Origin of the sequence: Rhizobium sp. Root1334, from assembly GCF_001426665.1 — a bacterium.
Taxonomy (GTDB): Bacteria; Pseudomonadota; Alphaproteobacteria; order Rhizobiales; family Rhizobiaceae; genus Pararhizobium.
Window position 1 is genome coordinate 341,403 of record NZ_LMEY01000029.1, and the last position, 115,343, is coordinate 456,745.

At 59.6% G+C, this 115,343-nt stretch carries 104 protein-coding genes, 1 tRNA gene and 1 pseudogene (2 of these 106 cut by a window edge); 55 read left to right on the forward strand and 51 right to left on the reverse strand.

The annotated features are described in order from the left end of the window. A protein-coding gene (locus tag ASD36_RS26470) for a flavin reductase family protein (RefSeq protein WP_244481947.1) crosses the window boundary here: on the reverse strand, positions 1-302 show its 5' portion. It extends 295 nt beyond the left edge of the window; only the first 302 of its 597 coding nucleotides appear in the window; the start codon lies at positions 300-302; its stop codon lies off the left edge, out of view. Between the two features lie 251 nt (positions 303-553). On the opposite strand from ASD36_RS26470, the gene ASD36_RS31075 reads away from it, so the two are divergent. Continuing rightward, the gene (locus ASD36_RS31075) at positions 554-730 is read left to right on the forward strand and encodes a hypothetical protein (RefSeq protein ID WP_164491976.1); all 177 of its coding nucleotides are present in this window, start codon (positions 554-556) and stop codon (positions 728-730) included. Positions 731-746: 16 nt separating this feature from the next. Here ASD36_RS31075 and ASD36_RS26475 read toward each other — a convergent pair whose 3' ends face one another. Next, complete coding sequence (locus ASD36_RS26475; protein WP_060502576.1) at positions 747-1,661, reverse strand: AraC family transcriptional regulator; 915 nt, start codon at positions 1,659-1,661, stop codon at positions 747-749. Positions 1,662-1,852: 191 nt separating this feature from the next. Between ASD36_RS26475 and ASD36_RS26480 the strand changes: the two genes are divergently transcribed. From ASD36_RS26480 to ASD36_RS26510, 7 genes are all read left to right on the forward strand, one after another. Next, complete coding sequence (locus ASD36_RS26480; RefSeq protein WP_060502575.1) at positions 1,853-3,325, forward strand: alpha-glucosidase/alpha-galactosidase; 1,473 nt, start codon at positions 1,853-1,855, stop codon at positions 3,323-3,325. Between the two features lie 173 nt (positions 3,326-3,498). After that, a complete protein-coding gene (locus ASD36_RS26485; RefSeq protein ID WP_060502574.1) occupies positions 3,499-5,586 on the forward strand; it encodes an ABC transporter substrate-binding protein in 2,088 nt (695 codons plus the stop codon). 79 nt (positions 5,587-5,665) lie between these two features. Further along, positions 5,666-6,679: an ABC transporter permease gene (locus ASD36_RS26490; protein ID WP_060502573.1), complete on the forward strand. Its 1,014-nt coding sequence runs from the start codon at positions 5,666-5,668 to the stop codon at positions 6,677-6,679. Beyond that, positions 6,676-7,797 (forward strand): ABC transporter permease, encoded by a 1,122-nt coding sequence (locus tag ASD36_RS26495; protein WP_060502572.1) that lies wholly within the window; start codon positions 6,676-6,678, stop codon positions 7,795-7,797. The genes ASD36_RS26490 and ASD36_RS26495 overlap by 4 nt, the downstream gene beginning before the upstream one ends. 10 nt (positions 7,798-7,807) lie before the next feature. After that, positions 7,808-9,478 carry an ABC transporter ATP-binding protein gene (locus ASD36_RS26500; protein ID WP_060502571.1) on the forward strand — a complete coding sequence of 557 codons (1,671 nt, stop codon included), beginning with the start codon at positions 7,808-7,810 and terminating at the stop codon, positions 9,476-9,478. A 17-nt stretch (positions 9,479-9,495) separates the two neighbouring features. Beyond that, the gene (locus ASD36_RS26505) at positions 9,496-10,866 is read left to right on the forward strand and encodes an alpha-glucosidase/alpha-galactosidase (RefSeq protein WP_060502570.1); all 1,371 of its coding nucleotides are present in this window, start codon (positions 9,496-9,498) and stop codon (positions 10,864-10,866) included. Positions 10,867-10,981: 115 nt separating this feature from the next. After that, on the forward strand, positions 10,982-11,728 hold the full coding sequence (locus ASD36_RS26510) for a hypothetical protein (RefSeq protein WP_060502569.1): 747 nt from the start codon (positions 10,982-10,984) through the stop codon (positions 11,726-11,728). Between the two features lie 93 nt (positions 11,729-11,821). Here the strand turns inward: ASD36_RS26510 and ASD36_RS26515 are convergent, their stop codons facing one another. From ASD36_RS26515 to ASD36_RS26530, 4 genes are all read right to left on the reverse strand, one after another. After that, complete coding sequence (locus ASD36_RS26515; protein ID WP_060512067.1) at positions 11,822-13,465, reverse strand: DUF1963 domain-containing protein; 1,644 nt, start codon at positions 13,463-13,465, stop codon at positions 11,822-11,824. 327 nt (positions 13,466-13,792) lie between these two features. Beyond that, the gene (locus ASD36_RS26520) at positions 13,793-14,479 is read right to left on the reverse strand and encodes a D-lyxose/D-mannose family sugar isomerase (RefSeq protein WP_060502846.1); all 687 of its coding nucleotides are present in this window, start codon (positions 14,477-14,479) and stop codon (positions 13,793-13,795) included. Between the two features lie 22 nt (positions 14,480-14,501). Then, positions 14,502-15,287 carry an SDR family oxidoreductase gene (locus tag ASD36_RS26525; RefSeq protein WP_060502567.1) on the reverse strand — a complete coding sequence of 262 codons (786 nt, stop codon included), beginning with the start codon at positions 15,285-15,287 and terminating at the stop codon, positions 14,502-14,504. After that, positions 15,280-16,017: an FCD domain-containing protein gene (locus tag ASD36_RS26530; protein ID WP_060512089.1), complete on the reverse strand. Its 738-nt coding sequence runs from the start codon at positions 16,015-16,017 to the stop codon at positions 15,280-15,282. The genes ASD36_RS26525 and ASD36_RS26530 overlap by 8 nt, the downstream gene beginning before the upstream one ends. A gap of 123 nt (positions 16,018-16,140) precedes the next feature. Here ASD36_RS26530 and uxuA point away from each other — a divergent pair, with 123 nt between their 5' ends. Next, positions 16,141-17,316: a mannonate dehydratase gene (gene uxuA / locus ASD36_RS26535; RefSeq protein WP_060512069.1), complete on the forward strand. Its 1,176-nt coding sequence runs from the start codon at positions 16,141-16,143 to the stop codon at positions 17,314-17,316. Between the two features lie 19 nt (positions 17,317-17,335). Here uxuA and ASD36_RS26540 read toward each other — a convergent pair whose 3' ends face one another. The 7 genes from ASD36_RS26540 to ASD36_RS26570 form a co-directional block, all read right to left on the reverse strand. Next, positions 17,336-18,088, reverse strand: a complete 753-nt coding sequence (locus ASD36_RS26540) for an ABC transporter permease (RefSeq protein ID WP_060512071.1) — start codon at positions 18,086-18,088, stop codon at positions 17,336-17,338. Next, positions 18,085-19,023, reverse strand: coding sequence for an ABC transporter ATP-binding protein (locus ASD36_RS26545; RefSeq protein ID WP_060512073.1), 939 nt, complete (start codon positions 19,021-19,023; stop codon positions 18,085-18,087). Before ASD36_RS26545 ends, ASD36_RS26540 begins: the two co-directional genes overlap by 4 nt. Then, a complete protein-coding gene (locus ASD36_RS26550) occupies positions 19,020-20,186 on the reverse strand; it encodes an ABC transporter permease (RefSeq protein WP_060512075.1) in 1,167 nt (388 codons plus the stop codon). Before ASD36_RS26550 ends, ASD36_RS26545 begins: the two co-directional genes overlap by 4 nt. A gap of 74 nt (positions 20,187-20,260) precedes the next feature. After that, a complete protein-coding gene (locus ASD36_RS26555) occupies positions 20,261-21,172 on the reverse strand; it encodes an ABC transporter substrate-binding protein (RefSeq protein WP_200954925.1) in 912 nt (303 codons plus the stop codon). 329 nt (positions 21,173-21,501) lie between these two features. Next, positions 21,502-22,815, reverse strand: a complete 1,314-nt coding sequence (locus tag ASD36_RS26560; protein WP_060512077.1) for a TRAP transporter large permease — start codon at positions 22,813-22,815, stop codon at positions 21,502-21,504. Next, positions 22,812-23,324 carry a TRAP transporter small permease gene (locus ASD36_RS26565; RefSeq protein ID WP_060502843.1) on the reverse strand — a complete coding sequence of 171 codons (513 nt, stop codon included), beginning with the start codon at positions 23,322-23,324 and terminating at the stop codon, positions 22,812-22,814. Before ASD36_RS26565 ends, ASD36_RS26560 begins: the two co-directional genes overlap by 4 nt. Positions 23,325-23,384: 60 nt before the next feature. Continuing rightward, the gene (locus ASD36_RS26570) at positions 23,385-24,359 is read right to left on the reverse strand and encodes a C4-dicarboxylate TRAP transporter substrate-binding protein (RefSeq protein WP_060502560.1); all 975 of its coding nucleotides are present in this window, start codon (positions 24,357-24,359) and stop codon (positions 23,385-23,387) included. 596 nt (positions 24,360-24,955) lie between these two features. Between ASD36_RS26570 and ASD36_RS26575 the strand changes: the two genes are divergently transcribed. Continuing rightward, the gene (locus ASD36_RS26575) at positions 24,956-26,470 is read left to right on the forward strand and encodes an acetyl-CoA hydrolase/transferase family protein (protein ID WP_060512079.1); all 1,515 of its coding nucleotides are present in this window, start codon (positions 24,956-24,958) and stop codon (positions 26,468-26,470) included. A 146-nt stretch (positions 26,471-26,616) separates the two neighbouring features. On the opposite strand, the gene ASD36_RS26580 is transcribed toward ASD36_RS26575, so the two are convergent. Next, positions 26,617-26,706 (reverse strand) — tRNA-Ser (locus ASD36_RS26580). Between the two features lie 289 nt (positions 26,707-26,995). On the opposite strand from ASD36_RS26580, the pseudogene rplU reads away from it, so the two are divergent. The 4 genes and pseudogenes from rplU to ASD36_RS26600 form a co-directional block, all read left to right on the forward strand. After that, positions 26,996-27,307: pseudogene (gene rplU, locus ASD36_RS26585) on the forward strand (50S ribosomal protein L21); the annotation flags it as partial. A gap of 99 nt (positions 27,308-27,406) precedes the next feature. Continuing rightward, on the forward strand, positions 27,407-27,676 hold the full coding sequence (gene rpmA / locus ASD36_RS26590; protein WP_037096930.1) for a 50S ribosomal protein L27: 270 nt from the start codon (positions 27,407-27,409) through the stop codon (positions 27,674-27,676). Positions 27,677-27,803: 127 nt separating this feature from the next. Beyond that, positions 27,804-28,460, forward strand: a complete 657-nt coding sequence (locus ASD36_RS26595) for a GNAT family protein (protein WP_060502558.1) — start codon at positions 27,804-27,806, stop codon at positions 28,458-28,460. Then, the gene (locus tag ASD36_RS26600) at positions 28,457-29,038 is read left to right on the forward strand and encodes a GNAT family N-acetyltransferase (RefSeq protein ID WP_060502557.1); all 582 of its coding nucleotides are present in this window, start codon (positions 28,457-28,459) and stop codon (positions 29,036-29,038) included. Before ASD36_RS26595 ends, ASD36_RS26600 begins: the two co-directional genes overlap by 4 nt. Positions 29,039-29,087: 49 nt before the next feature. Here ASD36_RS26600 and ASD36_RS26605 read toward each other — a convergent pair whose 3' ends face one another. Continuing rightward, on the reverse strand, positions 29,088-29,948 hold the full coding sequence (locus ASD36_RS26605; RefSeq protein ID WP_060512081.1) for an endonuclease/exonuclease/phosphatase family protein: 861 nt from the start codon (positions 29,946-29,948) through the stop codon (positions 29,088-29,090). Positions 29,949-30,030: 82 nt separating this feature from the next. On the opposite strand from ASD36_RS26605, the gene obgE reads away from it, so the two are divergent. From obgE to ASD36_RS26655, 10 genes are all read left to right on the forward strand, one after another. Then, positions 30,031-31,041, forward strand: coding sequence for a GTPase ObgE (gene obgE / locus ASD36_RS26610; protein WP_060502555.1), 1,011 nt, complete (start codon positions 30,031-30,033; stop codon positions 31,039-31,041). A 1-nt stretch (position 31,042) separates the two neighbouring features. Then, on the forward strand, positions 31,043-32,212 hold the full coding sequence (gene proB, locus ASD36_RS26615; protein WP_060502554.1) for a glutamate 5-kinase: 1,170 nt from the start codon (positions 31,043-31,045) through the stop codon (positions 32,210-32,212). Next, positions 32,205-33,485 carry a glutamate-5-semialdehyde dehydrogenase gene (locus ASD36_RS26620; RefSeq protein WP_060502842.1) on the forward strand — a complete coding sequence of 427 codons (1,281 nt, stop codon included), beginning with the start codon at positions 32,205-32,207 and terminating at the stop codon, positions 33,483-33,485. Before proB ends, ASD36_RS26620 begins: the two co-directional genes overlap by 8 nt. A gap of 37 nt (positions 33,486-33,522) precedes the next feature. Continuing rightward, positions 33,523-34,104, forward strand: a complete 582-nt coding sequence (locus ASD36_RS26625) for a nicotinate-nucleotide adenylyltransferase (protein WP_051980854.1) — start codon at positions 33,523-33,525, stop codon at positions 34,102-34,104. Positions 34,105-34,210: 106 nt separating this feature from the next. Beyond that, positions 34,211-34,657, forward strand: coding sequence for a ribosome silencing factor (rsfS, locus tag ASD36_RS26630; protein WP_060502841.1), 447 nt, complete (start codon positions 34,211-34,213; stop codon positions 34,655-34,657). Between the two features lie 203 nt (positions 34,658-34,860). Continuing rightward, positions 34,861-35,343, forward strand: coding sequence for a 23S rRNA (pseudouridine(1915)-N(3))-methyltransferase RlmH (gene rlmH / locus ASD36_RS26635; RefSeq protein WP_060502553.1), 483 nt, complete (start codon positions 34,861-34,863; stop codon positions 35,341-35,343). A gap of 116 nt (positions 35,344-35,459) precedes the next feature. Further along, entirely contained in the window at positions 35,460-36,899 is a 1,440-nt protein-coding gene (locus ASD36_RS26640; protein ID WP_060502552.1) for a murein hydrolase activator EnvC, read from the forward strand. Continuing rightward, a complete protein-coding gene (locus ASD36_RS26645; protein WP_060502551.1) occupies positions 36,889-38,211 on the forward strand; it encodes a S41 family peptidase in 1,323 nt (440 codons plus the stop codon). Before ASD36_RS26640 ends, ASD36_RS26645 begins: the two co-directional genes overlap by 11 nt. Positions 38,212-38,337: 126 nt before the next feature. Continuing rightward, complete coding sequence (locus ASD36_RS26650) at positions 38,338-39,537, forward strand: divergent polysaccharide deacetylase family protein (RefSeq protein WP_060502550.1); 1,200 nt, start codon at positions 38,338-38,340, stop codon at positions 39,535-39,537. Positions 39,538-39,607: 70 nt separating this feature from the next. After that, positions 39,608-40,144 (forward strand): RNA pyrophosphohydrolase, encoded by a 537-nt coding sequence (locus ASD36_RS26655; protein WP_060502549.1) that lies wholly within the window; start codon positions 39,608-39,610, stop codon positions 40,142-40,144. A gap of 330 nt (positions 40,145-40,474) precedes the next feature. Here ASD36_RS26655 and bfr read toward each other — a convergent pair whose 3' ends face one another. The 5 genes from bfr to ASD36_RS30840 all read right to left on the reverse strand — a co-directional run bounded on the left by bfr (position 40,475) and on the right by ASD36_RS30840 (position 47,408). After that, positions 40,475-40,960 (reverse strand): bacterioferritin, encoded by a 486-nt coding sequence (gene bfr / locus ASD36_RS26660; protein WP_060502840.1) that lies wholly within the window; start codon positions 40,958-40,960, stop codon positions 40,475-40,477. Continuing rightward, the gene (locus tag ASD36_RS30380) at positions 40,926-41,237 is read right to left on the reverse strand and encodes a (2Fe-2S)-binding protein (RefSeq protein ID WP_082511986.1); all 312 of its coding nucleotides are present in this window, start codon (positions 41,235-41,237) and stop codon (positions 40,926-40,928) included. The genes bfr and ASD36_RS30380 overlap by 35 nt, the downstream gene beginning before the upstream one ends. Before the next feature lie 324 nt (positions 41,238-41,561). After that, positions 41,562-45,023 (reverse strand): error-prone DNA polymerase, encoded by a 3,462-nt coding sequence (locus ASD36_RS26670; RefSeq protein WP_060512083.1) that lies wholly within the window; start codon positions 45,021-45,023, stop codon positions 41,562-41,564. Next, complete coding sequence (locus ASD36_RS26675) at positions 45,020-46,597, reverse strand: DNA polymerase Y family protein (protein WP_082511985.1); 1,578 nt, start codon at positions 46,595-46,597, stop codon at positions 45,020-45,022. Before ASD36_RS26675 ends, ASD36_RS26670 begins: the two co-directional genes overlap by 4 nt. Beyond that, positions 46,479-47,408, reverse strand: a complete 930-nt coding sequence (locus tag ASD36_RS30840; protein WP_060502545.1) for a hypothetical protein — start codon at positions 47,406-47,408, stop codon at positions 46,479-46,481. Before ASD36_RS30840 ends, ASD36_RS26675 begins: the two co-directional genes overlap by 119 nt. 170 nt (positions 47,409-47,578) lie before the next feature. On the opposite strand from ASD36_RS30840, the gene ASD36_RS26685 reads away from it, so the two are divergent. Beyond that, positions 47,579-48,013 carry a metallopeptidase family protein gene (locus tag ASD36_RS26685; protein ID WP_060502544.1) on the forward strand — a complete coding sequence of 145 codons (435 nt, stop codon included), beginning with the start codon at positions 47,579-47,581 and terminating at the stop codon, positions 48,011-48,013. Between the two features lie 34 nt (positions 48,014-48,047). On the opposite strand, the gene ASD36_RS26690 is transcribed toward ASD36_RS26685, so the two are convergent. Both ASD36_RS26690 and ASD36_RS26695 read right to left on the reverse strand, forming a co-directional pair. Next, complete coding sequence (locus ASD36_RS26690; protein WP_060502543.1) at positions 48,048-48,254, reverse strand: DUF1737 domain-containing protein; 207 nt, start codon at positions 48,252-48,254, stop codon at positions 48,048-48,050. Further along, entirely contained in the window at positions 48,251-49,159 is a 909-nt protein-coding gene (locus ASD36_RS26695; protein ID WP_060502542.1) for a CoA ester lyase, read from the reverse strand. The genes ASD36_RS26690 and ASD36_RS26695 overlap by 4 nt, the downstream gene beginning before the upstream one ends. Before the next feature lie 115 nt (positions 49,160-49,274). Between ASD36_RS26695 and ASD36_RS26700 the strand changes: the two genes are divergently transcribed. The 3 genes from ASD36_RS26700 to ASD36_RS26710 all read left to right on the forward strand — a co-directional run bounded on the left by ASD36_RS26700 (position 49,275) and on the right by ASD36_RS26710 (position 50,637). Next, the gene (locus tag ASD36_RS26700; protein WP_060502541.1) at positions 49,275-49,520 is read left to right on the forward strand and encodes a hypothetical protein; all 246 of its coding nucleotides are present in this window, start codon (positions 49,275-49,277) and stop codon (positions 49,518-49,520) included. A 118-nt stretch (positions 49,521-49,638) separates the two neighbouring features. Continuing rightward, entirely contained in the window at positions 49,639-50,244 is a 606-nt protein-coding gene (gene leuD / locus ASD36_RS26705) for a 3-isopropylmalate dehydratase small subunit (protein WP_060502540.1), read from the forward strand. Between the two features lie 6 nt (positions 50,245-50,250). Beyond that, the gene (locus tag ASD36_RS26710) at positions 50,251-50,637 is read left to right on the forward strand and encodes a RidA family protein (RefSeq protein ID WP_060502539.1); all 387 of its coding nucleotides are present in this window, start codon (positions 50,251-50,253) and stop codon (positions 50,635-50,637) included. 6 nt (positions 50,638-50,643) lie between these two features. On the opposite strand, the gene ASD36_RS26715 is transcribed toward ASD36_RS26710, so the two are convergent. Continuing rightward, positions 50,644-51,027: a hypothetical protein gene (locus ASD36_RS26715; RefSeq protein ID WP_060502538.1), complete on the reverse strand. Its 384-nt coding sequence runs from the start codon at positions 51,025-51,027 to the stop codon at positions 50,644-50,646. Between the two features lie 693 nt (positions 51,028-51,720). Here ASD36_RS26715 and ASD36_RS26720 point away from each other — a divergent pair. Together ASD36_RS26720 and ASD36_RS26725 are read left to right on the forward strand one after the other, a co-directional pair. Then, entirely contained in the window at positions 51,721-52,161 is a 441-nt protein-coding gene (locus ASD36_RS26720) for a DoxX family protein (protein WP_037096884.1), read from the forward strand. 109 nt (positions 52,162-52,270) lie between these two features. After that, positions 52,271-53,101: an alpha/beta hydrolase gene (locus ASD36_RS26725; protein WP_060502537.1), complete on the forward strand. Its 831-nt coding sequence runs from the start codon at positions 52,271-52,273 to the stop codon at positions 53,099-53,101. 143 nt (positions 53,102-53,244) lie between these two features. Here the strand turns inward: ASD36_RS26725 and ASD36_RS30845 are convergent, their stop codons facing one another. Both ASD36_RS30845 and ASD36_RS30850 read right to left on the reverse strand, forming a co-directional pair. Next, positions 53,245-53,421 (reverse strand): hypothetical protein, encoded by a 177-nt coding sequence (locus ASD36_RS30845; protein ID WP_156393924.1) that lies wholly within the window; start codon positions 53,419-53,421, stop codon positions 53,245-53,247. Between the two features lie 123 nt (positions 53,422-53,544). Continuing rightward, complete coding sequence (locus tag ASD36_RS30850) at positions 53,545-53,775, reverse strand: hypothetical protein (protein ID WP_156393925.1); 231 nt, start codon at positions 53,773-53,775, stop codon at positions 53,545-53,547. A gap of 28 nt (positions 53,776-53,803) precedes the next feature. Between ASD36_RS30850 and leuB the strand changes: the two genes are divergently transcribed. Together leuB and ASD36_RS26735 are read left to right on the forward strand one after the other, a co-directional pair. Then, on the forward strand, positions 53,804-54,916 hold the full coding sequence (gene leuB, locus ASD36_RS26730; RefSeq protein WP_060502536.1) for a 3-isopropylmalate dehydrogenase: 1,113 nt from the start codon (positions 53,804-53,806) through the stop codon (positions 54,914-54,916). 226 nt (positions 54,917-55,142) lie between these two features. Continuing rightward, positions 55,143-55,838 (forward strand): phosphatase PAP2 family protein, encoded by a 696-nt coding sequence (locus ASD36_RS26735; protein WP_060502535.1) that lies wholly within the window; start codon positions 55,143-55,145, stop codon positions 55,836-55,838. 72 nt (positions 55,839-55,910) lie between these two features. Here the strand turns inward: ASD36_RS26735 and ASD36_RS26740 are convergent, their stop codons facing one another. The 5 genes from ASD36_RS26740 to ASD36_RS26760 all read right to left on the reverse strand — a co-directional run bounded on the left by ASD36_RS26740 (position 55,911) and on the right by ASD36_RS26760 (position 62,250). Next, on the reverse strand, positions 55,911-57,797 hold the full coding sequence (locus ASD36_RS26740; protein WP_060502534.1) for an MFS transporter: 1,887 nt from the start codon (positions 57,795-57,797) through the stop codon (positions 55,911-55,913). Between the two features lie 160 nt (positions 57,798-57,957). Further along, positions 57,958-59,238, reverse strand: coding sequence for an ABC transporter permease (locus tag ASD36_RS26745; RefSeq protein WP_060502533.1), 1,281 nt, complete (start codon positions 59,236-59,238; stop codon positions 57,958-57,960). Then, positions 59,235-59,927: an ATP-binding cassette domain-containing protein gene (locus tag ASD36_RS26750; RefSeq protein ID WP_060502532.1), complete on the reverse strand. Its 693-nt coding sequence runs from the start codon at positions 59,925-59,927 to the stop codon at positions 59,235-59,237. Before ASD36_RS26750 ends, ASD36_RS26745 begins: the two co-directional genes overlap by 4 nt. 5 nt (positions 59,928-59,932) lie before the next feature. Beyond that, positions 59,933-60,355 (reverse strand): hypothetical protein, encoded by a 423-nt coding sequence (locus ASD36_RS26755; RefSeq protein ID WP_244481964.1) that lies wholly within the window; start codon positions 60,353-60,355, stop codon positions 59,933-59,935. 137 nt (positions 60,356-60,492) lie between these two features. Next, entirely contained in the window at positions 60,493-62,250 is a 1,758-nt protein-coding gene (locus tag ASD36_RS26760) for an alkaline phosphatase (RefSeq protein WP_060502530.1), read from the reverse strand. 418 nt (positions 62,251-62,668) lie between these two features. Here ASD36_RS26760 and ASD36_RS26765 point away from each other — a divergent pair, with 418 nt between their 5' ends. Together ASD36_RS26765 and ASD36_RS26770 are read left to right on the forward strand one after the other, a co-directional pair. After that, positions 62,669-63,703 carry an aspartate-semialdehyde dehydrogenase gene (locus ASD36_RS26765; RefSeq protein ID WP_060502529.1) on the forward strand — a complete coding sequence of 345 codons (1,035 nt, stop codon included), beginning with the start codon at positions 62,669-62,671 and terminating at the stop codon, positions 63,701-63,703. Positions 63,704-63,974: 271 nt separating this feature from the next. Further along, positions 63,975-64,796, forward strand: a complete 822-nt coding sequence (locus tag ASD36_RS26770; protein ID WP_060502528.1) for a lytic transglycosylase domain-containing protein — start codon at positions 63,975-63,977, stop codon at positions 64,794-64,796. Between the two features lie 150 nt (positions 64,797-64,946). On the opposite strand, the gene ASD36_RS26775 is transcribed toward ASD36_RS26770, so the two are convergent. Next, positions 64,947-65,588: a carbonic anhydrase gene (locus ASD36_RS26775; protein WP_060502527.1), complete on the reverse strand. Its 642-nt coding sequence runs from the start codon at positions 65,586-65,588 to the stop codon at positions 64,947-64,949. 214 nt (positions 65,589-65,802) lie between these two features. Next, the gene (pdxY, locus tag ASD36_RS26780) at positions 65,803-66,678 is read right to left on the reverse strand and encodes a pyridoxal kinase PdxY (protein ID WP_060502526.1); all 876 of its coding nucleotides are present in this window, start codon (positions 66,676-66,678) and stop codon (positions 65,803-65,805) included. 284 nt (positions 66,679-66,962) lie between these two features. Between pdxY and ASD36_RS26785 the strand changes: the two genes are divergently transcribed. Together ASD36_RS26785 and ASD36_RS26790 are read left to right on the forward strand one after the other, a co-directional pair. Next, a complete protein-coding gene (locus ASD36_RS26785) occupies positions 66,963-71,750 on the forward strand; it encodes an NAD-glutamate dehydrogenase (RefSeq protein ID WP_060502525.1) in 4,788 nt (1,595 codons plus the stop codon). 43 nt (positions 71,751-71,793) lie between these two features. Next, positions 71,794-73,185, forward strand: coding sequence for an MFS transporter (locus ASD36_RS26790; protein ID WP_244481945.1), 1,392 nt, complete (start codon positions 71,794-71,796; stop codon positions 73,183-73,185). A gap of 44 nt (positions 73,186-73,229) precedes the next feature. Here ASD36_RS26790 and purH read toward each other — a convergent pair whose 3' ends face one another. The 4 genes from purH to htpX all read right to left on the reverse strand — a co-directional run bounded on the left by purH (position 73,230) and on the right by htpX (position 79,242). Further along, positions 73,230-74,843: a bifunctional phosphoribosylaminoimidazolecarboxamide formyltransferase/IMP cyclohydrolase gene (purH, locus tag ASD36_RS26795; RefSeq protein ID WP_060502838.1), complete on the reverse strand. Its 1,614-nt coding sequence runs from the start codon at positions 74,841-74,843 to the stop codon at positions 73,230-73,232. A gap of 128 nt (positions 74,844-74,971) precedes the next feature. Next, entirely contained in the window at positions 74,972-76,657 is a 1,686-nt protein-coding gene (locus ASD36_RS26800; RefSeq protein WP_060502524.1) for a heparinase II/III family protein, read from the reverse strand. A 207-nt stretch (positions 76,658-76,864) separates the two neighbouring features. Next, positions 76,865-78,283 (reverse strand): RsmB/NOP family class I SAM-dependent RNA methyltransferase, encoded by a 1,419-nt coding sequence (locus ASD36_RS26805; protein ID WP_060512085.1) that lies wholly within the window; start codon positions 78,281-78,283, stop codon positions 76,865-76,867. Next, on the reverse strand, positions 78,280-79,242 hold the full coding sequence (htpX, locus tag ASD36_RS26810; protein WP_060502522.1) for a zinc metalloprotease HtpX: 963 nt from the start codon (positions 79,240-79,242) through the stop codon (positions 78,280-78,282). The genes ASD36_RS26805 and htpX overlap by 4 nt, the downstream gene beginning before the upstream one ends. A gap of 116 nt (positions 79,243-79,358) precedes the next feature. On the opposite strand from htpX, the gene ASD36_RS26815 reads away from it, so the two are divergent. After that, positions 79,359-79,559: a DUF1674 domain-containing protein gene (locus ASD36_RS26815; RefSeq protein ID WP_112834679.1), complete on the forward strand. Its 201-nt coding sequence runs from the start codon at positions 79,359-79,361 to the stop codon at positions 79,557-79,559. 14 nt (positions 79,560-79,573) lie between these two features. Next, positions 79,574-80,263 carry a thermonuclease family protein gene (locus ASD36_RS26820; RefSeq protein ID WP_244481943.1) on the forward strand — a complete coding sequence of 230 codons (690 nt, stop codon included), beginning with the start codon at positions 79,574-79,576 and terminating at the stop codon, positions 80,261-80,263. On the opposite strand, the gene acs is transcribed toward ASD36_RS26820, so the two are convergent. Then, positions 80,238-82,187 carry an acetate--CoA ligase gene (acs, locus tag ASD36_RS26825; protein ID WP_060502520.1) on the reverse strand — a complete coding sequence of 650 codons (1,950 nt, stop codon included), beginning with the start codon at positions 82,185-82,187 and terminating at the stop codon, positions 80,238-80,240. The two genes, ASD36_RS26820 and acs, sit on opposite strands and share 26 nt — an antisense overlap. Before the next feature lie 236 nt (positions 82,188-82,423). Between acs and ASD36_RS26830 the strand changes: the two genes are divergently transcribed. Both ASD36_RS26830 and ASD36_RS26835 read left to right on the forward strand, forming a co-directional pair. Next, positions 82,424-83,125 carry a DUF1013 domain-containing protein gene (locus ASD36_RS26830; RefSeq protein WP_060502519.1) on the forward strand — a complete coding sequence of 234 codons (702 nt, stop codon included), beginning with the start codon at positions 82,424-82,426 and terminating at the stop codon, positions 83,123-83,125. Positions 83,126-83,404: 279 nt separating this feature from the next. After that, positions 83,405-84,436, forward strand: a complete 1,032-nt coding sequence (locus ASD36_RS26835; protein ID WP_060502518.1) for a purine nucleoside permease — start codon at positions 83,405-83,407, stop codon at positions 84,434-84,436. Positions 84,437-84,593: 157 nt separating this feature from the next. Here the strand turns inward: ASD36_RS26835 and ASD36_RS26840 are convergent, their stop codons facing one another. Further along, on the reverse strand, positions 84,594-86,501 hold the full coding sequence (locus tag ASD36_RS26840; protein WP_060502517.1) for a propionyl-CoA synthetase: 1,908 nt from the start codon (positions 86,499-86,501) through the stop codon (positions 84,594-84,596). A 116-nt stretch (positions 86,502-86,617) separates the two neighbouring features. Beyond that, a complete protein-coding gene (locus ASD36_RS26845) occupies positions 86,618-87,277 on the reverse strand; it encodes a YggS family pyridoxal phosphate-dependent enzyme (protein ID WP_060502837.1) in 660 nt (219 codons plus the stop codon). A 211-nt stretch (positions 87,278-87,488) separates the two neighbouring features. On the opposite strand from ASD36_RS26845, the gene leuS reads away from it, so the two are divergent. Genes leuS through holA form a run of 3 tightly spaced genes read left to right on the forward strand, consistent with a single transcriptional unit; the run spans position 87,489 to position 91,699 of the window. Continuing rightward, positions 87,489-90,119, forward strand: a complete 2,631-nt coding sequence (gene leuS / locus ASD36_RS26850; protein WP_060502836.1) for a leucine--tRNA ligase — start codon at positions 87,489-87,491, stop codon at positions 90,117-90,119. Then, positions 90,106-90,639, forward strand: a complete 534-nt coding sequence (gene lptE / locus ASD36_RS26855) for an LPS assembly lipoprotein LptE (RefSeq protein ID WP_060502516.1) — start codon at positions 90,106-90,108, stop codon at positions 90,637-90,639. Before leuS ends, lptE begins: the two co-directional genes overlap by 14 nt. A gap of 25 nt (positions 90,640-90,664) precedes the next feature. After that, entirely contained in the window at positions 90,665-91,699 is a 1,035-nt protein-coding gene (gene holA, locus ASD36_RS26860; RefSeq protein WP_060502515.1) for a DNA polymerase III subunit delta, read from the forward strand. Between the two features lie 57 nt (positions 91,700-91,756). Here holA and ASD36_RS26865 read toward each other — a convergent pair whose 3' ends face one another. The 8 genes from ASD36_RS26865 to hemE form a co-directional block, all read right to left on the reverse strand. After that, complete coding sequence (locus ASD36_RS26865) at positions 91,757-92,644, reverse strand: ParB/RepB/Spo0J family partition protein (RefSeq protein WP_060502514.1); 888 nt, start codon at positions 92,642-92,644, stop codon at positions 91,757-91,759. Positions 92,645-92,689: 45 nt separating this feature from the next. After that, the gene (locus ASD36_RS26870; protein ID WP_060502513.1) at positions 92,690-93,484 is read right to left on the reverse strand and encodes a ParA family protein; all 795 of its coding nucleotides are present in this window, start codon (positions 93,482-93,484) and stop codon (positions 92,690-92,692) included. 14 nt (positions 93,485-93,498) lie between these two features. Next, entirely contained in the window at positions 93,499-94,137 is a 639-nt protein-coding gene (gene rsmG / locus ASD36_RS26875; RefSeq protein WP_060502512.1) for a 16S rRNA (guanine(527)-N(7))-methyltransferase RsmG, read from the reverse strand. Continuing rightward, positions 94,134-96,017 (reverse strand): tRNA uridine-5-carboxymethylaminomethyl(34) synthesis enzyme MnmG, encoded by a 1,884-nt coding sequence (gene mnmG / locus ASD36_RS26880; RefSeq protein ID WP_060502511.1) that lies wholly within the window; start codon positions 96,015-96,017, stop codon positions 94,134-94,136. Before mnmG ends, rsmG begins: the two co-directional genes overlap by 4 nt. 92 nt (positions 96,018-96,109) lie before the next feature. Then, positions 96,110-97,498 (reverse strand): tRNA uridine-5-carboxymethylaminomethyl(34) synthesis GTPase MnmE, encoded by a 1,389-nt coding sequence (gene mnmE / locus ASD36_RS26885; RefSeq protein ID WP_082562853.1) that lies wholly within the window; start codon positions 97,496-97,498, stop codon positions 96,110-96,112. A 99-nt stretch (positions 97,499-97,597) separates the two neighbouring features. After that, positions 97,598-98,863 carry a transcription termination factor Rho gene (gene rho, locus ASD36_RS26890; protein ID WP_099050890.1) on the reverse strand — a complete coding sequence of 422 codons (1,266 nt, stop codon included), beginning with the start codon at positions 98,861-98,863 and terminating at the stop codon, positions 97,598-97,600. Between the two features lie 194 nt (positions 98,864-99,057). Beyond that, entirely contained in the window at positions 99,058-99,597 is a 540-nt protein-coding gene (gene hemJ, locus ASD36_RS26895) for a protoporphyrinogen oxidase HemJ (RefSeq protein WP_112834680.1), read from the reverse strand. Further along, positions 99,594-100,628 carry a uroporphyrinogen decarboxylase gene (gene hemE, locus ASD36_RS26900; protein WP_060502509.1) on the reverse strand — a complete coding sequence of 345 codons (1,035 nt, stop codon included), beginning with the start codon at positions 100,626-100,628 and terminating at the stop codon, positions 99,594-99,596. Before hemE ends, hemJ begins: the two co-directional genes overlap by 4 nt. A gap of 405 nt (positions 100,629-101,033) precedes the next feature. Between hemE and ASD36_RS26905 the strand changes: the two genes are divergently transcribed. From ASD36_RS26905 to dnaQ, 5 genes are read left to right on the forward strand one after another with little or no spacing between them, the layout of a single operon-like run. After that, positions 101,034-101,858, forward strand: a complete 825-nt coding sequence (locus ASD36_RS26905; protein WP_060502508.1) for a pyruvate, water dikinase regulatory protein — start codon at positions 101,034-101,036, stop codon at positions 101,856-101,858. Positions 101,859-101,888: 30 nt separating this feature from the next. After that, a complete protein-coding gene (locus ASD36_RS26910; RefSeq protein ID WP_112834681.1) occupies positions 101,889-102,488 on the forward strand; it encodes a Maf-like protein in 600 nt (199 codons plus the stop codon). Further along, the gene (locus ASD36_RS26915) at positions 102,481-103,341 is read left to right on the forward strand and encodes a shikimate dehydrogenase (protein ID WP_060502506.1); all 861 of its coding nucleotides are present in this window, start codon (positions 102,481-102,483) and stop codon (positions 103,339-103,341) included. The genes ASD36_RS26910 and ASD36_RS26915 overlap by 8 nt, the downstream gene beginning before the upstream one ends. Next, a complete protein-coding gene (gene coaE, locus ASD36_RS26920) occupies positions 103,338-103,931 on the forward strand; it encodes a dephospho-CoA kinase (protein WP_060502505.1) in 594 nt (197 codons plus the stop codon). The genes ASD36_RS26915 and coaE overlap by 4 nt, the downstream gene beginning before the upstream one ends. Beyond that, positions 103,931-104,635, forward strand: coding sequence for a DNA polymerase III subunit epsilon (gene dnaQ / locus ASD36_RS26925; RefSeq protein WP_060502834.1), 705 nt, complete (start codon positions 103,931-103,933; stop codon positions 104,633-104,635). Before coaE ends, dnaQ begins: the two co-directional genes overlap by 1 nt. 54 nt (positions 104,636-104,689) lie before the next feature. Here dnaQ and secB read toward each other — a convergent pair whose 3' ends face one another. Next, on the reverse strand, positions 104,690-105,178 hold the full coding sequence (gene secB, locus ASD36_RS26930; RefSeq protein WP_162246337.1) for a protein-export chaperone SecB: 489 nt from the start codon (positions 105,176-105,178) through the stop codon (positions 104,690-104,692). Positions 105,179-105,256: 78 nt separating this feature from the next. Further along, positions 105,257-105,784, reverse strand: coding sequence for an FxsA family protein (locus ASD36_RS26935; RefSeq protein WP_060502503.1), 528 nt, complete (start codon positions 105,782-105,784; stop codon positions 105,257-105,259). Positions 105,785-105,922: 138 nt separating this feature from the next. Here ASD36_RS26935 and ASD36_RS26940 point away from each other — a divergent pair, with 138 nt between their 5' ends. The 5 genes from ASD36_RS26940 (at position 105,923) to gyrB (ending at position 111,272) form a co-directional block, all read left to right on the forward strand. Continuing rightward, positions 105,923-106,621: a Tim44/TimA family putative adaptor protein gene (locus ASD36_RS26940; protein WP_060502502.1), complete on the forward strand. Its 699-nt coding sequence runs from the start codon at positions 105,923-105,925 to the stop codon at positions 106,619-106,621. 23 nt (positions 106,622-106,644) lie between these two features. Then, positions 106,645-107,754, forward strand: a complete 1,110-nt coding sequence (locus ASD36_RS26945; RefSeq protein ID WP_060502501.1) for a murein transglycosylase A — start codon at positions 106,645-106,647, stop codon at positions 107,752-107,754. Next, complete coding sequence (locus ASD36_RS26950) at positions 107,747-108,316, forward strand: Smr/MutS family protein (RefSeq protein ID WP_060502500.1); 570 nt, start codon at positions 107,747-107,749, stop codon at positions 108,314-108,316. Before ASD36_RS26945 ends, ASD36_RS26950 begins: the two co-directional genes overlap by 8 nt. Continuing rightward, a complete protein-coding gene (locus ASD36_RS26955; RefSeq protein ID WP_060502499.1) occupies positions 108,313-108,687 on the forward strand; it encodes a helix-turn-helix transcriptional regulator in 375 nt (124 codons plus the stop codon). The genes ASD36_RS26950 and ASD36_RS26955 overlap by 4 nt, the downstream gene beginning before the upstream one ends. A gap of 149 nt (positions 108,688-108,836) precedes the next feature. Further along, on the forward strand, positions 108,837-111,272 hold the full coding sequence (gene gyrB / locus ASD36_RS26960; protein WP_060502498.1) for a DNA topoisomerase (ATP-hydrolyzing) subunit B: 2,436 nt from the start codon (positions 108,837-108,839) through the stop codon (positions 111,270-111,272). A 75-nt stretch (positions 111,273-111,347) separates the two neighbouring features. Here gyrB and ASD36_RS26965 read toward each other — a convergent pair whose 3' ends face one another. Further along, a complete protein-coding gene (locus ASD36_RS26965; protein WP_060502497.1) occupies positions 111,348-111,950 on the reverse strand; it encodes a nitroreductase family protein in 603 nt (200 codons plus the stop codon). A 262-nt stretch (positions 111,951-112,212) separates the two neighbouring features. On the opposite strand from ASD36_RS26965, the gene gabD reads away from it, so the two are divergent. Both gabD and ASD36_RS26975 read left to right on the forward strand, forming a co-directional pair. Continuing rightward, positions 112,213-113,667, forward strand: a complete 1,455-nt coding sequence (gene gabD, locus ASD36_RS26970; RefSeq protein WP_060502833.1) for an NADP-dependent succinate-semialdehyde dehydrogenase — start codon at positions 112,213-112,215, stop codon at positions 113,665-113,667. A gap of 113 nt (positions 113,668-113,780) precedes the next feature. Then, positions 113,781-114,584: an HpcH/HpaI aldolase/citrate lyase family protein gene (locus ASD36_RS26975; protein WP_060502496.1), complete on the forward strand. Its 804-nt coding sequence runs from the start codon at positions 113,781-113,783 to the stop codon at positions 114,582-114,584. On the opposite strand, the gene ASD36_RS26980 is transcribed toward ASD36_RS26975, so the two are convergent. Beyond that, a protein-coding gene (locus ASD36_RS26980; protein ID WP_244481941.1) for a mannitol dehydrogenase family protein crosses the window boundary here: on the reverse strand, positions 114,585-115,343 show its 3' portion. Its footprint extends 336 nt past the window's final position; the window shows 759 of its 1,095 coding nt (coding positions 337-1,095); its start codon lies off the right edge, out of view; the stop codon is at positions 114,585-114,587.

Below are 115,343 nucleotides of genomic sequence, written 5' to 3' on the forward strand. Positions count from 1 at the left end.
CGGCTGATGATGGGCCAGCTGGACGAGCTGCGATTGATGTTGACGATCATCGTTGGCGGATCGACGGACAGAGCAGTGGCTGACGTCACTGTCGCGCCGGTCCGTTCGTCACCAACGCCGGCGGTAATGACGGAGACACCACCCGGCATCCGCCGCATCGCCGATTTCAAGGCATCCTCATCCGCCACATGCGGAAAGGACTGCCCCTGTGGCGCGATGGTTCGGTCGAGCGAATTTCTCAAAGCGAGGTTCATGCGGGTCCACTCTTTTGCCGTCTCGTTCACGATGGCCGATTTACGCATGGAAAATGCCCTCGTCTCAAGCAAAGAACACCCGTGGCCGCCCGGGAAGCCGGATCGCTTTTTCAATCATCATAAAATTTATAGATTATATTATTTTCTAAAGGGAGACGAAATTTGCCAAGCTTGGATGCTCCCCGAATGCAGCTTCGCCAAATAGGATATCAAAAGTATAGACTATTGACAGTCGCATCAATTGTGTCAGGATTGTGTTAACGGCCGTTAACCGGTCCACGGAAACAGCGGAGAACGGAATGTTTTATCACGGTGGAATGACACTGGGTTACCTGACACCTCCGGTGAAAAAAGAAAAGGCCATCCGCGTGGAAATGCCCGTTCGCCAAAGCCGCGAAGAGCAGACCGAGTATGAACAGGAGCGCGATCAGGAACTGAGCCGCGCGTTTCTCACGCCCTGGCACCTCTTCTACTGATCCGTAGGCAGATAGACTATTGGGCCGCCACCGCGCCACGGCCATTGGCAGCGATAGAGGAATACATGCCCGTCGTGCGGAATTCCGTCGGGCTGGCGCCGAAATAACGGCGGAACACCTTGGCGAAATAATTCGGGTCTTCGAAGCCCGCCATGATCGCCACCTCCTTGACAGAGAGATGCGCCGCATTGGTCAGCAATTTCGTGGCGCGCCGCAACCGTTTACGCAGCACGAATTCGGCTGGTGGCATGCCCTCGCTGGCGGCAAAGACCCGAGAGAAATGCGCCCGGCTGAGACCCGAAACCTCAGCGAGGGTCTCGACCGGCAACGGGCGCTCAAGATTGGCCATGATGTGGTCGATGACATGCTGCATCGTCCGGTATTCCTGGCCGATAACAGGATGCGAGCCGAAAACATCGTCATACAACACCATCGCCGATTCATATGCGATGGCGGACGCATTGCCCGGGGCCTCGGCGCCACCGGAAATCAGCCGCAGACTGCAATCGGCAAGACGCTCGATCGTTTCCGGCTTGAGATTGAGGATCGGCCCGGTGGTCGCAAGAATCGCCTTATGGATGCGCAACGCTTCCTCACCGTTCATGGAAATCCAGAAAAACTCCCAGCGTCCGTTCCGCTCCAGCCAGTAGCGGTGATTGTGGGGCACCAGAACCAGCAGGGTCTCGCCCTCGCGCACCCGATAGGTGCGGTTTTCGTAGCGCAGGTTTCCCGCGCCGGCGATCGTGTGCTGAAGCACGGTGAACGGTGTCTGCCCGCGCTTGCGGCCATCCCAGTCATAGGTCTCGTCGGTGCGGATTTCATAGCCCGTGCTGGTCGGCATTGTGTGCAGGCTATGGCGTCCGCGCGGCAGGGAAACCGTCCGCATCACCGGTCCATTCTCGATCAGTCGTTTCAGCATAGAATTACCCATGAAAGCATAATACCTCTCTGGCGGCACCTTTCATTATACGCATAATGCCCCTCAACAAAGCAAGATGACCGGATTGGAACGGCATCGACGGGGAGAACCGGCACGCAGAGTGCGTTTGATCGCAATGTGTCCGGTGCATTGATTTTACCCTGTCCGTTCTTCCCGGCCAAACGACCAGCGACGAGGACAGCATGAGCAGCTTCAAGATAGCCATTATCGGCGCCGGCAGTGTCGGCTTCACCAAGAAACTCTTCACCGACATTCTCTGCGTGCCGGAGTTCCGCGATGTCGAGTTCGCGCTTACCGATTTGAGCGAGCACAATCTCGGCATGATCAAGTCGATCCTCGACAAGATCGTCGCCTCCAACAACTTGCCCGCCAAGGTCACCGCCTCGACCGACCGCCGCGAGGCAATATCGGGTGCGCGCTACATCATCAGCTGCGTCCGCGTCGGCGGTCTGGCAGCTTACGCCGACGATATCCGCATCCCCTTGAAATATGGCGTCGACCAGTGCGTCGGCGATACGATCTGCGCCGGTGGCATTCTCTACGGCCAGCGCAATATTCCGGTCATCCTCGACTTCTGCAAGGACATCCGCGAACTGGCCGAGCCGGGCGCGAAGTTCCTCAACTATGCAAACCCGATGGCGATGAACACCTGGGCTGCGATCGAATATGGCAAGGTCGATACGATCGGTCTTTGCCACGGTGTCCAGCACGGCGCCGAACAGATTGCCGAAATCCTCGGCGCCAAGGATGGCGAACTGGATTACATCTGCTCCGGCATCAACCACCAGACCTGGTTCACCGATGTCCGCGTCAAGGGCCGCAAGATCGGCAAGGATGAGCTGGTCGCCGCCTTTGAGGCACATCCGGTCTTTTCACAGCAGGAAAAGCTGCGTATCGATGTGTTGAAGCGTTTCGGCGTCTATTCCACCGAGAGCAACGGCCACCTGTCGGAGTACCTGCCTTGGTACCGCAAGCGGCCGGAGGAAATTACCCGCTGGATCGATATGTCCGACTGGATCCACGGTGAAACCGGCGGCTACCTGCGCCATTCGACCGAGACCCGCAACTGGTTCGAGACCGAATATCCGCAGTTCCTGGAAGACGCAGGTAAGCCGATCGATCCGGCCCGCCGTTCCAACGAACACGCCAGCCATATTCTGGAAGCACTGGAAACCGGGCGCGTCTATCGCGGCCATTTCAACGTCAAGAACAACGGCGTCATCACCAACCTACCGTCGGACGCGATCATTGAATCGCCCGGCTTCGTCGATCGCTTCGGCATCAACATGGTCGCCGGTATCACGCTGGCGGAAGCCTGCGCTGCCACCTGCATGTCCTCGATCAATGTCCAGCGCATGTCGGTTCACGCCGCCATCTCAGGCGACATCGACCTCCTGAAACTCGCGGTGCTGCACGATCCGCTGGTTGGCGCCATCTGCACACCGGAAGAGGTCTGGCAGATGGTCGATGAAATGGTCGTCGCCCAGGCCGAGTGGCTGCCGCAATATGCCCATGCAGTACCCGCAGCCAAGGAACGCCTAGCCAGGGGTACCGTGAAGACCCGTGACTGGAAGGGCGTTGCCCGCCGCGAAGTGCGCTCGATCGATGAACTGCGCGCCGAGAAGGAAGCAACGAAGCTGAAAGCCGCAAGCTGAGCTGCAGCAAGACGCGCAAGACCCGTTTGCTTGAGGAGGAAATCGGTCTGAGGGTGGGCAATCCGTTGCCCGCTCCATTCCGGCAGATGGCAGGATGCCGTCATGCCGGACGCTTTTAGGAGGAGAGCCGCCCATACCGGGCCGGTCTAAAGCATGAGGGAGAAACAACGACAATGAACAGCTTTCGCCATCTGAAAACGACCAGCGCGCTGCTTTTGGGCGTGTCGGCATTCGCCGTGTCGGCAATGGCTTCCGAGCCGACCGTGGTGCCCGAGCAGCCGGCCTTCCCGGCACAGGGCAAGATCACCTACGTGCCGCGCGATTCCATCCTCGAATACAAGGCCCTGCCGGAATATCACGAGCCCGACTGGGTCACCGAAAAATTCGTCAAGGCCGGCAAGCTACCGCCGGTTGCCGAGCGCCTGCCGAAGGAGCCGCTGGTCTTCAAGACCGGCAATATGCCGGATGGCGTTGGCGTTTATGGCGATACGATGCGCCACGTCATCGGCGGCCGGCCGGAAGGCTGGAACTATTCCGCCGGACAGACGCAAGGGTGGGGCGGCATTGATATCGAAATGTCTGAATGCCTGACCCGCACCGCGCCGCTTTATCAGGTCGAGGCGAAGGACGTCGAGCCGCTGCCGAACCTCGCAAAACGCTGGGAATGGTCGGAAGATGGCCACAAGCTCACCATGCACCTGATCGAAGGTGCCAAATGGTCGGATGGCGTTCCCTTTTCCTCCGAAGACGTGATGTTCTACTGGGACGACAATGTCGTTGACCCCAATGTCTCGCCGCTCAATGGCGCAACGCCGGAAACCTTCGGCGAAGGCACGACACTGAAAGCCATCGACGCCAACACCGTCGAATGGACTTTCAAGGAGGCTTTCCCGCGCCAGTATCTCTACTCCATGGCGTACGGCACGTTCTGCCCCGGTCCGGCCCACATTCTCAAGACCAAGCACCCGAAATACGCCAAGGACTTTACCTACGACCAGTACAAGAACGGCTTCCCGCCGGAATACATGAACATTCCGATCATGGGCGCCTGGGTTCCGGTCGAATACCGTCCCGACGATATTATCGTCATGCGCCGCAATCCCTACTATTGGAAGGTGGACGAAGCCGGCAACCAGCTGCCCTATCTCAACGAGCTGCACTACAAGCTCTCGACCTGGGCCGACCGCGACGTGCAGGCGATTGCCGGTTCCGGTGACCTCTCCAACCTCGAACAGCCCGAGAATTTCGTCGAAAGCCTGAAGCGCGCCGCCCAGGATACCGCACCGGCACGCCTCGCGTTCGGTGCCCGGCTGATCGGTTACAATCTCTATATGAACTTCTCCGGCAATGGCTGGGGCGAACCGGACGAACGCGGCCAGGCGGTGCGGGAGCTCAACCGCAATGAGGACTTCCGCAAGGCCATCACCATGGCGGTCGATCGCAAGAAGATCGGCGAATCGCTGGTCAAAGGCCCCTTCACCGCCATTTATCCAGGCGGCCTTTCTTCCGGAACAAGTTTCTACGACCGCCAGTCGACCGTCTATTATCCGTTCGACTTGGAAGGCGCCAAGGCCCTCCTCGAAAAGGCCGGCCTGAAGGACACCGACGGCAACGGCTTCGTCAACTATCCGGCCGACAAGCTTGGCGGCAAGGATGTCGAGGTCGTGTTGCTGGTCACATCCGACTACAGCACCGACAAAAACCTCGCTGAAGGCGTCGTCGGCCAGATGGAACAGCTGGGCATTCGGGTAGTGCTCAACGCGCTCGACGGCAAGCAGCGCGACGCGGCCAACTATGGCGGCCGCTGGGACTGGATGGTGCTGCGTAATGGTGCAGAACTGTCATCCGTGGTGCAAAACACCCCGCAGCTCGCCGCAACGGGTCCACGCACCAGCTGGAACCACCGCGTGCCGGAAGGTGGGCAGCTTGATCTGATGCCGTTCGAGCAGGAGCTTGTCGATATCGTCAACAAGTTCATTGCCTCGAGCGACAATGACGAACGCACGGAGTTGATGAAGCAGTACCAGAAGGTCGCCACTACCAACGTCAACTCAGTCGGCCTGACCGAATATCCAGGCGCGCTGATCGTCAACAAGCGCTTCTCGAACATTCCGGTCGGTGCGCCGATCTTCATGTTCAACTGGGCGGAAGACACGATCATCCGCGAACGGGTGTTCGTCGCCGCAGACAAGCAGGGTGATTACGAACTGTTCCCTGAGCAACTGCCCGGCAAGCCCGGCGAAAAAGGCCCGATGAACTGATCGATAGACTCCGCTTCCCAGGCCGCGCCATCAACCCGGCCTGGGAAAATCCCAAAACACACAAGAGAACCTAACAGCCATGTTCCGATTTCTGCTTGTGCGCATCGCGTCAGCCATACCCGTCCTTTTCGTGCTCAGCGTGGTCACCTTCGCGATCATCCAGGCACCGCCGGGCGACTATAGCGACTATATCCGGTCGCAGATGATCAACCAGGGCGGCGCATCCTTCGAGGAAGCCGACGCCCAGGCGCAGGCCTACAAGGTCGCTAACGGGCTGGATAAGCCGATGGTCGTCCAGTACGTCAACTGGATCACCGGTATCGTCACGCGCGGCGATTTCGGCCATAGCCTGTTCTACAACAAGCCCGTTTCCGAGGTCGTCGGCGAACGCCTGCCGCGCACGCTGGCTCTGGCGCTGGTCTGCCACATCCTCGCTTCCATTATCGGCATCACCTTCGGCATTCTTGCCGCCACCCGGCAATATACGTGGGTCGATACCCTGCTCTCCGGCATATCTTTTCTTGGCATGACGGTGCCGCGCTTCCTGATGGCACTGATCATCGTCTATATCCTGGTGTTCCACTTCAACGTCACCGAGATCAACAGCTTCCACTCCGCCAAATATGGCGGCGCGCCGTGGTCGTGGGACAAATTCGTCGATCTCCTGAAACACGTCTGGCCGGTCATCGCCATCGCCACGTTCGGCGGCCTCGCCTACAATATGCGCGTCATGCGCGGCAATCTGCTCGATACGCTGAACGCCCAATATGTCGAGACCGCGCGGGCCAAGGGCCTCTCCGAAAGCGCCGTCATCATGCGTCATGCGGTACCGAACGCGCTGCATCCGCTTGTCATGTATCAGGGCGTCGTGCTGCCCTATATGCTGACCGGCGAAATCGAAACCGCGATCATCTTCGCGTTGCCGACCGTCGGCCCGGCCATCGTCGGTTCGATGTGGGTCGGCGACGTCTATGTCACCGCAACCTTCATGCTGGTCCTCTCCGCCACGCTGATCGTCGGCAACATCATCGCCGACATGCTGCTGGCCCTACTCGATCCTCGTGTCCGTCTGGGTGGAGGAGCGCACGCATGAAAGCCGACGTTCAAAACACGCTCACTGTTCCGGTCCCCGCCGCACACCATCACAACGAAACCTATCTCGCGTTAGTCTGGCGCCGCCTGAAGCGCTCCTGGACGGGAATGGCCGGCCTCATCCTCGTCTGCCTGCTGATGCTGATGACGATCTTTGCCGAGTTCTTCTCTCCCGTAGACCCCAAGCTTACCGGCGTCGCCTTTGCCCCGCCGCAGACGATCTCGATCACCGATCAGGAGGGCAATCTCGTCTGGCCGCGCACCTACCAGATCGGTGAAGGCACCGAGCTTGATCCTATCACCTTCCAGCCGATCGTCGGCCCGGACTATGCCAACCCGCAGAACCTTGGCTTCTTCGTCAAGGGCTTCAGCTACCGGCTACTCGGCCTGATCCCCACCGACCGCCATTTCTTCGGCGCGACCGACGGTACGCCCGTCAACTTCCTCGGCACCGACAAGTTCGGCCGTGATGTGCTGTCGCGCATCTTCCATGGCTCCCGCGTCTCGCTGATGATCGCGTTGACGGTGGTGTTCATCGTCACCGTCGTCGGCACCACCGTTGGCATGGTCTCCGGTTATTTCGGCGGCCGCTTCGACACCTGGATGCAACGCTTCGTCGAGCTTGTCCTCGCCTTCCCACAATTGCCGCTCTATCTGGCGCTGACGTCGCTGATCCCGGTAACGGCGCCCACCAACGTCTTCCTCGCCTTCGTCATCTTCGTCATGTCGGCGCTCGGCTGGGCGCAGATGTCGCGCGAGGTGCGCGGCAAGACGCTGGCGCTTGCCCGCATCGACTATGTCCGGGCGGCGATGGCGATCGGCGCCACAGACCGGCGTATCATCTTCCAGCATATTTTCCCCAATGTGATGAGCCACGTGATCGTCTCCGTGACGCTGGCAATCCCCAGCGTGGTGCTGCTCGAATCCTTCCTCGGCTTCCTCGGCTTCGCGGTCAAACCGCCGCTGATGTCCTGGGGCCTGATGCTGCAGGATACCGCCACCTATTCAGTCATCGGATCCTACCCCTGGATCCTTTCCCCCGTGGCCTTCGTGCTGATCACCGTCTTTGCGTTCAATGCGCTCGGTGACGGCCTGCGCGACGCCGTCGACCCATACTGAGGAGACGACCATGGCACTCGTGGACATCAGCACACTTGCCCCCGAACAGCGGCACGACCATGCCGCCGCGATCGGTACCCCGATCATCGACGCGCGCCATGTCGGGGTGACGTTCAAGGTCGAGCATGGCACTATCGACGCCGTCAAGAACGTCTCCTTCCAGCTTTATCGCGGCGAAACCATCGCGGTCGTCGGCGAATCCGGCTCAGGAAAATCGGTGACGGCCCGCACGATCATGGGCCTGCTCACCAAGCGCGCCAGCGTCTCGGAAAAGTCGAGCATCGAGTACGACGGCAAGAATGTGCTCAAATTCTCCGACCGGCAGCGCCGGGCGCTGCGTGGCAACCGCATTTCGATGATCTTCCAGGAGCCGATGAGCTCGCTCAATCCGGTCTATACGATCGGCGCTCAGATCATCGAGGCGATCCGCGTGCACCAGAAGATGAATCGCAAACGGGCGGCCGAGCGCACGCTGGAACTGCTCCGCCAGGTGCAGATCCCCGATCCGGAAACCCGCCTCAACCAGTATCCGCACCAGCTCTCCGGCGGCCAGCGCCAGCGCATCATGATCGCCATGGCGCTTGCCAACAATCCCGACGTGCTGATCGCTGACGAGCCGACGACCGCGCTCGACGTCACCGTGCAGGCCCAGATCCTCAACCTGATCCGCGACCTGCAGAAGACGCTCGGCATGGCGGTGATCCTGATCACCCACGACCTCACCGTCGTGCGCCAGTTCTCTGATTATGTCTACGTCATGCAGAACGGCGAGGTGAAGGAACACAACACCACGCCGGCGCTTTTTCAGAACCCGCAGCACCCCTACACGAAGCATCTGCTCAACTCCGAGCCGAAGGGCATGGCCAATCCGATGCCGGTTGATTCCGCCGCCATCCTCGAAGGCCGCAATGTCCGGGTTTCCTTCATGCTCAAGCATGGCGGCTTCTTCAAACCGCAGCTGAAGGAACTGGTCGCGGTCGATAGCCTCAGCCTCAAGCTGCATCGCCACGAAACGCTCGGGCTCGTCGGCGAATCCGGCTCGGGAAAAACCACCTTCGGCCAGGCGCTGGTCAAGCTTTTGACGGCTGAGAGCGGCGAAATCCTGTTCGATGGCCAGTCGATCGAAAAGAACAGCCGCGAACAGATGCGCCCTTTGCGGTCACGCATGCAGATCGTCTTCCAGGACCCCTTCTCGTCCCTCAACCCGCGCATGTCGGTTGGTCAGATCATCGAGGAAGGCCTGATCGTCAACAAGCTCGGAGCCACCCGCAACGAACGGCTGGACCGGGTGAGGGAAGCGCTCAACAGCGCCGGGCTGCCCAACAACATTCTGTCGCGCTTCCCGCACGAATTTTCCGGCGGCCAGCGCCAGCGCATCGCCATCGCCCGTGCGGTTGCTCTGGAGCCGGAATTCATCCTGCTCGACGAACCGACTTCAGCGCTCGATCTGTCGGTGCAGGCCCAGATCATCGAACTGCTGCGCAAGCTGCAGGACGAGAAAGGACTGAGCTACCTCTTCATCTCCCACGATCTCAAAGTCGTGCGCGCACTCTGCCACCGGGTGGTGGTGATGCAGCATGGCAAGATCGTTGAAGAGGGTCCGGTCGAAGACGTTCTTACCCATCCCAAGACCGCCTACACCGAACGGCTCGTCCGCGCCGCCTTCGACGTAGCCGCCTAAAGCAAAGAGGCCTATCCATGACCAGACAACCCAAGATCACCTTCATCGGCGCGGGCTCGACCGTGTTCATGAAAAACATCATCGGCGACGTGCTGCAGCGCCCGGCGTTATCAAGCGCAAAGATCGCGCTGATGGACATCAATCCGCAGCGACTCGAGGAAAGCGAAGTCGTCGTCAGCAAGCTGATCTCGACGCTCGGTGCCAAAGCCACCATCGAGCTGCACTCCAATCAGCGCAAGGCGCTCGATGGCGCCGATTTCGTCGTCGTCGCCTTCCAGATCGGCGGCTTTGAGCCCTGCACGGTTACCGATTTCGAAGTGCCGAAGAAATACGGCCTGCGCCAGACCATTGCCGATACGCTCGGTGTCGGCGGCATCATGCGTGGCCTGCGCACCGTGCCGCATCTCTGGTCGATCTGCGAGGACATGATGCAGGTCTGCCCCGAGGCAATCCTCTTGCAATACGTTAACCCGATGGCGATCAACACCTGGGCAATCGCCGAAAAATACCCGAAGATCAAGCAGGTCGGCCTCTGCCATTCCGTCCAGGGAACGGCGATGGAACTCGCCCACGATCTCGATATTCCCTATGAGGAGATCCGCTATCGTTCGGCCGGTATCAACCACATGGCCTTCTTCCTGAAGTTCGAACACCGCCAGGCCGACGGTTCCTACCGCGATCTCTATCCGGATCTCGTGCGTGGCTACCGCGAAGGCCGGGCACCAAAGCCGACCTGGAACCCGCGCTGCCCCAACAAGGTCCGCTACGAGATGCTGACCCGGCTTGGCTATTTCGTCACTGAAAGCTCGGAGCATTTTGCCGAATACACGCCCTATTTTATCAAGGAGGGCCGCGAGGACCTGATCGAGAAATTCGGCATTCCGCTCGACGAGTATCCGAAGCGCTGCATCGAACAGGTCGAGAAATGGAAGGGTCAGGCCGCCGCATTCCGCTCGGCCGACAAGATCGAAGTCGCGCAATCGAAGGAATATGCTTCCTCGATCATGAACTCGGTCTGGACCGGCGAACCCTCGGTGATCTACGGCAACCTGCGCAACAATGGCTGCATCACCTCGCTACCGGACAATTGCGCCGCCGAAGTGCCGTGCCTAGTCGATGAAAACGGCATCCAGCCGACCTATATCGGCGCCCTGCCGCCGCAGCTGACGGCGCTGATCCGCACCAACATCAACGTGCAGGAACTGACGGTGGCGGCAATGATGACCGAAAATCGCGAGCATCTCTATCACGCCGCGATGATGGATCCGCATACGGCCGCAGAACTCGATCTCGACCAGATCTGGTCGCTCACCGACGATCTGCTCGCCGCCCACGGAACCTGGATTCCCGAATGGGCCCGCGTATCGAAGAAGGTCCAAGCCGCGTAACGTCCCTCCCCGTTGCGTGACAGGAAGCCCCGGAACAATAATTCCGGGGTTTTCCTTTTGTCCGAGGTGTGGTCGAAGGGAATGACACATCGCCGATCCCCTGCAGGAGACAAACATGCCCGCCACCCTCGCCCGCCAACTGTCAGACGCCGACAATCAGGGTATCCGGCTAACATCCGCATCGCTCACTGAGCCCGCCACCCCGGCGGAAGCGTTTGCCGTGCAGCGCGAGACGCTGGCCTTGAACAATTGGCTGACCGGCGGCTACAAGGTGGCAATCCGCCCCGATGGAAGCTCGGTCTCGGCACCGATCGCCCATATCACCCATGCCAGCGAATCGGGAACCGCGGGTTTCGAGCGCCCCGCCGTCGATGCACTGGAAGTGGAAATCTGCTTCGTGCTTGGCAAGGATCTCGCCGCCCCCGGCACCACGCCCTATACCCGTGAAACCCTGCTCGATCATGTCGCCGCCATCTATTCCGGCGTCGAATTTCTGGGCCACCGGCTGGATAACGGCGGAAGCTCGCCCGCCCTGCTGTTCCTCGCCGACCGTCTCGGCAATGCCGGCTACATATTGGGCGAAGAACTGCCAGCGAAAGTGATCGAGCCCGGGCAGGTCTATCCGCTGACCATCACCGTCAATGGCGACACGGTGTTTACCGGCCCCGGCAAACACCCCAACGACGACCCTGTCGCCGGTTTTCTGGTCTTCGCCAACGCGCTGACGGAAACCGTCGCCAAGGGCCGCATCATCACCACCGGTAGTCTCTGCGGCGCCATCCCGACCCCCGCCCGCGCCGCCATCGCCATCAGCGGGTTTACCACACTGACAGTCACTGCGGCATCGACGCGGGAGGGATGAGGCGGGGGGATCTTGCGTGCTTCGGAGAGGCAGCCGCCTGCCATCTCCGGGGCAAGCATAGACAAATGACTGCCGGACGTTACAGGGCCAGTCTCAATTCGTGATCTGCGCCATGACCTGGCCAAATTCACCGCGCTCGAGGTCTGCCCTGCTGATCGTGAGTACGAGGTCGTACGTGTCTCCCCACATCCAGTTCATCAGATGGCTGGTGGGCAACTGCAACAGCGTCACTTCGCTGTCCATCGCAAACTGGTGAACATAACCGTCAGGCACGTGCCGCATCGCTCCCATTTCGTATTGCGCGTCGAAAGCCGCCTGTTCCTCGACCTTCGCCCGCCACGCCACCGGCAGCGAACGAGGATCGGAGGCGTAAAGATACGTTGCATGCTGCTGTGCGAGCACTGCCCAGTCCGATAGCCACCCACCAACTCTTGGTGCACTCAGCGTGGGAAATGCTTGCCGGGTCAGCGCACCATCCTTCTCTGGCGTCTTCATTGCCGCAAGTCTGGAGATCAAGGCATCGACCCTCGCTTCCGAGAAAGGCTCGGCCTCCGCTTCCGTTGCGGTCTTCGCGCGCAAGGCCTCTACGTCTGGCAAGTGGGTTTCCCAGGCCGATATCCGTTGCTTGGTCCAAGCCAAATTCGCTTCCGCCCGTTCCCGCGTCATGCCCGGAAGCCATGCCGGATCAAGTAATACCTGATCCAGAACCTCGATATTGGTGGCGAGCTGCTGTTGGTCCCGCCTTAAGTTTGAGCGTACGTAAGCAATGGCGGTATCGAGCAGCAGCAAGGTGGTTGCCCAATCGAACGGTTTCCAGCCCGGCTCGGTCAGGGCAAAACCCGTTTGATAACGAACCGCACGCGGATCGCCGTCCCGGCCACCACTCACCGGTTCGCGAACCAACGGGTCTTCTTCCGGTGAAGGTACCCAGACCACATCGACCGGCCACTTCGGAACATCCCTCCGGGCAAGCGAAGTCCAATCCATGGTTGGTATCTCGCTGAGGTATAACCATTCGGAATCAACCGGCAGAAGCGGCTGCACCGGAGCACCGCGAGACTGGGTATGAAGTATCTTCGCGACGGTATAGCCCTCCTCGGAGCCGAGGAAAAACGACAGCCAGCCGGCGCGTGGTCCCACGCCATCCCAGAGATCGGCAGGAAGGCTGGAGCAATCGATCTGGGCTAGGAATTCTGCCGGTTTTCCATCGCAGACCGGCCATGCGGTGCCTTCGGGCAGCGATGGCGTTCCGCCAAACCAGCTGCGCGGCGGCACACCGACCAAGATCGGCACCTGCGGCACAAGCCGGACGAAGGGTTTCGGCCGCTGATTGGCAGTCACCATCTCGTGCTCGCGTGCAACCTGTTCGATAGCGCCGATCAGGAGGTTCTTCATGAATTGCTTGTTCTCGGGGCTCAACTCGCTCTGGGGCGACCGATCCACCGCACGCCGCATGCGTGCCGGCGTAATTGCGGCAGGCTCCGGCTCTAATGGCCGCGCGGTGCGGGGGCTGCCATAATAGACGAGAATCGGCAGAAAGAGCGTTAGGAAAACAAGAAGCGCCTGAGTATTGGTGTGGCCCAGCCAGGAGACCAGGCCGATCCGTATAGTGGCGTCGATCCCTTCAACCGCACGCGGCACTTTCTCGGTAAAGCTTGCCAGCAGCCCGGTGCTGAAATGGACAGTGAGCAGCAGCATAAGGGCAAAAACGATAACGGCACGTCCCACTGTGTTCATCGCTACCTCGAAGATTAGATCGACAGACAATTATTGGTTGTAATTATTGATAAGTCGTCAAACGGGAAGCGAATATGGAGGGAATCGGACGTGTGTTATTTGGCACATCTTCCCCCGCGTCCGTCTTCCTCTCCTCGGGTTTAACCCGAGGACCTGTGGCAGGATCCAGCTCCCGCGCGTCCGCACGGTGAGAAAACTGGCCAACCCAAAAGGAAGAGAATCCCCTTGCGACATAGACGCGGCGCGCTGGATCCCGGAACAAGTCCAGGATGACAGGGAAATTGGAGGCCCAAAGCCGAACGAAACGTCAGGCAAAGGCCCGACCGCCTACCGCAACCACCCCGCATAATCCGGCACCAGCAGATGCAGCGGCGCCTCGTCTTCCTCGATACCGGAAAACCGCGTCACGGCCGGATCCTCGAAGATATTGTCGGTATTGTCGTCGTTGACGGTCGAAACCTCGGCGACAAAGACATCGGCGCCCTCGCCCCAGAAGGCGTGCCAGTCGCCGGGCATCAGCGTCACGCTTTCGCCTGGGGAAAGCTTCAGCTTGTAGCCCGGCGCCAGATCGCGCCAGATGCCGTCCGTCGCCACCCGCGTTCCCTTGTTGCGATCGCATTGCCCGCCGGTATCTCCGAACAGCTCGATCACCAGCGTACCGCCGCCGCGATTGATGATGTCCTCGGCCTTGAGGATATGCCGGTGCATCGGGGTCAGCTGGTCCTTTCGGGCGATCATTGCCTTTTCCGCATAAAGCATGCCGCGTCCCCGCTGCAGGTCGGCAAAACGTCCGTTGCGGACGGTGAAGAGAAACAGTCCGGTCTTTTCGAAATCGCCAAGACCGAAATCGGTGATATCCCAACCGAGCGACGCACTAGTGATCCCGTCGATCTCGCCCTTGCGCGCCTGCATCTCGTCCGGAGACCAGCGCGAAAACGGCGGCAGGATGAAGCCGAACGAGCGCATGAAAGCCTCGCTCTCGCGCATGATGGCATTGATGGCGCTGCGTTTCATCGGAATGCTCATTGTCTCTCCCTCAGCGAACGCCGATGCCGGCCGTCAGGCCGCCGTCGATCCGGTGATCCGATCCAGTGATAAAGCCCGCCTTGTCGGAGGCGAGGAAAGCCGCAAGCACGGCCACCTCCTCCGGCTCGCCGATCCGCCCCAGCGGATGGGCGGCGCCGAAGCGTTGAAACACGCCGTTGATATCGGCATCGGGACCTTCGAATGTCCGCGCCGCCAGTTCCAGGATGGGCGTGCGCACCGAACCCGGGCTGATCGACACGACCCGGATGCGGTCAGTGGCAAAATCCAGCGCCATCGCCCGCGTCAAGGCATGGATCGCGCCCTTGGAGGCGACATAGGCGGAGACGCCGCTCTGGCAGGCATGGCCCTGCACGCTGGAGAGGTTGACGATGACGCCGCCGCCGCGCCTGCGCATCTCCGGCACGCCGAATTCCGCCGTCAGGTGGATCGAGCCGACATTGACGGCCATGCAGCGCATGAAAATCTCGAACGGTGTCGTCTCCACCGTGCCATAGGGGTGAACAGCGGCCGAGTTGACGATGATGTCGATGCCGCCGAACGCCGCCACCGCGGACGCCATGGCACGCTGCACATCGGCGGGGACGGACACATCGGCGTGAAAGACGGTCAGTGCAAGGTTCTCGGCCACCGCCATCGTCTCAAGCTCGGCATTGGCTGCCTGATCGATCCCGAGCGAAGCAACGGCCGCGCCCTGCCGGGCGAGATGCAGAGCAACGGCGCGGCCGATACCCGTCGTTCCGGTGACCACCGCGACTTTTCCGGTAAATTCACGCATCGCCTACCTCCCGTCCACTGGCCGCTTCCAATCCTGCGGTTTGTCCGCCTCGCGCCGCCGGAATGAACTCCAGCCCCGCATCGAGATGCCGGTCCATATGATAGGCGAATCCGATCCGGTCACGCTCACGCAGCGCCTTGACGATATCGGCATGTTCGGCGGTAACGTTTTCAAGCACCAGCCGCTGCGACTTGCCGGCCAGCATCAACCGCCCGATCACCGGTTTCAGCATGCCGTAGGTTTCCGACAGCGTGCGGTTTCCGGCCGCATCCACCATCAGCTTGTGGAACTGATAGTCGAGTTCGGACGCCTCTTCCGGCGTACCCGCCTGCCGTATCCGCGCATTGAGCATCTCCATCCCTTCAAGGGTTTCCTCGGTGATCCGGGTCGAGAGCAGATCGAACAGGTTGATCTCGGTCAGCCGCCGGTAACCCTGGACATCGCGGAAAGCATCGACGGAAATGTCCATGGCAAAGGAAAACAGATCGCGCATCGCCGTCTGGTGCTGATCCGTCAGCACGGCACCGACCTTTTGTCGGGATTCGGCCACGCCATAGGCCTTCAGCGTCCGGAAGGCCTCGCGCACCGTGTTGCGGCTGGCATCGAACATGACGGCGAGCTCCGCCTCGCTTGGCAGAACGTCGCCGACGGTCAGGCCACGCTTGCGGATAAGATCGCGGATGTGGTCCACCATTCCGTCAACGGCAGAACCCCGCACGCCGTTCTCCATGCCATTCTCCTTGCCCAGCTTGTGGCAGCATATGTCCGACATAATGATCGGATCAACACTCCCGTATTGATTTTCCGAAAATTAACGCATTAATTGTCCAACATTATAACAGGAGAGATGGACATGCTCGAAAGCTGGCGCTGGTTTGGACCACAGGACCCGGTTACTCTTTCGGATGCGCGCCAAGCGGGCGCACATGGTGTCGTCACCGCCCTTCACCATATTTACGATGGCCGTATCTGGACACCGGATGACATTGCCGAGCGTATGGCGCTGGTCCGGAAAGCCGGAATGACCTGGTCCGTCTGCGAGTCCATTCCCGTCAATTCCGCAATCAAGCGGCGCGACGGCGAATGGCGCCGGTATCTCGACGCCTGGAAACAGAGCCTTGCCAATCTCGGCAAGGGCGGCGTGCCCGTCGTCTGCTACAATTTCATGCCGGTGGTCGACTGGACCCGCACCAACCTGATGTACCCGACCGAGGCCGGCGGCTTCGCGCTGCGCTTCGACATGATCGATTTCGTCGCGTATGACGTCTTTGTGCTCAAGCGCCGCGCCGCCGAAGACAACTACGCGCCGGATGTCATCGAGGCTGCAAGACAGCGGCTTGCAGGAAAGAGCGACGACGAAATCCTGACGCTCGAAAAGAACATCATTGCCGGCCTGCCCGGTGGCGAGGATAGCCATACCCGCGAGAAAATCCGTGCCGAGATCGCCAGCTTCGATGCCGTCTCTTCCGATGACATGCGCGCCAATCTGATCGAATTCCTCAAGGAAGTCGTGCCGGTTGCGGCGGAAAATGGCGTCCGGCTCGCCATCCACCCGGACGACCCACCCTTCTCGCTATTTGGCCTCCCCCGCGTCGTATCCACGGCGGGCGACGTTCAAACCATCCTCGATGCAGTCAATGAGCCGGCAAATGGCATTACCTTGTGCGCCGGTTCCTATGGCTCGCGCACCGGCAATGATGTGGTTGCGATGGCAAAGCGCTTCGCCAGCCGCATTCATTTCGCGCATCTGCGCAACGTCAACAAGGAACCGGACGGCTCCTTTATCGAATCCGAACATCTGGCCGGTGACGTCAACATGGTCTCGCTGATTTCGGCCCTGCGCGCCGAGGAGCGGCGGCGCGAGAAGGAAGGGCGCAGCGACACCATCATCCCGATGCGGCCGGATCACGGCCATCTGTTGATCGACGACCAGAAAAAGACAGTCAATCCCGGCTACTCCTGCATCGGCCGCCTCAAGGGCCTCGCCGAACTGCGCGGCGTCATCGCCGCCGTCGACCAACTGACCTAACGACAGGCGAGGCACGAGGTCAACCTCGCGCCGACAGCCCTGCACGACGGGCAAGGACACGCTCGATCGCCGAAAACCCGTCATAGATCAGCACGGCCAGAGCGCCGACAATCAGTCCGCCCTGCAGCACGAAGGCGATATTGTTGGATTGCAGCCCGGCGATGATGACTTCGCCCAGCGTCTTTGCCGCGACCGTCGAGCCGATCGTCGCAGTGGCCAGGCTGATCACCACCGACAGCCGGATACCCGCCAGGATGACCGGCATCGCCAGCGGCAGTTCCACCTTGAACAGCCGCTGGCGATCAGTCATGCCGGAACCGCGGGCCGCCTCCATCACCGCAGGCGGCAAGGTCGTCAGCCCCGTCAGCGTGTTTTCGAAGATCGGCAGCAAGCCGTAGAGAAACAGTGCCACCAGCGTCGGCTTCTCACCAAAACCGAGGATCGGCACCGCCAGCGCCAGCACGGCCACCGGCGGAAATGTCTGCCCGACATTCACGAGACTGCGCGACAAAGGCAGGAATTCGGCACCAAAGGACCGGGTGACGAGGATCGCCAGCGTCACAGCAACGAGTACGGCGCCGGTCGTGGCGATGGCGACGGTGCGCAGATGCAGGAGGGTCAGCGTCAGCAGGCTGCCCTGATTGTAGATCGCCGGCGCATTGTCCTGCACCAATGGTTTCAACAGGGGATCAAACAAGTCTGGCGACACCAGAAAGGCGATTAGAAAAGCTAGCAGCGCTGCGCGCAGGATATTTGGGATCCATGCCCTCATTGCGGTTTTGCCGCCCGTCTGCTCAGTCCCTCCAGGGTCACCCTGCCAAGGATCGTCCCATCGGCGGCGGCGACCGGCAACGCGGATCGGCCGGTCCACAACAGTTCGGAAAGCGCGTCGCGCTGGCTCATCGTTTCCGCCAGTGGTTTTCCATCGGCCGCTCCCGGCTCGACGGCATCACCCGCGGTCTTGATCGACAACAGGCGGAACGGCCGCTCGCTGGCGCCGATCAGTGTCTGGACGAATTCCGTCGCCGGGTCCTTCACCAGTTCGGCGGGCTTGCCGTATTGGACAAGCGCGCCCTTGTCCATGACGGCAATCTTGTGGGCGAGATGAAACGCCTCGTCCATGTCATGCGTCACCAGCACGATCGTCGTGCCCAGCAGCCTCTGGATGGCCAGCAGATCCGCCTGTGCCTTTGCCCGGATGATCGGATCGAGCGCACCGAACGGTTCGTCCATCAACAGTACGTTCGGCTCCGCCGCCAAGGCCCGCGCCACGCCGACACGCTGCTGCTGGCCACCGGAAAGCTCATGCGGACACCGCGCCGAAAACACGATGGGATCAAGCTGAAACAGGGTCAAGAGTTCCGCCACCTTGGCGTCGATCCGCGCTTGGTCCCAACCGAGCAGGGTGGGCACCGTAGCGATGTTTTGGGCGACGGTGCGATGCGGAAACAGTCCATGCCCCTGGATCGCGTAGCCGATCCGGCGGCGCAGTTCGAAACCCGGCATCGCCCGATTGTCCTCGCCATCAAGGCGAATCGCGCCGGATGTCGGCTCGACCAGCCGGTTGATCATCCGCAGCAGCGTCGTCTTGCCCGAACCGGATGTGCCGACAATGACGGTGACCGTACGTGGTTCGATCGTCATCGACACATTGTTGACGACCGTGTTGCCGTCATAGCGTTTGGTGATCCCGTCGATTTCGATCATGCGGCCCTGCTTCGTTCTCGCTGAGGAGCGTTAATTTCAATAAGCGCGTCGAGCACGATCGCCGCTGCGAAGGCCAACACCACAGTCGGCACTGCCCCAAGCAACACCAGATCCATTGCCGTCTGGCCGATGCCCTGGAACACGAAGACGCCGAAGCCCCCACCACCGATCAATGCGGCAATCGTCGCAAGGCCGATATTCTGCACCAGCACGATGCGAATGCCGGTGAGAATGACCGGCATTGCCAGCGGAAACTCGACCCCGAACAGCCGCTGCCGGTCCGTCATGCCGATGCCGCGGGCAGCCTCGTTGGCCTCGCGCGGCACGCCTGCTAGGCCAACCACGGTGTTGGCGACCACTGGCAGCAGCGAATAGAGAAACAAGGCGACGAAAGCGGGAGCGGCACCGATGCCGCGAATGCCGATGGCGGCGGCCCCAGGCACGTGGACGGCGATCCAGCCAAGCGGTGCGATGAGAATGCCGAACAGGGCAATCGACGGTATCGTCTGAATGAGGTTCAACGTGTTGAGTACGCCGGCCCGCAAAGGCGCCACCCGATGGCAGAGAATGCCGAGTGGCAACCCTACCAGGACGGAAGCAACCAGCGACCCAAGCGCCAGCGTCACATGCCTCCCGGCCTCCAGCCAGAACACATCGGCGCGGCCTGAGTATTCCTTGAGGATCGACAGCCCATCCCACAGGCCCGACATCAGGACCACGGCTGCCCCACCGAGCGTGATCGCCAGGAGCAGCACCCTGACCAACGGTAAAGGCCGCAGCCGCGTGATCGAATCGGCAGCAAGCAGGGCAAAGGAAAACAGCAGGATCCAGAAGCCGGAAGCAGGAGAAACCCGGGCATATGCGTTGGCGGGCGGTGTCAGGTGGGTCGCAGCCATTCCGATGAACACGGCAATGGCGGCTAGACCGGCCGCGGCGACAAGCAGCCGAAGACGTGTCGGCGTCCTTAAAAGGACGATCAGCGCCGCTCCGGCCAACAGCCCAAGAAGGAGCATGCCTGCCCCAGTGGGCAAGGCATCGAGGATACCTTTGGCGTCGCCCGGCACGATACGGTTGGCGCGAAAGGTCGCAAACGGTGCGGCGAGCGCCCCGTAAGCGATCAATACCCCAATGACCACGCCGAGCTTATCGAAGCGAATGCTCAAACTGCCATCCCCATCCCATTAGACCGGCTCCGCTTCGGGAACCGGTCATTTCAGGGCAGCCTATTTCAGCCGGCTTACTTCAGAAAACCATTCTTTTTCAAAAAGTCTTCCGCAACCGCCTTTGCAGGCTCGCCGCCAACCTGAACGCGGCCGTTCAGGTCCTGCAGGGTCACCAGGTCAAGCTTCTCGAACACCGGCTTCAGCAGGGTTTCGATTTGCGGATGCTCCTTTAGAACCGCCTCCCGGATGATCGGCGCGGGCTGGTAGACGGGCTGCACCGCTTTGTCGTCTTCCAGAACCACAAGACCCGATGGCGCGATGCCGCCGTCCGTGCCGTAGACCATGGCGGCGTTGGCGCCATTGGTCTGGTTGGCCGCGGCCGCGATGGTCGCTGCGGTATCGCCGCCCGAAAGGGTGATAAGTTGGTCTGATTTCAGCGTGAAACCATAGGTCGTCTGGAACGCAGGCAAGGCTGCCGCCGAGTTGACAAATTCCGAGGAGGCCGCCAGCACCACCGCGCCGCCACCCGCAACATATTTGCCGAAATCGCTGAAGGTCTTGATGCTGCTGGCATCGGCCAGATCCTTGCGCACGGCGACGGCCCAGGTATTGTTGGCCGGCGACGGCGACAGCCATACAATCTTGTTGGCGTCGTAGTCGAGTTTCTTGGCTTCGGCATACCCCGTTGCGGCATCCTTCCAGAGCGGATCGTCGGCCTTTTCGAAGAAGAATGCGGCGTTGCCGGTATATTCAGGGTAGATATCGATTTCACCGGCAGCAATCGCCTTGCGCACGACCGGGGTTGCCCCGAGCTGCACCCGGTCGGTCGTCTCGATATTGTTGGCCTTGAGCACGGCAAGAATGATGTTGCCAAGCACACCACCCTCGGTGTCGATCTTAGAGGAGACGACGACCTGGGCATTGGCCGCAGCCGTGGAAACGAGCACGGCGAACGCGGCCCCGATCAATGTTGTTTTCAGACGCACGTTAATTCTCCCTTGAAACTGTTCACAATTTCTCCCACGCCCGCCGGCATGCGTCGGGGCATAAACTGCCATATGTGGCAAGGTTCGGAGAAAAATAGAGCGCGGAAAAGGGAATTTGCGCAGAACAACAACCCGATCGATCCGGGCCGCTTCAGAACCATGAGGGATACAAAGGTTAAGGATGCCGAAAAGCGGCCCTGCCCAAGGTACAAACCGGGACGGAGCCCCACCTGCCCGCCCGGTTTTGTCGTTCGGCAACGTCTCTGGCGTTGTCTATGCTGATGCCTGAACCGGCATCAGCATGCCCCAGGTGCGCGCGAAACGCACCATCATTGCACGGACGCCGTTCCGTAGATGAGGTCGGGAAGCCAGAGGGAAAGCTGCGGGAAAATACTGAGAATCCCCAGCAGAATCATCATCATGAGCAAGTAGGGAACGACCTCTCTTGCATAGGCCATCATCGGAACACGCATCACCATCGAGGAGATGTACATCAGCCCGCCGACCGGCGGCGTAATGCCGGCGATTGTCAGATTGGTGATGAAGATGATGCCGAAATGCACCCGGTCGATATGGACGCCATCGATGATCGGAATGAGCATCGGCGTCAGGATGATCAATGCCGCCGATCCCTCGATCGCCGTGCCGATAATCATCAGCATGACGTTGATCAACAGCAGCATCATCAACGGATTGTCGGTGGCCGCACCAAGCCAGCTCGACATCGCCTGCGGAACCTGCTCCCAGGCAAGATAGAAACCAAAGGCCGCAGCAGCGCAAATCATCACCATGACGACGGCGGAATCGCGCACGGCCTCGGCCAGCACTTCCGGTATCTGCCGGATGGTGAATTCCCGGTAGCCGAAGATGGCAACGAACAGCACATAGACAACGACGACCGCGCCGGCCTCGGTTGTGGTGAACAGGCCATAGCGTGTACCCGCAAAGATGACGACCGGAATGGATAGAGCCCAGAGACCGTCAATCAGCGCGGCCCTGACCTCGGCGCCGCTCGCCCTTTTCTCGCGCAACGATTTGTAGCCGCGCTTCTTGGCGATGAAAAACGTGGTGATCATCAGGCCAAGGGCAAGAGCGAGCCCGGGGACGACCCCGGCTGCAAACAGCCGGCCGATCGAGGTTTCCGCCAGAAAGCCATAGACGATCAGCCCGATGGACGGCGGAATGAGGCTGGTAATTACAGCCGCCGACGAGGTGATCACGGCGGCAAAGGCACGGCTGTAGCCGCGCTCGGCCATCTGCACGCCAAGCGTCTTGGCGAGCATCGCCGCGTCGGCATTGGCCGACGCCGTGAGCCCCCCGAGAAGTGTCGCAAGCACCGTGCACATCTGAGCGAGCGCACCGGTCATGTGGCCGACCAAGACATCGGCCAGGTTGAGCAGGCGCCGCGTGATACCGGACGCGTTCATGATACAGCCGGCCAGAACAAACAGGGGAAGCGCCAGCAGAGAAACCGACTGGCTGCCTTCCGCCATTTCCTGCGCGAAATTGGACAAGGGGATCATGTCCATGTTCAGGAAGAAGAAGGCGAGCGCGCCGATGGCCATGGCCCAGGTGATCGGCGTCGAAAGCAGGAAAAGGATGGCAACGAGAAGGGACGGCCCAGCAAGATGGAAAAAGGTCATATGATCGAATCCACGTTTCGGTGCGTTCTCGGGCGCCACGGCCGCTCAACAAGCAAATGCTGGAGCAGCATGCCTGCCGAGGCCAGCGCCAGCGGGCCGTAAGCGAGGCTGCGCGACAGATCGAGGGCGATCGTGTGCACATGCCGAGATGTCCACGCCTGCCAGAGGAAGAGAACGGTCATCAGGATGAAAAAGGCAGCGAGAAGCACATAGTTGAACCAGCGAATGGCAGTCTGCCAGCGGTCAGGGAGCGCCGTCACCAGCACATCGATAGCCGCATGCGTTCCGAGACGCACACCTGTGATCGCACCGAAAAACACCAGGTAAGAAAATGCAAGGATGGCAAGCTCGTATGTCCAGGCCGCCGGCTGCGGAAAGATGTAACGGCTGACGACACCCCAAAGGATCGAAAAGACGACGACGATCAAAGCGGCGACACCGATCGCTTCATCGGCACGGCGAAGACTGAGCAGCGGGCTATCGCCGCTGGTTTCGGTAAAACTGTTCATGATATCCCCCGGACGCGACAGAAATGGCCAGCCGGACACATGTCCCGCTGGCCGGCTGTTTTACTTCATGGCGTCCTGGATACGCTCGAACATGCCGGGCGTCAGGTTCGGAACCTTGCCATAGGCAGCCTTGGAGGCTTCGACGAAAGCAGGAACATCGACATCGGAGATGATGTCCACACCGGCATCGGCCAATTGCTTGGCGTAGACATCATCGGTCTCGAGCGTCATTTTCGTCAGGTCGATGGCGATTTTCTGGCCCTCCTCGGTCATGATCTTCTGCAGATCTTCGGGCAGGCCATTGAAAAATTGGGCGGACGCAACCCAGGCGGTGAACATCGCCTGATGGCCGGTCTTGGAAATGACCTTGCGCGTCTCATTGAGCTTGGACCCGGCGATCGATCCAAACGGACCTTCCGCCGCATCGACGACACCGGACTGGAGCCCGTTGTAAACATCACCCCAGGGCAATTCCGTCGGACGCGCGCCATAGGTGGCGAACGTCGCCATCATGATTGGCGAGGAAGGAACGCGGATGGTGACACCGGCCAGATCGGCGGGGGTACGAATAGCCTTGTTCGCGATGATGTGACGATAGCCGAAAAGGCCATTCGGCATCAGGATCTTAATACCCTGGGCTTCAAGCTTAGCGGACAACTCCTTGTAGACGTCCGACGAGAACAGCTTGTCGCTCGCTTCGAGGCTTGGATAGACGTAAGGGCCGGCGAGAATGGACATATCGGGTTCAAACTGGCCGAGCTGCCCATAATCGGTGGCGCTGAGCAGGTTTGCGCCGCTCATGACCATCTCGTTGACCTTCTTTTGCGCTCCCAGCTGGTCGCCGGTCATGACCGTGATGGCGATCCGGCCCTCTGACCGCTCGCCGACACGCTCGGCATAGAGCTTCATCGCCTTCACGATCGGCTCGTTCGGATTAACCTGCGATGTCGAAAAGCGCAGATTGTACTCCTGAGCCGACGCGACGCCGCAAAACGACAATGCGGCCAGAACGGACGCAAGCATGACTGCCTTCATGAAATCCTCCCCTTCAGCCTGAACTCCTCTTCAGGCATAATTCATATGCGAATATAAAAGTTATAAGAGAATGGTTTGGGAACGTCAACCAAGCAAACAGCCCTCACATCCCCGCACACTCCGGTCTTTTAGCGGAAGAGGCAGGGGTGTTATTTCTTATATAAAGACTAAGTCTATATATGAGCAAAAATGAGCCTCCTCCCGCATAAAGGGTAACCATCCCTCCGCATAAGGGTAAAAAGGCAGCCCGCCCTTCCTCAGGGCACAGGCAAGCGCACGCCGGGCGTCGATGAAAGCTGTGGTTCGGCGGCACTCGGCGCGAAGATGTCCCACTGGGAAAGCCCCACCAATCTCCGATTATTCCAGGCGCAGCGCTGCGGACGCGCCTGCCACCGCTCCCTGAGTTTCCGGAGCATCGCCATCACGATTCCAATCGATACTGAAAATCACGCACAGGACGCTCCTGCACCAAGCTTTAAGATGTCCAAATGTGTTGGAGGCCTGCGCAAGCCGGCGTATAAACACATTCGGTGCCGCCCAAAAGTAGGCGTCTACCGATGGATAGCCCGACATTGCGTGCGACCCGAGGAAACAAAATGACTGGAACACGGATAGGCTGCGAGCAACTGCGTTCAAAGGTGATGCACGCAGAAGACGCGGCATCCCTGATCAAGACAGGCTCCACCGTCGGGATGAGCGGATTTACCGGATCCGGCTATCCCAAAACCGTTCCACTCGCGCTCGCCGCACGCATCGAAGCCGCGCACGCGGTCGGTGACCCCTTTCGACTGCGTGTCTGGACCGGCGCCTCGACAGGACCCGAACTCGACGGTGCACTAGCCAAGGCAGACGGGATCGATTTCCGGTTGCCGTACAATTCCGACCCTATCGCCCGCGAGAAAATCAATCGCGGCGCGATGAACTATTTCGACATGCACCTGAGCCAGGTCGCGCCGATGGCCTGGCAAGGCTTCCTCGGCCCCCTCGACACGGCGATTGTCGAAATTTCCGGTATCCGGCCCGATGGCTCGCTGATCCCCTCCTCCTCCGTTGGCAACAACAAGACCTGGCTCGACCGCGCCGACAAGATCATCCTCGAACTCAATCGCTGGCAAAGCCCCGACCTGGAGGGGATGCACGACATTTACTATGGTACGGCACTGCCGCCGAACCGGGTTCCGATCCCGCTCACCCGGCCCGACGATCGCATCGGCGAGACCGCTTTCCGCTGTGATCCCGAAAGGATCGTCGCAATTGTCGAAACCGACGCGCCGGACCGTAACCTGCCCTTCACACCGCCCGACGGCACTGCCCGCGCCATCGCCGGCCATCTTCTCGAGTTCCTGGCCCATGAGGTGAAAAAGGGCCGCCTGCCGGCCTCATTGCTACCGATCCAGTCCGGCGTCGGCAATATTGCGAATGCTGTGCTCACCGGGTTGATCGACAGCCCGTTCGAAGACATGACGGCTTTTACAGAAGTCATCCAGGACGGCATGCTGGATCTCCTCGACGCCGGCAAGCTGCGCATGGCCTCAGCCACCGCCTTCTCGCTGAGCCCCGAAGCGGCCGGCCGGCTGAACGCCGACATGGCCCGCTACAGAAACCGGATGATCCTTCGCCCTCAGGAGATCAGCAATCACCCCGAATTGGTCCGCCGGCTCGGCTGTCTGGCCATGAACGGCCTGATAGAGGCCGACATCTACGGCAACGTCAACTCGACGCACATCATGGGCTCACGCATCCAGAACGGGATTGGCGGGTCCGGAGATTTCGCCCGAAATGCCTATGTCTCGATCTTCATGACCCCCTCGACCGCGAAAGGCGGAAATATTTCGGCGATCGTGCCACAGGCAAGTCACGTCGACCACATCAGCCAGGACGTGCAGGTGCTGGTGACAGAGCAAGGACTTGCGGACCTGCGTGGTCTCTCCCCCAAACAGCGCGCGGCAGTTATCATCGATAACTGTGCGCATCCGGACTACCAGCCCGCGCTTCGGGACTATTTCACACGCGCCCTCAAGGGCTCCTATGGCCTGCAGACCCCGACCTTGCCCAGCGAGGCATTGTCCTGGCACCAGCGCTACATCGACACGAGTTCAATGATGATGTGACATATGACCGACATCGCCGCCTCCGGCAGAAGCCCCGGCCCGTAGCCAGTCGGGACGGACGTGCGGCCCTGACCAATTTTGGCATTGGGATCTAAGATTGAGCAAATCAACTGATCGCGGGAGACCTTACGGCCCAGGGTTCAGAATGGCGGAGAGGGTGGGATTTGAACCCACGATACCCTTGCAGGTATGCCGCATTTCGAGTGCGGTGCGTTCGACCACTCTGCCACCTCTCCGGATATGCTGGTCGGCGCCGTAGCGCGACGCGGTTCATAGCGGCAGTTTTTGGCGATGGCAAGAGGGTGGATCAAGGAAAATCAGGCTCATCCGCGCCTTTCTTCTTGACAGTTTTGCCGGCTTCCCGTAATTCGCGAACTTGAAGTGGTGTGGCATGCCCTCACCGCGCCGGGCTTTTATTGGCCCGTTTCACCGGCAAGACCCACAAGGCCTTGTCATCGTCCGACTGAAGAAAAAGACGGCCTCGCCATCGCGTGAAGAGCCGGAACGAACATGAAAGGATAAAAAATGTTCGCAGTCATCAAGACCGGCGGTAAGCAGTACCGCGTGGCAGCCAACGACGTTCTGACGATTGAAAAATTGGAAGGCGCCGCAGGCGACAAGATTGAATTTACCGAGATCCTGATGGTCGGCGTCGGCGCCGATGCAACCATCGGTGCTCCGTTTGTCGAAGGTGCCGTTGTCAGCGCCGAAGTTGTGGAACATGGTCGCGCCAAGAAGGTTATCGCCTTCAAGAAGCGCCGCCGCCAGAACTCGAAGCGCACCCGCGGTCACCGCCAGCACAACACGACTGTCCGCATCCTGGATATCGCTGCTGCTGCCGGCGCGAAGGCGAAGAAGGCTTCCAAGAAGTCTGACGACGCTGCCGCTGAAGCCGCAAACTGAGACAACGGATCCAAGGTTTAAAGGAGAACATCCATGGCACATAAAAAAGCTGGCGGTTCCTCGCGCAACGGTCGCGATTCGCAGTCCAAGCGCCTCGGCGTGAAGAAGTTCGGTGGCGAAGTCGTCATTCCGGGCAACATCATTCTGCGTCAGCGCGGAACCCAGTGGCATCCGGGCGCCAATGTCGGCCTCGGCAAGGACCACACCATTTTTGCACTTACGGCCGGCAACGTGAACTACCGTACGAAGGCCAATGGCCGCGTGTACGTGTCTGTAATGCCGAAAGCCGAAGCAGCGGAATAAGCCGGTAGCGCTCTAAAACAGCCGGCGTCTCATCGACCCGGCTGGCGCTTATCCGTTCAGGCCAAGACCAAAAGGGGAGATGGGGCGATGCCCGATCTCCCCTTTTTCACGTCTTGGAGAACTGAACATGCAAAGCGAACTGTTGAGGGAGAGCCAATCACGGTCTCCCCGGGAAGATTCCCTGGAATCTTCTCAGGAACGGCTGCGGCCACAACGGTCAAGGACCGATTGCCCGATATTGTTATCGCCCCGGCTCGTTTTGCGCGCGCCCCACGAAGACGATATCGACGCCCTTGCCCATCTTGCCAACAACGCCAATATCGCCACCATGGTTTCGCGCATGCCGCACCCGTATACGGTGGCCGATGCCGCGGATTTCGTACGCCGTACGAAGACCGGCACGATTGGCAAGTGCGTCTATGCGATTACCAAAGCGGATAATGGCGCATTTCTGGGGTGCTGCGGTATCGAGCCGCATCCCGATGGCAAGACTGCCGAGCTCGGCTACTGGTTGGGCGAACCGCACTGGAACAAGGGTTACGCCACAGAGGCAGCGCAGGCGCTGACCGACATGGCCTTCCGCACCCGCGACATCGACCAGATCGATGCGCGTTGCCGGGTCATGAACGTCGCTTCGCGGCGGGTCATCCAGAAATGCGGTTTCCAGTTCCAGGGCTCCGGTATGGTCGACAGCCTGGCTCTGGGCGGCATGATGTCGGTCGAATGGTACCGGCTTGACCGCAAGACCTGGATGTCGTTGCGCAGCTGGGGAGGTCTGAGATGACCGCTCACCTGCGAGAACGGCCAAAGATCGCTGTTCGTCCCGATCCAGGCCCCTGCCCGGTCATCGAAACCGCACGGCTGACCTTGCGGCCGCACAAGCTGTCGGATGCCGATGCGGTGGCGGAATCGCTTGCCGATTATCAGGTCTCGCGCATGCTGTCGCGGGTGCCCGTGCCCTATCACCGGCAGGATGCACATGACTGGCTGGTCCGCCAGGGCTCGGGGCTGATTGCCGGTTGGACGCTGGCGATCACCACCGGCGACGACGTCCATATCGGCTGCATCGGCATCGAGCTCATGCACGGCCAATGGCATCTTGGCTACTGGCTGAACCGCTATTACTGGAACCGCGGTTATGCCAGCGAGGCAGCACATGCGGCGATGGAACGCTTCTTCCGGCGCATGCCGGCAACCGTCCTGCATTCCGGTGTCTTTGCCGATAATGCCGGATCGCTGAAGCTGCAGAAGAAGCTCGGCTTCGAGATCACCGGCTGCAGCCAGATTTATGCACTGGCCCGCAACGGCATGGTCAGCCATATCGAGACCAGTATTACGGCGGCTGCACTGCGCACGCCGTAAAAACGAACGAAGGCCCGCAGCACCAAAGCCGCGGGCCTTTTCTTTGGCGTTATTCCAGTTCGAAGCCGACCGGCAGGTGGTCCGAACCGGTGGCCTCCATATCGATCCAGGCATGTCTCAATCGCGGCACAAGGCCGGCACTGAGGAAACAATAGTCGAGATGCATGCGCCTTTGATGATCCGCGGGATTGATCCAGCTGTAGCTTTCAGGCGAAAGCCGGCCGAGATGCGCCAACGTGTCTACCAGGTTTTCCAGCCGCAACGAACGGCCGTAATAGGCATCGCGCGAGCCGGTCATCGTGCAGTATTCCGGCCCTTCCGGTTCCATGTTGAAATCGCCCATCAGCACGAAATCGTCGGGATACGGCAGCTCGCTAAAGCCGAAATCGCCGCCGCCGGTCATGGCGCCGCCTTCGCGCGAATAGGACACCGCCTTCTCCTTGAGATAGGCGATCTGGGCGATGCGTTCGGCCGGATAGGCATGGTCGAGATGGACTGAATAGACCCGCAACGGACCCGCCGGAGTTATAATGAGCGCTTCGGTCGCGCCGCGCTGCAGGTTCATCGGCGAGATCGTGCGGGTGCGTGGCAACGGAATGAGCCGGGTCGCGGCAATCGGAAAGCGCGACAGGATCATGTTGCCGAACTGGAAGCGGCGATCGACGGCACGGCCGTTCTCGATCGCCGATCCGGCATCGATCTCGCAGGCGGGCCAGAAGGTGGAAAAGTACTGCGGCATCAGATCGCGGAAAATGGCGGGAAGATCGGCATGGCCGTTGCGATGAAAATTCCGCGTCACTTCCTGCAGCGCGATCACATCGGCGCCTTCAAGACTTCTCACAATGCGTTCGGGATCGAAACGGCCGTCGAGACCGACGCCGTACTGGATGTTATAGCTCAAAAACTTCACGATATTCTTTGACCTCCGGGGCACGCGCCTATATCGATGGCGGCAATTGTGGCGGCAAATACACCAAACAGATGGCAGTGCGATGAAATTTCTCGACGAAGCAAAAGTCTATATCCGGTCCGGTGACGGCGGTGCTGGCGCTGTGTCGTTCCGGCGCGAAAAATTCATCGAGTTCGGTGGCCCGGATGGCGGCGACGGCGGGCGCGGCGGCGATGTTTGGGTGGAGGCCGTCAACGGGCTGAACACCCTGATCGATTTCCGCTTCCAGCAGCATTTCAAGGGTGGCACCGGTATTCACGGCATGGGCCGCAACCGCACGGGCGCCGGTGGCGCCGACGTGACGCTGAAGGTTCCGGTCGGTACCCAAATCTTCGAGGAAGATTCTGAAACGATGATCGTCGATATGATCGCCGAAGGCCAACGCTTTCGCCTGGCCGCCGGTGGTAATGGTGGCTTCGGCAATACCCATTTCAAATCCGCGACCAACCAGGCGCCGAATTGGGCCAATCCGGGACTTGAGGGTGAAGAAAAGACCATCTGGCTGCGGCTGAAGCTGATCGCCGATGCCGGTCTGGTCGGTCTTCCGAACGCCGGGAAATCGACCTTCCTGGCAACGGTGACCCGCGCCCGCCCGAAGATCGCCAACTATCCGTTCACGACGCTGCATCCGAACCTGGGCGTGGCGACGATCGATGGCCGCGAATTCATCTTGGCTGACATTCCCGGCCTGATCGAAGGCGCCCATGATGGCGTCGGCCTCGGCGACCGGTTCCTCGGCCATGTCGAGCGCACGCGCGTGCTGCTGCATCTCGTGTCCGCGCAGGAAGAGGATGTCGCAAAGGCCTACAAGACGGTGAAACACGAGCTTGAGGCCTATGGCGGCGAATTGCTCGACAAACCGGAAATCGTAGCGTTGTCGCAGATCGATATTCTCGACCCCACCGAATTGAAGAAGAAGCAGAAGGCATTGGCGAAGGCCAGCGGCCAGACGCCGCTTCTCTTGTCGGCCGTTGCCGGCATGGGCATGACCGAAACCCTGCGCGGCTTACGCGATATTATCGTCGCCGCGCAGACCCCGGTGGACGAAGACTGACATGACACCGCACCGCAAACCGCTGGAAAAATACCGCCGGATTGTGATCAAGATCGGCTCCGCCCTGCTTGTGGATCGCAAGTCCGGGCTGAAGAAGCAATGGCTGAATGCCATGTGCGCCGACATTGCGGCGCTGAGAGCCAAAGGCGTCGAGGTTCTCGTCGTCTCCTCCGGGGCCATTGCGCTCGGTCGCTCGGTGCTGGATTTCGCGCCCGGCGCGCTGAAGCTGGAGGAAAGCCAGGCGGCCGCGGCCGTTGGCCAGATCGCATTGGCCCGCGCCTGGTCCGAAAGCCTGTCGGCAGACGAGATCGTTGCCGGACAGATCCTGTTGACGCTCGGTGATACCGAAGAGCGTCGCCGTTATCTCAATGCCCGTGCCACGATCAGCCAGCTTTTGAAGATGGGCGCCGTGCCGATCATCAACGAGAACGACACCGTCGCCACCACTGAAATCCGCTATGGCGACAATGACCGGCTTGCTGCCCGCGTCGCCACGATGACCGGCGCCGATCTGCTCGTGCTTCTCTCCGATATCGACGGGCTCTACACGGCTCCGCCGCATCTTGATCCCGATGCGCGTTTCCTTGAAACGATCGCCGAGATCACGCCCGAGATCGAGGCGATGGCCGGGGGGGCTGCGTCCGAGCTGTCGCGTGGCGGCATGCGCACCAAGATCGATGCCGGCAAGATTGCCACGGGCGCCGGGTGCGCCATGATCATCGCGTCTGGCAAGGTCGATCATCCGCTGTCGGCAATCGGCGAAGGCGCCCGCTCGTCCTGGTTTGCTCCGTCCGGTTCGCCGGTCACTGCGCGCAAGACCTGGATTGCCGGGCAGCTGCTGCCCGCTGGCAGCCTTTCCATCGACGCTGGTGCCGAAACGGCGCTTCGCTCCGGCAAGAGCCTGCTTCCGGCCGGCGTTCGCCAGGTAACAGGATTGTTCAGCCGCGGCGATACGATCGCCATCCTCAGTGCGGAAGGCCGCGAAATTGCCCGTGGGCTGGCCGGTTACGATGCCGATGAAGCCCGTCAGATCGCCGGCAAGAAATCGGCAGAAATTGCCGTCATTCTCGGTTATGCCGGGCGCGCCGCCATGGTGCATCGAGACGATATGGTGATGACAGCATCCGGAAAGCGGGAGACGGATGCGGTGAGGAGCGATGCTCATGCTTGACGATGCACGAAAGAAAGAGATCCAGGAATTGATGGCGGTGATCGGCCGTCAAGCCCGCGCCGCCAGCCGCCCGCTCGCCACGGCGTCGGCCGAGCGCAAGCATGCGGCCCTGATCAGCATGGCCAGCAATATCGTTGCCCACAAGGACGACATTCTCGCAGCCAACGCGCTCGACCTCGAAAACGCCCGCGAAACCGGCGTCGCCGCATCCTTCCTCGATCGGCTGACCTTGTCGGAAACCCGTGTCCTCGACATGGCCAATGCCATCCGGGCGATCGCCGAACTGCCCGATCCCGTTGGTGATGTCATCGCCGAGTGGGATCGCCCCAACGGCCTGCATATCGAACGCGTACGTACGCCCCTTGGCGTCATCGGCGTCATCTATGAAAGCCGGCCGAACGTCACGGCCGATGCCGGTGCGCTCTGCCTGAAGGCAGGCAATACCGTGATCCTGCGCGGCGGCTCGGACAGCCTGCATTCATCGCAAGCGATCCATGCCTGCATGGTGCAGGGCCTAAAGGATGCCGGGCTTCCCGTGCATGCGATCCAGATGGTGCCGGTTGCCGACCGTTCGGCCGTCGGTGCCATGCTCACCGGTCTTGGCGGCTGCATCGACGTCATCGTTCCGCGCGGCGGCAAGAGCCTTGTAGCCCGGGTGCAGAACGAGGCCCGTGTGCCGGTCTTTGCCCATCTCGAAGGTCTCTGCCACGTCTATGTCGATGCTTCCGCCGATCTGGAGATGGCGAAAAAGATCGTCGTCAATGCCAAGATGCGCCGCACCGGTATCTGCGGCTCGGCCGAAACCTTGCTGATCGATCGCAAGGCGAAGGACAAGTTCGTCCTGCCGCTGATCACTGCCCTGCGCGATGCCGGCTGCGAGGTCCGCGCCAGCGAAGACATTCGCGCCATGGTGCCGGGATTGATTGCCGCGACCGAGGAAGATTGGGCAACGGAATATCTCGATGCGATCATTTCGGTGACGCTGGTCGACGATATTGCCGGCGCAATCGATCATATTTCGTCTTGGTCCTCGGCTCATACGGAAGCCGTCATTGCCGAAGATCCGGCCGTCGTCGAGCGCTTCTTCGCCGAAGTCGATTCCGCCATCCTCTTGCACAACGCCTCGACACAGTTTGCCGATGGCGGCGAGTTCGGCATGGGCGGCGAGATCGGCATCGCCACCGGCAAGATGCATGCGCGCGGCCCAGTCGGCGTCGAGCAGCTGACCTCGTTCAAATACAGGGTGCGCGGCACCGGTCAGGTCCGGCCTTAAGGTGCAGCCGGGCGACGTCGATCCGTTCTACCTGAAAATGCCCCATGTCGAAAACGGCATGACCGTCGGACTGTTTGGTGGCTCGTTCAATCCGCCGCATGACGGCCATGTGCTCGTTGCCGATATTGCCCTGCGCCGGCTTGGCCTGGAACAGCTCTGGTGGATGGTGACACCCGGCAATCCGCTGAAAAGCCGCAACCATCTCGCCCCGCTTGCCGAACGTATTGCGCTCAGCGAAAAAATTACCCACGATCCGCGCATCAAGGTGACGGCGTTCGAGCAATCGCTCGGCCAGAGCTATACGGCGCGCACGCTGGAAAAGATCCGCGAACGGAATCGCGGCATCCATTTCGTCTGGATCATGGGCGCCGACAATCTGAAGAATTTCCATCTCTGGCAGGACTGGCAGAAAATTGCCTGCACCTTCCCAATCGCCGTCATCGACCGCCCGGGCGATACCTTGTCCTACCTGTCATCGAAGATGGCAAAGACTTTTGACTATGCGCGCGTTGACGAAGCCCATGCCGCGAGCCTCGCGTGGCGCAAGGCTCCCGCCTGGACCTTCATCCATGGACCGCGTTCACCGCTCAGTTCTACGGCGCTGCGGGCGAAAACATGAGTGCACATAAGCAATGATTAACCGTCATTTACTTCTCGTGTCTTGAAACATTAGGGTATTGGTGCCTACATTTAGGGTGCGGCTCGACCGACATTCGAATCGCATCATGCCTGTTCTGTTCACCTGGAAAGGAAAACCTCTGACAACAGTACACGCGAAGGGAAATGTCACCCGCATTTTCCCGCAAAGCCCGGAACGCAGCGACGAAGCCGCTGCCCGTGCTCTTCAGCTGGTTCTCGGCAGTCTCGAGGACTCAAAGGCAGAAGATATTGTCACCATCAACATTGCCGGAAAATCGGCGCTTGGGGACTACATGGTCGTGGTCTCAGGGCGGTCGAGCAGGCATGTCATGGCGATCGCCGATCACCTGATCACCGATCTCAAGGACGGCGGCCAGGGCAATGCCCGCGTTGAAGGTCTGGAAACCGGCGACTGGGTTCTGATCGACGGCGGCGATATCATCGTCCACGTATTCCGCCCGGAAATCCGCGAGTTCTACAACATCGAAAAGATGTGGGCCGCGCCGGACATGGAAGACGGTACTTTGCACTGAGCCTTTGGCGCCCTTCCCGGGTGCTTTGAGCGGCAGTGATATATTGGGATCCTGTAGTGGTCGTGCAGGACAGGTTATCTGATTGCGGCCATTTGCAGAATGAAGTCCGGCACCAGCGCTCCGCTGGACGGATAGGAATGTGCCTCACGTCGCTGACTGAACGGCAACGCCCTGACCGGCGTGATGAAAATTAAGGAACTGACATGCGGGTTGGCCTCTTTGCCGTCGGGCGCCTCAAGGCTGGCCCGGAAAAGGATCTTGCGGCCCGTTATCTCGACCGTTTTTCCAAGGCCGGCCCTGCCATCGGCCTGGAGCTTTCGCGCATTGCCGAAGTTCCTGAAAGCCGCGGTTCGAGCGCCGATACGCGCAAGCGCGAAGAGGCCGCACAGCTCGAAAAATCGCTCCCCGATGCCAGCCTGCTCGTCCTGCTCGATGAGCGCGGCAAGGCGCTGGATTCCGAAGGTTTCGCAAACCTCATCGGCTCCTTCCGCGATAGCGGCAAGCGCGACCTGACGATTGCAATCGGCGGCGCAGACGGGCTGGACCCGGCCCTGCACGCCAGGGCAGATGCCGTCATCTGCCTCGGAAAAATGACCTGGCCGCATCAATTGGTGCGTATCCTGATTGCAGAACAGCTCTACCGGGCTGTCACCATCCTTTCCGGCCATCCGTATCACCGGGTTTGAAGAAACACCGTTGCGCCGCCATCCCGATGCCGCAATTGCCGCGAAAGGCTGTTGGCTGAAACAGCCAAATCAGCGTAGGGTTTTGCTTAATTAGACAGCTGACAGCGAATGGCGGAATGACGAAAGGTGCGGCAGAGCAAGCGCGGAAAGAGCAACCGGGAAAGACCGGGTGGCTCTGTTTCCGCGCGGGCCTTTTGGCCACCGCGCTCCTATTTGCGACCAGCGCGCCGGCACAAACTGCGGAAACACCTGATCAGGGCCGACAAGACAAGGAAGAGCAGGGGCAGCCGCCTGCCGATCCAGCTGCTGACCTTACGCTCAAACGCGACAGCACCCGTAGCGAACTGGAAGCCCTGTCGAAGACCATCACGCTATCGAACGACCGCGCCGCGGAATTGCAGGCCGGCATCGCCGAGATCGAAAAGACCAATGAATCGCTGCGATCAGCATTGGTCGATTCCGCTAACAAGCGTAAAGCACTGGAACAGCAGATCGTCGATGGTGAAAACAAGCTGAATACGCTGCGGACAAAGGAAGATGCCGTGCACGCATCGCTGCGGGCCCGGCGCGGTGTGCTTGCCGAGGTCCTGGCAGCGCTACAGCGAATGGGACGCAATCCGCCACCGGCACTTTTGGTGACGCCTGAGGATGCGCTCGCCTCCGTGCGCAGCGCCATCCTGCTTGGCGCCGTTGTTCCCGGCATCCGGCACGAAACGGAAAATCTTGCCGCCGACCTCAAGGCGCTCGCCGGCGTTCGCAAGGACATCGTAGCGCAAAGAGAGGCGCTCGGTGACGACATGACGGCGCGGCTTGAGGAAGAGCGGCGCATGAACATGCTGATTGCCGAAAAAGAAAAACTCAAGCAGCGCAGCGCCACCGAACTCGCCTCAGAGCGTCACAAGGCCGAACAGCTTGCCACGCAGGCGACGAGCCTCGAAGGGCTGATCGGTTCGATCGAGAACGAGATCGCGTCCGTTCGCGATGCAGCGGCTGCAGCCAAGGCCGAAGAGGAAAACCGCAGGCTGATGTCGGAAGCGCAGCGCAATGAGGCCCGCGAACTGGCCAACAGCACGACGCCCGACAAAAACCGTATTGCGCCTGCATATGCGTTTTCGGACCTGCAGAAAAAGCTCGCGCTTCCCGTTGCCGGATCGATCCTGCGCAAGTTCGGCGATGCCGATGGCACGGGGCATTCGCTTCAGGGCATGATGCTTGAGACCAATGCGGGGGCTTTGGTGACTGCGCCATCGGACGGCTGGATCGTTTTTGCCGGCACGTTTCGCAGCTACGGCCAGATGATCATTCTCAATCCGGGCGACGGCTATCACGTCGTTCTCTCGGGTTTGGAAGGTGTGACAGTACAGCAGGGGCAGTTCGTCGTCGCCGGCGAACCGCTTGGCGCCATGGGTAACAAAAGAGTGGCTAGCGCCACCGCATTGGCGCTGGAAACCGAGCGTCCGACGCTTTACATTGAATTCAGGAAAGACGGAAAACCGGTTGATTCCCGACCATGGTGGACCGCAGCAGACACCGGAAAGGCACGCAATGATTCGTAGAACGTCACTTGTTCTGGTCGGGGCACTCATGGGTGCAGCGGCCACGGGCCTTGTATATTCCTCCATAGTTCCGGCCGTCGCCGCCAATCCGTCGACCTATCGCGAATTGTCGATTTTCGGTGACGTTTTCGAGCGCGTGCGTGCACAGTACGTGACCCCGCCGCAGGACGACAAGCTGATCGAGAATGCCATCAATGGCATGCTCTCCTCGCTGGACCCGCATTCGAGCTACATGAATTCGACAGATGCCGAAGATATGCGCACCCAGACAAAGGGTGAATTTGGCGGTCTCGGCATCGAAGTCACCATGGAAGACGATCTCGTCAAGGTGACGAGCCCGATCGATGATACCCCGGCCGCCAAGGCTGGCGTTCTCGCCGGTGACTTCATTTCGAAGATCGACGGCGCTGACGTGCGCGGCCTCAAGCTCGAGGAAGCCGTAGACAAGATGCGTGGCGCGGTCGGCAAGCCGATCAAGCTGACCATCCTGCGCAAGGGCGCTGACAAGCCGATCGAACTGACGATCATTCGCGACATCATTGCCGTTCGCGCCGTCAAGTTCCGCACGGAAGACGATGTCGGTTATGTCCGCGTCATTTCCTTCACGGAAAAGACCTATGACGACCTGAAGAACGCAATCGAAAAGATCAAGACGCAGGTTCCGGCTGATAAGCTCAAGGGCTATGTGCTCGATCTGCGCCTCAACCCGGGCGGTCTGCTCGACCAGGCGATCAACGTCTCCGACGCTTTCCTGGAGCGTGGCGAAGTGGTTTCGACTCGCGGCCGCAACCCTGACGAAACGCGCCGCTTCAATGCGACGCCGGGCGACCTGACCGATGGCAAGCCAGTGATCGTTCTCGTCAACGGCGGTTCGGCTTCGGCATCGGAAATCGTTGCCGGCGCCCTGCAGGATCTGAAGCGCGCCACAGTTCTCGGCACGCGTTCGTTCGGCAAGGGCTCGGTCCAGACGATCATCCCGCTCGGCGAAGCTGGCGCGCTGCGTCTGACCACCGCGCTCTACTACACGCCATCGGGCAAATCGATCCAGGGCACCGGCATTTCGCCTGATATCAAGGTCGAACAGCCGCTTCCACCAGAACTGCTCGGCAAGGTCGAAACGACGAGTGAGTCCAGCCTGCGTGGCCATATCAAGGGCCAGAGTGAAAACGAGGAAGGCTCCGGCTCCGTCGCTTACGTTCCGCCGGAAGCCAAGGACGACCTGCAGCTGAACTATGCGCTCGACCTCCTGCGCGGCAAGAAGACGGATCCGGCTTTCCCGGCCAATCCGGAAAAGGCCGAACTGAAGCCATAACATCCACTGAAAATGTGGATGGCCTGATACTCTTCGCCGCCTGGCTCCGGCCGGGCGGCGGTTTCGATTCTTAAGGGAACGCCACCAAGGCTTCCGTCACCGCAACTCAGATCGATAGAGGCCCTCTTGGGAACAGATCTCAACGCTCCTCTTGGTCAAAACCGCAAGACGCGCGCCTCCAAAGCTGAAAAATCCAGCCTGACATTCGGCCGCCTGTCCCTTGGCCTCGCTGCCTTGGCATTGATCGGCATTTCCGCGTGGGCAGTGCTGAAACCGACCGGCCTGATCATTCCGCCAGAAACGCAGACTGTGGCGGATGCTGCCCAACCGAATGAAAAGAGGGTGGCAGAGCCCAACACCACCCCGCTCAAGCAGCAGAAGACAAGCGGCGCGCTTTCCGGCGCCCATGTCGAGGAAACGCTGACCGATAACGGCTCCATCGTCACCAAGTTCTCCCCAAAGCAACGCGATGGCGATGGCCCCGCCTTCATCGAGGTCGGCCGCACCAAAGGTCAGGACCCGCGCCTTGCCACCTTCCCGAATGAGGATCTCTTGGAAGACAGTCCGGAGGGGCGTCTACCGATCACCGGCCCTGATGGTCTACGGCCGATGGATCAATATGCGCGGCCATGGTCGGGAGCACGTGGCATCCGCATCGCAATCGTGGTCGGCGGTCTCGGGCTCAGCCAGACGGGAACGCAGAATGCCCTGCGTCAGCTTTCCCCCGATGTCACGATGGCCTTTGCCGCAACCGGCAACAGCCTGCAACGCTGGATGCAGGAGGCCCGTCGCACCGGCCATGAAATCCTTTTGCAGATTCCTTTTGAACCTTTCGATTACCCGGACAACAATCCCGGCCCACACACGCTTCGCGTCGGGCTCGATGCGAAGAAGAACCTGTCTGAACTGCACACCTCGCTGGCACAGATCACCAACTATACCGGCATCATGAATTTCCTCGGTGGCCGTTTTCTCTCGGACGCGGATGCGCTGGAGCCGGTGATGCGCGACATCGGTAGACGCGGGCTGCTCTTCCTCGATGATGCGACATCGGCACAGACCCTGACTGGAACGCTGGCCGGCACGATCGGCGTCCCGCACGGTTTTGCCGACATGGTTGTCGACGATCAGATTGACCGCACGGCGATCCTGAAGAAACTCGATGAACTCGAACGCATCGCCAGGCGCAATGGCGGCGCCATCGGCGTCGCCTCGGCCTTCGACGAAAGCGTTGCAGCCATTTCCCAGTGGATGGATGAGGCAAGCACACGCGGCATCGAATTTGTCGGCGTTTCGGCGCTCGTCAAGGATCCGCAACAGCAATAGCGTAGATTTGGTTGAGCCGCGCGAACCTCGTTGTTGCGGCATGCAAGGCAGATAGACAAGGGGCAGGCACATGAGCAAGGACAAATCGAAACCGGTAAAGGCGGACGACTTGCCGTATCGCCCCTGCGTCGGGATCATGGTACTCAACCGTGAGGGGCTCGTCTGGGCAGGACGACGGATTCCGATCGGCAATTCCGAATATGACGGCTCGGCGCAACTCTGGCAGATGCCGCAAGGCGGCATCGACAAGGGCGAGGATCCACTGAAGGCTGCCTATCGCGAACTCTACGAAGAAACCGGCATGACCACCGTCTCGCTGCTTGCCGAAGCACCGGACTGGATCAACTACGATCTGCCTGCCCATCTGATGGGTATCGGTCTCAAGGGCAAATATCGTGGCCAGACCCAGCGCTGGTTCGCCTTCCGCTTTGAAGGCGGCGAATCCGAAATCGCCATCAACCCACCGCCAGGCGGCCATGAACCGGAATTCGACGAATGGGCGTGGAAGCCGATGCACGAATTGCCAGGCCTGATCGTGGCGTTCAAGCGCGGTGTTTACGAGGATGTCGTGGCGGCGTTCGGACATCTGGCTGCATCGTCACGATAGATAAAAACGCGCGTCCACGTTTCGAAAGAGCGCTGCCGGTCAAGATCGGAAAACAGCGTCGATCATTTGACGTGCCAACCCGCCAGTTCCTGTGGTCGGGCACTTGAGTGCCCTCTTGTCGATACCAGCGAGTAGCGAGGGCCACCCCCAAATACCCAGCGGCCGCCCAGGGAGATTTCCGGCAAACGACAACAAGGTCCAATATGAAGGCGGCTTCCAGCGTAGAGCCGTGAGCTGACGGCTTCCACGCACATCCCGGCGGGCCACTGGTTTTCGATGTCAGCAAAACGCCCGCCACGGAACCGGGGCGGGCGTTTTGCTGAGTGAGGCTTATTCGGCTTCGTTGGCCGGAGCTGCGTTGAGCTGGCCGTATTTCTCGGCGCCGATCTTGTTGAACAGATCGAGCTGGGTTTCGAGGAAGTCGATATGGCCTTCCTCGTCCATCAGCAATTCTTCGAACAGCTTCATGGACACGTAATCTCCCGCATCATGACAGATATCGCGGGATTTCTTATAGGCTGCGCGGGCGTCGTATTCGCCAGCGAGATCGGCTTCCAGGACTTCCTTGACCGACTGGCCAATACGAAGCGGTGCGACCGTCTGCAGGTTGGGATGACCTTCGAGGAAGATGATGCGCGAAACAAGCTTGTCCGCGTGCTGCATCTCTTCGATGGATTCGGCCCGCTCCTTCTTGGCGAGAAGCGTGTAGCCCCAATCGTCAAGCAGGCGATAGTGAACCCAATACTGGTTGACGGCACCGAGTTCGAGATACAGCGCTTCGTTAAGCTGCTCGATGACTTTTTTGTCGCCTTTCAAGATCCGCTCTCCTGTTTTCTTCATGGAATTGTTTGAGGCGGGTCATGAAATCAAATATCTGGTCGCCCGTCGAGGGGCGGCCGGCGTGATATTGCTCGGTGGTGCGGATGATGATGTCGACGACATTCGGGAAACAGCCGCAGCAACGGCCGCGTTTTTCCATCGCATGATAGACTTTTGCAGGCACGATAAGCTGCCAACAGTCCTCATCGAGCATCTCGATGATGGTGTCTTGAATGTCCTTATCGGTGATAAAATTGCAGCTACAAACCAGCATTTCCGTCTGCCCGTGATACGCAACGCACTGAATTCAAGCCATAAAGCAAAAGCGGATATTTAGTGTCAACAAAAAAGACCTCCCAGATGAGGTGGCAAATGAGCGGCACAACATTAGATCAATTCCAAACTTGATAAAAAACATCGCCTTTTCATTGGCTTAGTATTAGAGGTTTCTTTCTGTTGCGCCTTTTTGGCAGAATTCAAGTTTTCTTGAGCGGCAAAAATTCCATACAATTTTTGTTACAATGATGTGGAAATTGACCTGCTGAATCCAAATCACCGATCTCAGCTCAGCAATGTGCATGCTCCTGTACTGCAAATGTCAGTGAAAATTTCGCCCTTTCGGCATGACGGCTGCGGTCTCGGCGGTATCACTGCGACGAGTGACGTTGCGTGCCTGCGTGTCAGGCGAGAATCCTTCCATCCCGCTTGACCGTCTCTTCTGCCGATGATCGGCTGTCGGGCGCAGGACCTCGTCTGCTCGCTCGCATGCGCCAAAACGGCGGGCCTCGCGCTGCAGCAGGCCCAGCATTGGCTTCATATCCTCGATATGATCGGCCACGACGTGAATGACCCCGCTTTCACATTGCAGCTTGCCCCTGATTTTCACCAACCGGGCGTTCATGACAACGGAGCGGTACCGGTCGAATGTCTTGGACCAGACGATAGCATTGGCAACGCCGGTTTCGTCTTCCAGCGTCATGAAGATCACCCCCTTGGCGGATCCCGGCCTTTGGCGAACCAGCACAAGCCCGGCAATAGTGACAAACTGCCCGTTCCGCACATCCAGAAGCTTCCTGTTCGGCAGGATACCCATGCCGGCAAATTCATCGCGCAGGAAGGAAACCGGGTGCGCTTTCAGCGAGAGCGACAGATAGCGATAATCCTCAATAACCTGTTCGCCCGGCAGCATGTCCGGCAGGCGGGTTTTCGGCTCCAGCCGAAGATCGGCGCGATCCGCACGGTCGAACAAAGGCAGATTGTCAGCCGCACTTTTGGTATCCAATCCCCGCACGGCCCAGAGTGCTTCCCGCCGCGACAGCCCGATGGAGCCGAAGGCGTCGGCATCCGCCAGCCGCTCGATATCGGATTTCTGCAATCCCGACCGCAGCCAAAGATCGCGCACGGAGAGATAACGCTCACCGCGATTGGCGACGAGCGCGATCATATCCGGCTCCGAAAGACCCTTCACCTGCCGGAAACCAAGCCGCACCGCTCTTTTCGTCCTGATGCTTTCCCGCATCGAAAGATGCCGCTGATCAATCATATCCGGATCGAACCCCGCCTCTTCCAACAGGCAATCCCACTCCGAAATATTGACGTCAACCGGCCGCACCGTGACCCCATGTTCCCGTGCATCACGAACCAGTTGCGACGGCGCATAAAAGCCCATCGGCTGCGAGTTCAACAAGGCTGCACAGAAGACGTCGGGGTAATAGGCTTTGATCCAGGAGGACGCATAGACAAGCAGCGCAAAGGAGGCGGCATGGCTTTCCGGAAAGCCATACTCGCCGAACCCTTCGATCTGCTTGAAACAGCGCTCCGCAAAATCACGCGTATATCCATTGGCCACCATGCCATCGACCATATCGTCTTTGAACGAGTTAACCTGCCCGGAACGCTTGAACGTTGCCATGGAGCGGCGGAGGCGATCGGCTTTCGCGGGCGAAAAGTTCGCGGCGGTAATGGCAATCTGCATGGCCTGCTCCTGGAAAAGCGGCACACCAAACGTCCGCTCCAGAATGGGCCTCATCTCCTCCTTGGGATAATCGATCTTGAACCCGGGAAGATGAGACTGCCCACGGCTCTTCAGATAGGGATGCACCATATCTCCCTGGATAGGGCCGGGCCGGACGATCGCAACCTCGATGACCAGGTCATAAAATATGCGGGGACGAAGGCGCGGCAACATGCTCATCTGCGCCCGGCTTTCGATCTGAAAGACTCCGATCGTATCGGCCCGGCACATCATGTCGTAGACCGGCTTGCCATCCTCGTGATCCTTGTTGCCGAGATCCGCCAGCGTCTTGCTGACACCATAGTGAGACCTCAGAAATTCAAAGGCTTTGCGCAGGCAGGTGAGCATTCCCAAAGCCAGGATATCGACCTTCAGAATGCGAAGATTGTCGAGATCGTCCTTGTCCCACTCAACCATGTACCGGTCCAGCATGGCCGTGTTCATGATCGGAACGACCTCATCAAGCCGGTCCTTGGTGATGACAAAACCACCGACATGCTGTGTGAGGTGCCGGGGAAAGCTCATGAGTTGTGTCGCGTAGTGAAGAACATTCCGGGTAACAGGGTCGGAGAGATCGAGACCCGCTGCCTTTGCCTCGCGCTCAGACAAATCCTCTGCCGACCAGCCCCACACCGTGCTGGCAAGAGCCGATTGCACATCCTCCGAAAGCCCGAAGGCCTTGGCCACCTCGCGGCCAGCAGACCGGGCACGGTAGCTCGTCACCGCTGCGGTCAGGCCGGCGTGCTCCTTGCTATACGTGCTATAGATATACTGGATGACCTCTTCCCGTCTGTCGTGTTCAAAATCGACATCGATATCCGGCGGCTCATCCCGGTCCATCGACAGAAACCGGTCGAAGAGAAGCGTGCTTTTCTCCGGGTTGACCTCGGTAATCTCCAAGCAATAGCAGATGACGGAATTTGCCGCTGAACCGCGTCCCTGACAGAGGATCTTCAATTCATAACGGGCATGCTGGATGATCTTGTAAACCGTCAGGAAATAGGGGGCATATTCCTTGTCGCGGATAAGCTTCAGCTCATAGCCGATCTGGGTTTTGACTTTATCCGGAATGCTTTCCGGGTAGCGTTTCCGCGCGCCCTCCCACGTCAAGCGCTCAAGCATGTCGGATGGTGGTTCTCCTTCATCGCCTTCATCCGGATAATTGTGTTTCAGTTCATCCAGCGAAAAGGACAGGCTTTTGAAGAGTTTTTGCGTGTTGGCGATGGCCTGCGGATAGGCGCGGAACAGCCGCGCCATTTCACGTGAATCCTTGAGGTACCGTTCGGCATTGGGGGCGAGCCGGAAACCGGCCTGCGTAACCGGCACGTGCTCGCGAATGGCGGTAACGATGTCTGACAGAGGGCGGCGGGATATGTGGTGATAGAGCGGCTGGTTACTGGCAATCAGTGGCACGCGGTTGCGGGCGGCAAGCAGGGAGAGCGTCGCAAAAACCTCTGCATCCCGTCCGTCATAGGCGGGCGACAAAACCATAAAGAAGGCCTCGCGAAAGCGTTCTCTCAGGCGAGCAAGACAGCCTTCCAGCTTTTCTTGTGCTCCCGCATCGCCCACGAGAGAAGGGGAGGGAATGAGGGCAAGCATCATCTCGTCCCCCCATTCCATGAGATCATCCTCGTTGAGAATGCACGATCCCTTTTGAGCTCTGAGATTCCCGGCGCTGAGCAAGCGGCAGAGGTGCCCCCATCCCCTCCTGGTTTGGGGGTAGGCGAGAACGTCCGGCGTGCCGTCGGAAAAGACCAGCCGGGCGCCCGGCTGAAAAGGCACGGCTTCGAGAGGCCGCTTCTGTTCCTCTCCCTTTTTACAAAGGGTCAGATTTTCCTGAATTGTCTTTGCGTGCTCCTCCTTGAGTGCCTTGATCTGCGCATGGGCGCGAACCACACCTGCAACGGAATTACGGTCGGCAATCCCGATGCCCGAGAGGTGCAAGAGCGCGGCTTGCATCACCATCTCCTCAGGTTTCGATGCCCCTTCGAGGAAGGAGAAATTCGAGCGGGCACCGATCTCGAAAAATTGGGGTTCCGCACTCATGCGAAAATTCCGTGCATGAACCAGCGCGGTGACGGCAACTGGCCGTAAAGCCCCTCGCGGTAGAGCCAGAAGCGATGACCGGTATCGTCCTCAATGCGGAAATAATCCCGCGACTGCGCATCCGCGCCATCGACCCACCACTCCATGGCAAGCCGTTCCGGCCCTTGGCTGCGGGAGACGCGGTGCGTCACGCGGCGCCAATGAAAGCTTTGCGGTGGTCCCTCCGGCACTTCGGCCAGGGAGACCTCTACCAGCTCCGGCCGGCGGAAAAGCCTGAGTGGGCGTTCGCTACGGGACCAGGGAAAAACGCCTGCGGCCGGTTTCTTGCCCGGTGTGAACGCATGGATGGCCGGGTTCGCGGCCACCGCCCGTTCCGGCACATGGCTTTCGCACAATTGAAAACTCTGCAGGCAATCCGCGCCGAGGCGGGCTGACACGCGATCGACAAACCCTGCGAGAGAGACATCCTTTTGCCGGGCACCGTCAAAATCCTCCTGCGGTGTATCAAAGGCTTCATACCGCATGACGTTCAGCCGCAGGATTTCAAACCCATAGCCGGCATCCAGATCATCATGAACGGCTTGAAGACGTTCGGAAAACAGTCCGGCGATCCGCTTCGGATCCCGCAATGGCTGCGAGACACCGGCGGCGATGCGAAAGACCCGGCCATCGACCCTAAACAGCATGAGTTCGAAAGCCCGCCCGCCCGCGCCGCGCTCTTCCAGGCTTGTTTTCAGCGACAGGGCGATCTGCCCGGTCAAATAGAGGATATCCTCCTCCGCCTGGACAGGTTCGATCAGGCGCCGCTCGGCAGAAAGACTGGCGACGGGACGGCGTGGAGACACCGGCTCTTCATCACGGCCGAGCGCCTGATCAAGCCGCAGCAGCAGTTTCGCTCCGAAACGCCGCGCAAGGGGCGCTCGTGGCGCCATGATGAGATCACCGACCTGCTTCAATCCAAGCTTCTGGAGTGAGGCGACCGTCTGCTCCTCCAGCCGGAGAGACGCGACCGGCAAGGGTGCCAGCACGAGCTCCATGTCCTCCTCGGCGATGACGCCACCGCTCCCGAAGCGGGAGGCCGCCCAGGAAAGACCCGGCGCCGAAGAGATGGCGCCGCGCGCATCGATACCCATCTGGAAGAGGCGCAAGAGAATGTCCTTGAGCAGCGCCTGCTCGCCGCCGAAGAGATGGGAACTGCCGGTAATATCAAGAAACAGCCCATCCCGGCCATCAAGCGCCACCAACGGCGTGTAGCGGTCGCACCAGTCGGCAATGCCATCGAGCAGGCGGCGATCGGCGGCCAGATCTTCTTCCATGACCTCAAGCCTGGGACACATGGCGCGCGCCTCCGCCACGCCTTGGCTTTTCTTGAGGCCAATCGCTTCCGCCACCTCGTCAAGCGCCGTCAGCCGCATGGCATTGTTGAGCCGCCCGGAGCAGACGATGGGCGGGGCGTCAGGACGCCCGCTCAAGCGCCAGGACAGACCCCACTTCTTGCGGGCGATCCGGTCGGTTGACAGGTGCGGGAAGGCGAGGGCCAGAATGCGCTGGGAGCTTGCGCGCAGACCGAGCATGGTCTGGCTCGCGGGCGGGGAGAAACTGACGGTCATGGGGATTCCACTCCAGAAGCAGGGAGACAGGGGCCGGATTTCGGCTTTTCTCCAGGGTGAGACGGAAAACCGGGTTGCCGATGCTGCCGCCAAGCATCGACCGATCCGGCAAAAAGCGGCTTGTTGCGGGCGCGGGTTCAACCAGAAAGCGGAAAGGTGCGCTGCTTGCCTCTTCCTCTCCGGACTGACGCAGGAGGAGGAGCGGGCGCCCTGCCATCTTTGCCCGCAGACTCAGCCGCCGGCTTTCGGTCAGGCCGAAATGGGCCGGATTGCCTTTGACCTCCAATATGCTGACTGAAAAGGCACCGCTTTCGACGGCGGTTTCCGCAAGCCAGAGCGCCTCCTCCAGCCGGCGCGGAGCAGCGTGCAGGAAACGCTCCGGCTTCACTCCGAAATCCGCAAGCCCGAGCGCATAGGGAATGCCTGTTTCCATCGATGTAACGGCATCGCTGATCCACAGAACCGGCGAGCGATCCTCATCCGGCATACGCTGCAGCAGGGCGGCAAGCGCCAATGCAAAACCAGTTGCCGCCGTTGCATCGCGCATCAGTTGCGAGCGGATTTCAGTCATGCCATTTAGGGCCAACCCGCCTTCCATGGCATGATCAAGCGCCGCTATCCCCAGCGGAACACGGTGGATTTCCCTTTGTTTTGCATAGCCGCTTTCACCGTCCAAAGCCTCCTGCCTCGCGGCGACGATGGAGCTACCCTCCAGCCTTGATATCTCTTCGCGGAGCGCAAAAAGACGCTCGCGCGTCATGGGCGTCTGCACCATGACGTCACTCCAATTCAGATTGTTCCTGTTATGTTCTTATAGATTCCAGAGCTTCAAAGAAGAGTCAACGGGATTCTCTAAGAATTTATTCCTTGACAGAGGGCATTCAAATTCAACCCTCGAAAAACGCTGGGGAAATAGCTATATCAGGGGGCAAGCAAGGAGTGCCCATGGCCCGCATAGACCAGAGCGACGATTGGCGAGACCGCCACGCGCCGACAATCAGCACATTCGAATCCCTGGCGCTGGAGGCTTACAGCCACCTGCCGGAGGAATTCCGGGCGCTGGCAACCGATCTGACCATCGAGATCAATGATTTTCCAGACGAGGACGTTTTCGAGGACATGGCGCTGGAAACGCCGTTCGATCTGCTTGGATTGTTCGAGGGGCGCGGCATCGGCGAGCGCTTCACCATGGAAACCGGCGAGATGCCGAACCGGATCATTCTCTACCGCCGGCCGATCCTCGACTATTGGGCCGAGAACGAAGAGACGCTGGGCGATATCGTCACCCATGTGCTGATCCACGAGATCGGCCATCATTTCGGCCTGTCAGACGACGACATGGAGCGGATCGAGGAAAGCGTCGAGCATGTCGGCGGCTGAGATGGCTTGAACCATCCCAGCCGGCCTTGAAGGCTCAGTGTTCGGAGAGCTTGGTGTCGGGGGTATATTCCTTGCCCTCGACATTCTTGATGACGGCCTGGCCGCACATCATCACCTTGGCTTCCTTGTTCCAGGCATAGGTCGGCGAACCATAGAGGTCCCAACCCTTGTTGAGGGCGGCGGTAACCTTGTGGCAGAAGGTGGCGTCATCGACGGCAGTCAGCAGGCGGTAGAGTTTCAAGAGTTTTTTCCTTTTGTGGTGATGGCATCAGCCTTTGCGGCGAGCCGCAGGGCTTGATCCAGATGAAGGCGCTCGACCATCAGGCCGTTGAGATTGATGACGGCTTTATCCCTATTTTCCGGGAGCGCGAAGGCATCAATGATGGATCTGGCCTCGGCAAGGGCGGTACCGGCCACACCGAAGGCGCTGTTGGCCGGGCCGATCTGGGCCGGGTGGATCAGCATCTTGCCATCAAAGCCCATGTCGCGGCCCTGGGTGCACTCGGCCGCAAACCCGCTCTCATCCCGGAAATCGTTGAAGACGGCATCGATGATATCAAGGCCGCAGCTGCGGGCGGCGAGCAGGATCTGCATCAGCCAGGCAATCAGGTAGGTGCGGCCGAGCAGGGCAGGCACGCCGGTTTCCTTGCGCAGGTCGTTCAACCCCGGCACGAAACAATCGAGCCTGCCGCCGCGGGTGCGGCCGGTTTCGGCAATCGCCGCTGCATTCAGCACGCCGCGCGGGGTCTCGATCATCGCCCAGAGGCGAACGCTATCCGGCGCATCGTTTTCCGACAGGATATCGACGACCGCCTGGATATCCTGCGGACTTTCGACCTTGGGAAGCAGGATGGCATCGGGGGACAGCGTCAGCGCGAAGGCCAGATCCTTTTCACCGAAGGGTGTCTTCAGATCGTTGATGCGGACAATCACTTCGATATCGCTGCGGCGCTCCCGCTTCAGATGATCGGCCAGTATCTGGCGGGCGGCAACCTTGTTGTCGATGGAGACCGCATCCTCGAGATCGTAGATCACCGCGTCGCAGGCAAGGCTGGCGATCTTGGCAAGGGCGCGGCCATTGTCGGCGGGCACACACAGGACCGAGCGGCGCAGACGGGCGGGGTGGCGATCGTTGAGCGAATTCATGAGGGCTTTTGTGCCCGGCTTTCGCCATTTTCGCAAGGCAGGCATGTGATACGGAAGTAGGTCTTGCAACGCGGCGCGGGCGAACCCACATTTCAGGCAACGAAAGGTGACGACAATGCAAAGCATACGCTCTCTCCTCCTGACGATCGCAGGCATCGCGTTCACGCTGATGGCCTTCGTGTTTACCGCATCGCTTGGCCTCGCCCTGATCGGCATCGCCTCGGTGGTGATGATCGGCACGACGATTGCAGCACGGCTGGCGCCCAAGCCTGTGCGCGCCACGGTGAACCGCAATTCCACCCGCCAGAGCCGCGAACCGCGCATCTGGAATGATGGCCGCGGCACGATCATCGATCTCTAAAGGCCGCGTTGCGGGCTTTCCGGCGACCCGGAATAAGATTCTCCTTCATTTCGGCATGAAATTGCTCTAAACGCTGGGCGGAAATTTTTCCGCCCCGTTGAAATCGAAGGCCATAGCCATGGACAAGTTCGTCAAGCTCACCGGCGTTGCTGCGCCTCTCCCCGTCGTCAATGTCGACACGGACATGATCATTCCGAAGGATTACCTGAAGACGATCAAGCGCACGGGGCTCGGCACCGGCCTTTTCGCGGAAGCCCGCTATCATGAAGACGGCTCGGTCAACGAGGATTTCGTCCTCAACAAGCCCGCCTACCAGAATGCCAAGATCCTCGTTGCCGGCGACAATTTCGGCTGCGGCTCGTCGCGCGAACATGCCCCGTGGGCGCTGCTCGACTTCGGCATCCGCTGCGTCATCTCGACCTCGTTTGCCGACATCTTCTACAATAACTGTTTCAAGAACGGTGTACTGCCGGTGGTCGTTTCGCCGGAAGACCTGGAAAAGCTGATGGATGACGCCTCGCGCGGCTCCAACGCCATCCTGACGGTCGATCTGGAAAACCAGGAAATTACCGGTCCGGACGGCGGCAAGATCACCTTCGAACTCGATGCATTCCGTCGCCATTGCATGCTGAACGGCCTCGACGATATCGGCCTGACGCTGGAAAAGGCCAGCGCCATCGACACATTCGAAAAGGCCAATGCCGCCTCGCATCCCTGGGCCTGATCCGAGATGCCCAGCCCGCGAAAACTGATCTCTTCCGGCTCGCCGTTTGAAAAGACGGCGGGTTATTCGCGGGCTGTCGTGCAGGGCGACTGGTGCTTCGTTTCCGGCACGACCGGATACGACTACCAGACGATGACCATGCCGCAGACGGTGGAAGAGCAGACCCGTAACTGCCTGAAGACGATCGAGGCGGCGCTCATTGAGGCCGGTTTCTCGCTCAAGGATGCGGTGCGCAATCACTATTACGTTACCGATGCCACCTTTGCCGATATCGTTTTCCCGATCCTTGGCGAGGCCTTCGGCGATATCCGCCCGGCAGCGACAATGGTGGTCTGCGACCTGATCCGTCCGGAAATGCTGATCGAGATTGAAGTCACCGCCTTCAAGGGCTGACATGGATCAGCCTTCGACGAAGGGTGGCCCCAAAGGTTCTTCCAATCCAGCCTTTGCCAGCTCCTGATGATAGTAGAGAAACACGCGACGCCGGAAGGTGATCATCTCGCGCTCCTCATCCGTTTTTGCCATTGCAAGACCCGCCGCGAACGCCTCTGGAGTAGCCAGCTCGACCGTATAGGTCACAAAATCCAGCATCTCCCTGGTTTCCTCGGTTTTCATGGGGCGGATGCATAAAAGCAATCCGCTTGCCGCCACCTTGCCGAGGCAATGACCATCGCGCCGGCAGCGGCGGACACGGCAGCGGAGATGATTGAGCCAGACCGTGGTCGCCACGCGCAGGAAGACCTCCGATGAAGGCGAGCGGGGCGGAGGCTTGATATAGGGCATACCGGTTTTCCTCTTATCGGCTGATCGGACGGCAGCAAGAAACATCCCCGGGCGGTGTCCGCCGTGGTTTTGAAAACATGCACTCAATCGGACGGGGCACTGGAAACCGTCTCTAATGAGTTAATATAATTGACGCCTTCCAGCGCCCCGTTTGGCGTTCTCTCGGGAGCTCTCCTCCCTACAGACCCCGACTGCAGATTCTCTGACCCGGGACGATCGACGCGACATAGATTTCCGGTTCCGGCGTTCAGCATCACGGTTCCGGTACATCACGCTCCTCATCCCGGCATGCGTGCCACACAGGCACACCCGCCCCAGAAGGACAGGGGGAATCCATTTTCCGGGGGCTCTCCTTCCGGTCCGCCTGACGTTCGCCCGGCATGCGTGCCACACAGGCACACCCGCCCCAGAAGGACAGGGGGAATCCATTTTCCGGGGGCTCTCCTTCCGGTCCGCCTGACGTTCGCAGCCTCCTTGCGAGAGACGGCGAAGCTTCACGTGGAGCGCCAGCCCTGCCTCGCCGCAAACGCCTTGCGGTGTATCCGTGACAGAACCCCATGATCATGACACGGTTTTTCAAAGCGGGGATTTTGGAGGAAGACGATTCCGATAAAACTGTTCGATTTCAACGCGCGGACATGTAGCATCGCGTTTGAACGTCCACGCCAGAAGGGGAAAACCATGCTTTTGAGAATGGAAGCCAAACTTGCCGGTGTCTGCACGCCGGTTTTCACCAGCCATCCAATCCGCTGGCTGGGGCTTTTGGCACTTTGTTCAATCTTCATCCTGAGCGGCGTGACCAAGCTCATGGACTTCAACGCCGCTGTCGCCGAGATGGAGCGATACGCGCTTTTACCGGCCAGGCCGATTGCCGCCGTGGTCATCCTCTTCCAGCTGAGCGCTTCGGTCATGGTCATCAGCGGTTTCATGCGGTGGATCGGCGCTCTGTCTCTGGCCCTGTTTACAGTGGCTGCCACATTCATTGCGCTGCGCTTCTGGGAAATGCCGATGGGACAGGAGCGTTTCATGGCGATGAACTTCTTCTTTGAACATCTCGGGCTGGCCGGAGCCTTTCTTCTTGTCGCCTGGTACGATCTGCACAAATGGCGCCGGGGCGAAAAGGACTGGAGCTGATCTGCAAATCCCTGCTTACTTGCTAATTTTATGATATTGCCGCCGGCATGAACGACAGGCATTCTGCTGCCGTGCCTTTCACCCCGTCCTCCCAGAAGGAAATACACGAATGAGCAGCATCACCACAAACGACGGAACGGAAATCTTCTACAAGGACTGGGGGCCGCGCGACGCCCAGCCGATCGTCTTCCATCACGGCTGGCCACTCAGTGCTGACGACTGGGACAATCAGATGCTCTATTTTCTGGCGCAGGGGTTCCGCGTCATCGCGCATGACCGGCGCGGCCATGGGCGCTCGACGCAAACATCGACCGGCCACGAAATGGATACCTATGCTGCCGACGTAGCAGCACTTGCCGATGCGCTCGACCTCAAGAACGCTTTCCATGTCGGACACTCCACCGGCGGCGGGGAGGTCGTCCACTATGTGGCGCGCGCCAAGCCGGGCCGCGTCGGAAAGGCTGTCATCGTCGGCGCCGTACCGCCCGTCATGGTGAAATCCGAGAAAAACCCCGGCGGATTGCCGATCGACGTCTTCGACGGCCTGCGCAGCGCGCTGGTGGCAAATCGCGCCCAGTTCTTCATCGATGTGCCAACCGGCCCGTTCTACGGCTTCAACCGCCCAGGCGCCAAGGTTTCCCAAGGGCTGATCGACAACTGGTGGCGGCAGGGAATGATGGGCGCTGCCAATGCCCATTACGAGTGCATCAAGGCCTTTTCCGAGACCGATTTCACCGAGGACCTCAAGAAGATCGACGTTCCGGTGCTTGTGCTGCACGGAACCGACGACCAGATCGTTCCTTATGACGACTCTGCCCCGCTCTCGGCAAAACTGCTGAAGAACGGAACGCTGAAGAGCTATGACGGGCTTCCGCACGGCATGCTCTCGACCCATCCGGAGATTGTCAATCCGGATATGCTGGCGTTTTTCAAGGGGTAAGAGCACTGGCGGCATATCAGCCCCTCATCCGCCCTGTTGGGCACCTTCTCCCCGTTTTGACGGGGAGAAGGGACAAGCCGCACTAAAAATCCGGCTACAGGGACAGCCGGGCTTTCAAGAAAAACGTCAGAAACAGCGGGCGCTTATTCGCAGACACGGACCTTCTTGACGATCAGATTGCCGTCATAATCGTAGGTTCTGACCTTCTTGACGTGGCAATAGGGCCGGCAGTCGTCGCTGTAATAGCCAGCCTGCGAGGGGACTGCGAAAGAAGCGGCGGCAATGACGGCAACGGCGGCGGTCAGAACGAACTTGCGCATGCGGGGTCTCTCCTTGAGATCGTGTGGATGAGCTTCCCTCATCCCGTGACAGGACAATCCCACAGGCCGGATACCGGCGCTGTTCCGGATGGAACAGGATCCCCTTATCTTCGCGGCCTGCCATCAAACAGAAGCAAGTCCAGCGTGCGCCGCAGGATGACGGTTATGGAGTAGATGAGTTTGCGCATTGGTTGTTCCATCGGCAAGACCGGAGAGATATCCGGCCGATGGAGAATCCCACAGCTGCGCAAGGCCATTCGTTCCGGCGGGAACTGACATTTCGCGCACAATTCTTTCCAAAACTGCATTTTCCTTGAACGGAAGTTGCGTTAAGAACGCGCCAACATCTGACACGCCCACCCTTCGATATGAGGAATGCCCCATGACAGTGCGCAATCTTTTCCTTCTGCCCGGCGACGGTATCGGCCCGGAAGCCATGGCGGAAGTCCGCAAAATCATCGCCTACATGAACGCCGAAATGGCCGGTGGCTTCACGACCGACGAAGGTCTGGTCGGCGGATCGGCCTATGACGCACATGGTGCTGCGATTTCCGACGCCGACATGGCAAAGGCAATGGCGGCGGATGCCGTCCTGTTTGGTGCCGTCGGCGGCCCGAAATGGGATGACGTGCCCTACGACGTGCGCCCGGAAGCCGGCCTCCTGCGCCTGCGCAAGGACATGCAGCTGTTTGCAAACCTGCGCCCGGCGATCTGCTATCCGGCGCTCTCCGATGCTTCATCGCTGAAGCCGGAACTGGTCGAAGGCCTCGACATCCTGATCGTGCGCGAACTGACTGGCGGCGTCTATTTCGGCGAGCCGAAGGAGATCATCGATCTCGGCAATGGCCAGAAGCGCGGCATCGACACGCAGGTCTACGATACCTACGAGATCGAGCGCATTGCCGGCGTCGCCTTCGAACTGGCTCGCACCCGCGGCAACCGCGTCTGCTCGATGGAAAAGCGCAATGTCATGAAGTCGGGCGTGTTGTGGAACCAGGTGGTGACGGCAACGCACAAGGCAAAATATTCCGACGTCGCGCTCGATCACATGCTGGCCGATGCCGGCGGCATGCAGCTCGTTCGTGCGCCTAAGCAGTTCGACGTCATCGTTACCGACAACCTGTTCGGCGACATGCTGTCCGACGTTGCAGCCATGCTGACCGGTTCGCTCGGCATGCTGCCGTCCGCCTCGCTCGGCGCACCGGACGCCAAGACCGGCAAGCGCAAGGCGCTCTACGAGCCCGTGCACGGCTCGGCCCCGGACATTGCCGGCAAGGGCATTGCCAACCCGATCGCGATGATCGCCTCGTTCGCCATGTGCCTGCGCTACTCCTTCAACCTCGTGAAGGAAGCCGACAACCTGGAAAAGGCGATCGCCAACGTTCTCGACAAGGGTATCCGCACCGGCGATATCATGGCCGACGGCGCTCGCAACGTTGGCACCGTCGAAATGGGCGATGCGATCCTTGCCGAGTTCAAGGCGCTTTCGGCTTAAATTTTGCCAGACTGACAGTATTGGACGGCATCCGGATTACGATCCGGATGCCGTTTTTGTTTGGATGGGGTTGAATCCGCTCCCCAGACTCACAAGTTTGCTCAGATAGCCATTTCAGGCCGCGTCAGAGAGTCCTCTGCAGCGCAGACGCGCCGCAACTGGATCCCCGCCACAAGGGCAGGGATGACGGAGGAAAGAAGGGGCGCCATGCCAAGAAAGCACCTCCATGAACCGACCACTCTCCTCGTCTCTCTGGCTGTTGATGGCGGCAGCCCTGCTGGTTGTGGCGCTGCTTCCCTTTGACGGCATGATCTCGCAGACGGCGCAGGCGCTGCCGGGCGGGGTGGTTGCCTTCAACAAGCGGATCACCGATTTCGGTACGTTTGCCTGGATGATCTACGGCTCCGGCTCGATCGTCATCGTTGCCTATATCCTCCACCGGATATCGCGCAGCGACGGGTTTTCCTCGAAGACGAAGACCGGTTGGCGGTTGGCGCTATATTTCCTTGTAACGATCGGCAGCGCCAGCATCGTCGTGCATCTGGCGAAGCTGGTGATCGGCCGGGCGCGACCCGAATTGTTCGCCGAATATGGCGCTCACAGCATCTCGTTCTTCTCCGGCCATGACTGGGTGTTCCAGAGTTTTCCGTCCGGCCATTCCGCCGCCGTCGGCTCGTTTTTCGGCGCATTCTCGATGCTTGCCCCCCGGCTGCGCATCCCGTTTGCGCTTGGCGCTTTGGCCATCGGTATCAGCCGCATCATCGTCGGCGCGCACTATCCAAGCGACGTGGCGGCCGGGCTTTTGGTGGGATTGTGGACGGCGCTGATGACTGCCTTCTTCTTCGCCCGGCAAAACTGGCTGTTCCGGCTGGATGAGGCCGGCTGGCCCCGGCCGAAGAACAGTTTTCAGCCTTCGAAATGACGGCTAAAGCTCAATGAAAAAGCCCGGCGCAAGGGGCTGCGCCGGGCTTTTCCGTGTCGATATCGGCCTGGATCAATCCATGGCGTGAATATCGCGATCCTTGGTTTCGGGCAGGAACAGCATGCCGATCACCAGCGTGATGCCTGCGAATATGATCGGGTACCAGAGACCATAGTAGATATCGCCCTGGGCAGCGCTCATCGCGAAGGCCGTTGCCGGAAGCAGACCACCGAACCAGCCGTTACCGATATGGTAGGGCAGGGACATGCCGGTGTAGCGGATGCGGGTCGGGAAGAGTTCGACCAGCAGCGCTGCGATCGGGCCATAGACCATGGTCACATAGATGACCAGCACGGTGAGCACGGCGATGACGGTCAGCCAGCTGACACGGGCCGGATCGGCGACCATGGAGAAGGAGCCGCCCTTGTCGATGGTGTAAACAGGCATTTCGGTGACGCCGGCAGCTTCTTCCGCCGTCAAGAGCTTGGCCGCAACCAGCTGTTCGCCGGTCATGGATGCCTTGTCGCCGCCGCGAACGGCTGCGGCATCAAGCGCCAGTTCAGGATTGGCGGCAACGAAGCCGTCCAGCTTGCTTTCCGGAACCTTGGCGGCGCCACGAACGAGCGGATAACCGGCATCGTGAAGCGCGATGTTGATCTGCTTTTCGAAGGCGGAACCGGATGCCTTGGCCTTGTCGCCAGCGGCAATTGCGTCATAGCTGGTGACCGTTTCTTCACCGATCTTCACCGTTGCCGGCGAACCCGCCGGGCCGGGAACGACGTCATACGGAACCGAGTTGCGGGTCAGGAACGACGTGGCGATATCGCAGGATGTGGTGAACTTTGCCGTGCCAGTCGGATTGAACTGGAACTTGCAGTCATCCGGAGCGGCCGTGACCGTTGCGCGGACCGTTTCCTGTGCTTCGGCCAAAGCCGGGTTACCGGCCCAGGTCAGGGCCTTGAACAGCGGGAAGTAGGTGAGCATGGCGAGAAGCAGGCCGGCCATGATGATCGGCTTGCGGCCGATCTTGTCGGACAGCCAGCCGAAGAAGACGAAGAAGCCGGTGCCGATCAACAGCGAGCAGGCGACCATGATATTTGCTGCCTGGCCATCAACCTTGAGGATGTTCTGCAGGAAGAACAGCGCGTAGAACTGGCCGGAATACCAGACGACGGCCTGGCCGACGACGGCACCGAACAGCGCCAGAAGCGCGATCTTGGCATTTCTCCACTGGCCGAAAGCTTCCGTCAGCGGTGCCTTGGAGCCCTTGCCTTCTTCCTTCATCTTCTTGAAGGCCGGAGATTCATTCATCTTCATGCGGATCCAGACGGATACGCCGAGCAGGAGGCAGGAGAGCAGGAACGGAATGCGCCAGCCCCAGGCTGCGAAGGCTTCCTTGCCGAGCAGCATCTGCACGCCGACGATCACCACCAGCGACAGGAACAGACCGAGCGTTGCCGTCGTCTGGATCCAGGAGGTGAAATATCCGCGTTTGCCCTGTGGCGCGTGTTCGGCCACATAGGTGGCAGCACCGCCATATTCGCCGCCGAGCGCCAGGCCCTGCAGCATGCGCAGAATGATGAGCAGGATCGGAGCAGCAATACCGATCGACGCGGCACCGGGCAGGATGCCGACCAGGAATGTCGACAGGCCCATGATCACAATGGTGACGAGGAAGGTATATTTACGCCCGACGAGATCGCCGAGACGGCCGAATACCAGCGCGCCGAACGGACGCACGAGGAAGCCCGCCGCAAAGGCAAGCAGGGCGAAGATGTTACGGGTGGTTTCAGGATATTGGGAAAAGAAGGTTGCGCCGATATAGACGGCCAGCGAACCGTAGAGATAGAAATCGTACCACTCGAAGATCGTACCGAGCGAAGAGGCGAAAATCACCTTCTTCTGCTCGCCCGTCATCGGTGCGCTTTTTGCACCGGACGCTGCTGCGACATCTGCCATTTCGTTTGTCCTCCACTCAAAAACGGCTTTGTGCGCACCCTTGAATGCTTCGGAATCCTCCCTGATACCGAAGCGGAATGCGCCATGAGACCAAAATGGCAGAAAACACCCTGGGGTGGCAGAGCGGCTTTGGGATTATGACTTTAGTCGAATGCGGCGATCAGGCGCGGAGCGCTGCGGCCGGGGATTGGCGATAGGCGAGAAGCGCCGGTGCAAGCGCAAGCATGGCGGAGAATAGCACGATGGCTGCCACGCTCTTCAGATCGTCACGGATGAAACCAACCGGCAGAACAATGCCGCTTTCACCCGAAAACATCGCCGACAGCAGGATCGCGGCACCGTAACCGATGGCAAAGCCGAAGAGAATGCCAAGCGCGATCAGGATGAAAAGTTCCAGCCAGACGATCGCAAGAACAGCCGATTGCGGCGCGCCAAAGGCTCTGAGCGCGCCGATCTGCCGGCGCCGCTGGCCGATATGCATGACTGTGACCATCAGGACGGCGGCAGCGACAAGGATCTGCGCCCCGACGGCAACGGCCGACAGAACCCGTTTGGCATCGCCAAGCGTCGCGTAGAGATTGGTCAGCACCTCGCCTGGAAACACCGCAAGGGTGCCGTTGCCGCGATAATCCTGCCGCAACTTGTAGGCGTCGGCGATGGTTTTTGGCTTGACGAGAATGGCAGGAAGACCGGGTGCCTCCGCCGTCCAGTTTTCATCAAGGGGAGCATCCGGGTCGACATGACCATGCCCGTGACCACCGGCGTGATCCTCATGACCGGGCTCTTCCGCATTATGAGCCTCGCCCGCTTCGGCAGCGTGATCGTGCTCATCCGCGTGTCCGCCCATTCCGTGCAGGCTCCAGACCGACTGGATCGGCACCAGGATCGCCCGGTCCCAGGACGTACCGGTTGCCGCCATCCGGCCGGTGATCCGATAGGCAAGTTCGGTGTGGGTTTCACCGCCGAGTGCGGCAAGTCCGTGGGTCGGCTTGACCTCATAACCGAGCGGCAGCGTCACCGCCGCGCCGATGACGGCTTCGCCTGCCTTGGAAAATACCCGGCCCTCCTTGAGTGCCGACAAATTGGTGGTGAGCGCGGTGGACGTGCCGACGATCGGATAGCCGGAGAAGGAATCGCCGAAGCCGACGGGCGCTGCCCAGGCAACGCGCGGATCGGCCGCAAGCTTGCCCAGCACATTGCCCGGCATCAGGGGCAGGGGAGAGGGCTGCAGGAAGACGGAGGAAAGCAGCAGTTGCGTTTCGCTGCCCGGCGCACCGACCACAAGGTCGAACCGGTCGGCGGCGCGGGCGCTGCCGAGCCTGAGCGCCCTTTCCTGTAGCGTGACAGCGACGCCAAGCGCGGTGGCAAAGGCGATTAGAAGCACGACGACCAGCGAACCGGCCCAGAGACGGCGCAGATCGGCAAAAATGAAACGGGTCACGCCGCCTTCTCCCGATGGGCGCGGTCCGAGGCGACCCGCCCGGCCGACAACGTGATACGGCGATCAAGCTGGCCCGTCAGGCGCGGATCGTGCGAGACGACAATCAGCGTACTCTCGTTGCTGACGGAAAGATCGATCAGCAGGCGGGAAACCGCATCGCCGCTTTCGCTATCGAGACTGGCCGTCGGCTCATCGGCGATCAGAACGCCGGGTTTGCGCAGCAGCGCCCGGGCAATCGCCACGCGCTGCATTTCACCGCGCGACATGGTCTCGATTTTCTGGTCGGCGCGACAAAGGCCGACCGCATAAAGCAGCATCAGCGCCCGGTCGGGATCGCCGGGTTTCATCGCACGCGATAGCCGGGCGGGCAGGAGGATGTTGTCGACCGCGCTTAGGCCTGGAAAGAGATGGAAGTCCTGCATGATCAGGCCGATATGCGCCCCACGCCAGCGATCGCGGCCGCGCTCGGACATTCCGGCAATATCGGCATCGCCCCAGCGGATGGAGCCGCCCGTTGCACAACGCTCAAGCCCGGTGAGGACATTCACCAGCGTACTCTTGCCCGAACCCGAGGCGCCGGTGACCGCAATACGGCTACCGGCTGTAATAGACAAAGAGGGGATATCAAGCACAGGGGAAAGGAGGCCGGGATAAGAAACGGAAATCCGGCTAAGCTCTAGCGATAACATCAGGACTATACCGAAGCATATTCAGCATTGCGCAACCGCAGGAGGCTGACAAAACCGGTTTCCGGATCGGTCCACGACCCGAACTCAAGCACGCCGCGCGCTTCGATCGTCTGCGAAGGCTGCACGAATGTCTGTTTCTCACCGAGATAGACAACGACGATATTGTCCGGCCAGTCCGAATCGGTCGAGCAGAATGGGCAGATCGACATCGGAATTTCGGTCAGCACGAAGAAGGCAGCCTCGGCCTTCAGCGGCGGCGCCATGAAACCCTTGATGGTGATCTCCTGACCGGCGAGCGACTTTACCTTTTCGGAGAACTCCAGCCCGAGAACGCCGAACTTGCTGTAGAGTTCATCGAAGGCAAGAGAGGGAGCGGCGGCGGCCGGGCGCGTAGCCGTCAGCAAAGGCAGACCCGCGAGCAGCGTCATCAGGGTACGCCGGGTCACTTGGGGATCAGGATGGGTCATGGGACGATCTCCTCGCGGAGCGGCTGGGGCTCAAGCGCAGCCTGAACCGGAAACGGAATTCGGCGGGCTGCAGGCAGCCCGCCGGACGCGATCATGGATCAGTTGGTCTGTTTGACGCCGAGAGCGAACGCATCGGCGAGGACGCGATACACGTCGCTCTGCTCCATATAGCCCTTGAAGCCTTCCGAACCGGGGCCGACAGCCTGCAGCACGACGTCGTCGACGGCGTGAACGCCTGAATCGCCTTCCTTCGGAATGTTGCCGGGCACGAAGACTGCGCCGGGCACATCCTTGTAGGCCTCGTTGGCTACATATTCCTTCTTTTCGTTCTGAATTGCCGGAACGAACGGACCATCCAGCTTCGGACGGAAGGTTTCATAGTGGTCCGGGCCGTTGTTGGCATTGAGGAACAGACGGCGGGTCACATCGACCTTATCCGGATAACCATCATTGTTTTCATCGGTATAGTTCGGGAAGCCGGCGCTTGCATACGTGCCGACTTTTTCGCGCATTTCGGTGCCCGGCTTTTCGTCATCGACGGTGCCGATGATCGAAACGCCGTGTGTGTGGTCACCAGTGACGATGATCAGCGTGTCGGGGTTCTTGGCGGCGAATTCGCGGGCAACGCCGATTGCCTTGTCGAATTCAATCGTATCGACGACGGCACGATCCCAATCGAGCGGGTGGGACATCTTGTCGACATTGGCAGCTTCGACCATCAGGAAGAAGCCTTCCGGGTTCTTCGACAGGTTGTCGAGGGCGACCTTGGTCATCTCGACGAGGCCAGGTTGGTTTGGAAACTTCTCGACTGTGCCCTTCTTGAGGAATTCGCGGTCGAGCGTGGTGTCCATGTTGCCGGTGTGGAAGATGCCGAGGATTTTTCCGGTGTTGGTCCCGGCCGCAGCTGCCAGTTCGGTCTTGTCGGTTGCAAGCGTATAGCCGGCGTCCTGGAACAACTTGACATAGTCCTTGTCGTCCTTGCGCTTCGAGCCAGGCGTGGCCTGCGGCAGGAAGTAAGCCGAGCCACCACCCAGGATAACGTCCGGCTTCACGTCGAACAGCATACCGTTGATCTCGGCCTTGTCGCCGCGCTTGCGGGTATGGGCGACAACGGCTGCCGGTGTCGCATCCTGCAGTTCGGCGGTCGAAATAATGCCGATCGACTTCTTGGTCTGGCGGCGGATGGCTTCGGCAATATTCTCAACCTTCGGGTCATCGAACGAATCCGGGGTGCGGTCGGCATAGACGCCGATGGCATTCACGGCCGTCTTGTGACCGGTCATGTAGGCGGACATGGTGTTGGCCGAATCCGTGGCGACCGCATCGGTTGCCGAGGTGCCGATGAAGGCGGCCGGCGGGATGTCGTCAAGGTTCAGACGGCCATTTGCCTTGCCCTCGGCCATGCCCTTGGACATGATGCGGGCAGCGGTGCGATGGGCAACCGAGAAGCCGTCTGCGATCAGGAAAATGACGTTCTTGGCCTTGGCGGTTTCGCCGGTGTTGTAGACGTCCCAGGTGACAGACTTCGATTCCGAGCCGGCGGTCACTTCGATCGTGTAGGTGCCTTCGGTCGGCAGGACGAGATCACGGGCGATCAATGCCGAGCCCAGCACCTTGTCTTCCTTGCCCTTTTCCTCGGCGACGAATTCGGCTTCCTTGCCGAGCACCGCCTTGTAATCCTGGCCGTTGACGGTGATCTTGACGTCTTCCGGCTTGACGACGGACTTGAACTCGACCTTGAAATCGAATGGGGAGCCGGCGAGGATCGTTGCACGATCCAGCGGATAAACGGTGGCGGCCTGTGCCGCCCCAGCGAGGATTGTCGTGGCGACAAGCGCCGACAGAAGCATACGCATGGAAAACCCCTTTTTGGTTTCGTCCGGTAATGACGGCCCGCAATAGTCACCCAGGATGACAGCGGCATGACACTTGCGTAACGTTTTGACAGCAGGCTGGCAGGCCTGTCTTCCTGACGCGTATTCTCAGCTTTCTGTTGACTCTGCGCCAAAACCGCGTAAGAGCAGCAGCGGAAAAGGACCCACCATGCACCGTTTTGGTTACGCCATCGCTGCGCTGATCGCCCCGGCATTCGCTGCCGGGCGGGTTCGTTCTTTCTCGATATCTTCCAAAACAACGGCCAAAACGACGACGAAAACCGTCTGACGTCTCTGGCCACCGCTCTCTCCCCGGCACGGCCGGGGACCTGAAACCCGCGCCTTTGGCCGGCGGGTTTCCCCCAAAGCCCCGCGGAGAGACAGAAAGAGAGCAAAGACAATGGGTTTCAAGATTGCTATTGCCGGCGCGACCGGAAATGTCGGCCGCGAAATGCTGAACATCCTCGAAGAACGCGGCTTTCCGGCTGATGAAGTCGTGGCTTTGGCCTCGGCCCGCAGCCAGGGCACCGAAGTTTCCTTCGGCGACAAGACGCTGAAGGTCAAGAACCTCGAAAATTACGATTTTTCCGACACCGATATCTGCCTGATGTCGGCCGGCGGCGCCGTGTCGCTGAAGTGGTCGCCGAAGATCGGCGCACAGGGCTGCGTCGTCATCGATAACTCGTCGGCCTGGCGCTACGACCAGGACGTGCCGTTGATCGTGCCGGAAGTAAATCCGGACGCCATCACCCAGTTCACCAAGCGCAACATCATTGCCAACCCGAATTGCTCGACAGCCCAGCTCGTCGTGGCGCTGAAGCCGCTGCATGACTTTGCCAAGATCAAGCGCGTTGTCGTCTCGACCTATCAGTCGGTGTCCGGCGCCGGCAAGGAAGGCATGGACGAACTGTTCAACCAGACCCGCGCCGTCTTCGTCGCCGATCCGGTCGAATCGAAGAAGTTCACCAAGCGCATCGCCTTCAACGTCATCCCGCATATCGATAGCTTCATGGAAGACGGCTACACGAAGGAAGAATGGAAGGTCCTGGCCGAAACCAAGAAGATGCTCGACCCGAAGATCAAGGTGACCTGCACCGCCGTGCGCGTTCCCGTCTTCATCGGCCATTCGGAATCGGTCAACATCGAATTCGAAAACGAGATCAGCGCCGATCAGGCCCGCGATATCCTGCGCGAGGCGCCGGGCTGCATCGTCATCGACAAGCACGAGAACGGCGGCTACATCACGCCTTATGAATCGGCCGGCGAAGACGCCACCTATATTTCGCGTATCCGCGAAGACGCGACAGTAGAGAACGGCCTGAACATGTGGGTTGTTTCCGACAACCTGCGCAAGGGCGCCGCCTTGAACGCCATCCAGATTGCCGAGCTTCTCGTCAATCGCGGCCTGATCAAGGCGAAGAAACAGGCTGCCTGATCAGAAATTATAAAGTTTTAACCAATTATACCCATTCGTGATGATACCAACCTTTCGGTTTTATCATCACGAATGGGTGAAAGCCTCGCATGATCCGTTAAACGGGATGCGGGGCTTCTTTGTAAAAAGGCAACTGCGACGTTTTTTCATAGTCAAAAGGAGGATTCACGTGAAACACGCCCTCCCGATACTGTACCAACGTCGTGACAGAAACCGCAAAGACTGGCATTTTGCGGACACAAATTTGGATTCAGGCAATACGGGGTATTTCATGCGCAAGGCAAAGTGCGTACTGGCAGGTTTCACGGCGATGGTCGCGGCGGCAATTCTGCCGTCGATGGCATCGGCTGCGCAATGCAGCAACACATCGGCAGGCTTTGATGCCTGGGTCGAGAACTTCAAGGGCGAAGCCGCAGGACGTGGCATCAGCCCGGCGGTGCTGAACAAGGCCTTTGCCAACGTCACCTACAACAAGGCGACGATCCGCGCCGACCGCGGCCAGAAGAGCTTCAAGTTGTCGCTCGACCAGTTCATGCAGAAGCGTGGCGGCCAGACGATCATCTCGCGCGGCAAGAAGATGAAGGCGCAGAACGCCGCCCTCTTCAACTCCATCGAAAACCGCTACGGTGTACCAGCCGGCCCGATCATCGCGATCTGGGGCATGGAAACCGGTTTCGGCGGCTTCCTGGGCAAGGAACACACGCTCTCGGCCGTCGCGACACTGTCGTTTGACTGCCGCCGTTCCGACTTTTTCACCAACCAACTCTATGCGGCGCTAACCCTCGTGCAGCGCGGCGACCTCAGCCCCGACGCCCGCGGTGCAGCGCATGGCGAAATTGGCCAGACGCAGTTCCTGCCGGCCAATGTGCTGAAATACGGCGTCGATGGTGACGGCAACGGCCATATCGACATGGTCCGCTCCAAGGCGGACGCACTTGCCTCGACCGCCAACTTCCTGCGCGGCCACGGCTGGAGCGCCGGCGCCGGCTATCAGCCCGGCCAGCCCAATTTCGGTGCGATCCAGGGCTGGAACGCCGCCAGTGTCTATCAGCAGGCAATCGCCATCATCGGCGCCGAAATCGACGGCCGCTGATCCGCAACGCAGTTTTAGGAATAAAAAAATCCGCAGCCCGGGAAACCAGGCTGCGGATTTTTATTTGACGTCGAGCGGCAACGCGGGATCAGGCGCAGATTGCCGGCATCGCAGATGTCTGACGGCCATGTGTGCCCGCCGCGCGGAGGTTCACATTCCCGGCCGGCCGAAATCACCGCTCTTGGCGTCCATAACCCAAAGCTCACCGGTCGAAATATCGAACCAGGCACCGTGAAGCTGCAGTTTGCCGCGCTGTTCGAGGATTTGAACGCACGGGAAAGTCCGCAGATTGGCAATGGAGTTGCGGATGGACACGCGTTCCAGCGCCCTCTGGCGCTCACCGGCGGTCATCACCTCGTTGCTCTGGATCTGTTCCGCAGCCGGCTTCAGAAGGTGCATCCAGCGGCCGATGAAATCCCCCGGCGAGAGCGGCTCGGCATTGACATCGAGCGCAGCCTTGATGCCACCGCAACGGCCATGGCCCATCACGACGATATCGCTGACCTTCAGAACCTGTACCGCAAATTCCAGCGCCGCCGATGTCGAGTGATAGTGACCATCCGGCTCATAGGGCGGCATCAGATTGGCGACGTTTCGAACGACGAACAGTTCACCCGGGCCACTATCGAAAATGGTTTCCGGCGCCGCACGGCTGTCACAACAGGCAATGACAAGCGTTTTCGGTTGCTGACCAGTTTCCGCCAGGGCCTTGTATCTCTGTTGCTGCTCGCTGAAGCGGCCGCTCATGAAGTTGTTATAGCCCTTCAGCAACTGGCTCGGGAAACGCTGCATGTTCGATCACTCCGCTCTTTGAGTTAGTGGACATTTACAAATGCTCATGCCGACAGCCCGCGACATATCATCTTTGTGCGCCGCACACAGGCAAATTTACGGCAGCCCACGCCGCCGGTGATATCCGTGAAACTCTCCGTATCGTTTGCTTTGGGTGGAAACGGTTTATTCGCTCAAGGCATGTGCTGGCAAGAGGTAGATCGGCCGAACGATATCAAGAGCGCCGTTTCTGCCCGGGATGCAGCAATCGCCGCATCTGAACCATGGCCATCGGCGTCGCCAGACTGGCGGCATCCCGCTCCAGCGTTAGTTCATCGGCACCGCGCTTGCCAGTGCGGGCAATGATCTCGAAAACGCTCGCGGTCGCCAATTGCAGCGCCCGCTCCTCGTTCAACCCTTCCAGAAGCCGGGCAACAAACAAAGCCGCCAGGAGGTCGCCGGTCCCGTTCGGCGGATTGTCGATCAGCCGGTGTTCGGCCAGCAGCGCATGATTGCCGGACAGGTAGAGATTGCCGGTGCCCCCCTGCATCATCGGGATGGCCGAGGTGACGAGCATGCGCGACGGCCCGAGCGAAAGGGCCGCCTCGAGAATTGCAGCATTTGTTTCAAGTTCCACGCCACAAAGCCAGGAAAGCTCGAACCGGTTCGGCGTGGCAAGCGAGGCAAGCGGCAGCAAACGGTCGCGCATCGCAATGGCCGTCGCCTCCGGGACATAAAGCCCGCCCGCATCGCCCATCACCGGATCGCAGGCATAGAACAAATCAGGGTTCTTCACGCGCAAGGCTTCAACGAGGCGGGCAACGCCCTCTGCCTGGTGGGCTCCAGCGAGATAGCCGGACAGGACCGCGCGGACTTCGCCCGTCCACGGCGCGCGGATCAGATCGTCGATCAACCGGTCGAAATCCTCGGCACCCACCGTCACCCGCGTCGACGGACCATGGCCGGGATGCCAGGGCAGGATAACCGTCGGCACAGCCCAGACCGGATAGCCCAGCGTCTCAAGCGCAAAGACGGCTGCGCGATTGCCAACGGATCCGCGAATCACATGGCTGGAAATGACGATGACGGCGCCGGGGGCAGGCTCGGACATTTCTGATTTTCCGCTGTTTCGACCTGTCCAGATCGCCCGACAGTCATGCCGCTGTCAACTGCGGCTGCCAAAAGATCGGAAGGCTCATTTCGGCCTCGTCCATGAGGACAATGAAATATGCGAATACAACCGATTGAATTCGAAAATCGGCGAGAACTTGCCGAAAATTTCATAAAGCCATTCCGATTTGGATCAATCTGACCGAAAAATGGCCACAAAAACAATCGCTATGGGCAATTCTTCTGGTAGGTTCGGCCAAAATGGTGATTGCGGGGAGTTACGTCATGGGCACCAAATACAATCCGAAAAAAGACCGTCATTTCGAAGCAGTCAGTGAAGCCGGCAAGGTCCTGGGGCTAAAAATGCTCGCTCCGGAAATCCTGTTTCGCCGCGCCAGCCATGATGATCTGGATGCCTATACGCCGGAGATGCTGGCGCTGACCGCCGCCCACGCGCTGACGGCGATCAACCGCAAGGAAAGCGACCGTCCGGTGATCAGCGTGGAGACCATCGAGGGCATTGCCCCCAATGGCGACGACGTTTCGGTTCTCTCCGTGACCGATCGCAACATGCCATTCCTCTACGACTCGATCATGGGTGAGGTGACCAGCACCCATCGCGACATTCTTCTTGCCGTGCATCCCATTCTGGTTCTTGAGGCCGGGAAGCCAGCTAAGATCTTCGATCCGGAAGAGAAGAGCGATCCGGCTACACGGATCAGCCATATCCAGATTCATATGACCCGCCTGACCGGCACCGAGGCCGAAGACCTGAAGGAGCGGATTGCCAACGTGCTATCCCAGGTTCATCAGGCAGTCGGCGACTGGACCCCGATGACGGCGCTGCTCGACCAGGCCATGAACGAACTGGAAAACCACGCACCAAGCCGCAAGAAGGGCGACCGCGATGAGGCGCTGGCTTTCCTGCGCTGGCTACGCGGCAACAATTTCACCTTCCTCGGCATGCGCGAGTATACCTATTCCGGCAAGGGCGACGATGCCGTGGTGGAACGCGGCGAGGGCCGGGGCCTCGGGATTCTCTCCAATCCCGATGTGCGCGTACTGCGCCAGGGTAAGGATGCCGTGCTGACGACCCCGGAAATCCTGGCCTTCCTCAACGGCCCGGATTTCCTCATTATCACCAAGGCCAATGTCAAATCGGTCGTCCACCGCCGCGCCTATATGGACTATATCGGGGTCAAGCGTTTCGACGAGGCCGGCAATGTCACCGGCGAACTGCGCATCGTTGGCCTGTTCACGTCCAGCGCCTACACGAGGCCTGCCGCAGACATTCCGCTCTTGCGCTTCAAAGTCGAGAAGATCGTCGATCATTTCGGCTTCGATCCGCAGAGCCATTCCGGTAAGATGCTGACCAATACGCTCGAATCCTATCCGCGCGACGACCTGTTCCAGATCGACGTCAGCCTGCTGGCCAGTTTCTGCGAACAGATCAACGAACTGGCCGACCGGCCACGAACCCGGGTTCTGCCGCGTATCGACCATTTCGATCGTTTCGTTTCCGTTATCGTCTATGTTCCACGCGAACAGTATGATTCGGATGTCCGTGAAAAGATCGGGCTCTATCTGAAAACCATCTATGACGGCCGCGTCTCCGCCTATTACCCGGCTTTCCCGGAAGGCGGCCTTGCCCGCGTGCATTTCATCATCGGCCGTTCCGGCGGCAAGACGCCGCGCGTGGCGCAGGCAAAGCTTGAAGACGCGGTTCGCGATATCGTCACCCGCTGGATCGACCGGTTCAATTTGCTGGCCCGTCATGACGGGGTGTCGATCTCCGTCAACGCCGCCTATCAGGCAGCCTTTACGCCAGCCGAAGCCCATAGCGACCTCGCCGATATCGCTGCATGCTCCCTGGATGACCCGATCCGCATCGCCTTCTACCAGAAGCGTGGCAAGGGCCCAGAATCGCTTGAACTGAAGATTTTCCATGCCGGCGAACCGGTCTCGCTCTCGCACCGCGTTCCATTGCTGGAAAATCTCGGCTTCCGGGTCATCAGCGAACAGACCCATGACATTATCGTCTCCTGCGCCAAGGGCGGTGATCGCCTCGTTGTTCTGCACGATATGGAATTGATCCATCGCGATGGGCACCTGCTCAATCTCGACAAGACCGGCCCGATGCTGGAGGAAGCCTATCTTTCCGCCTGGAACGGCGTCATCGAGGATGACAGCTTCAACCGGCTGATCCTGCTTTCCGGCCTGAGTGCCCGCGAAGTCACGGTGCTGCGCGCCTATGCGCGCTATCTGCGCCAGACCGGCATCACCTATTCGCAGGGTTACCTCGCCGATACGCTGAACAAATATCCGGCCATCGCTACAAATATCTTCAAGCTTTTCGTCACCCGCATGGACCCCACGCTGGAAGATAAGCCGAAAACGAAGCGTACGACAGCGCTGAAAGCAGCGATCGAGGAGGCCCTGAACGCCGTTCCGAGCTTGGACGAAGACCAGATCCTGCGCCGCTACGTCAACGCCATCGAGGCGACGCTGCGTACCAACTATTTCCAGCGCGACGCCGACGGTAATCCGAAGGTGATGCTGGCTTTCAAGCTCGATCCGAAGATCCTCGATGGCCTGCCGGAGCCGCGGCCTTTCCGCGAAATCTTCGTCTATGGCACCCAGGTCGAAGGTGTTCACCTGCGCTTCGGCAAGGTGGCCCGTGGCGGATTGCGCTGGTCGGACCGTTCGCAGGATTATCGCACCGAAGTGCTTGGCCTGGTCAAGGCGCAGCAGGTCAAGAACGCCGTCATCGTGCCGGTCGGCGCCAAGGGTGGCTTCTATCCGAAGCAACTGCCCGCCGGCGGCACCCGCGACGAGATCTTCAAGGCCGGCACCGAGGCCTACAAGACCTATATCCGCACCATGCTGTCGATCACCGACAACATTGTCGGCCAGGACATCGTGGCACCGGCCGATACGCTGCGGCTGGATGGTGACGACCCCTATTTCGTCGTTGCCGCCGACAAGGGCACGGCAACCTTCTCCGACACGGCCAACGGCCTCGCGCAGGAAGCCGGCTTCTGGCTGGACGACGCCTTCGCCTCCGGCGGTTCTGCCGGCTACGACCACAAGAAGATGGGCATCACCGCGCGCGGCGCCTGGGAAACCGTCAAGCGGCATTTCCGCGAGATGAACATCGATATCCAGACGACGCCGTTCAGTGTCGCCGGTGTCGGCGACATGTCGGGCGACGTGTTTGGCAACGGCATGCTTCTGTCGGAGAAAATCCGCCTGATCGCCGCCTTCGACCATCGCGACATCATCATCGATCCTGATCCGGATATCGAAAGATCCTTTGCCGAGCGCAAGCGCATGTTCAACCTGCCGCGCTCGAGCTGGCAGGACTATGACCGCTCGACGCTTTCGGACGGCGCGATGATCATTCCGCGCACGGAAAAGTCGGTAACGCTGACGCCACAGGCGATGGCAGCGATCGGCATCGAGAAAAGCCAGGCGACACCGTTCGAAATCATGACGGCGATCCTGAAAAGCCAGGTCGATCTGCTCTGGTTCGGCGGCATCGGCACCTATGTGCGCGGCGCGACCGAAACCGACGCTGATGTCGGCGACCGCGCCAACGACCCTATCCGCATCACCGCTGACGATGTCGGCGCCAAGGTGATCGGCGAGGGCGCCAATCTGGGTGTTACCCAGCGCGGCCGCATCGGCTTTGGCCTCAAGGGCGGGCGCTGCAATTCCGACGCCATCGACAACTCCGCCGGCGTCAATTCGTCCGACGTGGAAGTGAACATCAAAATCGCGCTCGCCTCTGCCATGCGCGACGAGCGGTTGACACGCGCCAAGCGCAACACGCTGCTCGCTTCGATGACTGACGAAGTGGCGGCACTGGTGCTGCGCAACAACTACGAACAGTCTCTGGCGATCTCGCTGACGGAAATGCTGGGTGCCGGCAACCGGACGGCTCTTGCCCGGCTCATGACCCGGCTGGAAGCCGACGGCCATCTCAACCGCAAAGTGGAGGTGCTGCCGAACGATCTGGCCCTGAGCGAGCGCTACCAAAGCGGCAAGGCCCTGACACGCGCTGAAATTGGCGTACTTGTGTCCTATGCCAAGATCGTGCTGTTCGACGAAGTCGTCGCCAGTGAACTGCCGGACGACGACTATCTCGCGACAACACTACGTGATTACTTCCCGGCGAAAATGCACAAGGCGCATGCCAATGACATCAATGAACACCGGCTGCGCCGCGAGATCATTGCCACGGTTCTCGCCAACGACGTCATCAATCGCGGCGGGCCGGCTTTTGTCAGCACACTGATCGACCAGACGGGCTTCATGCCGGCAGACGTGGTCAAGGCCGCAGTTCTGACACGTGACGGCTACGACCTGAAGCGCATCTATGGCGACATCGACGCGCTCGACAACGTCATCAGCGGCGCGGTGCAGAATGAGCTCTACCAGGAGGCGGCACGTATCTTTGCCATCGTCACCGAACGGACGCTCAGGACCAAGGCAATGCAGGCGCCGCTCGGCGAGGCGATCGAGCAGCTGCGCGAAGCCTTGCAGAAACTGAAATCGGCCCTGCAAAGCTCGATTCCCGAGGACGCAAAGGCGGATGTACGGCAAAGGGCCGACTATTTCATCGAGCGCGGCGTGCCGCCGGCACTTGCCGAAGAAATCGCGGCTCTCGCCGTGCTGACCTTCGTGCCGGAGATCATCCAGATCACCGCCGATACCGGCGTGACGCTGGCACGCACGGCACAGAGCTACTTTGGCGTAACCCAGAATCTGCGGATCGCCCGGCTGCTCGCCGCCGCCGAGCGGGTTTCGGCAACCGAGCAATACGAGGCCATGGCCCTTTCGCGCAGCATCAACGACATCTCTACCGCGCGCAAGGACATCACCATCGCGGTGCTGACGAACAAGAAGGATGAGCGCAATCCCGTCGGCGCCTGGCAGGACAGCGATCTCAGCCGGATTTCCCGCGTGACCGACCAATTGACCCAGCTGACGGAAAAGGGAGAAACCACGCTCGCCAAGATCACCGTCGCCGCTGGCCTCTTGAGCGATCTTGCGCAGAACAGGATGAGGTGACACTGTCCGCGCCAGACGGGGCGGGCAGACGGTGGAGAATCAGGTGAGCAGCATCTCGGTGGAGGCTGGCGACGAGCCAAAGGTATCGCGCGCTGGCCTCGGCGGCTGGATGCTGTTCGACTGGGCGGCCCAGCCGTTCTTCACCGTGATCATCACCTTCATCTTTGGCCCCTACTTCGTCTCGCGGCTGACCGACGACCCGGCTTACGGGCAGGCGATGTGGGGCTATACGCTGACCATCTCCGGCATCGTCATCGCCGTGTTGTCGCCGGTACTCGGGTCGATCGCCGACCAGACCGGCGCGCGAAAGCCCTGGATCGCATTCTTTGCCGTCATCAAGATCATTTCACTGGCGCTCCTGTGGTTCGCCGTGCCGGGATCGTCGCTGATCTATCCGTTCATCTTCATTATTCTGGCCTCGATCGCAGCGGAATTCTCGATTGTTTTCAACGATTCGATGATGCCGCGCCTGGTCGGCGAAAAAGAGATCGGCCGTATCTCCAACATGGCCTGGGGGCTTGGCTATCTCGGCGGCATGATAGTCCTGATTGCCGTTGTCACGCTACTTGCCGGAAGCCCGGAATCCGGCAAAACAATTCTCGGAATAGACCCGCTGTTCGGGCTTGATCCGGCAACTGGCGCCGATGCGCGGGTCACGGGGCCGATCTCAGCCCTCTGGTATCTGGTTTTCATCCTGCCGATGTTCCTGTTCACGCCCGATGCCCAGAAGGCCGCTATGCCGGCTATGACCGCGGTGCGCGCCGGACTGACTGAACTGCGCCATACGATCGGCGAACTGCGCCACCGCTCCGGAATCCTGCGTTTCCTGATTGCCCGGATGATCTTTCAGGACGGGGTCAACGGCCTTTTGGCGCTGGGCGGCACGTTTGCTGCCAGCATGTTTGCTTGGCAGACCGTCGAGCTTGGCGTCTACGGCATCATTCTTAATGTCGTGGCGATCGGCGGCTGCCTCTATGCCAGCCGGCTCGATGCAAAACTCGGCTCCAAGGTGATCGTTACCGTCAGCCTGATCTGCCTGACCATCGCCACGCTCGGCATCGTCTCGACTGGACCCGGCTACACATTGTTCGGGCTGCTACCGCTGCCAACCACCGATTCCGGCGCGATGTTCGGCACGGCAGCAGAGAAGGCCTACATCGTCTTTGGCCTTCTGGTCGGGATTGCTTTCGGTCCGGTCCAGGCCTCGTCCCGCTCCTACATGGCGCGCAGTGTCAGCGCCGATGAGGCAGGGCGCTATTTCGGCATTTACGCGCTCTCTGGCCGTGCAACGACCTTTCTGGCGCCCGCCGCCGTTGCCACCGTTACCCTGATGACGGGATCGGCCCGCATCGGCATGATGGCCCTGGTCGTTTTTCTGGGTGCCGGCCTTCTGATCCTCATCCGCACGCCTTATCCGGCGAATAAGCCCGCATAAAAAAACCCGCCGGAAGGCGGGTTTCTTAGCCGGTGATTGATGGATCAATGCCGGAAATGGCGCATGCCGGTAAACACCATCGCCACGCCAGCCTCATCGGCGGCGGCGATGACTTCCGGATCGCGCATCGAGCCACCCGGCTGGATAACGGCAGTGGCGCCAGCTGCGATCATCGACAGCAGACCATCGGCAAACGGCAGGAAAGCTTCCGAGGCAACGGCGGAACCGCGGGTGAGCGGCGCAGCAAGTCCGAGCGCCTTGGCGGCTTCTTCGGCCTTCAGGGCGGCGATGCGGGCTGAATCCACACGGCTCATCTGGCCCGCACCGATGCCGACGGTCTGACCGTCCTTGGCATAGACGACAGCGTTGGATTTCACATGCTTTGCCACCTTGAAGGCGAACTTCATGTCTTCCAGTTCCTGCGCTGTCGGTGCGCGCTTGGTGACGACCTTGAGATCGAGATCCTCGACCATGCCATTGTCACGCGTCTGCACCAAGAGGCCGCCGGACACCGTCTTTGCCGTCAGGCCGGGTATGCGCGGGTCGGGCAGAGCGCCGGTGATCAGCAGGCGCAGGTTCGGCTTGGCGGCGATGACCACCTTGGCGACGTCGCTGACCGACGGGGCGATGATGACTTCCGTGAACAGCTTGACGATTTCTTCCGCCGTGGCGCCATCCAGCTCCTGGTTGAGAGCGATGATGCCACCGAAGGCGGAGGTGGAATCGCAGGCAAGCGCGCGCTCATACGCCTCGAGCAGGGTCGCGCCGGTCGCCACGCCGCAGGGGTTGGCATGCTTGATGATGGCGACGGCCGGGGATTTTGCAACCGGGAACTCGGCAACCAGCTCGAAGGCGGCGTCGGTGTCGTTGATATTGTTGTAGGAGAGCTGCTTGCCCTGCAGGAGCGTCGCTGTTGCTACGCCCGGGCGGTTTTCGCCGGTGATGTAGAATCCGGCTTTCTGATGCGGGTTTTCGCCGTAGCGCATCTCTTCCTTCAGTACGCCGCCGATGGTGCGGTGAATCGGCATTGGCGTATCCAGCACCTCGGCGAACCAGCCTGAAATGGCGGTATCATAGGCGGCGGTGCGGGCGTAGGCCTTGGCCGCCATCTTCTGGCGGAAGGCGAAGGATGTGGCGGCACCGGCGCCCAGTTCGGCCAGAAGCCCCGCATAATCGGAGGCGTCGGTGATGACGGTGACATAGGCGTGGTTCTTGGCCGAGGCACGGATCATTGCCGGGCCGCCGATATCGATATTTTCGACCGTCGTCGGATAATCGCCGCCCTTGGCGCGGACATCCTCGAAGGGATAGAGATTGATCACGGCCAGATCGATGCCGGTAATGCCATGCGTCGTCATCGCCTGGACATGATCTTCGTCATCGCGGATCGCCAGAAGCCCGCCATGGACGCCAGGATGCAGCGTCTTCACCCGGCCATCCATCACTTCCGGAAAACCGGTGAGTTCGGACACGTCGGTGACCGGCAGGCCGGCATCGGCGAGAGCCTTGTGCGTGCCGCCGGTCGAAACAAGATGAACGCCCTTCTGGTGCAGGGCGCGCGCCAGATCGACGATGCCGGTCTTATCGGAAACGGAGAGGAGGGCGGTGCGGACAGTGACCTGATCCGGGGCGGGAATCTTCTTGGAGGCGACAGCCATCATCAAGCTCCTTGGCTTAGGCGCCGGATATCGGGAGGGTCTTCCGGCAAATGTCCGCCTGCCGTTAACACAGCTTTTCACCTGAAGAAACCGCAGTCACGGCAATGAGCGCTCTACCAAGGATATTGTCACCCTTCGCGCGAAAAAATCCACTGGATTTCCGGCTGTGAGGCCGCCGCGAAGGTGACGGTCAGTTGCGACGACTTCCGAACGCCGGAGGGATCGGCAAAGAAGATATCTTCCTCGACCAGAACCTCGCCGTCGCGGCACGTGAACAGCCAGACTTCGCCGTCCGGCGCGCTCAGATAGACCTCATGAGCGCTGTGCTGGCGGATATTGATCGACGGATGAATATGAAACCGGGCAACGGCGACGGCGCTGTTGCTTTGCGCCGGTTCCGAACCATCCGGCTGAAACAGCCGGTCGCGGCCGCGAACCGCATTTGCCTGGCCGTTGACGCTGATGTCGCGCTCGTGCAGCAGGCCAAAGGCCTGCGCGTAGCCATCATGGCTGGCGATGACAGCATCCGGCTGGCCTGCGCGTTCCTCGCGGCGGACCGCAACCTTGGAGACGCCGCCGGTGACGATGGGGCCGAGAAACCCCGACTGCGACAGGCGTGACGACGAGCGGTCATTGATTGTTACGGTCGAATGCGCCGCAGTCGAGCGCGCCAACTGGCGGAATCGTTCGCCGGCAAACTTTGGTGATCCGGAATTGATCACGAACCGGTGTCGGCCCGACGACATTTCGAACGACAGGCAACCCGCATGTGCCGTGCGCGACAATTCCGGCGACAGCGGCTTTCCGGTATCCATGATGACGACGACATTGTTATGCGCTAGCCGTTCATACTGAAGATGCGGCAAGGCCTTGAAGGGCGCACCAGCCGTTTCGTCATAGCGCAGGACGGCCATCAACTCATTGGCGAGCGTCGAGGTGGCGCCGTTGAACAGAGCCAGTTCACCTCCCTCGTGACGGAAGAACCGCAGCGCCGGATACATCCGGTCGATGCACGGGATCAACTTTGCCGGCACCTCATGACCGAGATTGACATAGGTCTGACGCAACGGCAGCAGGTCGATCAGCAATTCCAGACCCGTGCGCGGGTTACGCGAACTGTGGCCGCCATCGGGAAGAATTTGCCGGTCAAGCTCCACATCGAGATTGCGGGCGGCTTTGCGGATCGTCGCCTCGGACGCCGGCATGGCAACAGAGGCCATGGCGAGCGCGATCCGCGCGCGCAAGCGCGCGTCGCCGTCGCAGGTCGTGTCGGTTATGTGGCGCAGATAGCGCACCTGGAAGGCAAGGCTTTTCAGGAACCGCCGATAGAACGGATGCTCGGCATTGCGCAGGATGATCGGCGAATGTGACAGCCAGGCAATCAGGCGTTGAGAAATGATATCCGCTTCCCATGCTATACCGCCGATGTAGCGCCCGTGCGTGATGATCCAGTCATTGACGATATGGCGCAGATGCGCAAACGCCTCATCTTCCTTGACCGTGCGCATATGCCGGACCCAACCGAAGGAATGCAACCTTACGGCGAATTCATGCGATGGAAGATCTATCTCGAATGGCGATTCGCCCGCCGTATCCAATACGCGGCCCGCCAACGGGAAGCGGCCTTGCAGAATTTCCTGCGCCACGAAAGGATCAATGGCGCGCAGGTCGGTGGGAGCGACGATCAGCCGGTCAGGCGCTGTTCCGGTAAAGCGGAATGCGGTGTTGCGGCCCAAGGCGAGGCGGCGCGAGAAGCGGCGCCAGCCCTCACGCGCATACAGATAAAGAAGCCTTTGCCGGTCTGAAATCTGCATTTTCGACGCCTGCGCGTCTCCCTACTCCCGAACTGGCTTCATGCGGCATTGAAAACCGGAATGAGTGCTGTCCGTACCGGATACTCCAGGACGGTGATCGTGCCTGAAAAACCGTTAAACTTTTATGGATCGTACCCGTATTGTTTAGGGCAAAGGCACAAGGAGCGTCAATTGACGCCCGTCATGTGCCTGTTGACAGAGATGTCCCTAAATCTTGCGGCGCAGGACGACGGCATAAAAACCATCGAGACCACCTGCGAACCCGTCCTGCGGATCGATCATGGCCGGCGTGGTGCGGAATTCGCCGAGCGAAGTCACCGCATTTTCGAGACCAGGCCAATCCGCCGGGTTAATCGCTACCCGTTCGCAATGGCCATCAGCCAGGACGCGTTCGGTGACGACTTCGCCTTCGCGTGTATCCAGCGAGCAATTTGAAAAGACCACAAGGCCGCCGGGCTTGACCAGGGTCAGGGCATGACGCAGCAGCTTTTCCTGCAAAACGGCCAGCTTTTCGATATCCTCCGGCCCCTTGGTCCACAGAACATCCGGATGGCGGCGGATCGTGCCGGTCGAGGAACAGGGCGCATCAAGCAGGGCGGCATCGAACAGCTCTTCGGTGCGGAAATCAGCCATGTTGATTTCCTGGGTGGTCGCTTCCAGCCCCAGACGGGCAAGATTGCCCTGAAGCCGCTTGAGGCGGCTCGCCGATTGATCGAGTGCCGTCACCTCGGCACCGGCGAGAATGAGCTGTGCCGTCTTGCCGCCGGGTGCGGCGCAGAGGTCGATGACACGCTTGCCAGCAAGGGGGCCGAAAAGCCTGGCGGGAAGGGCGGCGGCGGCATCCTGTACCCACCATTCGCCATCATCGAATCCGTCCAGCGAAGGAACCGCGCCGGAAAACCCGGCAAGACGCACAGAACCGGTCGGCAGAAGGCGGCCATTCAGCCGCTCCGCCCAGCTCTCCGGGTTGGATTTGACGGTCAAATCGATAGCAGCAGGGGTCAAAAGTGCGTCGGCGATGCGGCCTGCCTCGTCGGCACCGTAATAGGAGACCAGCCGTTTGTGGAACCAAGCCGGAAACGCCGGGATCTTTTCACCGATATTTTCAAGCAGATCCCGCTTTTCGCGGGACATGCGGCGCAGCACGGCATTGACGAGACTGGCGAAACGCTTGTTGCGCGGATCGATCTGCGCTTGCTCGACTGCAAGATCGACGGCGGAATGATCGGGAATATCCAGATAGAGGATTTGCGCCGCGGCCACCGTCAACACATGATCAAGCGCACGGGCGCCTTCCGGCAGCGGATTTTGCAGCAAGGAGCCGATCATCGCCTCGATGCGCGGCAATTGCCGCAGGGCCGAGTTCAGGATCGCGCGAACCAGCGCACGGTCGGCCTCATTCAGCTCGCGATAGACCGGATTGCCGTTGCCGGCATCCAGCATGCCATCCAGCGAGGTTTTGCGATCGACAACGGCGGCAAGCATTTTAGCGGCGGCCTGCCTGGCCCGGATTCCGGGCTTGTCACTGCGTTCGAACGCCGGATTCTCCGAACCATCGCCGCGCGAACGGGCAGGGCGTTTATTTCGTTTCGGGCGCGAATCATTTCTATTGTCGTCAGACGTCAAGACCAGGGACCTTTTTTCGGTGGTTCAGAACCACCGCGACCCCAGCCTGTCGGCGGCACGGAGCGCGATTTGCGCACGGGATTATCAGCCCTGACCGGCCGCGTCGAGACCGGCTGCATTTCTTGCGCCATCTGTTGCAAGGCAGCGATGCGGTTTTCCGTCGCCGGATGGGTGGAGAACAGGTTGTCCATGCGCTCCCCCGACAATGGATTGATGATAAACATATGCGCCGTGGCCGGATTGCGTTCGGCTTCGGCGTTCGGCACCTGATGGGCGAAATTGGAGATTTTGGCCAGTGCCGATGCCAGGGCCAAAGGCTTGCCGCAGATCTCGGCACCGCGCCGGTCGGCCGAATATTCACGCGTCCGGCTGACGGCCATCTGCACGATCATCGCCGCGAACGGCGCGACGATCATCGCCACCAGCACACCGATGAAGCCGAGCGGATTGTTGTTTTCACGATTGCCGCCGAAGAAGAAGGCGAAATTGCCGAGCATCGAGATCGCGCCGGCAAGCGTCGCCGTCAGTGTCATGGTCAGCGTGTCACGGTTTTGCACGTGAGCCAGTTCATGCGCCATGACGCCTGCTACTTCATCATAGGTCAACGCATTCAACAACCCGGTGGATGCGGCCACCGCAGCATTTTCGGGATTGCGGCCGGTGGCAAAGGCATTCGGCTGCGGATTATCGATGACGTAGACCTTCGGCATGGGCAGTCCGGCGTTCCCCGCGAGATCACGGACGATACCGTAATATTCCGGGGCTGTACGCTCGTCGACTTCCTGGGCGCGGTACATGCGCAGCACCATGCTGTCGGAGTTCCAGTAGGAAAAGAAGTTCATACCGGCCGCAATGACAAGCGCGATCATCATGCCGCCCCTTCCGCCGATGAGGAAGCCGACCGCCATGAACAACGCGGTCATGAAGGCCAGAAGCATCGCGGTGCGCATCAGGTTCATCAGTCAGATCTCCAAAGTTGCCGATGTTTCACGTGAATCATGGTTTCGCTTGAACAAAGGTTTCCTATATGATGGGGACATTAGGCGCATTCTTCAACTTTTTCGCGGAAATTCGCATGCAAAACGACAACGACAATTCGGCACTGGAGCCGCGCAAACCCCTTTCGCCCGCAGCAAAGCGCGCGCTGGCCGAAGCTGACGAACGCCGCAAGGCGCAAAAGCCGGTCGAACTGCCGGAAGAACTGGGCGGGCGTGGCGGCGCGGAGCCATCGCGCTTTGGTGACTGGGAGATCAACGGCCGGGCAATCGATTTCTAAGGAAATAATTCCTGTTGATCTGCCGTCATGAACGGTATATTTTCCTATTCATGATGTTTCGCTCGATCCCGTTTTCCGTCGCCACTCTGGCAACCATTTCCCTGGTCGGCTCTTCGCATGCCTCTGAATCCGGCAAACGAATCGAAATCGCCGGGCCGGTGACTGCAGACGTCATCCGTGTCATCGATGGCGACACAATTCTGGTGGCGGCGAAACCCTGGCCGCAACAGACCATGGAAGTCTATGTCCGGCTGCGCGGCATTGATGCGCCGGAGCTTAAATCGGCCTGCGCAGCCACGCGCGATGCCGGACGGCAGGCGCGGTCAGCGCTTGCAAGCCTGACCAGCGAACAGGGCGAAATCCAGTTGACGCATATTTCCGGCGACAAGTATTTTGGCCGGGTCGTCGCCGATGTCAGCCTTTCGGATGGGCGGAATCCGGCTCAGGAAATGCTGCTGGCGGTTATGTCTCGCCTTATGATGGCGGACGAAAATCAAAGGCCTGTACGTCGTTTTGGTGAATCAGCGGGGTTATCCACTTCTCCCCAGCGGGGAGAAGTGCCGAACGGGTGCGAGGCGATGGGGGGCACGGCACATTACGAGCGCTTGGTCCCTCATCCGGCTTCGCGCCACCTTCTCCCTATGGGGAGAAGAGGGAACATGCTGACCTTTCAGCGCTCTATTTCTTGTTTTGACGGTTGGTGATCAGGTCATCGACAACCGCCGGATCGGCGAGCGTCGAGGTATCACCGAGCGAGCCAAAATCGTCTTCGGCGATCTTGCGCAGAATACGGCGCATGATCTTGCCGGAGCGGGTTTTTGGCAGGCCGGGGGCGAACTGGATCTTATCCGGCGAAGCAATGGCGCCGATTTCCTTGCGGACATGGGTGACCAGCGCCTTGCGCAGATCGTCCGAACCGGTTTCGCCGACCATCAGCGTCACGTAGCAATAGATGCCCTGGCCCTTGATGTCGTGTGGATAGCCAACAACGGCGGCTTCCGAGACCGAATCATGGCTGACAAGCGCTGATTCGACTTCCGCCGTGCCCATGCGATGGCCGGAGACGTTCAACACGTCATCAACGCGGCCGGTGATCCAGTAATAGCCATCATCATCGCGGCGGCAGCCGTCACCGGTGAAATACTTGCCCTTGTAGGTGGCAAAATACGTCTGGATGAAGCGCTCGTGATCACCATAGACGGTGCGCATCTGGCCCGGCCAGCTGTCGGTGATGCAGAGATTGCCATCGGCCGCTCCCTCGATCACCTTGCCTTCGCCATCGACCAGCTGCGGCTGCACGCCGAAGAAGGGGCGGGTGGCGGAGCCCGGTTTCAGGGCAGTCGCGCCGGGCAGGGGGGTAATCAGGATCCCGCCGGTCTCTGTCTGCCACCAGGTATCGACCACCGGGCATCGGCCGTCGCCAACCACGTGATAGTACCATTCCCACGCTTCAGGATTGATCGGCTCGCCGACCGAGCCGAGCGTGCGCAGGGATTTGCGCTTCGAGCGGGTGACGAAAGCGTCGCCTTGACCCATCAGTGCCCGTATGGCGGTCGGTGCGGTGTAGAAGATGTTGACCTGATGCTTGTCGACCACGTCCCAGAGACGGCCGGCGTCCGGATAGGTCGGGACGCCCTCGAACATCAGCGTCGTGGCGCCATTGGCCAGCGGACCGTAGACGATATAGGAATGGCCGGTGACCCAGCCGACATCGGCGGTGCACCAGTAGATGTCGCCTTCGTGATAATCGAAAACATATTGATGCGTCATCGACGCATAGACGAGATAACCGCCGGTCGTGTGCAAGACGCCCTTCGGCTTTCCAGTCGAACCGGACGTGTAGAGGATGAACAGCGGATCTTCGGCATTCATCGGTGCCGGCGGACAAATCGCTTCGACGTTGGCGACGGCCTGATGGTACCAGATATCACGCTCGGAGAACCAAGCGATCTTGCCGGCTGTGCGGCGAACGACGATCACCGACGTGACCTCGACGCCGCCGCGCGAAGCGATCTCGATAGCCTGGTCGGTATTGGCTTTCAGCGGGATCGGCTTGCCGCCGCGCAGGCCCTCATCGGCAGTGATGACGACCGTGGATTCGCAATCGACGATACGGCCGGCCAGGGCATCCGGCGAAAAACCGCCGAAAACGATCGAATGCACCGCACCGATGCGCGTGCAGGCGAGCATCGCATAGGCGGCTTCCGGGATCATCGGCATGTAGATGGTGACGCGGTCGCCTTGTTTGACGCCGTTTGCCTTCAGCACATTGGCGAGGCGGCAGACGTGCTCATGCAGCTCGCGATAGGTGATCTTCTTGTCGTCATACGGATTATCGCCTTCCCAGATGATCGCCACCTGATCGCCGCGCTTTTCCAGGTGTCGGTCGATGCAGTTGTAGGAGACGTTGGTGACGCCATCCTCGAACCACTTGATCGACACATCACCGTCGAACGACGTGTTCTTGACCGTCGTGTAGGGCTTGAACCAGTCAATGCGCTTGCCATGCTCGCCCCAGAAAGCTTCAGGGTTTGTGACACTTTGCTGGTACCACGCCTGATAGGTCGCATCGTCGATAAGCGCGCGCTTGCGGGCGGATTCCAGGATCGGATAGGTTTTGGCAGACATGATGATTTCCTCCCTGCACAGGCAGTTTCAGGCGGCGCATCTCCTCGCGCTCGCCCGCTTCGGGCGCCATACATATCAGGTCAAGGCACGGCGTCCATTAGACAAAAGGTCATTTCTTCAAGAAGAATTGCATTTCTGAGAGGACGAGGGTATAGAGGCGCTAATTTCCCGGAAATTAAGTGGTTACACCCCCACGGCCCGCGACACCGGCGCGGACGGACAGAAGGACTATATCCATGGCTCAACAACTGCTTATGCCCAAAGCGACGGCCGTATGGCTTGTTGACAACACTGCCCTGTCGTTCGAACAGATCGCCACGTTCTGCAAGCTGCACCCGCTGGAAGTCAAGGCAATTGCCGACGGCGAATCCGCGCAGGGCATCAAGGGCCTCGATCCGATCGCCACCGGTCAGCTGTCGCGCGACGAGATCGCCCGCGCCGAAGCCAATCCGAACCACAAGCTGAAGATTTCCGAACCGAAGGTTCGCGTCCCGGACAGCAAGCGCAAGGGCCCGCGCTACACCCCGGTTTCCAAACGCCAGGACCGCCCGAACGCCATTCTGTGGCTGGTACGCAACCATTCTGAACTGAAGGATGCCCAGATCTCGCGTCTCGTCGGCACCACCAAATCGACGATCGAGCAGATCCGCGAGCGCACCCACTGGAATTCGACCAACCTGACAGCCATGGACCCGGTTACGCTTGGTCTCTGCACGCAGATCGACCTCGACCTGGAAGTTGAACGCGCCAACAAAGGCCGTCCTTTGCCAACCGCAGCCGAACTTGGCGCCACTCTGGAAGCCTCGAAGGAAACGGAAAAGCTGCCGTTCTCCTACGATCGCGAAGAGGAAAAGGAAATCGACGCCGACGCCGTCTTCTCCAAGCTCAAGGCCCTCAAGTCCGATCGCAAGGACGAAGACGAAGACGACGCCTTCTGATTGGAGAATATAGTTTCCAACAACAAAACCCGGATCGGCTGATCCGGGTTTTTTGTTTTCTGCGGCATGTACTGACGGTTAAAACGGCAATCTGCCTTGGGAAGGCTCAAATAGATCCGGCAACAATCGCCGGAGCGGCTCAACTGGCCACATACCCGGGCTTGCGATCATTCCAGCGATGGGGAAGGATAGCGGGCACGAATCTTGCTTCGCTCTCAGTATCGGTCTGCCCCGCCTTGGGGCAAATCGTTTCCCTTCACGCCAAATCCAGGATCCCGCATGCCTCGTCTCCTTTCCGTCCTCGCGCCGATCGCGGCTGCAGCCTCGGCTGTTCTTTCCACGGCCACGATCGCTTCCGCCGCAGATGCCGTTGCGCCAAAAGTTCTCGTCGTCACCATGTTCGGCGAAGAAGCCAAACCCTGGATCGAAGCGCGCAAGCTTGAGACGAAGATAAAGGTTCCGGGCCTTTCGAAGGAATATCCGGATGTCGCCTGCGACGCCGAGGGCCTGTGCGTCATGACGACCGCCATGGGCTTCGCCAATGCCGCAAGTTCCGTATCCGCCGTGGTCTACAGCGGTCTTTTCGACCTCAAGCAGACCTACATCCTGATCGCCGGCATTGCTGGCGTCGATCCGAACGACGCAACACTCGGCTCCGCACTCTGGGCTCGCTATGCCATCGATGGCGGCTTGCGGCACGATATCGACCCGCGCCAAATTCCCGCCGACTGGCCAAACGGCATGGTCGCGCTGGGCGCCAAACATCCGGGCGAGAAACCCAAATGGGGTTCGGGAACCGAAGTCTACAAGCTCGACGAAGCATTGCTCGAAAAAGCGTTTGCGTTGACAAAGACGATCGAACTCGCCGACGGCGACAAGGCAAAAGCCTACCGCGCCACCTACCCGGCAGGCCCGGGCAGCAGCGCCCCGATCGTCGCGATCTGCGACACGGTCTCCATCGACACCTACTGGCATGGCTCGAAGATTGCCGAGGGCATGCAGGAATGGGCGTCCTTGGTGACCGACGGCAAGGCGAACTATTGCACCACCCAGATGGAAGACAACGCGTCACTGACGGCACTGCGCCGAGGCGCTGACGCCGGACTTGTCGATTTCAACCGGATCGCCCTTTTACGCACCGCCTCCAATTTCGACCGCGAGGCACCGGGACAGACAGCTGTCGAATCCCTATCGGCAGAGTCCGGCGGCTTTCTTCCCTCCACCGCCAATGCCTACCGTGTCGGCTCGACATTTGCGAATGCCGTCATCACTGATTGGGCTGAATGGTCAAAGGGCGTACCCGGCAAATAATGGCAACAGAGATGCACCCGATCGCCGATGGCGATCGGGTGTCCGGCATCCATGTGGAAGCAGAGTTTTGGAGCCCACTGGCCAGCGGAGCCTCACCTCTCTCCGATCGAGGCTCTGACCATCATCCCGGACTCCGGCTAATGGTCGTTGCCTGTTGCTAGAGACCGATACCGCGCGTCTGCAGCACCGCGGCGATTTCGTCGAGCACGGCCGGATCGTCGATGGTCGCCGGCATCTTCCAGTCTTCGTGATCGGCAATCTTCTGCATCGTGCCGCGCAAGATCTTGCCCGAACGCGTCTTGGGCAGACGCTTGACGCAGATCGCCATCTTGAAGGCTGCCACAGGGCCGATGCGCTCACGAACAAGACCAACGACCTCCCTCTCGATATCGGCTGTTTCACGGGAAACATTGGCATTGATGACCAGGAAACCGGCGGGCACCTGACCCTTGATCGGATCGGCAATGCCGATGACCGCGCATTCGGCCACATCGGCGTGGCTGGCGCAGATTTCCTCCATGGCGCCGGTGGAGAGGCGATGGCCGGCGACATTAATGATATCGTCGGTGCGCGACATGATGAAGATGTAGCCATCCTGATCGATATAGCCGGCGTCGGCCGTTCGATAGTAACCGGGGAATTCGGCAAGGCACGTGTCGTGAAACCGCTGATCGGCGTTCCAGAATGTCGGCAGGCAACCCGGCGGCATTGGCAGCTTGATGACGACATTGCCCAGCGTTCCGGATTCCACGGGGTGACCGGCGTCATCCAGCACCTGCACGTCATATCCCGGCAGCGGCACGGCGGCAGAGCCATACTTCACCGGCAGCAAACCGAGCCCGATCGGGTTTCCGGCCACGGGCCAGCCCGTTTCCGTTTGCCACCAATTGTCGATGACGGGAACACCGAGTTTCTCTTCTGCCCAGGCGACCGTATCCGGATCGGCGCGTTCGCCCGCCAGAAAGAGGGCCTTAAAACTCGACAGGTCGTAACGGTGGATCAATTCGCCCTGCGGATCCTCCTTGCGGATGGCGCGAAAAGCAGTCGGCGCCGTAAACAGCGTGGTCACGCGATGCTGTTCGATCACGCGCCAATAGGCGCCAGCATCGGGCGTGCCCACCGGTTTTCCTTCATAGAGGATTGCCGTCGAGCCGTTCAGCAGCGGCCCATAGACGATGTAGCAGTGGCCAACGACCCAACCGATATCAGATGCCGCCCAAAACACCTCGCCCGGCTTGATACCGAAGAAATGCTGCATAGACCATTTAAGCGCGACCATGTGGCCGCCATTGTCACGCACGACGCCTTTCGGCTGGCCCGTAGTTCCCGACGTATAGAGGATATAAAGCGGATCAGTGGCCAGAACCGGCGTGCAGGGCACGTCGGCGCCTTGCTGTTTGGCTGATGTAACAGCGGCGGCGAAGTCTATGTCGCGGTCCGCTTGCAACTCGGCCTTCAACATGGACCGTTGAAAGACAAGGCAATGCTCCGGCTTGTGCCGGCTGATCTCGATCGCCGCATCGAGCAACGGCTTGTAGGCAATCGTTTTACCAGCCTCGATGCCGCAACTGGCCGATAGGACCAGCTTTGCCTCGCAATCGGTGATGCGGGTTGCCAGTTCACTCGCCGCGAAACCACCGAAAACAACGGAGTGAGTGGCACCAATACGGGCCGAAGCGAGCATGGCGAACACGGCCTGCGGGATCATCGGCATGTAGATGATGATCCGGTCGCCCTTGCCTATCCCCAGATCGCGATAGACGGAAGCGAGCGCCACGACCTCATCAAGCATGGCCCGGTAGGTCCAGTGTTCGACGGTGCCGGTCACCGGACTGTCGTAAATCAACGCGTTCTGATCGCCGAGCCCCACTGCTACCTGGCGATCGAGGCAATTGAAACAGGTATTGGTTTCACCCCCGGGAAACCAGCGCCCGTAAACGCCCTGACCGGGATCGAAAACCCGATCGAACGGCTGGAACCAGTCAATCTCGCGGGCTGCTTCGGCCCAGAATGCCTCCGGCTCCTGTTTCCATGCACTGTAAACACCGGAATAGCTGCTCGCCATTGCCGTCTCCTCCACTTCCATACCGGATGAACCGGCCTCCGCAGAGAAGCATAGGAGATTGCCGGAGCAGGGAGAAGCCAGACGAAAGCGTTAGACCTTCAGAACGAGCTGACGGTTCAGCGTGTCCCGAAGATCGCCGAGCCGACACGAACGCTGGTGGCGCCAAACTGTACGGCAATATCGAAATCGCCGGACATACCCATGGAGAGCTTTTTCAGGCCGCACCGTTCTGCAAGCTTGGCAAGCAGCGCGAAATGCGGGCCGGGATTTTCATCCGCCGGCGGAATGCACATCAACCCTTCCACCGGAATGCCGATCGTTTCTCTGCACAGTGTGACGAAAGCCACGGTATCATCCGGTGCGATGCCTGCCTTCTGCGGCTCAAGCCCGGTATTGACCTGGACATAGAGGCGAACGGGCTTGCCTTGCCGTGTGATTTCCGCCGCAATGGCACGAGCGATCTTCTCGCGATCGATGGTCTCGATAACATCGAATAGCGCTACGGCATCCGCCGCCTTGTTGGATTGCAGCGGGCCGATCAGATGAAGCTCGATGTCAGCGGTTTCCGCCTTCAGCTCCGGCCACTTCCCCTGCGCTTCCTGGACGCGGTTTTCGCCGAAAGTCCGCTGGCCTGTTGCAATCACGGGACGGATAGCATCGGCATCGAAGGTCTTGGAGACCGCAACCAGCGCAGCGGTTCCAAACGGACGACCAGCGGCATCCTCTGCATCGCGAATCCGGCTCAAGACATCATTCAACCGTTCTTCCACGTTCATCGCCATCATCTCCATCACTTTCAGCCTGAGGGGCGCAATAGTCAAACTGAACAGGACTGCCAAGCCGTAATCACCGGATGTCGGCCAAATGCTTCAAAGTTTTGCCTCAAAGCCTTCCAAAACTTGACGCTACGCTTGTTTCATGGTGAAGGTCACGCCAAATATCCAGGGGACTGATTTCCCCTCGCCCAATTTCCGGAACATCGATCATATGGCTACCGAACGTTACAATCCGCGCGATTCTGAACCCCGCTGGCAACAGGAATGGGAAAAGAACAACGTCTTCACCACGGACAACACCGATCCGCGCGAAAAATATTACGTCCTCGAGATGTTCCCGTATCCGTCGGGCCGGATTCACATGGGCCATGTCCGCAACTACGCCATGGGCGACGTCGTGGCGCGCTACAAGCGGGCACGCGGCTATAACGTCCTGCATCCGATGGGCTGGGATGCTTTCGGCATGCCGGCGGAAAATGCCGCGATGGAACGCGGCGTGCACCCGGCCGCCTGGACCTACCAGAACATTGCCTCGATGAAGGCGCAGCTGAAGGTCATGGGACTGTCGCTTGACTGGTCGCGTGAGTTCGCCACCTGCGACGTCGAATATTACCAGCATCAGCAGCACCTGTTCGTGGATTTCCTCGAAAAGGGCCTCGTCTACCGCAAGCAGTCGAAGGTCAACTGGGATCCGGTCGATAACACCGTTCTGGCCAATGAACAGGTGATCGATGGACGCGGCTGGCGCTCCGGTGCCTTGGTCGAACAGCGGGAACTGACACAATGGTTCTTCCGCATCACCGATTTCAACCAGGACCTGCTCGATTCGCTCGACACGCTGGATCAGTGGCCGGAAAAGGTCCGTCTGATGCAGAAGAACTGGATCGGCCGCTCCGAGGGTCTGACCATCCGCTGGGAAATCGTTCCAGGCACCGGTGCAGCAGACACGACCGAAGTCGCCGTCTACACGACCCGGCCGGACACGCTGTTTGGCGCCTCCTTCCTGGCCATTGCCGCTGATCATCCGCTGGCGCGCCAGGCGGCGGCCGGTAACGCAGAGATCGAAACCTTCTGCGAGGAAACCCGCCGCGCCGGCACATCGCTGGCAGCGCTGGAAACGGCTGAGAAAAAGGGCATCGATACCGGCATCCGCGTCAAGCACCCGCTTGACCCGAGCTGGGAACTGCCGGTCTACGTCGCCAATTTCGTGCTGATGGACTATGGTACCGGCGCGATCTTCGGCTGCCCGTCTGGCGACCAGCGCGACCTCGACTTCGCCCGCAAGTACGGACTGCCGGTTGTTGCCGTGGTGATGCCGAAGGACGGCGACGCTGCAAGCTTTACGATTGGCGATGAAGCCTATGTCGGCGACGGCGTGATGATCAATTCACGCCATCTCGACGGCCTGACGATCGAAGAAGCCTTTGACAAGGTGGCCTCGGGCCTGGAGCAGGCCTCGCTCGGCAATGCACCGCAGGCTGAGCGCAAGGTCAATTTCCGCCTGCGCGACTGGGGCATTTCCCGCCAGCGCTATTGGGGCTGCCCGATCCCGGTTATCCATTGCGACGATTGCGGCGTCGTCCCCGTGCCAAAGGCTGATCTGCCGGTCAAGCTGCCTGATGACGTCACTTTCGACAAGCCGGGCAATCCGCTCGACCGTCACCCCACATGGCGTCACGTGTCCTGCCCGCAATGCGGCAAGGACGCACGCCGCGAAACCGACACGATGGACACGTTCGTCGATTCCTCCTGGTATTTTGCCCGTTTCACGGCCCCATGGGAAAGCAAACCGACCGATCCGGCAGCAGTCGATCACTGGCTGCCGGTCGACCAGTATATCGGCGGCATCGAGCATGCGATCCTGCATCTGCTCTATTCACGCTTCTTTACCCGGGCAATGAAGGCCACGGGGCATGCCGGTCTCGACGAGCCCTTCAAGGGCCTGTTCACCCAGGGCATGGTCGTGCACGAAACCTATAGCCGCGGGCAGGGCGCTCAGCGCGAATGGGTGACGCCGGCCGAAATCATCATCGTCGAAACCGACGGCAAGCGGCAGGCAAGCCTAATTGAAACCGGCGAACCCATTACCATCGGTTCGATCGAGAAAATGTCGAAATCGAAGAAGAACGTTGTCGATCCAGACGATATCATTGCTTCCTATGGCGCTGATACCGCGCGCTTCTTCGTACTTTCCGACTCGCCCCCCGATCGCGATGTGATCTGGTCGGAAGCCGGCGTCGAAGGCGCCCACCGTTTCGTCCAGCGCCTGTGGCGGCTGGTGTCCGAAGCGTCGGACGCACTGAAAGCCGTTGAAGCAAGACCCGCTTCCACTGGTCCTGCTCTGGCGATCTCGCAGGCCGCCCACAAGACGCTGAAAGCCGTTCAGGCGGACTATGACAAGCTCGCCTTCAACAAGGCCGTGGCGCGGCTCTATGAGCTCGTCAATACCCTTGCCAATCCGCTGACGCAGGTTGCGACGGGAACAGCGGATCAAGAGACCACAGCGGCCGCCAAGGATGCCGTGTCGATCCTGATCAGCCTGGTCGCTCCGATGATGCCGCATCTCGCCGAGCAATGCTGGCAGGAGATCGGCGGAGCGGGCCTGGTCGCCCAGACGGCCTGGCCGGCCTACAGCGACGCGCTGGTTGCCGAAAACGAAGTGACCATGCCTGTGCAGATCAATGGCAAGAAGCGCGCCGATTTGACAATTGCGCGGGATGCAGATCAGACTGCAATCGAAGCTGCCGTTCTGGCGCTCGAGCCGGTCAAGACCGCATTGAACGGACAAAACCCGAAAAAGATCATCGTCGTGCCGCAGAGGATCGTGAATGTCGTTGTCTGAAAAAGCTCAAAGATACGCGCAGATTCTGGCTTTCGGCACTCTTGCGGTCCTCGCCGGTTGCCAGGTCAAGCCGCTCTACTCGGATGGCCCGCAAGGCAAACCGGCAAAAGCACTTGCATCGATCGAGATTTCCGAAGCGGACGACCGTGTCGAGCAGGAAGTCCGCAATGCGTTGATCTTCCTGACATCGGGTGGTGCTGGCGAACCGAAGAACGCGCAATACAAACTGGCTTTGAACGTCACCAGTGAAATCCAGGGCGTTTTGTATGATCAGGACACCACCGACGACAATACCGACACCGCCGGTGCTGGCCGCGTCGTCGTCGCCGCCGACTATAATCTGACACGTGCCGATACCGGCGAAACCGTTCGCTCCGGTAACCGTACGGCCGTCTCGCTCGTCGACTTTCCGGACCAGGAATTTGCCAAGGTTCGGGCGAGACGCGATGGCGAAAAGCGGGCTGCCAAAGAACTGGCCGAGATCATCCGCGCCGATCTCGCAGCGGCACTCGGCCGCTGACCTATCAGCGGCCTAAGGTGGCGGTATGACCGAAATCAAATCGCACGAATTCGAGCAGTTCCTGCAGCGCCCGCTGCGGGACAACCGCATCTACCTGATCTATGGCCCCGACCGTGGCCTCGTCTCCGAGCGCGCCGGGCAGATCGCCGCAAAAAGCGGCGTCGCGCTCGACGATCCCTTTTCCCTGATCAGGCTTGACGGTACAGACCTTCAGCAGAGCCCCGGACGCCTGCTCGACGAGGTCAACACGATCGGCCTCTTTGGCGGTGAAAAACTGGTCTGGATTCGCGCTTCGGGCACCGAAAAAATGCTGGTTGATAGTCTCACCGTGCTGTCGAAGGAACCTCCGCAGGCGAGCTATGTCATCATCGAGGCCGGCGATCTCAAAAAGGGAACAGGTGTCCGCAAAATCGGTGAAACCAGCCGGTCGATCGTATCGATCGCCTGCTATAGCGACGACGCCCGGGCAGTCAATGCGCTTATCGACCAGGAACTGGGGGCCGAAGGCCTGCGTATATCACCGGCCGCACGGGAGCGGCTGAATGAGGCTCTTGGCGGCGACCGTATCGCCTCACGCAACGAGATCCGCAAGCTGGCACTCTATTGCCGCGGCATGGGCTCGATCGAAGAGGACCACGTGCTGGAAATCGTCGGCGATGCCAGCGCCGTTTCGGTCGATGACGCCATCGATGCCGTTCTCAAGGGCGACGCCGACGGTCTTCAGCACGCCATCCGCAAGATAGCCGCGTCCAAGACGGCAATCTTTCTCGTACTTCAGGCCTGTTTGAAGCAGTTTCAGTTGCTGGATCTGATGCGCGCCGAGATGGACGACAAGCGTCAGCAGCCAACGCAGGTTGTGGCGGCACTCGGCCGCCATCTGCACTTCCGCCGCAAGCCCCTGATCGAAGCTGCGTTGAGAACCTGGACGCTTCCGGCAATCCGGCGGGAACTCGGAAGGTTGCAAGCGGCAATTCTCCAGAGCCGTACCCGTCAGAGCCTGGAGGACAGCATCGCGATGCAGACATTGCTGGCAATCACGTTGCAATCCGCCCGCAGATAGAATTCATCTATCTGATATTCCTACATTTTCTCTATTTGTTTCGAGTCCGAATCGATATCAGCGCCGTTCGAGCAAGCGGCAGATCTCTTCCAGCTGGTCGAGCGTCTTGTAGGAAATCCGCAACTGTCCACCGGAAGCCTTGTGATTGACCGTCACGTCCAGACCGAGGCTATCGGAAAGGGTACGCTCAAGCGCCAGCGTATCGGCGTCCTTTTCCTCCTTGGGGGAAGGCTTGCCATAGGATGGATCGCTCTGGGCGCGGATATCGTTCTGCGCCAACCGTTCCGTATCACGCACCGACAAGCCCTTGGCGACGATTGAGCGGGCGAGCGTGACCGGATCGGACGTCGGGATGAGGGCGCGTGCGTGGCCCGCCGACAAGGTACCCGACGACAGCATATCGCGGACGGGCTCCGGCAGCTTCAGCAACCGCAGACTATTGGCCACATGGCTGCGGCTTTTGCCGATGATTTCACCAAGGTCGTTCTGCGTATATCCGTGCTCAGCAATCAGTTGATCATAACCAAGCGCTTCTTCAAGCGGGTTGAGATCGGATCGCTGGACATTTTCCACGATGGCGATTTCCAGGGCGGTGCGGTCGTCGACATCACGAACGATCACCGGGATATCGGTAAAGCCTGCCAGCTGGGCGGCACGCCAACGGCGCTCGCCGGCGATGATTTCATAGCGTTCATCGGCAATGGTGCGAACGACGACAGGCTGGACGATGCCGTGCTGCCGGATGGAGCTTGCCAAATCCTGCAGTTCAGCTTCGTCAAAGGTGCGACGTGGATTACGCGGATTGCGAGCGACAAACTCGATCGGAATACGTCTGTCAGCATTGACCGGGGCAACAGGGGTGCTTGCCTGCAAAGGCTGGTCCATTTCGCCGATCAACGCCGCGAGGCCGCGGCCAAGTCTTCTTCTCGAATTGTCGTCATTCATCGTCAGTACTCACACTTATCGTTACGATGTCGAATCGATTGCGGTTCAAGCTGCCTTGCGCAACCGCTCCCGCTGGATCACTTCCGATGCCAGCTGAAGGTAGGCCTGGCTACCGGCACATTTCAGATCGTAGAGAATTGCCGGCTTACCATAGGAAGGCGCCTCGGAAACCCGCACATTGCGGGGGATCAACGTATGGTAGACCTTTTCACCGAGATGGGTCCGGACGTCGTTAACGACCTGCTGCGCCAGATTGTTGCGGGAATCGAACATGGTCAGCACGATACCCTGGATATCCAGGGTAGGATTGACCGACCGCCGAACCTGATCGACGGTCTCCAGCAACTGGCTCAACCCTTCCAAGGCAAAGAACTCGCATTGCAGCGGAACGAGCACCGAATGTGCAGCCGCCATTGCGTTCATCGTCAGCAGATTGAAGGATGGCGGGCAATCGACAAGCACGTAGGAATAAGCGAGTGCTTCAGGTGAGGCGAGTGCCTTGCGTAAGCGAAAGACCCGGTCGCTGGCCGCCGAAATTTCCATTTCTATGCCGAGCAGATCCATGGTCGATGGAACGATCGACAGATTGGGAACCACGGTATCCTGAACGATCTCGGCGACATTGTGGGAACCGATCATCAACTCATAGGAAGACAGCTTTCGATCACGCCGTTGAATGCCAAGTCCGGTGCTGGCATTGCCCTGCGGGTCCAGATCAACGATCAGGACCTTTTCGCCAATAGCCGCCAAAGCGGTTGCAAGATTGATGGCTGTCGTGGTTTTGCCCACGCCACCCTTCTGATTAGCAATGGTGATAATTCTGTTCTTCTCGCCTATCATGCCGCATTCCGCCGTTATTGAGTTTTCCGCGAAAGATTTGCGATTTCGAGAACCACAGAGTCAGGCTCGACGACGCTTTGATGTTTTACCAGATCAAACTGGAAGCGGCTAACGGCTTTGTCGACTTCCTGCTGATAATCCCGGCCTTTATGGAAGAACGCGGGCGGTTTGTGCTCTGCAGTCATCCACGGAGCACAATATTCAAGAAGTTGGTTGAGATCTGCGAGTGCACGGGCCGAAATCACATCGCATTGAGGAATAGTAGCAACCGCATCTTCAATCCGAATCGGATGCACGGAACCGCGAGCTCCGGTTTCATTCAGCGCCACACGAAGGAACGCCGCTTTCTTGTTATTGCTTTCGACGAGATGCACCCAGCCATCCCCGAGCTCCGCCAGGAAAATGGCAGTAATAATGCCAGGAAACCCGCCACCGCTGCCAAGATCCACCCATCGCTTCGGCCCCGGAGACAATTGATAGATCTGAGCGCTGTCGGCAATATGCCGTTGCCACAAATCCGACAGCGTCGATGGCGCCACAAGATTGATTGACTTGGCCCATTTTTGGAAAAGACTGGCAAAATGTTCGAGCCTATCCGACGTTTCACGTGAAACACGCAATCCGTTTAGCTCACTGGAAGGACTCGCAATCATTGAATCGCCTGTTTGAAATGCTCTGTCTGGCTGTGACTACCCTTGCGCATATGCGCCAGGATCAGTGATATGGCAGACGGGGTTATCCCGTCCACTTTCATGGCTTGCGCCAAATTACGCGGTTTCGCTGCCTTCAGTTTGTGCTTCAGTTCGTTTGACAGACCGGAGAGAGATTGGAAATCAAAGTCCTCAGGGATGACCCGGCTTTCCTCGCTACGAACGCTGGCAATATCTGATGCCTGCCGATCCATGTAAACCGCATAGGTAGCGTCTATCTCAAGCGCCTCGGCCAGCTTACTATCGATCGAATTCAGTTCTGGCCAGACCGTACTCAGCGACTGTATCGAGTGTTCGGCATAGGAAAGAAGCTCGAACGCGGAACGGCGTTGGCCGTCCAAATTCAGTTTCAGTCCATGTGTGCGTCCCTCGGTTGGCGTCACCGTCAGCGACTTCAACAGCTCTCTATTGCGATCGATATCTGCAATCCATTGAGCGAACTTGGCAGTGCGCCCGGTCGAAACACATCCAAGCGCAATCGCTTCCGGCGTCAGTCGAACGTCCGCATTGTCAGCTCGGAGTGAGAGGCGGTACTCGGCACGCGATGTAAACATCCGGTACGGCTCGGCCACCCCACGCGACGTCAGATCGTCGATCATCACACCAATGTACGAATTGGTGCGGCTGAACAGATAGGGTGTATTGCCGGCACAGAGCAGCGCAGCATTCAAACCGGCGACCAATCCTTGCGCACCGGCCTCCTCATAACCGGTCGTGCCATTGATCTGTCCAGCGAGGAACAGCCCGGGGATTTTGCGGACTTCCAAGGATAGCGACAGCTCGCGCGGATCGACATGATCGTACTCGATAGCATATCCCGGCTGGATGATGGTGACATGCTCCAGGCCCGGGATTGTTTGGATGAAGGCCTGTTGCACATCTTCTGGCAGGGATGTTGAAATCCCGTTCGGATAGACGGTATCATCATCAAGCCCTTCCGGCTCCAGGAATATCTGATGGCCGTCGCGTTCGCCGAACTTGACAATCTTGTCTTCGATCGACGGGCAATATCGGGGGCCGACACCTTCGATCTGTCCAGAATACATTGCCGACTTGAGCAGGTTATCCGAGATGATCTTGTGCGTTGCGTCGGTAGTCCGCGTTACGCCGCATTCAATCTGACGGTTACGAATGGCGTCCGTCATGAAAGAGAAGGGAACTGGATCCTCATCAGCGCCTTGACGCCCGACAGATTGCCAGTCGATGGTCTTGCCATCGAGTCGGGCGGGCGTCCCCGTCTTCAATCGTCCCAAACGCAAACCAAAACGTTCAAGCGTTCCGGACAACCCGGTGGAGGGCTCTTCGCCAACACGGCCGGCCGGGATCTTGCGATTGCCAATATGGATGAGACCACGCAGAAAGGTGCCGGTGGTCAGTACCGCGGCGCCACAGGAAATGGTGCGCCCGTCAGCGAGAACGATTCCACTAACGCGGCCTTTATCCAACTGCAGATCAAACGCATCGCCTTCGATAACGTGGAGGTTTTCGATCGCTGCGATCTCGACTTGCATGGCCTGGCGATAGAGTTTTCGGTCCGCCTGGGTGCGCGGGCCGCGCACAGCGGGACCTTTTCTGCGGTTTAACAACCGAAACTGTATTCCGGCGGCATCAGCCACGCGGCCCATGAGGCCGTCCATCGCGTCAATTTCCCGTACGAGGTGACCTTTACCCAGACCACCAATGGCCGGATTACAGGACATAACTCCAATCGTATCCCGCTTATGCGTCACCAAAGCCGTTTTGGCTCCCATGCGCGCGGCAGCACTGGCCGCCTCGCAACCGGCATGGCCGCCGCCGATAACCACAAGATCATAATCGAACATCAAAAACCGTCTCCATCACGGTGTTACGGAAGCGAATCGTTTCACGTGAAACATTTGTTGAGACTCGCCAACGTTGTATGCGCAGTTGTATCTCACTTGCCGATGCAGAATTCGGAAAAAATGACTCCGAGAAGATCCTCGACATCAACCCGGCCGGTAATTCTCCCGAGAGCATCGCCAGCTTGCCGCAAGTATTCTGCCTGAATATCAAGTCCGCGATTTGATTGCACCAAACTCATCTCGATCGCTGAGAGCGTTTGTTTGAGGCAACTTACGTGCCGCTTTCGTGTCGGTAACGATAACGCGTTCCGGCCGGAGAGATCGGGCAGTTGCTCTACAAGAAGTTCTAGAAGCCGGTCAATCCCCGCGCCCGTCTCAGTTGAGATCAGCACGTCGGCATCGGCCTTATCCCATAAATCGGGGGACCGATCAATCTTCGTGCCGATCCGGATAAGCGGTTTTGTCCGCTGGTCCTCGCCCAGAGCGGCAAAGCCATGGGGCGTATCTGCCAGCAAGAGAACAATGTCAGCCTGGTCAATGCTCAGATAGGCACGCCGGATACCTTCCTGCTCTACTCTATCATCGGTCTCTCGCAGGCCAGCCGTATCAAATAACTGAACACGGAATCCGGCTAAGGATAAATCCACCGAAAGAATGTCCCGCGTCGTACCGGCAATATCAGTGACGATAGCAACATCGCGGCGCGCGAGGTGGTTGAGCAGGCTCGACTTTCCGGCATTCGGTTCGCCGGCAATGACGATCTTCAAACCGTCCCGGATAATCTCCGCAACACCAGCCCCGTCGAGATGCGCTTCGATCTCGGTTTTCAACAGGCGCATATCCGCCCAGATTCGATCAGCGACGGAGCCCGGTACGTCATCCTCGTCAGCGAAATCCAGCTCAGCTTCGATCATCGCCCTGGCATGGGTCAACCGGCGGGCCCAACCGTCATAGACCATCGAGAGATGGCCACTGGAATGCTCCTGCGCCAACCGCCGCTGCATCTCGGTTTCGGCAGCAATCAAATCGGCAAGGCCTTCGATTTCGACGAGATCAAGTTTACCATTGTGAAATGCACGGCGAGAAAACTCGCCAGCCTCGGCATGCCTCAGGCCCGGAAACAGCTCAAGTTCAGCGAGGATCGCATTGACCACCGCGCGGCCGCCGTGAACCTGCAGCTCGGCGCAGTCTTCGCCCGTAAAGGAGGCTGGTGCTGCAAAATGGAAAATGAGGCCCTGATCAAGCACATCACCGTTTCGATTGCGAATCGATCTGAGCACAGCCTGGCGCGGTAACGGCAGGGAACCGCACAAGGCGGTCAGAACGTCCGGCGTATGAGGTCCACTGATGCGAACGACCGCAACACCAGCCGGCAACGCACCGGAGGACAGGGCATAAATCGTATCGGACAGTGGCTGCTGCGACTGGTTCAATTTAAAGTCCTTGCGTGCTGGTCCGCCAGATAAGTGATTTCTTTTCATCACATTTGGAATCCGGGCAATGAATCCGGCTATCTAGTTTGCGCCAGAAACACAAAAGCCCAGGATAAACCTGGGCTTCGTGCAAAATATGACCGACGGTCAGGTGTTCATCGAATCGAAGAAATCACCATTGGTCTTGGTCTGCTTCAGCTTGTCGATCAGGAACTCGATCGCATCGGTCGTTCCCATCGGGGCAAGAATACGGCGCAGAACGAAGATCTTCTGCAGATCCTGACGCGGTACCAACAGGTCTTCCTTACGGGTACCCGACTTGAGGATATCCATCGACGGGAAGATACGCTTGTCAGCGACCTTGCGGTCAAGAACGATTTCGGAGTTACCAGTGCCCTTGAATTCTTCGAAGATGACTTCATCCATGCGGCTACCGGTATCGATCAGGGCCGTCGCGATGATCGTCAGCGAGCCGCCTTCCTCGATATTACGGGCGGCACCGAAGAAGCGCTTCGGGCGCTGCAGCGCGTTGGCATCCACACCACCGGTCAAGACCTTGCCCGATGACGGAACGACCGTGTTGTAGGCGCGGCCGAGACGGGTGATCGAATCCAGCAGGATGACGACGTCACGACCGTGTTCGACAAGGCGCTTCGCCTTCTCGATGACCATTTCAGCGACCTGGACGTGGCGTGTTGCCGGCTCATCGAAGGTCGAGGAAACGACTTCGCCCTTCACCGAGCGCTGCATGTCGGTGACTTCTTCCGGCCGCTCATCGATCAGGAGAACGATCAGATAACATTCCGGATGATTGGCGGTAATCGAATGAGCAATGTTCTGAAGGAGAACAGTCTTACCGGTGCGCGGCGGCGCGACAATCAGGCCACGCTGGCCCTTGCCGAGCGGCGCAATCAGATCGATGACGCGGGCGGACAGGTCCTTCGAGGTCGGAACCTCCAGTTCCATCTTGAAACGCTCGTTCGGATAGAGCGGCGTCAGATTGTCGAAATGGACCTTGTGGCGGATCTTTTCAGGATCCTCGAAATTGATCGTGTTGACCTTGAGAAGTGCGAAATAGCGTTCGCCCTCTTTTGGGCCGCGGATCGGGCCTTCGACCGTATCGCCGGTCTTCAGCGAGAAGCGGCGGATCTGTGAGGGTGAGATATAGATATCGTCGGGACCGGGCAGATAGTTGGCGTTGGCCGAGCGCAGGAAGCCGAAGCCGTCCTGTAGCACCTCGACGACGCCTTCGCCGATAATTTCGACGTCCTGACTTGCCAGCATTTTCAGGATCGCAAACATCAGTTCCTGCTTGCGCATGACACTGGCGTTTTCGACCTCAACCGACTCGGCAAAAGCCAGGAGATCGGTTGCAGTTTTGTTTTTAAGTTCTTGAAGCTTCATTTCAGCCATGAAGGGGACCACACTTGGAATTCGGAAAGGAAAGTCGGCGTGCTTGATGTAAGGGGAGCTGCAGCGGAAGGGGCAGGCTCGTAACGTTTACACATGCCACGAAAGAGGAGATGGCGGGAAAATAGCGACTCACTCGTTGCGCCGCAAGGGGGCAACGAAAATTACCGGAAGTTTCCTTCTACAACGCGGCCGGATCAAAAAGGTTTCACCACTGCCATGATGACGATGAGGATCATCAGGATTGTCGGCGCTTCGTTCATCAGCCGCCAATAACGGGCGCTACGGGTGTTTTCATCCCGGGCAAAAGCTCTGACCGCACGGCTGAACATCACGTGGACCCCGGTCAGAAGAATAACCAGCAGAAGTTTGGCATGCAGCCAGCCGCCCTGAAAACCATAGACGCTCCACGCAAGATAGAGGCCAAGCACCCAGGTGATCATCATCGCCGGGTTCATGATGACCTTCAAGAGCCGCTGTTCCATCATCTTGAAGGTTTCCGACTGTTCCGAGCCTGGTGCCGCGTCGGTGTGATAGATAAACAGCCGCGGCATGTAGAGCAGGGCGGCCATCCAGGACATCACGGCAATGATGTGCAGCGCCTTGATCCAGAGATAGAGATTATCCGGTTGCCAGACGAACAGCCCGGCCAAAAGCGCGACGAACAAGCCGATCGCGATGAAGGCGCGGGTACGCGCTTTTTTCCCTGGCCGGATATCCGTCTGACGCTCGATCATTGGCCCATCCCGCGAACACGGGCGACCAGTTGAGAAACATGGTCGGGATTGGCCTGTGGTGTAATACCGTGGCCGAGATTGAAGATCAGCGGCCCATTTCCAAGCTTCTGCAGGATCGCATCGATCCCGTCATCCAGCGATTGTCCGCCGGCCACCACCCGCATCGGATCGAGGTTGCCCTGAACAGGACCATCCCTCTGCAGCTCGGCGGCAAACGACAATGGCACGGACCAGTCGAGACCGATGGCATCGGCGCCGGTTGCCTGGCGGTAATCCTTGAGCAGAATTCCAGCGCCCTTGGCAAAGGCAATGATCTTCGCCTGAGGGCGACGGGAACGAACGCTGTCGATCATCCGGCGCACCGGATTGACGGCGTAGCGGCGGAATTCTTCCTCGCCCAGAACGCCGGCCCAGGAATCGAAGATTTGAACTGCATCCGCACCGGCATCGATCTGTTCGACCAGATAGTCCGCAGAGACCTCAGCAAGCACCGCCAGCAGCCGATCGAACGCTTCGGGGTTCTGATAGGCAAAAAGCCGTGCCGGGGCCTGGTCGGGCGTTCCGTGCCCGGCAATCATGTAGGTGGCAACTGTCCAGGGCGCGCCACAGAAGCCGAGTAGTGTCGTTTCATCCGGTAGTTCCCGGCGCAAACGGCGAACCGTCTCCATGACCGGCTGCAAATGGGCGGATACGGGCTTCACATCGAGTGAGGCAATTTCCGAAACGTCGATCGGATCCATACGTGGTCCATGCCCTTCTTCGAAGCGAACATTACGCTTCAGGGCATCGGGAATGACGAGGATGTCAGAAAACAGGATGGCTGCGTCAAACGCATAACGCCGGATTGGCTGCAGCGTCACCTCAACAGCCATATCGGGCGAATAACAGAGATCGAGGAAGCTTCCGGCCTTGGCTCGTGTCTGCCGGTATTCGGGAAGATATCGACCAGCCTGCCGCATCAGCCAGATTGGGGGAGGTGAGAGTGTTTCACCCTTCAACACCTGTAGGACCTTACGGCTTTGCGCAGTCACCGGACACGTTCTCCCATTCTAAAAGATATCTATATCTAAGGATTCTATTTCTTAGAGTCTGTGACTATCAAGGATTAAACCCCGTCCGACTCTTTTCCACATGCTGGCCCGTTCAATAGAATCTCTTGGCCGATTTTGCCATGCGACAGATAGGAGCGGGAACAAACTTGAAAAAATGATGAAGAGTCATAAGGTTCGCTCATCATGTGCGTCGGCAAACGAATGTGGATGGCTTGTGGATAACGTTGCGGCTTCAAAGCGTGATGAGTCTTCTCCACATGCTTCAGGAATCCAGTTCCCCGGAATCCAGATTGTGAATAACCCGCAGGTTTTCCCCTTGCCTTTGAACCTCGCCGGTCCTTAGCTATCGCTGTCCCGGTTTATCAACAGCCCTCGGAGAATAGCGTGGAGAACCAGAAAAACTATTTCCACCTGCACCTGATCTCCGATTCGACCGGCGAAACGCTGATCGCCGCGGGCAGGGCGGCCGCCTCGCAATTCCAGTCGGCGCATGCGCTTGAGCACGTCTATCCGCTGATCCGCAATCGCAAGCAGTTGATGCAGGTGATGGAAGCGGTCGATGGCGCGCCTGGGATCGTGCTCTATACGATCGTCGATCGCGAGCTTGCCGACATTATCAATGTGACCTGCAAGGAGATGGGGCTGCCCTGCGTCTCGGTTCTGGAGCCGATCATCGATCTCTTCCAATCCTATCTCGGCGCGACCTCGCGGCGGCGGTCCGGTGCGCAGCATGTGATGGACGCCGATTATTTTGCCCGCATCGATGCGCTGAATTTCACCATGGATCATGACGACGGCCAATTGCCGGCGGATTTCAATGATGCGGATGTCGTGCTTGTCGGGATCAGCAGGACATCGAAAACGCCGACCAGCATCTATCTCGCGAATCGCGGCATCAAAACCGCCAACATCCCGATCGTTCCCGGCGTCTCGCTGCCGGACCGGTTGATGGAAGCAACCAAGCCGCTGGTGGTGGGCTTGATTGCGACGGCGGACCGGATTTCACAGGTTCGCCAGAACCGTATCCTGGGTACTGCGACGCATAGTTATCACGCCGAGGACTATGTCGACCGTGCCTCTATTACTGAAGAATTGAAATATGCGCGGTCGATTTGCGCCCGCAACAACTGGCCGATGATCGATGTGACGCGCCGCTCGATCGAGGAAACCGCCGCCGCCATCGTTGCCCTACGGCCCCGCCTGCGTTAAGGCGAATCCGGTCAAACAGGATAAATGACAATGGCAGGTTCTCTTGTCCTCGCTTCGGCGAGCCCGTTCCGTCGCATGCTGCTGGAAAATGCCGGCATCGCTTTCCAGGCGAAAGCAGCCGATATTGACGAGCGGGCGATTGAAGGCGAGGTCGAACGGCAGGGGTCGTCGCCGGAAGAGGTTGCGCTGATCCTGGCCGAAGCCAAGGCGAGAAATGTCGGGGAGGCTTTTCCGGACGATATCATCATCGGCTCGGACCAAACCATGTCGCTCGGTGCCAGGGTCTACCACAAGCCCCGCGATATGAATGAGGCGCGCGATCATCTGCTATCGCTGTCCGGCCGGGTTCATCAGTTGAACAGCGGCATTGTGCTGACACGCGGACATGACATTCTTTGGAAGCATGTGTCTTCGGCACGGATGTCGGTTCGGGCTCTAAGTCCGGAATTTATCGACGCGCATCTCGCCCGCGTCGGAAAAAAGGCACTCTCCAGCGTCGGCGCCTATCAGCTCGAAGGCGAGGGCATCCAACTTTTCGATAAAATCGACGGCGATTATTTCACCATTCTCGGGCTGCCTATGCTGCCGCTGCTCGCAAAACTCAGGGATCTACGGGTGATCGATGCGTGATTCACGTGAAACATTTGTTAACCACGCCTTCGTCACGGGCTATCCGATCAAGCATTCGCGCTCTCCGCTGATCCATGGATATTGGCTGAAACAGCTTGGTTTGCCGGGAAGCTACAAGGCTCATGCCGTATCTCCGGAGGGGTTCCCCGATTTCATCGCGTCGCTGAAAAATGGCCAATCCGGTTTCACGGGCGGCAATGTGACGATCCCTCACAAGGAGCTGGCTTTCGCCCTGTCCGACCGGCCGGATGCGTTGAGCACTGAACTCGGCGCTTCCAACACATTGTGGATCGAAGACGGCCTGGTGCATGCGACCAATACGGATGGGCATGGCTTTAGCGCCAACCTTGATGAACGCGCTCCGGGCTGGGACCAATGTCAAACCGCTGTCATTCTTGGCGCTGGCGGTGCCAGTCGGGCGGTGATCCAGGCGGTGCGCGATCGGGGCGTCAAGACAATCCATGTCGTCAACCGCACGGTTGATCGCGCCCGGGAACTCGCCGACCGGTTTGGGCCAGCCGTGCATGCGCAGCCGATGGCTGCGCTGGCCGAGGTCATGACCGGAGCTGGCCTTTTCATCAACACTACGTCGCTCGGGATGGATGGGACGGAAGTGCCGCAGATCGATTTTACGGTCATGGCTTCCAGCAGTATCGTGACGGATATTGTTTACGTGCCGCTGAAGACGCCGATCCTCGCACAAGCCGAGGCACAGGGTTTTGCCACGGTCGATGGGCTTGGCATGCTGCTGCACCAGGCCGCACCCGGGTTCGAGAAATGGTTCGGCAAGAGGCCGACGATCGATGAGACCCTGCGCCAGATCATCATCGATGATATGGCGAGCCACGCATGATCATCCTCGGGCTCACCGGATCGATCGGCATGGGCAAGTCGACCACGGCTGCGATGTTTGCCGAGATGGGTGTGCCGGTGAATGATGCCGATGCGGTCGTGCACGCCCTCTATCAAGGTGAAGCTGTGGCGCCGATCGAGGCGGCATTTCCGGGAACGGCGAAGGCGGGTTCGGTCGACAGGACCGAACTCTCCCGGCAGTTGGCTGCCGATCCATCCTTGTTCAAGACGCTGGAAGCGATTGTCCATCCGCTGGTGCGCGAGAAGGAGCGGGCGTTTCTCGATCATCATCGAGCGGCCGGTGCGCCACTTGTCCTCCTCGACATCCCGCTTCTGTACGAGACGAATGGCCAAAGCCGCGTCGATGCCGTCGCCGTCGTCACCTGCGATCCGGAGATCCAAAGGGAGCGGGTGCTGAAAAGACCGGGGATGACGGCGGAAAAATTCGCCCTCATCCTCTCGCGTCAGGTCCCCGACCAGGAAAAACGTGCGAAAGCCGATTACATCATCGATACGGGCCACGGACTTGATTCGGCCCGCGACCAGGTGGCGGCGATCGTCCAGAGGCTGACAAGCCAGAAGAGGCCATGATGCGCGAAATCATTTTCGATACGGAAACGACAGGTCTCGACAACAAGCTCGATCGGGTCATCGAAATTGGCGGCATCGAACTCGACAATCATTTTCCAACCGGCCGCAGCTTTCACGTCTATATCAATCCGGGCGACCGCAAGGTGCATCCGGACGCGCTGGCTATCCATGGCATTTCCGACGAGTCGCTGAAGGACAAGCCGAACTTTGCCGGTATCGTCGATGAACTGCTCGAATTTTTTGGTGACGCCCGATGGGTAGCGCATAACGCAACCTTCGACATGGGTTTCATGAATGCCGAATTTACCCGGCTGGGCCTACCGGTAATCACCAACGATCTGGTCACGGATACGCTCGCACTCGCGCGCCGCAAGCATCCAATGGGTCCGAACTCGCTCGATGCGCTTTGCCGTCGCTATGGCGTCGATAATTCGCACCGGACGAAACACGGCGCGTTGCTCGACTCCGAGCTTCTGGCGGAAGTCTATATCGAGCTGATCGGCGGGCGGCAGACAACGTTCGGTCTGCACTCCAGCGACAATGGCGGTCAGGCTGACGAAGCCGACGAGGCTATCGCGGTTGCCGGGCAACGGCCACGTCCGCTTGGTGCGCGCCTCACCGTTGGCGAGGCCGACGCCCATGCAGCCCTTGTCGCGAAGATGGGCGCCAAGGCTATCTGGGCAAAATACGAACCGGCCAAATAAAAATGCCCGGTCGAAACCGGGCATTGAAACAATCAGATCCAGATTTCAGCCAAATCAGTTCGCGGTGGTGGAAACCTGCGAGCGAACCTTTTCCTCAGCCATACGCTGGGTGAACATCTGGGCAAAATCGATCGGGTCGATCATCAGCGGTGGGAAGCCGCCGTTGCGTGTCGCGTCGGAAACGATCTGGCGGGCAAACGGGAAGAGCAGGCGCGGGCACTCGATGAAGAGCAGCGGCAGCATGTGTTCCTGCGGGAAACCGGTAACGCGGAAAACGCCGCCATAGGAAAGCTCGACATTGAACAGCATCTTGTCGCCGTCCTTGGCTTCTGCGTTCAGTGTCAGGATGACGTCAAATTCCGCATCCGACAATGGATTGGCGTTGACGTTGACATTGATGTTGATCGCCGGAGCCTTTTCGCGTGCCTGAAGCGAACGCGGCGCACCCGGGTTTTCAAAGGAAAGGTCCTTGATGTACTGGGCCAGGATGTTCAGGGACGGGCTTTCGGCAGAGCCGTTTGTCGGGGATGCGGTATCGGTCATAAGGCCATTTCCTTCGGACATGAAATTTGGTGAGGCATCTAGCATTTCGCACCCGGGCTTACAACCCGGTGCCGCCGTTCACTTGAGGCGGTCGCGCTCGTTGGGATCGGTGCGGCCCCGGCCATCGGTGCGGGAAAATTCGTCGTCGTCGAGGTCGATCACCTGGGGACCCCCATTGCGGGAAGCGCCACGCTCCGGTTCCGGGCCGCGAGAAAAGCCACGCGAGCCTCCCGCCATGCCGGTTGTAACGATCGTCAGGCGGTTCTTGACGAACGACCAGCCAAGATCCCGAACCGCCGGTATGAACAGCAGCAATCCGATGATGTCGCTGATGAACCCCGGAATGATCAACAGCAAGGCGGCGATCACGATCATGACGCCGTGCACCAATTGCCGGCCTGGATCCGTGCCGGTTTGTGATGCCTGCTGTATCTTTCTAAGAACCCCGAACCCCTGGATACGCAACAAAAGCGCGCCAGCAACGGCACTGGCCAGAACAAGAAGAAGCGTCATGCCGACGCCGATTTCACGGCCGACGACGATGAAGGTCGCGATCTCCGCGATCGGCATCAAAAGGAAAAGAATCGGGATGATCAGGGAGCGCATTGATATCTACTCAGGTGAATATGATTGAGCCGAACCGCACCGGCAATTGCAAAGAAGTGATATAGCCATTTGAATGATCGTGTCATGCAGACTATATGGGATGATCGCACGGCATATTAACAGCGGTTCTGGGTGGAAATGGGCTCTTTCGACTTCGTCACATTGTTTTTCTTGGTCGCCGCGGTGATCATATTCCTCCAACTGCGCAGCGTCCTGGGCAAGCGGACCGGCAACGAACGTCCGCCGGTCGATCCCTATTCGCCGCGCGAAGCCGCCGATGGCCCTGAAGCGTCCGGCAAAGTGGTGCAATTGCCACGCCGCGATGGCGCCGGCGAGGAGATTTCCCGTTACGCCGAGATTGATGCCTTCACAAAGGCTGGCACGCCGCTGAACGACGCACTGCGCCGCATGGTCGATAACGATCCGTCCTTCGATCCGAAGGAATTCGTCAATGGCGCCAAGATGGCCTATGAGATGATCGTCATGGCTTTCGCCGATGGCGACCGCAAGACGCTCAAGGGTCTCTTGTCCCGCGACGTCTATGACGGTTTCGACGCCGCGATTTCCGAACGCGAAAGCAAGGGCGAAGTCGTCAAGTCTACCTTCGTCGGCATCGAGAAGGCCGATATGGTGCATGCCGAGATCAAGGATAGCGAAGCCAACATCACGCTGCGCATCATCAGCCAGCTGATTTCCGCGACCTATGACAAGGCCGGCGCGATCGTCGATGGCGATGCCGAAGCGGTTTCCGAGGTTAACGATCTCTGGACCTTCGCGCGCGATACCCGTTCCCGCGATCCGAATTGGAAGCTGATCGCGACGGAATCGGAAAACTGATCAGGACGTAAGGCGCGGCGGCGATGGATTTCGATTTGCAACGGGTCGACTTTTCCGACCTTCCCGGTTGGCAGTCCGACGATCCATCCCCGCTTCTGCCGGCGCTTGAACGCTGTCGCCGGCAGGTCACCCAGGTCAAGCCACACAAGACGGCATCGCTTGGCATTTCCACTGCCGATCTGATGCCGGCCTATGAAGCGGCCGAAGCCACACAGCCCCGCAATGCGAGCGAAGCCCGCGCTTTCTTTGAACAGCATTTCGTTCCGTTCAAGATTATTCGCCATGATGGTAAGCTTGGCTTCGTCACGGCTTTTTTCGAGCCCGAAGTTCTGGTCAGCGCGACACGGGACGAGACCTTCCGTTTCCCTTTTTATAGCCGTCCGGACGATCTCATCGATATCGATGATGGCAACCGCCCCGGCGGCATGGATCCGTATTTTGCTTTTGGGCAGCAGACGGATGGGCAAATTTCCGAATATCCGGACCGCAAGGCGATAGAGCAGGGATACCTTGCCGGCCGCGGGCTGGAGATCGCCTATGCCAAATCCAAAACCGACGTGTTCTTTGCCCATGTCCAGGGTGCCGCCCGGCTCGTCTATCCCGATGGCGCGATGAAGCGGGTGACCTATGCGGCCAAGACCGGCCATTATTTCTCCGCCACCGGCAAACTTCTGATCGAGCGTGGCAAGATCGACGCCGCAACCGTGTCGATGCAAACGATCAAGCAATGGTTGGACGATCATCCGGACGAGGCGGGCGAAGTTCTGTGGCATAATCGGTCGTTCATTTTTTTCCGTGAGGCCGAGGTCGATGATACCGGGCTCGGACCGGTCGCGGCTGCAAAGGTAGCGCTGGAACCTGGCCGTTCGCTCGCTGTCGACCGGCTCATTCATACGTTCGGGGTTCCTTTTTTCATCTCCAGCGACAGCCTGACCTCGATCGAGGGTGGCCGGCCTTTTCGAAGGCTGATGCTGGCGCTCGATACCGGGTCGGCCATCGTCGGTCCTGCGCGGGGCGATATCTTCACCGGCTCCGGTGACGAGGCCGGACGGCTGGCTGGTGCCGTGCGCAACGAGGCTGATTTTTTCATTTTCATTCCGAAGGCCGCAGCCGCAAGATACGGCCATGGTTAAGGGAAAGAAGCTCACCAGCGAAGACCGCATCCTGTGGGGCAAGGTCGCGCGCACGACGCGTCCGCTGCCGGGGCGAATGGATGAGCTGGCGGAATTCGAAGAGCCAAAGCCCGAACCCCAGCCCGAAAAATTGCCGATGCCGGTGATCAAGGAGGGAAAATCGCTTGCCGAAGCTTTCGGCGCTGCCCCGCCCGAGGCTCCGAAAAAGACCGTCCGTATGCATCACCCACTGGAAAAGCCGGTGAAGCGCAAACTTGCCAAGGGCCATCTCGCCATCGAGGCGCGGATCGACCTGCATGGCATGATCCAGAGCGAGGCGCATGGTTTGCTCTTACATTTCCTGATGCGCGCCTATGATCGCGGCCTGCGGCATGTTCTGGTCATCACTGGCAAGGGAACGTCGCTTGGCAGCGATGGCGCGCTCAAGCGAGCGGTGCCGATGTGGTTTTCGCTGCCGGAATTCCGCATGCTGATCTCGTCCTACGAGCCGGCCGCCCGCAATCACGGTGGCGACGGCGCGCTCTATGTCCGTCTGTCGCGCCCGAGAGGCGTGGCCCCATGACCCCCTTCGGCGACGCGGTGCGCCGGCTACGGCAAAAGAAGGGTGTTTCGCAAAAACAGATGGCAACGGCGATCGGCGTATCGCCCGCTTATCTTTCGGCTCTGGAGCATGGCAAGCGCGGTGCGCCGAGCTTTGAATTCCAGCAAAGGGTCGCCGGTTACTTCCACGTCATCTGGGACGATGCCGACGAACTGTTCGGGATTGCCGCCCTTTCCGACCCGAAAGTAGTGCTGGATACTGCCGGTTTACCGTCGGCTCACACGGCCTTTGCCAACCGACTTGCCGGCTGTATCCGTGGCCTATCCGGCGAAACCATCCGCATTCTGGAAGATGTTTTGGAAAAAGCCCGCTTTCCTGATAAGGAACTCTGATGATCCCCTGATTTCTGCCGCTTTCAGGCTGCATGGGATTTGGAACTATGGACAAAATCCCTATATTCGGGGAGCGCCATCGAGGGGTGATTCGCACGGAATCCGATCCCGAAGACATGGCATCGTAACCTGGAAAGACCTATAGCCGAATGACCGATTTGCCTGAAACCGAAGCCGGCGCAAGCGCCGAATATGGTGCCGATTCCATCAAGGTTCTGAAGGGCCTTGATGCCGTCCGCAAGCGGCCGGGCATGTATATCGGCGATACCGACGACGGTTCCGGCCTGCATCACATGGTCTACGAAGTCGTGGACAATGCCATCGATGAGGCGCTGGCTGGCCACGCTGATATCGTCACCGTGACGCTCAATCCGGATGGTTCGGTCACCGTGACTGACAACGGCCGCGGCATCCCGACCGACATTCACAAGGAAGAGGGCATCTCGGCTGCCGAAGTGATCATGACGCAGTTGCATGCGGGCGGCAAATTCGACCAGAACTCCTATAAGGTTTCCGGCGGCCTGCACGGCGTCGGCGTCTCGGTCGTCAACGCGCTCTCGGTCAAGCTGACGCTCAAGATCAAGCGTCAAGGCAAGATCCATGAGATCAGCTTCACCCATGGCGTCGCCGACGCACCCCTGAAAGTGATCGGCGACAGCAACGGCGAGACTGGCACGGAAGTCACCTTCCTGCCGAGCACCGAAACCTTCACGATGATCGAGTTCGATTATGGAACGCTGGAGCATCGCCTGCGCGAGCTCGCTTTCCTGAATTCGGGTGTTCGCATTCTTCTGACAGACAAGCGTCATTCCGATATCCGCGAGACAGAGATGATCTATGACGGCGGCCTCGAAGCCTTCGTTGCCTATCTCGATCGGGCGAAGAAGCCGCTGGTCAACCGGCCTGTCGCCATTCGCGGCGAAAAGGACGGCATCACCGTCGAAGTGGCGATGTGGTGGAACGACAGCTATCATGAAAATGTTCTCTGCTTCACCAACAACATCCCGCAGCGCGACGGCGGCACCCATATGGCCGGATTCCGTGGCGGCTTGACGCGCCAGATCATTTCCTATGGTGACAGCTCCGGCATCATGAAGAAGGAAAAGGTCACGCTCACCGGCGAAGACTGCCGCGAAGGCCTGACCGCCGTTCTCTCCGTCAAAGTGCCTGATCCGAAGTTCTCGTCGCAGACCAAGGACAAGCTTGTCTCCTCCGAGGTTCGCCCCGTTGTCGAAAGCCTCGTCAACGAAGCGCTCAGCACCTGGCTTGAAGAACATCCGGGCGACGCAAAGATCCTCGTCGGCAAGGTGATCGAGGCCGCCGCTGCTCGCGAAGCAGCCAAGAAGGCGCGCGAACTGACCCGCCGCAAGGGCGCTCTCGACATTTCGTCGCTGCCCGGCAAGCTCGCCGACTGCTCCGAGCGCGATCCGGCCAAATCCGAACTCTTCCTGGTGGAAGGCGATTCCGCCGGCGGTTCGGCCAAGCAGGGCCGTTCGCGTGAAAACCAGGCGATCCTGCCGCTGCGCGGCAAGATCCTCAATGTCGAACGCGCCCGTTTCGACAAGATGCTGTCCAGCCAGGAAATCGGCACGCTGATCACAGCGCTCGGCACGTCGATCGGCAAGGACGAGTTCAATCCGGACAAGCTGCGTTATCACAAGATCATCATCATGACTGATGCTGATGTCGACGGCGCCCATATCCGCACCTTGCTTTTGACCTTCTTCTTCCGGCAGATGCCGGAACTGATCGAGCGCGGGCATCTCTTCATCGCCCAGCCACCGCTCTACAAGGTGGCGCGCGGCAAGTCGGCGCAATATCTGAAGGACGAAAAGGCGCTGGAAGATTATCTGATCTCCACAGGCCTCGAAGACGCGGCCCTTGAACTCGGCTCCGGCGAAGTCCGGGTCGGGCAGGATCTGCGTGAAGTCATCATCGATGCGTTGCGGTTGCGTACGCTGATCGAAGCGCTGCATTCGCGCTACAGCCGGTCCGTTGTCGAGCAGGCGGCAATTGCCGGCGCGCTCAATCCGGAACTCAACCAGCATGCCGAGCAGTCGGCAGCAACGGCAGCCGAGGTTGCCAAGCGCCTCGATCTGATCGCCGAGGAAACAGAGCGCGGCTGGACGGCCGTTGTTGCTGGTGATGGTGGCCTGAAATTCGAGCGCATGGTGCGCGGCGTCAAGGAAGTCGCCTCGCTCGACATGGCGCTGATCGGATCGCAGGATGCGCGTCACATTGATCTGATGACTCCGCGCCTCAAGGAAATCTATGCCATCCCGCCGGTTTTGAAGCGCAAGGACGGTGCGATCGAGATCAGCGGTCCGCGCGCGCTTCTCGACGCCATCTTCGCCAGCGGCCGCAAGGGCCTGTCGATGCAGCGTTACAAGGGTCTTGGGGAAATGAATGCCGAGCAGCTCTGGGAAACGACGCTCGATCCGAACGTCCGTTCGCTGCTTCAGGTCCGGGTATACGATGCCACCGATGCCGATGGTCTGTTCTCGCGCCTGATGGGTGACGAGGTCGAGCCGCGGCGCGATTTCATCCAGGAAAACGCGCTCAGCGTCGCCAACCTGGATATCTGAGGTAGGCGCAGCCTCCCTTGTGACTTATTGAAAACCGCGCCTCCCATCTGGAAGGCGCGGTTTTTGCTTTTTAACTTAGCCGGCGATGAACGTGCCATTGAAGGCAATTTCCGAAAGCGGGCGGCGCGGGCTTGGCGTTTCGCGGGCCTGCAGATAGTCCGGCAACTGGGCCTTATCGCCTAGGCGGCCGATAGCGGCTGCGGCTTCGACGCGATAGCCTTCCGGAATACCGAGGATTTCAACAGCCTTGTCGAAATGCAGGCCGGTCATGCCGTGGGCCTGCAAGCCAAGCAGATGGGCCTGATGGGCGATCGCTCCCCAGGCGGCACCGGTATCGAAGCTGTGGCTATAGGACAGGGCTTCTTCGGCAGCACCCGGTGCTGCGAAATGGGTCTTGGAGACCAGGATCACCAGTGCCGACGCGGATTTTGCCCAGCCCTGGTTGAACTCGTTGAGGATCGGGAAGATCTTGTCCCATTGTTCAGTGCCGCGCAAAGCATAGACAAAGCGCCATGGCTGGGAATTGTAGGCGGAAGGCGCCCAGCGGCCGGCTTCGAGAATTGTCAGCAATTCCGTTTCGGCAATGGTCTCGCCGGTGAAGGCGCGCGGCGACCAGCGATTGAGGAAGCTCGGCTCGATGGGATAGTCTGCCTGGCGGTAGTTGCTGGTTGTTGTCATGGCATGTTCCTGTCTTGGGAGGTCGGAGGGCCGGAATTCGATTAGCGGACGAAGTCCGCATATAGCGATTGGATAGTCTAGTAATAGACTCCAGTTTGTTGATGGACTGTTTCCAATTCGGCGACAGCGGTTGCGTGGCCGACTGCCGGGGACGTGGCGAAACAGACTGCAGAAACGTTCTTCTGGGTTATTGTCGAACGCCAGAAAAAAGTTGTATAAGTTCTGTAGATTTTTCGAAGCAAAGGATTTGCTGCTGATGACCGTGACCTTGAAAGACCCTTCGCTGTTCCGCCAGGCCGCGCTCGTCGGCGAAAACTGGATCGAAGCCGACCCGAAAAATGCCATCGAGGTGAACAATCCGGCGACTGGAGAGATCATCGGCCGGGTGCCGAAGCTCGGTGCAGCAGAAACAAAGGCAGCCATCGAGGCGGCGCGCACTGCGCAGAAGGGATGGGCCGCAAGAACAGCCAAGGATCGCTGCGCCGTCCTGCGCAAATGGTACGACCTGATGATCGAAAACAAGGACGATCTCGGACGCATCCTGACGCTTGAACAGGGCAAGCCGCTGGCGGAAGCGACCGGTGAAATCGTCTATGGTGCCAGCTTCATCGAATGGTTTGCCGAGGAAGGCCGCCGCATCTATGGTGACATGATCCCCGGCCATCAGCCGGACAAGCGTATCATGGTGATGAAGCAGCCGATCGGCGTCGTCGCGGCGATCACACCGTGGAATTTCCCCAATGCGATGATCACCCGCAAGGCCGGTCCAGCCTTTGCTGCCGGTTGCGCCATGGTTCTGAAGCCGGCTTCGCAGACGCCGTTCTCGGCTATCGCCATCGCGGTTCTGGCTGAACGTGCCGGTCTGCCGAAGGGCCTGTTCAGCGTCATCACCGGTTCGGCCGCCGCCATCGGAGGCGAAATGACCTCCAACCCGACCGTCCGCAAGCTGACCTTTACCGGCTCGACGGAAATCGGCACCGAGCTTTACAAGCAGAGCGCCCCGACCATCAAGAAGCTCGGCCTCGAACTGGGCGGTAACGCGCCTTTCATCGTTTTCGATGACGCCGATCTCGATGCGGCCGTCGATGGCGCGTTGATCGCCAAGTATCGCAACAATGGCCAGACCTGCGTCTGCGCCAACCGTATCTATGTTCAGGACGGCGTCTACGATGCCTTCGCCGAAAAGCTGGCAACAGCCGTCGGCAAGCTGAAGACCGGCAACGGTTTTGATGAGGGTGTCATTCTTGGGCCGCTGATCGACAAGGCAGCGCTGAACAAGGTCGAGGAGCACATTGCCGACGCCCTGAAAAAGGGTGCGCGCATCCTGCAGGGCGGCAAGCCGCACGCGCTCGGTGGCACCTTCTTCGAGGCGACGATTCTTGCCGATGTCACAAAGGACATGGCGGTAGCGAAGGAAGAAACCTTCGGTCCGCTGGCGCCGCTGTTCCGCTTCAAGTCTGAGGCGGATGTTATCGAGCAGGCGAATGATACCGAGTTCGGCCTCGCCTCCTATTTCTACGCCAAGGATCTGTCCCGCGTCTTCCGGGTTGCCGAAGCGCTGGAATACGGCATGGTCGGCGTCAATACCGGCCTGATTTCGACGGCCGAAGCGCCGTTCGGTGGCGTCAAGCTCTCCGGTCTTGGCCGTGAAGGCTCGAAATACGGCATCGAGGAATTCACCGAGATCAAATATGTCTGCCTCGGTGGCATTGCCTGATTTGCAGGTCGAGACCTGATCTGCCAGTCAGGTTTTGGAGCGAACCGGCCGGATAACTCTGGCCGGTTTTTTCGTTTGACGGTACAAAGCCATAGTGACAGCAGGAGACAGCCATGCCCGCCCCAAAAAACACGTTCAAGGCCGCGATCCGTGAGGACCGTTTTCAACTGGGTCTCTGGGTCGCTCTGGCCAGTCCCTATGCGGCGGAGATCGTTTCAGGCAGCGGCTATGACTGGCTGCTGATCGATGGCGAGCATGGGCCGAACGATATTCCGCTTCTGTCGGCGCAGATCCAGGCTGTCGCCCGCTCCGGCAGCCATCCGATGGTCCGGCTTCCGGTCGGCGAAACCTGGCTGATCAAGCAGATCCTCGATACGGGTGCCCAGACATTGCTGATCCCGATGGTGGAAAGTGTCGAACAGGCGCAGGCTCTGGTGCGTGCCGTGCGTTATCCGCCGCATGGGGTGCGCGGTGTCGGCGCAGCGCTTGGCCGCGCATCTCAGTTCAGCCGGATCAGCGATTACCTCGAAACCGCCAATGACGAAATCTGCCTGATCGTGCAGATCGAGAGCCGTGCCGGTCTCGCAGCACTTGATGATATTGCAGCGCTTGATGGGGTCGACGGGTTGTTCATCGGCCCATCCGATCTGGCGGCGGACATGGGTTATCTTGGCCAGCCGGGGCATCCAGACGTAACCGCGGCAATCAAGGACGCTTTTGATCGCATCGGCAAGGTGGGCAAGGCGCGTGGCATCATGACGCTCAGCCTCGACCAAGCCCATATGTACCGGGAGATGGGCGCGGACTTCATGGCGATCGGAACCGATGTGACGCTTCTTGTCAGCGCCACGACAAAACTGCGTGACGATTTCCTGGCCGGCGGGAAAGGTGATGCCAAGCCGGTTGCCGGCTACTGATCAGCGGCTTTCAATGATCGCAGTGAGATTCGGCATGCCAACATCCGGGCTCCAAGCCCTGAAATCGGCAAGTCGCCGGGTGACTTTTTCCGCATGGTGATTGGCTATGTCGCGGATGCGGTGGTCCAGAAACGGATTGCGAAAGCGGTCGAGCGTCAGAGCGACGTAACTGGTAGCCTCGCTGCCGAGATTCTTCGCGGCAAAGCCGGGAATCACTTCGGTTTCATAGATTTCTAGCAGAGCGGCGAGCACGACCGGGTCTTTCAGGATGGCTTTCACGGTTTCATCCTGAGGACGGCCGGTCTTCAGCCAGATATCGGCCAGCACGGTATGGCCGAGATTGAGGATATGCAGCTTGAGCTTTTCGTATGGGGTGAGGTCGTCCACCACCTGGATGGAAGGATGCGTGCAAGGCGGTTTCAATCCAGGCTGGGCTTCGATCGCCCAGAGCGCATAGGGTTCCGCCACCGCACCAGCCGGATCCAAAGGTTCCGATACGATCCGGTCGACCAGCGTGTTCCCCCAGATGACGTGTGTTTCCAGCCATTGCGCGAAACCCGCATCCGCAACTCGCGCGGACTGAAGGCGCAGGACCACAGCCTTCAAGGTATCGCCGTTGCGGCTCATCAATTCGCAAGGCAGCACGGTGATGGGCTTACCTTCGACGCGATAGCGTTCGTGAAGCAGGAACAGCAATTTTCCGGGAAATGACGCTGGAATTTCCGTTTCCAGGTCGTCGTTGCCGACGGCATAGCCTGT

Bases quoted from the DNA above. Each gene is read 5' to 3' on its own strand.
- ASD36_RS31075 (WP_164491976.1), top strand. From the start codon at position 554: ATGTTTTATCACGGTGGAATGACACTGGGTTACCTGACACCTCCGGTG.
- ASD36_RS26475 (WP_060502576.1), bottom strand. From the start codon at position 1,661: ATGGGTAATTCTATGCTGAAACGACTGATCGAGAATGGACCGGTGATG.
- ASD36_RS26480 (WP_060502575.1), top strand. From the start codon at position 1,853: ATGAGCAGCTTCAAGATAGCCATTATCGGCGCCGGCAGTGTCGGCTTC.
- ASD36_RS26485 (WP_060502574.1), top strand. From the start codon at position 3,499: ATGAACAGCTTTCGCCATCTGAAAACGACCAGCGCGCTGCTTTTGGGC.
- ASD36_RS26490 (WP_060502573.1), top strand. From the start codon at position 5,666: ATGTTCCGATTTCTGCTTGTGCGCATCGCGTCAGCCATACCCGTCCTT.
- ASD36_RS26495 (WP_060502572.1), top strand. From the start codon at position 6,676: ATGAAAGCCGACGTTCAAAACACGCTCACTGTTCCGGTCCCCGCCGCA.
- ASD36_RS26500 (WP_060502571.1), top strand. From the start codon at position 7,808: ATGGCACTCGTGGACATCAGCACACTTGCCCCCGAACAGCGGCACGAC.
- ASD36_RS26505 (WP_060502570.1), top strand. From the start codon at position 9,496: ATGACCAGACAACCCAAGATCACCTTCATCGGCGCGGGCTCGACCGTG.
- ASD36_RS26510 (WP_060502569.1), top strand. From the start codon at position 10,982: ATGCCCGCCACCCTCGCCCGCCAACTGTCAGACGCCGACAATCAGGGT.
- ASD36_RS26515 (WP_060512067.1), bottom strand. From the start codon at position 13,465: ATGAACACAGTGGGACGTGCCGTTATCGTTTTTGCCCTTATGCTGCTG.
- ASD36_RS26520 (WP_060502846.1), bottom strand. From the start codon at position 14,479: ATGAAACGCAGCGCCATCAATGCCATCATGCGCGAGAGCGAGGCTTTC.
- ASD36_RS26525 (WP_060502567.1), bottom strand. From the start codon at position 15,287: ATGCGTGAATTTACCGGAAAAGTCGCGGTGGTCACCGGAACGACGGGT.
- ASD36_RS26530 (WP_060512089.1), bottom strand. From the start codon at position 16,017: ATGGAGAACGGCGTGCGGGGTTCTGCCGTTGACGGAATGGTGGACCAC.
- uxuA (WP_060512069.1), top strand. From the start codon at position 16,141: ATGCTCGAAAGCTGGCGCTGGTTTGGACCACAGGACCCGGTTACTCTT.
- ASD36_RS26540 (WP_060512071.1), bottom strand. From the start codon at position 18,088: ATGAGGGCATGGATCCCAAATATCCTGCGCGCAGCGCTGCTAGCTTTT.
- ASD36_RS26545 (WP_060512073.1), bottom strand. From the start codon at position 19,023: ATGATCGAAATCGACGGGATCACCAAACGCTATGACGGCAACACGGTC.
- ASD36_RS26560 (WP_060512077.1), bottom strand. From the start codon at position 22,815: ATGACCTTTTTCCATCTTGCTGGGCCGTCCCTTCTCGTTGCCATCCTT.
- ASD36_RS26565 (WP_060502843.1), bottom strand. From the start codon at position 23,324: ATGAACAGTTTTACCGAAACCAGCGGCGATAGCCCGCTGCTCAGTCTT.
- ASD36_RS26570 (WP_060502560.1), bottom strand. From the start codon at position 24,359: ATGAAGGCAGTCATGCTTGCGTCCGTTCTGGCCGCATTGTCGTTTTGC.
- ASD36_RS26575 (WP_060512079.1), top strand. From the start codon at position 24,956: ATGACTGGAACACGGATAGGCTGCGAGCAACTGCGTTCAAAGGTGATG.
- rpmA (WP_037096930.1), top strand. From the start codon at position 27,407: ATGGCACATAAAAAAGCTGGCGGTTCCTCGCGCAACGGTCGCGATTCG.
- ASD36_RS26595 (WP_060502558.1), top strand. From the start codon at position 27,804: ATGCAAAGCGAACTGTTGAGGGAGAGCCAATCACGGTCTCCCCGGGAA.
- ASD36_RS26600 (WP_060502557.1), top strand. From the start codon at position 28,457: ATGACCGCTCACCTGCGAGAACGGCCAAAGATCGCTGTTCGTCCCGAT.
- obgE (WP_060502555.1), top strand. From the start codon at position 30,031: ATGAAATTTCTCGACGAAGCAAAAGTCTATATCCGGTCCGGTGACGGC.
- proB (WP_060502554.1), top strand. From the start codon at position 31,043: ATGACACCGCACCGCAAACCGCTGGAAAAATACCGCCGGATTGTGATC.
- ASD36_RS26620 (WP_060502842.1), top strand. From the start codon at position 32,205: ATGCTTGACGATGCACGAAAGAAAGAGATCCAGGAATTGATGGCGGTG.
- ASD36_RS26625 (WP_051980854.1), top strand. From the start codon at position 33,523: ATGCCCCATGTCGAAAACGGCATGACCGTCGGACTGTTTGGTGGCTCG.
- rsfS (WP_060502841.1), top strand. From the start codon at position 34,211: ATGCCTGTTCTGTTCACCTGGAAAGGAAAACCTCTGACAACAGTACAC.
- rlmH (WP_060502553.1), top strand. From the start codon at position 34,861: ATGCGGGTTGGCCTCTTTGCCGTCGGGCGCCTCAAGGCTGGCCCGGAA.
- ASD36_RS26640 (WP_060502552.1), top strand. From the start codon at position 35,460: ATGACGAAAGGTGCGGCAGAGCAAGCGCGGAAAGAGCAACCGGGAAAG.
- ASD36_RS26645 (WP_060502551.1), top strand. From the start codon at position 36,889: ATGATTCGTAGAACGTCACTTGTTCTGGTCGGGGCACTCATGGGTGCA.
- ASD36_RS26655 (WP_060502549.1), top strand. From the start codon at position 39,608: ATGAGCAAGGACAAATCGAAACCGGTAAAGGCGGACGACTTGCCGTAT.
- ASD36_RS30380 (WP_082511986.1), bottom strand. From the start codon at position 41,237: ATGCTGGTTTGTAGCTGCAATTTTATCACCGATAAGGACATTCAAGAC.
- ASD36_RS26670 (WP_060512083.1), bottom strand. From the start codon at position 45,023: ATGAGTGCGGAACCCCAATTTTTCGAGATCGGTGCCCGCTCGAATTTC.
- ASD36_RS26675 (WP_082511985.1), bottom strand. From the start codon at position 46,597: ATGCTCGGTCTGCGCGCAAGCTCCCAGCGCATTCTGGCCCTCGCCTTC.
- ASD36_RS30840 (WP_060502545.1), bottom strand. From the start codon at position 47,408: ATGGTGCAGACGCCCATGACGCGCGAGCGTCTTTTTGCGCTCCGCGAA.
- ASD36_RS26685 (WP_060502544.1), top strand. From the start codon at position 47,579: ATGGCCCGCATAGACCAGAGCGACGATTGGCGAGACCGCCACGCGCCG.
- ASD36_RS26695 (WP_060502542.1), bottom strand. From the start codon at position 49,159: ATGAATTCGCTCAACGATCGCCACCCCGCCCGTCTGCGCCGCTCGGTC.
- ASD36_RS26700 (WP_060502541.1), top strand. From the start codon at position 49,275: ATGCAAAGCATACGCTCTCTCCTCCTGACGATCGCAGGCATCGCGTTC.
- leuD (WP_060502540.1), top strand. From the start codon at position 49,639: ATGGACAAGTTCGTCAAGCTCACCGGCGTTGCTGCGCCTCTCCCCGTC.
- ASD36_RS26710 (WP_060502539.1), top strand. From the start codon at position 50,251: ATGCCCAGCCCGCGAAAACTGATCTCTTCCGGCTCGCCGTTTGAAAAG.
- ASD36_RS26715 (WP_060502538.1), bottom strand. From the start codon at position 51,027: ATGCCCTATATCAAGCCTCCGCCCCGCTCGCCTTCATCGGAGGTCTTC.
- ASD36_RS26720 (WP_037096884.1), top strand. From the start codon at position 51,721: ATGGAAGCCAAACTTGCCGGTGTCTGCACGCCGGTTTTCACCAGCCAT.
- ASD36_RS26725 (WP_060502537.1), top strand. From the start codon at position 52,271: ATGAGCAGCATCACCACAAACGACGGAACGGAAATCTTCTACAAGGAC.
- ASD36_RS30845 (WP_156393924.1), bottom strand. From the start codon at position 53,421: ATGCGCAAGTTCGTTCTGACCGCCGCCGTTGCCGTCATTGCCGCCGCT.
- leuB (WP_060502536.1), top strand. From the start codon at position 53,804: ATGACAGTGCGCAATCTTTTCCTTCTGCCCGGCGACGGTATCGGCCCG.
- ASD36_RS26735 (WP_060502535.1), top strand. From the start codon at position 55,143: ATGAACCGACCACTCTCCTCGTCTCTCTGGCTGTTGATGGCGGCAGCC.
- ASD36_RS26740 (WP_060502534.1), bottom strand. From the start codon at position 57,797: ATGGCAGATGTCGCAGCAGCGTCCGGTGCAAAAAGCGCACCGATGACG.
- ASD36_RS26750 (WP_060502532.1), bottom strand. From the start codon at position 59,927: ATGTTATCGCTAGAGCTTAGCCGGATTTCCGTTTCTTATCCCGGCCTC.
- ASD36_RS26755 (WP_244481964.1), bottom strand. From the start codon at position 60,355: ATGACGCTGCTCGCGGGTCTGCCTTTGCTGACGGCTACGCGCCCGGCC.
- ASD36_RS26760 (WP_060502530.1), bottom strand. From the start codon at position 62,250: ATGCGTATGCTTCTGTCGGCGCTTGTCGCCACGACAATCCTCGCTGGG.
- ASD36_RS26765 (WP_060502529.1), top strand. From the start codon at position 62,669: ATGGGTTTCAAGATTGCTATTGCCGGCGCGACCGGAAATGTCGGCCGC.
- ASD36_RS26770 (WP_060502528.1), top strand. From the start codon at position 63,975: ATGCGCAAGGCAAAGTGCGTACTGGCAGGTTTCACGGCGATGGTCGCG.
- ASD36_RS26775 (WP_060502527.1), bottom strand. From the start codon at position 65,588: ATGCAGCGTTTCCCGAGCCAGTTGCTGAAGGGCTATAACAACTTCATG.
- pdxY (WP_060502526.1), bottom strand. From the start codon at position 66,678: ATGTCCGAGCCTGCCCCCGGCGCCGTCATCGTCATTTCCAGCCATGTG.
- ASD36_RS26785 (WP_060502525.1), top strand. From the start codon at position 66,963: ATGGGCACCAAATACAATCCGAAAAAAGACCGTCATTTCGAAGCAGTC.
- purH (WP_060502838.1), bottom strand. From the start codon at position 74,843: ATGGCTGTCGCCTCCAAGAAGATTCCCGCCCCGGATCAGGTCACTGTC.
- ASD36_RS26800 (WP_060502524.1), bottom strand. From the start codon at position 76,657: ATGCAGATTTCAGACCGGCAAAGGCTTCTTTATCTGTATGCGCGTGAG.
- htpX (WP_060502522.1), bottom strand. From the start codon at position 79,242: ATGAACCTGATGCGCACCGCGATGCTTCTGGCCTTCATGACCGCGTTG.
- ASD36_RS26815 (WP_112834679.1), top strand. From the start codon at position 79,359: ATGCAAAACGACAACGACAATTCGGCACTGGAGCCGCGCAAACCCCTT.
- acs (WP_060502520.1), bottom strand. From the start codon at position 82,187: ATGTCTGCCAAAACCTATCCGATCCTGGAATCCGCCCGCAAGCGCGCG.
- ASD36_RS26830 (WP_060502519.1), top strand. From the start codon at position 82,424: ATGGCTCAACAACTGCTTATGCCCAAAGCGACGGCCGTATGGCTTGTT.
- ASD36_RS26835 (WP_060502518.1), top strand. From the start codon at position 83,405: ATGCCTCGTCTCCTTTCCGTCCTCGCGCCGATCGCGGCTGCAGCCTCG.
- ASD36_RS26840 (WP_060502517.1), bottom strand. From the start codon at position 86,501: ATGGCGAGCAGCTATTCCGGTGTTTACAGTGCATGGAAACAGGAGCCG.
- ASD36_RS26845 (WP_060502837.1), bottom strand. From the start codon at position 87,277: ATGAACGTGGAAGAACGGTTGAATGATGTCTTGAGCCGGATTCGCGAT.
- leuS (WP_060502836.1), top strand. From the start codon at position 87,489: ATGGCTACCGAACGTTACAATCCGCGCGATTCTGAACCCCGCTGGCAA.
- lptE (WP_060502516.1), top strand. From the start codon at position 90,106: ATGTCGTTGTCTGAAAAAGCTCAAAGATACGCGCAGATTCTGGCTTTC.
- holA (WP_060502515.1), top strand. From the start codon at position 90,665: ATGACCGAAATCAAATCGCACGAATTCGAGCAGTTCCTGCAGCGCCCG.
- ASD36_RS26865 (WP_060502514.1), bottom strand. From the start codon at position 92,644: ATGAATGACGACAATTCGAGAAGAAGACTTGGCCGCGGCCTCGCGGCG.
- ASD36_RS26870 (WP_060502513.1), bottom strand. From the start codon at position 93,484: ATGATAGGCGAGAAGAACAGAATTATCACCATTGCTAATCAGAAGGGT.
- rsmG (WP_060502512.1), bottom strand. From the start codon at position 94,137: ATGATTGCGAGTCCTTCCAGTGAGCTAAACGGATTGCGTGTTTCACGT.
- mnmG (WP_060502511.1), bottom strand. From the start codon at position 96,017: ATGTTCGATTATGATCTTGTGGTTATCGGCGGCGGCCATGCCGGTTGC.
- mnmE (WP_082562853.1), bottom strand. From the start codon at position 97,498: ATGAAAAGAAATCACTTATCTGGCGGACCAGCACGCAAGGACTTTAAA.
- rho (WP_099050890.1), bottom strand. From the start codon at position 98,863: ATGGCTGAAATGAAGCTTCAAGAACTTAAAAACAAAACTGCAACCGAT.
- hemJ (WP_112834680.1), bottom strand. From the start codon at position 99,597: ATGATCGAGCGTCAGACGGATATCCGGCCAGGGAAAAAAGCGCGTACC.
- ASD36_RS26910 (WP_112834681.1), top strand. From the start codon at position 101,889: ATGGCAGGTTCTCTTGTCCTCGCTTCGGCGAGCCCGTTCCGTCGCATG.
- ASD36_RS26915 (WP_060502506.1), top strand. From the start codon at position 102,481: ATGCGTGATTCACGTGAAACATTTGTTAACCACGCCTTCGTCACGGGC.
- coaE (WP_060502505.1), top strand. From the start codon at position 103,338: ATGATCATCCTCGGGCTCACCGGATCGATCGGCATGGGCAAGTCGACC.
- dnaQ (WP_060502834.1), top strand. From the start codon at position 103,931: ATGCGCGAAATCATTTTCGATACGGAAACGACAGGTCTCGACAACAAG.
- secB (WP_162246337.1), bottom strand. From the start codon at position 105,178: ATGACCGATACCGCATCCCCGACAAACGGCTCTGCCGAAAGCCCGTCC.
- ASD36_RS26935 (WP_060502503.1), bottom strand. From the start codon at position 105,784: ATGCGCTCCCTGATCATCCCGATTCTTTTCCTTTTGATGCCGATCGCG.
- ASD36_RS26940 (WP_060502502.1), top strand. From the start codon at position 105,923: ATGGGCTCTTTCGACTTCGTCACATTGTTTTTCTTGGTCGCCGCGGTG.
- ASD36_RS26945 (WP_060502501.1), top strand. From the start codon at position 106,645: ATGGATTTCGATTTGCAACGGGTCGACTTTTCCGACCTTCCCGGTTGG.
- ASD36_RS26950 (WP_060502500.1), top strand. From the start codon at position 107,747: ATGGTTAAGGGAAAGAAGCTCACCAGCGAAGACCGCATCCTGTGGGGC.
- ASD36_RS26955 (WP_060502499.1), top strand. From the start codon at position 108,313: ATGACCCCCTTCGGCGACGCGGTGCGCCGGCTACGGCAAAAGAAGGGT.
- gyrB (WP_060502498.1), top strand. From the start codon at position 108,837: ATGACCGATTTGCCTGAAACCGAAGCCGGCGCAAGCGCCGAATATGGT.
- ASD36_RS26965 (WP_060502497.1), bottom strand. From the start codon at position 111,950: ATGACAACAACCAGCAACTACCGCCAGGCAGACTATCCCATCGAGCCG.
- ASD36_RS26975 (WP_060502496.1), top strand. From the start codon at position 113,781: ATGCCCGCCCCAAAAAACACGTTCAAGGCCGCGATCCGTGAGGACCGT.